The sequence below is a fragment of the Polaribacter sp. PL03 genome (genome assembly GCF_033875165.1).
GTDB lineage: Bacteria > Bacteroidota > Bacteroidia > Flavobacteriales > Flavobacteriaceae > Polaribacter.
In genome coordinates this window covers 115343-201973 of the sequence record NZ_JAWZSV010000007.1, presented here as the reverse complement: position 1 = coordinate 201973, position 86631 = coordinate 115343, and the positions used below count along the sequence as shown (strand labels likewise).

The window sequence follows — 86631 nt, the reverse complement described above, 5'->3', positions numbered from 1 at the left end:
TAACAATTTAAAAACAAAACTAGTTCAAAATATTTTTTGCCTTCTAAACGACTAAAAAAAAAGTTTGAACGGTATAAATTAACCTAAAAAAAGGTCAACCTATATCAGTATAATACAAAAAAAATGAGAATAACATTTTTACTATTTTTAATATTAACTTCATTTACTGTAAAAAGTCAATCGAGTTATTCTGGTAATTTAGGAAAATATCCAATAAAATTAATTATGTATCATTATAGCGATGGAGTTTCACTTGCCTACTATGTTTATGACAAATTTGATACACCTATCACAATAAATGGAAATTTAAAAAATGGTGAATTAAAGCTTTTTGAAAAAGATAATACCGGAAAAAAATCTGCTACTTTGACTTTTAAAAACTTTACCGAAAATAATGAAATAATTAATGGTAAATGGGTTAGTGATGACAAATCAAAAACCTATCAAATTTCATTAAAAAAAGATTTTGATATTAATTATGGTGATAAAATTGAGTGGATATCTAAAGAATTTATTCAATCAAAATCTACAAAAGAACATTATTTTAAAACCATAATTACAAAAGAAAAAGGACAACTCTACGGAAGAATATCAGGTGTTAAAATATTTCATAAAAAGACAGACAGGTTAATACAAACCATAGAACTAGATTGTCAATTATTCGGAATAGATAATGTTAGCATTGGAGATTATAATTTTGACGGAATAGAAGATTTTTCTATTTTTGAATCTAGTTATGCTGGTCCAAATACTTCTAGCATCTATATTTTGAGAAATACAAATTCTGAAAAATATCAAATAAGCAACTTTAGTGGAACTTCATTAAACTTTGACAATGAATCAAAACTAATTTATGAACATAATCAATGTTGTGCAGGTAGAAATCATATGAATGCTACTTATAAAGTAGTAAATAATGAAATGGTTTTAATAGAACAAAAATGTCTTGAATATAATGAACAAAAAGAGGATTATATAGAAACAAAATGTGAATAAAAACTGGTGCTAACAAAGAACTGAGCTAAAAACCAACTCTTTTCTTCATTAAATTTCTGCATTATTATTCTAGGCTCATAATTCTATTAATTAGTATTTTGAGTTTTTATTTTTTTATGTAAACACTAGTTATTTAGATAAAACCGACAGGTGAGTGTCATTATATGGCAAACCAGATTTTACGATTGTTAAACTTTGTTTTGGTAATTTATTACAGATAATAATTAAAGCCAACTTCTTACTCTTTATCCATTCTGAAAAAAAGTCATTTAAGAATTATTTGTTCAGCTTCGCTAGATTTATATGGCCGTTTAAAATAATCAATTTTATAAATAGACTAAAATATTAAGCTCTGTGTCATAGAAAGGTTTTTTACCTAGTTCATTATTAGATAAGTTTCTAATATCTTGATATCTATTTAATTTTAAACTTAATTTCTGTAAATCTCCCTTTGTAGCAGGTTTATTTTCTTCTTTTGTAAAAATGCTTGTTATTGTATTTACAGCAAGAGTTCCAAGAGCAGCGTTACCAACCCCCGCTATACTCATATCCTCCACTGTTTGCTTTTTAGGTTTTTTTCTTAGACTAGATAACTCAGAATTATTCATAGAACTTTTCTTTTGTAATTTAAAAAAACCTACACGACAACTGCTACTACAAAATTTTTGAACACTTCTTCTTTTAGGTATATACTCCTTTTTACAATAATTACATCTGTAGTTTCTATTTTCCATTCTTGCGTTAATTTTACGTACGGTTAACGTACAATTCATTACTTTTTATTGAAAACCGCTTTTAATAGATAGTTTATAGCATCTTGTTTATCTAGAATTGGTGGTTTTTTCTTTACAATATGAATATCAAGATCTTTTTTTAGTTTGGTCAATAGTTTTCTTTGCTCTTCAATTGTAAGAGCTTTGGCTATCTGAAAAACTACATTCGCATCCATATTATGACGCTAACGTAATTAATACTTAATTAAAATTTTCGGATAGCAAAGGATACGAAAGGATATGCACGGTTACGAATGGATATTGTTGAATAAATATGGGTTCTAAAAATTCTATTTTAAAAAACTAGAGTAATCTTGTGGCAATTCTGCATCAATATCCCTAAGATATTTTTCTAAGGCAACCATTGTTGAGTGGCCAGAAATGGTCATTAATTTACCTTTAGCTTCGTGAGACGACATTGTTTCTCTAAATTTACGATATAACTTTGTCATATATGTATGTTTAAGACCATACATTCCATATTCCTGCCCCAAATTTAAATGATCTTTTACTTTTTTAAATCTTGCAGAGAATTCATTTCTTTTATTCGTTTCTTCTGCTTCCCACGAGGCACCAATTTCATACCTACCAAATAAGAAGGCTTTTGGATCTAGTTTTGATAAATCAGGAAGCAGATTCAACAAAATTTCTGGTATTATTTTAATTTGAACAGGTTTATTTTTAGCCTTTATGTACAGTTTTTTATCCTCTACATCAACATCTTCGACTTTTAATCTACAAATTTCGATAGGTCTTAAAATACTGTATGATATAAATTTTGTAAAAAGGAATAAATGAGGATCATTCTTTTGTAAATACTCATTTATCGCCTTCTCTTGTTTTGGTGTATATGTTTTATTTCTTATTGGAGTAGATTTTAATACAGAAATCTTTCTCACAAAATTGTGCTCAATAATTTCATTATCCTCTAATAATTGGTACATAGAAGCAATATCTGTTCTTGAATTATTTCGATTTCTTGCACTTGTTCTTATTAAAACGTCATTTAAATAATCAACAACAATTCTTTTACTTATAAAATCAATAAAATTTTCATAATACCCCTTTTTCTGCAACCATTTTTCAAAAAGCTTTATCCTACTATTAAATTGAACAAATGAATTTTTATTCATCATGTTTACTTTTAAATCAAGCGTTAGTTTAATAGCATCCTTAATTGTGGTTTTAATAGGCTCTTCTTTATTGGAATTCTCTTTTTTTAATTCAACTTTTACTATCTCCTCACTAACTTCTATAGTAGATATTCTTACATCTGGTTTCTTTAGAGGCTTTGTCTCAGGGCTAAAAATAGATGCTTCTAAAGCACTATTATCTTCGTAAGGATTAAAACCATATTCTAATAATTGCAAAAGAGCTTTTTGCATTGTCCTTAAAAAAGAATAACGTTCTCTTTTTGTTTTTAATTTATTTACGCCAGCTTTAATATTTGGCTGTCTTTTTAATGTATTTGTTTTTGGATCTCTGTAAGAAAAATAGACATACCAAGGTTTTTGTAGAGCTGCTTTTTTCTCTTTTAAAGAGAGCTTAGACCAAGAAGAAATATCGACACCTCCAGTGTAAATTTTTGGTTCAGAATAATTCAACTTCATAGGCAAAACGTGTACGTTTTTGTGTACGGCAAGTAAAAGTAAGGAATTTAAGGACATAAAAAAACGGTTCGTAAGACACGAACCGTTGATTTAATTGGAGTTAACCTAGTAGCGGGAACTGGACTCGAACCAGTGACCTTCGGGTTATGAGCCCGACGAGCTACCTACTGCTCTATCCCGCGTTGTAATTTCAAAAATAACGACTTAGCTTTTAACTTTCGACTCATAAACTCGATACGTTATTTCCGACTGCAAAGATACAACTAAACTAAACAACTGACCAAACTTTTTTTCGTTTATTTTTTAATTATTTTTTAATACTCTAAATTCTAATCAAATATAAAAAGGAATTACCTTTGCAGCATGACACATAAAGCAGGTTTTGTAAATATTATAGGAAATCCTAACGTAGGTAAATCAACATTAATGAATGCATTAGTAGGTGAAAAACTATCTATTATTACAGCTAAAGCACAGACTACGAGGCATAGAATCTTAGGAATTGTAAATGAAGATGATTATCAAATTGTATTTTCTGATACTCCAGGAATTATAAAACCTGCTTATGAATTACAATCTTCTATGATGGATTTTGTAAAATCTGCCTTCGAAGATGCAGATATTCTAATCTATATGGTAGAGGTTGGCGAAAAAGAATTAAAAAATGAAGCTTTTTTTCATAGAATAATTAATAGTGAGATACCTGTTATTTTACTATTAAACAAAATTGATAAATCTTCTCAAGATGAAGTTGAAGAAAAAATTGAATACTGGAAAAATAAAGTTCCAAATGCTGAGGTATTTGTAATTTCTGCCTTAGAAAAATTTAATGTTGATGCTGTTTCAGATAAAATTAAAGAATTATTACCTGAAGGACCTGCGTTTTATCCGAAAGATCAATTAACAGATAAACCAGAACGTTTTTTTGTAAATGAAAAGATTAGAGAAAAAATTCTAATTCATTATAAGAAAGAAATTCCTTACTCTGTAGAAGTAGAAACAGAAGAGTTTGTAGAGGAAGAAACTATTGTTAGAATTCGTTCTATAATTATGGTAGAAAGAGAAACACAAAAAGGAATTATTATTGGACACAAAGGCTCTGCTCTTAAAAGAGTTGGTGCAGAAGCAAGAAAAGACTTAGAAAAATTCTTTGAAAAGAAAGTTTTTATAGAACTATATGTAAAAGTAAATAAGAACTGGCGTAGTGATAAGATTCAGCTAAAACGATTTGGGTATAATCAGAAATAAGTAAAAAAGCATAACTAATTAGTTATGCTTTTTTTTTAGCGTAAAATATACTTCTATATATTTTCTATCATAAAATCGTGTAAGTCTTGCATTTGAGATTTTCCTACATCTTTACCTATTTTACCTAGAAAATATAATAAACACCAGATTAAAGGCAAAAAAATCATCATTATTAATGGAAAAAAAAGAGATTCTTTTAAGGAAATTCTTGTGTACAATAACACACAAAACCCTAAAAAAGAAATTCCTATTACAAAATGTATAAACATAAAGAGCGTCCATACCTGTGGTTTAGGTCCAAAAAGACCTTTCAACTCAGACTTTTGTTCTGAAGTTTCTATAATTTCTAAGTGTAATTGAGGAGACCAAAAATGTTCTACTTTCTTAGAAACGGAAATAAAAACATGCGCATCTACTACATTACCTCTAAAACTAGTTTTCTCTTTGTTTAATACTTTAGAAAAACGATTTAAAACAACAGAAGAACTCTCTTTTAAATCAATAGAAAATCTTGGTCTTAAAAAGACATCGCTATTTCTTTTTTCTTTTACAGCCATTAAATAGAAATTATTATTTATTTAAATGTAATAAAAAAATTCCTTTCTCAAATAAATAATAATTAAAACACTCAATAATAAGTAATTAAATATTACACAACCTCTAAAAACAGCAAAAAAACATCTTTATTAAAGACTTCTTTTTTAGTATCTTTCTTACAAGCTTAAATTGTATCTTTGCAAAAAATTTGAATACAAATGAATAGTATTGTTGCCATCGTAGGAAGACCAAATGTAGGAAAGTCGACACTTTTTAACAGATTGGTACAGAGAAGAGACGCTATTGTAGATTCTGTTAGTGGAGTTACAAGAGACAGACATTATGGAAAATCTGACTGGAATGGAAAAGAATTTTCTGTAATAGATACAGGTGGTTACAGTATTGGTTCTGATGATATTTTTGAAGAAGAGATTAGAAAACAAGTAGCTTTAGCAATAGAAGAAGCAGATATTATTGTATTTGTTGTAGATGTTGAAGAAGGTATTACACCAATGGATGCAGAAGTTGCTAAAATTTTACGAAAAGTAAAAAAACCAATTTTTGTTACTGTAAATAAAGTTGATAATGCAATGCGAGATGCAAATGCTGTTGAATTTTATAATTTAGGTTTAGGTGAATACCACACAATTTCTTCTATTAACGGAAGTGGAACTGGAGATTTATTAGATGCAATTGCTCTTAAAATGCCAGAACCAGAAGAAGTAGATTTAGAAAAAGTAGATTTACCAAGATTTGCTGTAGTTGGAAGACCTAATGCAGGGAAATCTTCTTTTATAAATGCTTTAATTGGTAATGACAGAAATATTGTTACTGATATTGCAGGAACAACAAGAGATTCTATTGACACAAAATACAATCGTTTTGGATTTGATTTTAATTTAGTAGATACTGCTGGAATTAGAAAAAAATCTAAAGTTAAAGAAGATTTAGAATTCTATTCTGTAATGCGTGCAGTTCGTTCTATTGAATATGCAGATGTTATTATATTAGTAGTAGATGCAACTCGTGGTTTTGAAGGGCAAGATCAAAATATATTTTGGTTAGCAGAGAAAAACAGAAAAGGAGTTATTATCTTAATTAATAAATGGGATTTAGTTGAGAAAGAAACGAACACGATGCGAGATTTTGAAGCAATGGTTAGAAAACAAATCGAACCATTTACAGATGTGCCAATTGTTTTTACTTCTGTATTAACTAAACAACGTATTTACAAAGCCATTGAATCTGCTGTAGAGGTTTTTGAAAGAAGAAAATTCAAAATATCTACAAGTAAATTAAATGATGTAATGTTAGACGTTATTAAAAGCTACCCGCCACCAGCTATTAAAGGAAAATTTGTAAAGATTAAATATTGTATGCAATTACCTACATTAACGCCTCAATTTGCGTTTTTCTGTAATTTACCGCAATATGTTAGAGATCCTTACAGACGTTTCTTAGAGAATAAATTAAGAGACATGTACGATTTTTCTGGTGTACCAATTACAATCTATTTTAGACAGAAATAAGAATTAATTTTCTATTACCATATTATTATAAGCCTTTCATTTTGTACTTTTAAAGTATAAAATGAAAGGTTTATACTTTAAAAAGGACTATCAAATTACAATTTTGTAAATTTGTACATTAAATTTTAAACAATGAAAATTCTAGAATCGAGTTTAATAAACGAAGTTGAATTACCACTACAGCTATATATTTCTTTTCGAAAGGTTTTTAATGTTTTTGAAAAATACACGAATATAGAATACAAGCAGCACCCATTTCATAGTTCTGCTTTAGAAATGGTAAAACTTTTTGAACAACACCCAGAGTTAATTGATGGCTTTTCTGACTATTCTTTACTTCACAAGTATGAATACGAAATAAACTTATTATTAGAACCATTATTTCCAGAACCGCTGCAATTAAACGAAATAAAAGCTGCCAGTATTCCTTTTTCTTTTACTTCATTTAAATTTACAGATCGTTTTAAAAATATTTTAAGTAACGCAGGCGACGATTATGAGTTTACCGTAAGAAATTTCGAAGGTGAAAGCATGTATGTATTAGCGTGTACTTTTATTTTAAGTTTTGTCTATGGTTATAATATAGATATAAAAAGACCTTTTTACTTCGACATACCAGACAAAAATACTGGAACAATGAAGTATTATAGAGCTGCTTTTAATGGAGATTTCTCTGATATTATTCCAACAGAAAACGCACCCAAAATTACTAAAGAAGATTTTAGAGAACTATTAAATAACTTTGACAATATAGATTTGTGGAAAGAAAAATTTCCTGTAAATAGTTATATTTTTAAAGGGTTTGGTATTATTAATTTATTTGATGTTACTTCAGAAGAAATGTTATCTTCTATAAAAGCAAATCTATTAGCTAGTGATGATAATTTAATATTTAAGCTTCAGAACAACTTAAGAGATTTCTATGCTATTAAAAATCTAAAACTAGGATATTCTATTTTCGATAACTTAAATGACAAGATTTGTGAAACAATTGTAAATAAATCTAACAGTATTATTTTAAATAATAAAGAAGAAATTAACTGTTCGTCAAACTATTTTTGTGAAGGCATAATGCAAAAAGTGTTTGTAGATCACGAGACTTTTGTAATCTCAGACATCGAAGAATATGGTAAAAGCACAGATAAAAATCTTTTTTATCAAAATTTATATAATAGCGGAATACAAAGCATTATATTAATACCAATTAAAGCTACAAAAAGCGGAGATTTAGCATTACTAGAAATTGCTTCACCAAAAGCATATGATTTAAATTCTGTTAATATTAACAAATTAAAAGACATAATACCTGTTTTCGAGGCTGCTGTAAAAAGAACTTCGGAAGAAAGACAGAATGTTTTAGAAGCAACTATTCAAGAAAATTATACAGCAATTCACAATTCTGTAAAGTGGCGTTTTTATGAAGCCGCAGAGAAATATCACATAGAATCTCAAACAAACGACAACGCAAAATTAGATGAAATTGTTTTTAAAGATGTGTACCCTTTATTTGGGCAAAGTGATATAAAAGGTTCTTCAGATGCAAGAAACACTGCAATAAAAGAAGATTTAGTAACGCAATTAACTTTAGCAATATCTGTTTTAAAAGACGCTTGTAAGACAGAAAAATTACCCATTTACAATGAGTTAATGTACCGTGTTTCAAGCTACTTAAAAGAAGTTAAAGCAGATTTAAATGCTGGTGACGAAATTAATATTGTAGACTTTTTACAACGAGAAATTTACCCTGTTTTTAATCATATAAAAGACATAAACGCAGACCTTTCTAAAAAGGTAAGTATATACATGAATCGTTTAGATACAGATTTAAATGTTGTTTATGAAAAAAGAAAAGATTACGAAAAAAGTGTAAACCTTATTAATGAAAAACTTTCTAAATATATAGACAACAAACAAAAAGATGCTCAAAAGATGTATCCTCATTATTTTGAACGCTACAAAACTGATGGTGTTGAGTTTAATATGTACATCGGTGAATCTATTACTAAAAAGAATTCTTTCGACAGTATTTACCTTTATAACTTACGTTTATGGCAATTACAAACCATGTGCGAAATGGAAAACATTGCTTATGCTTTAGCAGGTACAATGCCTCATAACTTAAGAGTAGCTTCTCTAGTCTTAGTTCATAGCAATCCTATGGCAATTAAATTTAGAATGGACGAGAAACAATTTGATGTTGATGGTGCTTATAATATTCGTTATGAAATAATTAAAAAAAGAATAGACAAAGCTAACATTAAAGGAACCCAAGAAAGAATAACGCAACCTGGTAAAATTGCTATTATTTATTCTCAAGACAAAGATGCTTTAGAGTACATAAAGTATATAAACTTCTTGCAATCTAGAAAACAATTAGGTAAAATTGAATTTTTAGAATTAGAAGATTTACAAGGAGTTTCTGGTTTAAAATCATTGCGAGTAGAAGTTATTTATCAAAAAGATTTTGACGAAAAAAAAACAATTACTTTAAACGATTTACTAAAAGAAATTGAAGCTTAAAGCGGCATTACTTTATAATTAAAAGAAATTGCAAAAGCTAAAACACTAACAATAATACCAATCATAAAAACGGTATATGTAAGTCTTAGTATTTTGTATTTTCTATTTAAAACCAAACCTAAAAAGTATAAATCTTTAGTTAAAGAACCGTATAAGTAATCTCTATCTACCATCATTTCAGAAATTCCCCATTCGAAATCATCTAATTTCATTTGGTGAAAGTTTCCGAAGAACAATAAATTTACTTTTTTATTAGCTACATCTTCCTTATTAAATTTACCTTCTGTAACATTTGGTCTTGTTGCCAAAATAGATAACACAATAGAAGCAACTGTAAAAGCTACAAAAATTATGGTTGGTACTAATAAATGTGCATTAGAAGGATTATCTAATTTTGGTAATAAATTAGACAAAGCTAAAGAAACAATAATGGCATTTACAGAAAGTAAAATATTGGCTTTTGTATCTGCTATATTACTTAAAGTCATATGGTTTTTTAAAGCAATTCTAAACATTGTTTCTACACCACGTTCTGGTACTTCACTTTTATTTTTCTTTAAATCTAAAGCAATTTCTTTCTGATTAAATTTCTTATTCTCGCTTTTTAATTTTTTCTGATTTTTTAAAAGTTTCGCCAAATTCTTCTCTTTCCCCTTACTCCAATTCTTTAAAGCAAAATCTGTATAATACCTATGTTTCTGTGTTAAGAAAGATAAATTTAGCTCAATCCACTCCGACTGTGTATAAATTTTATCTAGAGACAATTCCCATTCTTTTCTTAATAAAGAAGCAAAATCTAAAAAGTTCTTAGATGCCAAATGCGCACAATCTGCATCTCTAATAATTTGTTCCAAAATATTTTTTGGTACGTGGTTTACTTCTGTTGCCTTAATTATTGTACCAATATTATCAATTCTTTCTTCTGATAAATTTTTAGCTTTTAAAAATTCAGTAGCAATTTGCACACTTTTTTCTTCGTGATTTTTAGAACCTTCAATGTAACCAGTATCATGAAACCAAGCTGCTATTTCTAAATCTTCTAATGCATTAGTATCAAGCTCTAAAGTTTCTGCAATTTCCTTAGACCTCTCAACAACTCTTTGAGTATGTGCAAGGTTATGGTATACGTAGTTTGAATGTATATTTTTGCTCAAAAAACTAAAAACAAATTTTTCTACTTCAATAATTAGTGCGCTCATGGAATAATTTTAAACAAAAATAAACAATTAATAATGGTTTCCTTTTCTATAAATTTTGTCGTAAATTTAAGTATTGCTTTCAGCAATTGCAAAATTTATTTATTTGTAAGCTGAAGGTACGTTTTTCGTCTAATAAAAGACCATTAACAATTAAAAAAGAAAGAAAAATAAACATGCTTACTTGGAAAGAAATTATCAGTTTTACGGCAAAGGGAAATCCAACTCCAGAAAAAAGAGTTGAAAAATCTGAAGAAGAATGGGAAACTATTTTAACGCCAGAACAGTTTAGAATTACAAGAAAAAAAGGCACAGAAAGACCTCATACAGGAGAGTTATGTTCTATTTATGATGAAGGTTTGTATAATTGTGTTTGTTGCAACACGCCTTTATTTGATTCTACCATAAAATTCGAGTCTAGTTCTGGTTGGCCAAGTTTTACACAACCAATTAGAGAAAACGCCATTAAATATCACAAAGATGTTTCTTTTGGTATGGTTAGAGTTGAAGTTATGTGTAATACATGTGATGCACATTTGGGTCATATTTTTCCTGATGGACCAGAACCAAGCGGTTTGCGTTATTGTATAAATTCTGAATCTATGAAATTAGATAAAGAGAATTCTTAAAAATGAATAAAGACATACAAATTGCCACTTTAGGAGGTGGATGTTTTTGGTGCACAGAAGCTGTGTTTCAAGAAGTAAAAGGTGTAGAAAAAGTGATTTCTGGTTATGCTGGCGGCAATGTCCCTGGAGAACCAACCTATAGAGAGATTTGTTCTGGTTTAACAGGTCATGCAGAAGTAATTCAAATAACTTATGATGCTAATGTAATTTCTTACGAAGATATTTTAGTTATTTTTATGACAACGCACGATCCTACAACCTTAAACCAGCAAGGAGCAGATAAAGGAACTCAATACAGATCTGTAATTTTTTATCATGATGAAAATCAGCAAAAAATTGCCGCAGAAATTTTAAAGCAAATGCAAGCTTATTTTAACGACGCAATTGTAACAGAGTTAAGTATTTTACCTATTTTTTATAAGGCAACTCAAGAGCATCAAGATTTTTACAAAAATAACAATGGCCAAGGCTATTGTACATTTGTCATAGAACCCAAATTAGCTAAATTGAGAAAATTACATGCAGATAAATTAAACTAACCCTACTTATTTCTAAACAAGTAGAAACGAATTTCTAGTAATTAAAATGATAAAATTATTTGGCACAGAAAGCTGCCATAAAACTAAATATTATAAAACATTTTTAGAAACGCGTAATTTAGATTACGCGTTTTTAGATATAGAAAAGTCTGAGTTGAATGCAGCGGAATTGCGTAACTTGTATGAGAATAGAAAACTAAATTTTCCTACACTTACAATTAATAATAAAAAATTAAGAAATCCTTCTAACAAAGACCTTTTAAAATGGATTGACACATTATGATGAACTTAAATATAAAAGACACTTTTACCAAAGAATTGCCGTTAGATTCTAATTTAGAAAACTCAAGAAGACAAGTAGAAAATGCTGCTTATTCTTTTGCAGAACCTAAGAAAACTGCCAAACCAGAAGTTTTACACGTTTCACCAGAAATGGCTGCTGAGTTGGGTATTTCTGAAGTAGAAACAAAATCTGAATTCTTTAAAAAAATTGTTACCGGAAACGAGATTTATCCGAATACAAAGCCTTTTGCAATGTGTTATGGCGGACATCAATTTGGCAATTGGGCAGGACAATTAGGAGACGGAAGAGCTATTAATTTATTTGAAGTAGAACATCAAAATAAAAATTGGAAAGTACAATTAAAAGGCTCTGGTGAAACGCCGTACTCTAGAACTGCAGATGGTTTAGCTGTTTTACGTTCTTCTGTTAGAGAATATTTATGTGCAGAAGCTATGTTTCATTTAAACGTACCAACCACAAGATCTTTGTCTTTAAGTTTATCTGGTGATACTGTTTTACGAGATATTTTATACGATGGAAATCCGGCATATGAAAAAGGGGCAATTGTTTCTAGAATTTCGCCAAGTTTTTTACGTTTTGGTAGCTTCGAAATTTTCTCAGCAAGAAAAGATGTAGAGAATTTAAAAGGTATAGTAGATTATACAATCAAACACCATTTTCCACATTTAGGAGAACCATCAAAAGAAAGTTATATCAACTTTTTTAATGAAGTTTCTGAGCGTACTTTAAAAATGATTATCGACTGGCAACGTGTCGGTTTTGTACACGGAGTAATGAATACCGATAATATGTCTATCTTAGGTTTAACAATTGATTTTGGACCTTACGGATGGTTAGAAGGTTTCGATTTTGGTTGGACACCAAATACAACCGACAGACAACACAAACGTTATAGATACGGAAATCAGCCAAACATTGGGTTGTGGAATTTGTATCAATTGGCAAATGCTTTGTATCCAATTATTGAAGAAGTAGAGCCTTTAAACGCCATTTTAGAGCAGTATAAAATCGATTTTGAAACCCAATCTTTAAAGATGATGAAATCTAAATTAGGTTTAGTTTCTTCGGATGAAGATGATTTAAAATTGATACAAGAATTAGAAGATAATTTACAATTGGTAGAAACAGACATGACAATTTTCTTTAGAAATTTAAGTCGTTTTATTGATGAAACAACCGCTTTTAAATTGATAGAAGATGCTTTTTACGATTTAGAAAACATTTCTGAAGAAGTAGAAAGTAGATGGAACTTGTGGTTTACAAAATATACAGATAGACTTGCTATAGAACGAATTTCATCCGAAGAAAGAAAAGAACAAATGGATTTAGTAAATCCTAAATATGTGCTTAGAAACTATATGTCTCAAATGGCAATTGATGAAGCAGATAAAGGAAATTATACTTTAATTGATCAATTATTTCAGCTCTTAAAAAAACCATATGCAGAACAACCAGAAAGCGAGAAATGGTTTGCAAAAAGACCAGAATGGGCAAGGAATAAAGTAGGTTGCTCTATGTTATCTTGTAGTTCATAAAATTTTTTAGAATATTAAGACCTCACAAGTTTTAAAAACCTGTGAGGTCTCTTAAAATAACACAAAAATGAAATTAGGATTAGGAACCGCAGCTTTAGGTAGACCACAATATATTAATGTTCGTACAGAAAATTGTGACAATTCAAACTTATCAGAATTTAAAAAACAAAGTTTTAACGTTTTAGAAGAAGCGTATAATTTAGGAATCCGCTATTTTGATACGGCTCCTGGTTATGGTTTGGCAGAAGAATTATTGTTAGAATGGTTGCAAACTAAAAAAGATAATTCTATTGAAGTTGCCACAAAATGGGGTTATACATACACTGCAAATTTTGATACAAATGCAACGGTGCACGAAATAAAAGAACATAGTTTAGCTAAATTAAAGGAGCAATGGACTTTTTCTAAACAGCTTCTACCCTACTTAAAAGTGTATCAAATTCATTCTGCAACTTTAGAAACTGGTGTTTTAGAAAACACCCAAGTCTTAGAACATTTAGCATTTTTAAAAAAGGAACATAATTTAAAAATTGGACTAACAACAACAGGAACAAACCAAGTTGAAGTAATAAGGAAAGCTTTAAATATTTTAGTTGATAACGAATCTATTTTTGATGTATTTCAAATAACTTATAATTTTCTAGATCAAAGTTTACAAGAAATTTCTGAGGAATTAATCAATAAAAATAAATCGATTGTTATTAAAGAAGCCTTGGCAAACGGACGATTTTTTAAGAATGAGAACTACCCGAATTACAATAAAATGTATACAACTTTAGAAAACTTAGCTAAAAAACACAACGTTGGTGTAGATGCTATTTCTTTAAAATATTGCGAGCAAACAATTCCGGGAAGTATTGTTTTAAGTGGTGCAAGCAACAGTAATCAATTAAAAGAAAACTTAAAAATTAATACGTTTTCTCTTTCTAATAATGAAATTGAAATTCTAAATGCTTTAAAAATTTCTCCTGAAGCTTATTGGAAAGAACGAAAGCAGTTAACATGGAATTAACCAAAATTGCTTTTGGTGGTGGTTGTCATTGGTGTACAGAAGCCGTTTTTCAAACTTTAATTGGTGTAGAAAAAGTAGAACAAGGTTGGGTTTCATCTACACAAAAAAACAACACGTTTTCTGAAGCGGTAATTATTCATTTTAATACAGAAAAAATTGCTTTAAAAACGTTGATAGAAATCCATTTATTAACGCATAAAAGTACAAGCAATCATTCTATGAGAACTAAATATCGTTCTGCTATTTATTATTTTACACAACAACAAAAAGAAGCAACTTTGCAATTAATAGAAAAATTTCAAGAAAGCTTCAATGATAAAATAATTACAAAAACATTAGAATTTAAAGGTTTTAAACCTTCTTCAGAAGAGTTTCAGAATTATTATCAATCGAACCCTAATAAACCTTTTTGTAAAACGTATATTAATCCAAAACTGAGACTATTATTACAAAAATTCTCTAAAAACATAGACAAACGTAAAGTTCTTCACCTTATTCCGACTACTTAAAAAATAAAAAAGTAATGAATACTGTTAGATTAGAGATTGAAAATAGAAAAGGCTTAAAACTACAAGCGTATTTAGAATTACCTGCAAACCAAAAACCGAATCACTTTGCCATTTTTGCACACTGTTTTTCTTGCAACAGTAATTTTAATGCGGTAAAAAACATCAGTCGTTCTTTATCTAATCATGGCTTTGGTGTTTTACGTTTCGATTTTACAGGTTTAGGAAGAAGTGAAGGCGAATTTGCTGAAAGTCATTTTTCTGCAAACGTAGAAGATTTGTTAGACGTAAGTGAATTCTTAGAAAAAAACTACAAAGCACCTTCTTTATTGGTAGGTCATTCTTTGGGAGGAGCAGCAGTTATTGTAGCGGCTTCTAAATTAGAAAATGTAAAAGCTGTAGCAACTGTTGGTGCGCCTGCAACTGTTGGGCACGTAACACATTTGTTTTCTCACGGAATAGATGATATTCCAGAAAAAGGCGAAGTAGAAGTAAAAATTGGTGGTCGTCCTTTTAAAATAAATCAAGAATTTGTAAATGATTTTAGTAAAACAGATTTACCAGAAATTATAAAAGATTTAAGAAAACCTCTTTTAGTAATGCATGCTCCTTTTGATAAAGTGGTTGGTATAGAAAATGCGCACGAAATTTATCATAATGCAATTCATCCAAAGAGTTTTGTTAGTTTAGATGATGCAGATCATTTATTATCGAGACCAAAAGACAGCATTTACGTGGGTAAGATGATTGGTACTTGGGTGGAGCGTTATTTTGAGCAAGAAGAAAACAAAATGATTTCTACTGAAGGTGAACAATTAGTTGGGCATTTAAACTTGTTAGAAGATAATTTTACAACATCAATTCAGACTAAAAAGCATTCTTTTATTGCAGATGAACCTGAAAGTGTTGGTGGTGACGATTTTGGCCCTTCTCCGTATGATTTTTTAAGCGCAGGTTTAGCTGCTTGTACTGTAATGACTTTAAAAATGTATGCCGAACGTAAAAAATGGGATTTACAAGAAGTCTTTGTCTATATTACTTATTCTAAAAAACATAGTGACGATTTAGATATTGCTGTAGATACACCAACTCGTTTCGATCATTTAAAAAAGAAATTAAAGTTTATAGGTAATTTAGATGAAAAACAAAGACAGCGTTTAAAAGAAATTGCAGCAAAATGTCCTGTTCATAAAACACTACAAAGTAAAATTATTATCGAAACAGAATTAGCTTAATCTTAAAACATGTATTATATGAATATTATAGAAAGCATTAAAACTTACTTTACAGCTAAAGTCGAAGGAAATACAAGTAAGAAAGCACCAGTTGGAATTTGCCCAAATTGTTGGGGAAAACAAGAATGGGAAGGAGATTTTTACAAACAAAATAAAGGAAATAAACTGGTTAGTAATGACCAAACCTATAATAATTTTATTAATAAAATTGTAGAAAGTAATATTAGTGGTATTGTAATAAATGCAGATACTTATCAATGTGAAACTTGCAAAACAAGTTATAAATCTTAACTTTAAACTTTTTATATTTATAAGTTAAATTTTACCATTTTTAAATGTTGCACGAACTTAAAGAAATTATTCAAAAAGCAATTATAAACCAAAACAAAGGCATTAAAAACGTCTTGGTAACTGTGGTTGATTTAGATGGTTCTTCTTACAGAAAACCAGGTGTTAGAATGTTAATTTCTAATAACAATTCTTACATAGGTGCTGTAAGTGGTGGTTGTGTTGAAAAGGAGATTATTAGACGCGCACAATCTGTTTTTACAGATAATAAGGCTAAAGTAATTACCTATGATGGTAGATATAGACTAGGCTGCGAAGGAATTTTATATATTTTAATTGAACCTTTTATTATTACAGACTCTTTTTTACACTCTTTTTTATTCGCTTTAGAAAATAGAGAAACTGTAAATATTAATTCTTATTTTAAAAAACAAGATGAAGCCATTGGAAACTATGGTTCTATTATTACATTTAAAAACACAGAACAGTTTACACTATCTAATTCCTTAAGTATAGAAACATTAAACAATGAGACCGTTTTTACTCAGAATTTAAAACCTTTATTTAAATTATTAATTATTGGAGGTGAACATGATGCTGTAAAATTATGTAAAATAGCTTCTAATTTAGGTTGGGAGATAGACGTTATTACTGCTGCAAAAGATTCTAAATTAAAATCTGATTTCCCTGGAGCAAGTGCCGTTTATGGTGAAACGCCCGAAACAATTCAATTTAATAATATCGAAGAAGATACAGCCATTGTATTAATGAACCACAGCTATGTACAAGATTTAAAATACTTAGTACAATTATCTAAACATACACCAAAATATATTGGTATTTTAGGAGCACCAAATAGGCGAGAAAAACTTTTTAATGCTTTATTTGACTTTGCTCCGGAAACAACAGAAGAATTTTTAGATATTGTTTATACTCCTGCTGGTTTACATATTGGTGCAAAAACACCCGAAGAAATTGCAATTTCAATTATTGCAGAAATTCTTTCTGTTATTAGAAAAAAAGAATCCTTTTCTTTGCGAGAATTACAAGGGAAAATAGATAATTAAAATGAATAATATTGCCGTTTTAGTCTTAGCAGCTGGTAAATCTTCTAGAATGAAGACACCTAAACAATTGGTTAAAATTGGAACTAATTTTTTATTAGAAACTGTCTTGTCAAAAGCAAAGGAGATAAACAGAAATCATGTTTACTGTGTTTTAGGCGCAAATTACCCGCTAATTAGAAGAGAAATATCTTCACCTAACATTCACTTTATTTATAATTCTAATTTTAAAGAAGGTTTAAGTTCTAGCATTGTTTCAGGAGTTTCTAAAATAGAAATGAAACTTGAAAATTATGATGCCATTCTAGTTCTTTTAGGAGACCAACCTGCCATAGAAAAAGAGTATTTAAATGCTATGTTAGTATTATCTTCTAAAGATAAATCAAAGATAATAGCATCTAATTATGGTAAAAAAATGGGGGTTCCTGCAATTTTTCCAAAACGTTATTTTTCAAAATTAAAAAAAATGTCTGGAGACTTTGGTGCAAAAGATATTTTAAATAAGAACAAAGATGTTATCTCTTTAGATAGACAAACAAATTTTATAGATATAGATACTGAAGAAGACTTAGAACTCTTTAAAAAATCTATTTTAAAATAGTTATTTTTACAGCATGAATTTCATAAAACAAATCCTTTTCATTCTTACCACTATTATTTTATTATCTGCCTGCGCAACAATTAAGATGCAGGTTAAAGAGAATCATAAATATATTTCTAGAAAAGATACTTCAAAAGTTCTACACTCTTTTTATTTAATTGGTGATGCTGGTAACTCTGATTTAAATAAAAAAGATTCTGCAATTTCTTATTTAGAACAAGAAATTAAATCTGCAAAGAAAAACGCTACATTAATCTTTTTAGGAGACAATGTATATCAAAAAGGAATTCCAGAAGAAAATTCTAAAACTTACGAATTAGCAAAACACAGATTAAAAGTTCAAACAGATATTGGCAAGAAATTTCCAGGAAACACTTTTTTTATTCCAGGAAACCATGATTGGTATAGTGGTTTAGAAGGCTTAAAAAGACAAGAAAAATTAGTTGAAAAAGCATTAGGTAAAAATACTTTTTTACCAGAAAAAGGTTGCCCTTTAGAGAAAATTGAAGTGAACGACGATATAAATATTATTGTTGTAGATACACATTGGTATGTTACAAACTGGGACAATCACCCGGGTATTAACGATAATTGTGAAATTAAAACACGTGATAAATTCTTTGAAGAATTTGAGGGCCTTTTAAAAAAATCTCAAGGTAAAACTACGTTAATTGCGTTACACCATCCAATGTTTACAAACGGACCTCATGGTGGTTATTACTCTTTTAAAAGTCATATGAAACCTTTACCTTTCTTTGGTACCGCTTTAAATATTTTAAGAAAAACTTCTGGTGTTACTAATACAGATCAACAAAATGAAAAATATAATCATTTAAGAAAACGCATTATCAGTTTAGCGCAACAGAATGAGAAAATAATTTTTGTCTCTGGTCATGAACATAGTTTACAATACATTGTACAAGATAATATTCCGCAAATTGTAAGTGGTTCTGGCTCTAAAATTTCTGCTACAAAAAATGTAAATGGTGGTATTTTCTCATACGGAACTCCTGGTTTTGCTAGATTAGATATTTATAAGGACGGTGCTTCAACTGTTCATTTTTATTCCGCAGAAGAACGTAAAATAGTCTTTGATGCCAATGTTTTTAAAAAGGATAGTATTATAGAATTTAATAATTTTCCGAATGCTAAACTTACAGAAAAAGCAGCAGGAATTTATACAGCTAAAGAAGTAGACAAGGGAAAGTTCTATAGTTTTCTTTGGGGAAAAAGATATCGTAAATATTTTGGTCAAAAAATTTTAGCTCCAACTGTAAACTTAGATACTTTGTACGGTGGTTTAAAACCGGTTAGAAAAGGTGGCGGACATCAATCTAAATCATTGCGTTTAAAAGATAAAAACGGTAAAGAATATGTAATGCGAGCTTTACGTAAAAATGCGGTACAGTATTTACAAGCTGTTGCCTTTAAAGATCAATACGTAGAAGGGCAATTCAACAAAACTTATACAGAAGATTTACTTTTAGATGTTTTTACAGGCTCTTACCCTTATGCACCTTTTGCTATTGATAAATTAGCAGATGCAATAGATGTTTATCATACTAAACCAATACTTTTTTATGTTCCTAAACAAGCTGGCTTAAAGGAATTTAATACAGATTTTGGAGACGAATTATATATGATTGAAGCAAGAACTGCAGATGGGCATGGAGATAAAAAATATTTTGGTTTTTCTGATGAAATTATTAGTACAGATGATTTAAGAAAAAACTTAGCAAAAGATGAAAAATATATTTTAGACGAGGCTTCTTATATTAGGGCTAGATTGTTTGATATGTTAATTGGAGATTGGGACAGACACCAAGACCAATGGAGATGGGCAACATTTAAAGAAGGAAATAAAATAGTATACAGGCCTGTTCCTAGAGATAGAGATCAAGCTTTTTCTGTATTTAGTGATGGTTTTTTAATGAATACAATTACAAGTATAATTCCCGCTTTAAAAGGTATGCGTTCTTATGAAGAAGATTTAAAAAGTCCGCAACATTTTAGTTTATCAGCATACCCTTTAGACATGAGATTAATAAAAAAATCTTCTAAAGAAAATTGGGACAAACAGGTAAATATTATTCAAAGTCAGATAACAGATGAAGTAATAGAAAGTGCCTTTTCTAAGTTCCCTAAAGAAGTTAGAGATCAAACAATTACAGATATTAAAAGAAAATTAAAAGGAAGAAGAAGCAATCTTCAAAAAATTTCTGATTCTTATTTTTCTTACTTAAACAAGTTTCAAGTAATTACAGGAACTAATAAGGATGATTGGTTTGAAATTAATCGTTTTATAAATGGAGACACAGAAATTACAGGATACAGAATTAAAGATGGTAAAAAAGGATATGTTTTTCATAAAAGGCGCTACAAAAGAAGTATTACTAAGAATATTTGGATTTATGGTTTAGATGATGATGATCGTTTTGTTGTAAATGGATCACCTGGAATAACACCCATTAAAATAAAATTGATTGGTGGTTTAAATAATGATATTTATGAAATAAATTCTCCAAAACATATTAAGGTATATGATTACAAATCTAAAAAAAACACTTTCATAACAAATAATTTCAAGAAAAAAATAACAGATGATTACCAAACAAATACTTACGATTATAAAAAATTAAGAAGTACTGGTAACTTAATTTCACCTGCTATTGGTTACAACCCAGATGATGGAATTAAAGTTGGTCTTAAAAACACAATCATTGTAAATGGTTTTGAGAGAAATCCGTTTACTAGAAAACACGTTATTCAGGCTTCTTACTTCTTCGCTACAAACGGTTATGAATTAAAATATGATGGCGAGTATGCAAATATTCTAGATCGTTTTAACTTAGGTTTTAATGCTGTATTTAATAGCCCTAACTACGCTAAAAACTTTTTTGGTTTTGGAAACAGCTCTATAAACCTAGAAGCAGATGAAACGGTAAGTAAAGATTATAACCGAGTTAAAATAAGAAAAATACAAGCAGGTACATTTTTAAAGTGGAGAGGTGAACTTGGTGCTAAATTTACTGTTTCAGCAAACTTTCAAAGTTTTGATGTAGAAAGAACAACAGGTAGATTTCTAGAAACACAATATGCTGCAGGAAACGATATTTTTAAAGCTGAAAACTTTTTTAATACAGAGGCAAGTTATTATTACCAACATTCAGACAATCCTGCATTTCCTACTTTAGGAGTAGAATTTAATGCTTTAATAGGGCATACCGCTAACTTAGATAAAGCGAGTAACTTTTCTTATGCAACAACTTCTTTAGGAATTACGCATAAATTAATACCAAATGGCAAATTAGTTTTGGCCTCTAAAGTTGATGGGCATTTTATTTTTGGCAACGATTTTGAATTTTATCAAGGAGCAACTATTGGTGGTAATGAAGGTTTACGTGGCTATAGAAATGAACGTTTTACAGGGAAAAACTCTTTTTATCACACTACAGATATTCGTTATAATATTAGCAACTTAAGAACCGCCATTTTACCAATTAATATTGGTATTTATAGTGGTTTCGATTACGGAAAAGTTTGGGGTACACCAACATCTTTAACCATATTACCACAGCAATCTAGTAAACCTAACACTGCAATTGGTGGTGGAATATTTTTAAATGCAGCTAATATGCTAACAACAAGTTTGGGCGTTTTTGGTGGTAATGAAGGTGCAAGAATTACATTTAACCTAGGTTTTGATTTTTAAATTATGAATTATTCTGCAATTATACTTGGTGCTATTTTTGGTTTTTTAGCAATTATTTTAGGTGCTTTTGGCGCACATTTATTAAAGAAAAAACTAACACCAGAACTACTACAAAGTTTTGAAACAGGAGTTAAATATCAAATGTACCATGCAATTGTTCTTCTTGTTTTAGGGTTTCAATTAAACAACCAACTCAGTATTGATAATTATATAATTTACTCCTTTATAATTGGAGTTATCCTATTTTCGTTTTCAATTTATGGTTTGGTAATTTCATCTGCAAATAACAAGAAACTAAAATTTCTAGGACCTATTACACCTTTAGGAGGATTATTTCTAGCTTTAGGTTGGCTATTAATAATTTACAAATACAGTCTACTATCTTTTATTTAAATCTTTAACTCATATAAGTTACCACCAGTTCCATGCGCTTTTTCATCAGAAATTAGCAATGTATTGTTATCTTTAAATGTGATACTCTCTTTTTGAGAACGGTGTGTTAAATCTATTGTTTCTACTTTTCCTGAAAGGAATTTATCCCCTATAAAATCTGTAAAAATTAATACTTTATTTTGAGAAAGTAACACCACTTTTTTTCCATTAGGAGAAATATCTGCAGATGTTATCCAACATTCTATGTCTGTACAGTTTTCAAATTCATCTACAATTTCTGCAATATACTTTCCTTTTTTAGCAGGAATCTTATACAAAGTAGTTTTACCGTAATTTTCTTTCACTCTACTTTTAGTAAAAATATAAAGGGCATTATTAAAGTAAAAAAAAGACTCTGCATCGAAATACAAATTCTTCTTTTTAGGTGGGAATTTTGTCTGATTTGGATATTCAAATTCAATTTCATCTACCTCTGCATTTTTCTCATCCAACTCATTTTGCTCGACAATTATAATCGATAAATTCTTTCTTTTACTAACATTATTACCAAAATCGCCAATATAAATAGTTCCTTTTTCATCAGAAGTCAAATCTTCCCAATCGTGGTTTTTAGCTTTAATATAAATCTCTTTTATAATTTTTCCTTTTTCATTTAAACCAAATAGAGTTGGTTTATTTCCGCTATCATTTACCATCCAAATTAAATTAGATTTAGGTACTATCTCTGTCCCAGAAACCTCTTCTAAGTCTTTAGGTAAATCTGCTACTAATTTTAATTGTCCAAAATTCTGACAACTAATACATAATAAAAAACTGAAAATTATTACTATTTTCTTGATCATTACTAATTATTTTAATGTTTTAGACTCTTCAGTTTTATAAAACTGAAGAGTCTATTTTATGTTTTTAATCTTTTGCTTTTTAAATTTTTGAAAAAGTTAGAATTGGTTTTACCAACCTCCAGAAGCTCCTCCACCTCCAAAACCACCTCCGCCACCAAAGCCGCCAAAACCACCTCCAGATGAACCTCCACCAGAAGAACCAAATCCGCCACCAAAACTTCCTCCACCTCTACCAGCATTACTTAAAATAATGGTGTCGAAAATAGTATCTGCTAAAGAACCTCTTCTATGACGATTACCTCCACCTCTATTATTTTTATTTCCTTTAGAAATAACAATAAAAAAGATGATAATAATGATGATAAATAAAATAATTCCAGGATCGAAACCTTGTGTTTTTGATTTTTCATCTCCTTTATACTCTCCTTTTAAAACTTGAAAAATAGCATCTATTCCTTTATCTAAACCTTCGTAAAAATTTCCGTTTTTAAATGCTGGTGTTATTTCTCTTTCAATAATTCTACGTGACATAAAATCTGTCAAAAGGTGCTCTACACCATAACCAGATTGAATTGTAATTTTCTTATCTTTTTTAGCCAGTACAATTATTACTCCATTGTCTTTACCTTTTTGACCAATTTCCCACTTATGCCCCCAATTTGTTGCTAAATAAGCAATATCTTCTCCTTTAGTACTGTTAATAATTGCAACAAAAATCTCAGTTGAAGTAGAATCACTATAAACTTCTAATTTTCTAGATAATTTATCAAATTGATATTTATCTAACAAATTAATACTATCTACTAGTGCAGGAATAAATTTCGGCTTTTCAGGAATTTCAAAACCTTGAGAAAAAAGATTTAATGAACATATTAAAGCAAAAGAAAAAAGCAACTTTTTACACAAACTTGCTAACTTAAAACTGCCAACTAAATACTGCTTACAAAATAATATCATCCTTTAGAGATTTCATTAGAAAGTTCGTCTTCATCATCTGTTTGCCAAGGAAAGTGACTTTGTAATTCTTCACCAGCTTTTAAAATTCCATCTACGATACCTTGTTTGAAATTTCCGTTTTTAAAATGATTTTGAATTACTTCTTTTGTAGTGTCCCAGAAGTTTTTTTCAACAACATTATTAATCCCTTTATCACCATAAATAACAAATTTCTTATCTTTTACAGCGACATAAATTAAAACAGCATTTGCGTCTTTTGTATTGTCCATTTTTAAGAGTTGAAATACTTCTAACGCACGTTCATAATGAGCTGTTTTTGAAGAAGTTTCAATATGAATTCGTATTTCGCCAGAAGTATTTTTCTCTGCAATTCTAATCGCAGAAATAATTTCTTTTTCTTCTACTGGAGTAAGAAATTCTTCTACTTTAGTCATTATATTATTTTTTGAAATTGAAATTTACATCTGGTGCATTTTCAGAACCAGCATCTGCTTTATAACGCCCCATTTCTTCAAAATTAAACCAACCTGCTAAAACAGAATTTGGAAAAACTTTTATATGCTTGTTATAATTATTGACACCACTGTTAAAACGATCTCTTGCAACATTAATTCTATTTTCTGTACCTTCTAACTGACTTTGTAATTCTAAAAAGTTAGCGTTTGCTTTTAATACTGGATAACGTTCTACAGACACTAATAATTTAGACAATGCTCCAGTCATACCTGCTTGCGCTTGTTGAAACTGAGCCATTTTATCAGGTGTTAAATCTCCCGCATTAATATTTACAGAAGTTGCCTTTGCTCTTGCTTCAATAACTGCTGTTAATGTTTCTTTTTCAAAATCTGCTGCTCCTTGTACTGTTTTTACTAAATTACCAATTAAATCGTTTCTACGTTGATAAGAACTTTCGACATTAGACCAAGTTGTTTTTGCATCTTCTTGTAAAATAACTGCTTCATTATTAAAACCTACTCCCCATTTATAAACTCCGAATACAATTACCAATATTACAATTACAGGAATTAACCATTTTTTCATAATTTCTATTTTTAAAGTTTTTTGTTGATTTATTTTTTGATTTTAACAAATTTACCTAATATTCTTTAGAATCTAAAGTAGTTGTTTGCATTATCTAAAAGTTAGACACACAAAAGTAAAATGTGTTACAATTGATTTTTAATTTTAACCAATTCTGCTTTTACAGCTTCTAGCCTACTAATTATTTGATGATTATAAATTGTAGAATCTGGGTTTTTCTTAAGTTTTTGTTTTGCACCTTCTAAAGTAAAGCCTCTTTCTTTTACTAAAGAGAAAATTAATTTAAAATTTACAATATCATCTGCAGTAAAAAGACGATTTCCTTTGGCATTTTTTTTAGGCTTGATAATATCAAATTCCTTTTCCCAAAAACGAATTAAAGAGGTATTTACATTAAAAGCCTTGGCAACTTCACCAATTTTATAATAACGTTTTTCTGGTAAATCTACATGCATTTTTCTTCAATATTCATTTCAACATTCAACTAAATAAAAATTAACCACAACTTCTAATTAATGGTTAATCATAAGATTGCCCTTCTTCTTCAGAGGCCTTTTGCATAGCTGCAAATTCTTCTGGTGTTAAATCGCCATAATAAAAATTAATAGGATTTAGAGCTCTATCATTTTTATGAACTTCGTAATGTAAGTGTGCAGAAACAGATCTTCCTGTATTACCAACATAACCAATTAAATCGCCACGTTTTACTTTTTGCCCACGTTTTGCCTTAATCTTGCTCATGTGTGCATAAATAGTTTTGTAACCATAACCGTGGTCTATGTAAACAACGTTACCAAATGTTGCACTTCTTTCAGATCGAATTACTTCTCCATTACCAGAAGCGTAAATAGGTGTTCCAACAGGTGCAGTAAAATCCATTCCTTTATGAAACTTTCTAATTTTTAAAATAGGATGCATTCTCCATTTATACCCAGAAGCCATTCTTGTTAAATCTGCAATTTTTACTGGTAATACAGCAGGAATTGCAGCTAACATTTTTTCTTTCTCTTTAGCTAAAATTACAATTTCATCTAAAGATTTAGATTGCACTACCAATTGCTTAGACAAAATATCTACATTTTTGGTAAGTTCTGTAATCATCTTAGAATTGTCATAACCTTCTAAACTTTTGTATCTATTTACACCACCAAAACCTGCTTTTCTTTGTTCATTTGGTATTGGGTTTGCTTCAAAATACATTCTATAGATGTTGTTATCTCTTTCTTGTAATTGCGATAAAACAGTAGAACTTTCTTCTATTCTTTTAGATAATAATTCTAAATTTAATTGCAAGTTTTCATTCTCTCTATTTACCGCTCTTTCATTTGGCGACATAATAAACTGACTAAAAACGATAAAACCTATGAACGCGATCAATAGAATAGCTAAAGAACCAAAAACGGTTTTCTTATAATAATCACTTTTCTTTACAGCAATTTTTCTGTAAGAAAGTGTATCTGCATCGTAATAATATTTTACTTTTGCCATAATTGTAAATGTACTATTTTTGTTTTCTTAAAATCGATTTTTATATAAATCTCGTTTTTAATAACTCGCTAATTTACAAAATGTTTTACAACTGCTTTTTTAAAGTGGTTTTTTTAAAGATATATTAACATAATCCAACTTGTTGGAAACCTTTTTCTCTATGAAATCTCAAGATATTCGTGCTACGTTTTTAAACTTTTTTAAGGAAAAATCGCATTTAATTGTGCCTTCTGCTCCTATGGTTACCAAAGATGACCCAACTTTAATGTTTGTAAATTCTGGAATGGCCCCTTTTAAAGAGTATTTTTTAGGAAACGGAACTCCAAAAAATAGTAGAATCTCAGATTCGCAAAAATGTTTGCGTGTTTCTGGTAAACACAACGATTTAGAAGAGGTTGGTTACGATACATATCATCATACTTTATTTGAGATGTTGGGAAACTGGTCTTTTGGAGATTACTTTAAAAAAGAAGCAATTGCTTGGGCTTGGGAATTATTAACCGAAGTTTACAAAATAGATAAAGACATTTTATATGTAACCGTTTTTGAAGGTTCTGATGATGAAGACAACCTAAAAATGGATACTGAAGCATATGATTTGTGGAAACAATTTATTGCTGAAGATAGAATTTTAAAAGGTAATAAAAAGGATAACTTTTGGGAAATGGGAGAGCAAGGACCTTGCGGACCTTGTTCTGAAATTCATGTAGATATTCGTTCTGCAGAAGAAAAAGCAAAAGTAGATGGTAGAACTTTAATTAATGAAGACCACCCACATGTTGTAGAAATTTGGAATTTAGTTTTTATGCAATTCAATAGAAAAGCAAACGGAACTTTAGAAGACTTACCAAACAAACATATAGATACAGGAATGGGTTTTGAACGTCTATGTATGGTTTTACAAAATGTACAATCTAATTACGATACAGATGTTTTTAAGCCTATTATTAGTGAAATTGGCACAATAACAAATACAAAATATGGTTCTAATGAGAAACAAGATATTGCAACCCGTGTAATATCCGATCATTTAAGAACAGTTGCTTTTTCTATTGCAGAAGGCCAATTACCAAGCAACACAGGTACTGGTTATGTAATTCGTAGAATATTAAGAAGAGCAATAAGATATGGGTTTACATTTTTAGATAAAAAAGAACCTTTCATTTACAGATTAGTAGACGTTTTAAGTAAAAAAATGAGCGATGCTTTTCCTGAATTAAAAGCACAAAAACAGTTAATAGAAAATGTAATTAGAGAAGAAGAAGCTTCTTTCTTAAGAACACTAGACAAAGGTTTAGTTTTATTAGATGCTATTATTTCGTCTTCTAACTCTAAAGAAATTTCTGGTGAAAAAGTTTTCGAATTATATGATACTTTTGGTTTTCCGGTGGATTTAACAGCGTTAATTTTATCTGAGAAAGGATATACTTTAGACGAAAAAGGATTTCAAGAAGAACTTCAAAAACAAAAAAATAGATCTAGAGCTGCAAGTGAAAGCTCTACCGAAGATTGGACTGTTTTAGTTGATGATGCAGTTGAAGAGTTTATTGGTTACGATACTTTAGATACAAATGTAAAACTAACTAGATACAGAAAAGTAACGTCTAAAAAAGACGGAGAAATGTATCAATTAGTTTTTAACTTAACACCTTTTTACCCTGAAGGTGGTGGACAAGTTGGAGACAAAGGTTACCTAGAAGATACTCATGGAGATGTAGTTTATATTCTAGATACTAAGAAAGAAAACAATGTAATAATTCATTTTACAAAAAACCTACCAAAGCATATAAACGAAAGCTTTAAAGCAGTTGTAGATGAAAAGCAACGTTACAGAACAGAATGTAACCACACTGCAACGCATTTATTACACCAAGCTTTAAGAGAGGTTTTAGGAACGCATGTAGAACAAAAAGGTTCTGCTGTTCATTCTAAATATCTACGTTTCGATTTTTCTCATTTTTCTAAATTAACTGTAGAAGAATTACGTGATGTAGAAGATTTTGTAAACGCTCGTATTTCTGGTAAACTACCTTTAATTGAAAAGAGAAACATACCAATGCAAGAAGCTATTGACGATGGTGCAATGGCTCTATTTGGTGAAAAATATGGCGATACAGTTAGAGCAATTAAATTTGGTAAGTCTGTAGAATTATGTGGTGGAACACACGTAAAAAATACAGGTGATATTTGGCACTTCAAAATAAAATCTGAAGGTGCAGTTGCATCTGGTATTAGAAGAATTGAAGCGATTACAAATGATGCTGTTAAAGATTTTTATTTTGATAATAATAAAACATTATTCGAAATTAAAGATTTATTAAATAACGCAAAAGAGCCTGTAAAAGCAGTTCAGAAATTACAAGATGAAAATGCTTCTTTACAGAAACAAATTGAGCAACTTTTAAAAGAGAAAGCTCAGAATTTATCTGGTGAAATTAAAAATCAATTACAAGAGGTTAATGGAGTTCACTTCTTAGCGACCAAAGTAGATTTAGATGCAAACGGAATTAAAAACTTAGCCTTTAGCTTAGGGAAAGATTACAAAAATTTATTTTTATTATTTGCTACTGCGCCTTCTAACGACAAAGCAATGCTAACTTGTTACATTTCTAAAGAATTAGCTAATGAACGTGGTTATGACGCTGGTAAAGTAGTAAGAGAACTAGGTAAACTAATTCACGGTGGTGGTGGTGGACAAAACTTCTTTGCAACTGCTGGTGGAAAAAATCCTGGAGGAATTCCTAAAGCTTTAGAAAAAGCTTCAGAATATTTAGTTTAGAATGAAATTACAAACAATTATACCTTTAAAAAAACAGACAAATAACCTAATAAATTATCAATCTAAGATACTTTTATTAGGTTCTTGTTTTTCAGATAATATAGGTAACAAACTATCTTATTTTAAATTTCAATCGAATCAGAATCCGTTTGGTATTTTATTTCAACCGAAAGCAATAGAAAAGTTAATAATAAAAGCAATTAACCAAGAAAGTTATACCAACAAAGATTTAACTTTTAACAATGAACGCTGGCATTGTTTTGATGCACATTCTAATTTAAGCTCTAATAACAAAAATGAACTTTTAGACAGCTTAAATACTGCTTTAGACCAAACAAAAAGGCATTTAGAAAAAGCAACACATATAATTATTACTCTTGGTACTTCTTGGGTGTATCGTTTTATAGAAACAGATGCAATTGTTGCAAACTGCCATAAAATTCCTCAAAAAAAATTCTTAAAAGAGCTTTTAACTGTTGATGAAGTTTCTGAAACTTTAGACGTAATTTCTACGCTTATAAAATCTGTTAATAAAGACATTTCTATTCTATTTACAGTTTCTCCTGTTAGACATATAAAAGACGGTTTTGTAGAAAACACCAGAAGTAAATCTCATTTAATTGCAGGAATTCATAATATTGTAAATCCTAAAAAAAACACTTATTATTTCCCTTCTTATGAAATCTTAATGGATGAATTAAGAGATTATCGTTTTTATAATGAAGATATGATTCATCCAAATAAAACTGCCATTAATTATATTTGGAACAAATTTATTTCAACTTGGTTTTCTGAAGAATCTAAAGTTACAATGCAAGAAATAGAAACCATTCAAAAAGGGCTAACACATAGACCTTTTAATGAAAATTCAGAACAACATCAAAAATTTTTAAGAAAACTAACACTTAAGAAAGAAGAACTTTTAGTAAAACATCCTTTTATTTCGTTTTAAAATACAACCGAAAAAGAATTTTAATCTAACAAAGGATTTTATTTTGTATCTTTAAATGATAGTACTAATTACTGCATAAAAATGATTAAAAAAATTCTTACAGGTATCGTTTCAGGTTCTTTTGTTGGTGTATTTGTTACTGCAATTATTCTACCAGACACAAGTAATTTATTAGAGTTGTTTTTAACAAAAATCACTGCAACATCAATAATTACAGGGATTTTATGTGGTATATATAGTCACTTTTCGAAATCTAAATTACAAGTATTTTTTGTATCGATATTAATAGGAATTATTATTTTCTTCTTAAAGCACATAATTATTGGTCATGATTTAGACGCAATAACTATGGGTGCATTTGTAGGTGCCATGTTAGGTGGTGTTTTAGCTGTAACTAAAAAACTAACACACTCTTTTAATGTATACAAAAAGCTACGTAGGCGAAGAAGAAAAGGTTTTGGTACCTATAGTTAGTTACTATAATTCTTTGGCAACATTTCCCCAAGGACCTCCATTAATTACATCTATACCGTTTTGAGCTAAAAACTGAGCTGCTTGCCCACTTCTACCTCCACTTCTACAAACTGCAATTACAGGTTTGTTCCAAGATTTAATTTGTTCTACTTCTAACGGTATTAAATTTAAAACTATATGCTTAGATCCTTCGATATGGCCTTCATTCCATTCATCTAAAGTTCTAACATCTAAAATTACCGCCTCTTTTGCTAAATATTCTTTTATTTCTGTACTCATATTTTTTTTCTTAAAAATGTCAAATAATCCCATATTCTTATATTTCTGATTGTTCGACTTTTAATAAATTTAATCCGTTTTCTATTAACTTTTTATAAGTCTCTTTTTTTTGCAGAACTAACAAATAAGAATTAACTTCTTCTTGTATAACAAAATGATGTTGCAAAGCTAGTTCATAAATTTCTAAACTCAATAACCAATCATTCGAAAAATCTTTTTTCAACTGATTAAAAATAATTGTTAGATTTTCTTCAGAAACTATATTCTCTTCTCGCATACTTCTTACAGATTCGTATAAAGAATACAATTCTTTCTGCTTATTAGAATATTTTATTTTATGGGTTTTTGTTTTAGAAACTTCACTTTTATCTTCGAAAGAATTAATGTCTGCAGCACCAGAAAATGCAGATACTACATCTTTACCAACTGCCATGTCATAAATACCCCATTCTGGTTTAAATAAAACCGTTTCTTTATAAGTTACAGTACAGTTTTCGAAAGAAATTAATAATATTTTTCCTCGCAAATCTCTGGTTCCTGTAATAACGTCTCCTTCAACTTTAACGCCTCCTTCAAATTCTAAAACAATTCTTTTCCCTTCGTTAATTTGGTAAGCATCTAAATCTCTAGGACTCATGTTTTCTATAGGAATATTAATACCCTTCAACTTACCAATAGGACTACCAAAGCCTGTTTTATGACTTTCTATACCATGACCAATTAATTCTTTATCTCTATTTGACAAAGCTGTAAAACCATCTGTTTGAAAATAAATAGGTTTATTATTTTCATCTGCAATTACATTTGTAAAAACTCCAGAAATCTGTATACCTGTGCTTAACTCAATAGTTCCTAAATTCTTAGAATTAATTAATTTTTCTATTCCTTTTAAACCACCTTTTCTAATTGCCATTTTATTTGCAAACTGCTCTAAGACTAAACTTAGATGTGCAAAATTAGGCGTTACAAATAATTGAGGTTGTGGTTTTGTAATATCGAAATTAATGTCTGCTGTCTCAATCGAATATGCTGCTTTTTTAACTTCCTCTTTCATGCACCAAGCACTTTCTCCTATAGAAGAAAGTAAACCTGCACCGTATATTTTAGGGTTTTCTAAAGTACCAATTAAACCATATTCTACAGTCCACCAATGTAAATTTCTTATTTGTGCCATTTCAGACAATTCCCCCATATTCTCTTGCAAATAAGTTACAGCATCTTCTGCTTTACTTACTTCTTCTTCAATTGAATTAGGATCTTCTTTTAAAATTGATAAAAGACGAATTGCTTCATACATTTCAAAATCTTTTGCAGAAGAAATTGCTTTACATCCAATTTCACCAAAACGCCTTAAATACTCTGCGTATTCTGGGTTTGCAATAATTGGCGCATGACCTGCAGCTTCATGAATAATATCTGGTGCTGGTGTGTATTCTATATGATTTATTGTTCTCATATCGGATGCAATTACCAATACATTATAGGCTTGAAACTCCATAAATGCATTTGGCGGAATAAAGCCATCTACAGAAACTGCTGCCCAACCAATATCTTTTAAAATACGATTCATACCAACCATATGAGGAATACCCTCTGTTGAAATACCCGTTTTAACAAGTCCTTTTATGTAAGAATTATGTGCCACTTTACTTAAGTAATCAACATTAATTCTCATTACATAACGCCATACAGCTTGGTTTTGTGCTGTATACTCTTCATAAGGCTGTTTTACTACAAACTTATGTAAATGTTTTGGTAGTTTTTTTGTGACATCATTCAATTGAAACTGCATATTCTTCTAAATATTGAATTATTCTTACAAAATTACGCATTAAATTAATAATTCTTAATTTAATCTTTGTTAAATAACTATTGTAACATTTATGCATTTAGAACTACTTATAAATAACTCTTAATATCTATATTATGCCCGGAGAAGGTTTTATTGCACACATGATTGCTAGCCTAAAAGCTAATAAAAGAGCACGTGTTTCTATCTTTGATAAAATAAAAAACATAAAAAAGAATAAAAAAACAGAACTATTCTTCCCTAATAAAGCAACAAAAAAGGACTTAAAAAAACTTCGAGAAAAAATTGAAAGAGAAAATACGGTTAGTTTCTTTAAGAAAGTTGGGCTAATTTTAATTGCATTGGCTATTCTTTTTTACATTATAAACCTAGACAACTATTAAAACTGTAGATATTAACATTACGCTATCGGTTTCGTAAAATTGTAAGGTTAAGACAAAAAACTTTCTTATTTTTACTGTTCAATTTTAGAAAATGAAGAAGAAAGTAATCTTAATGATTTTAGATGGTTGGGGAATTACACAAGACCCAAAAGTATCTGCAATTTACAACGCAAAAACACCTTTTATTAACGGTTTGTATGACAAATACCCGCATGCAGAATTAAGAACAGATGGTTTACATGTTGGTTTACCAGAAGGGCAAATGGGTAATTCTGAAGTTGGTCATATGAATTTAGGTGCTGGTAGAATTGTATACCAAAACTTAGCTAGAATTAATAAGGCAGTTAAAGAGAAAACTTTAGGCAAAGAAAAAGTATTATTAGATACTTTAAAATATGCCAAAGAAAATAATAAAGATGTTCATTTATTAGGTTTGGTTTCTAATGGTGGTATTCATGCTCACATAGATCATTTAAAAGGGATTTTAGATGTAGCTAAAGAAAATGAAGTTAACAATGTGTATTTACATGCATTTACAGATGGTAGAGATTGTGATCCTAAATCTGGTACATTTTTTATAAATGAGGTGCAAGAATACATGAAAGAAAGTACAGGAGAAATTGCTTCTGTTACTGGGCGTTATTATGCAATGGACAGAGATAATAGATGGGAACGCGTAAAAGAAGCATATGATGGTATTGTAAATGGTGTTGGTACTAAAACTACAGATCTTATTGCTAAAATGAACGCAAATTATGAGGATGGAATTACAGATGAATTTCATAAATCTATTATTGCAACCAATGCAGACGGAACTCCTAAAGCACAAATAAAAGAAGGAGATGTTGTGTTGTTTTTTAACTACAGAACAGATAGAGGAAGAGAATTAACTAATGCATTGTCTCAAAATGATTTTCCAGAATTTGGAATGAAAAAATTAGATTTATATTTTACAACAATCACTTTATATGACGAAAGTTTTAAAGGAATTAATGTAATTTATAATACTGATAATATTAAAAACACTTTAGGAGAAGTGCTTTCTAAAGCCGGTAAAAAACAAATTAGAATTGCAGAAACAGAGAAATATCCTCATGTTACTTTTTTCTTTTCTGGAGGTCAAGAAGCACCATTTGAAGGAGAATCTAGAATTTTAAGAAATTCACCAAAAGTAGCAACTTATGATTTGCAACCAGAAATGAGTGCTTATGAATTAACGGATGCTTTGTGTGAAGATTTAGAAAAAGGTGAAGCAGATTTTGTTTGTTTAAATTTTGCAAACGGAGATATGGTTGGTCATACAGGTATTATGGAAGCTGCTATTAAAGCTTGTGAAACAGTAGATATTTGTGCAAAAAAAGTAATTGAAACTAGTTTAAAAAACGGATATTCTACTTTATTAATTGCAGATCATGGTAATTGTGAAACTATGATGAATCCTGATGGTTCTCCTCACACAGCACACACAACAAACCCAGTTCCTTTTATCTTAATTGATAATGAAATAAAATCGATACAAAGTGGTGTTTTAGGCGATATTGCACCAACTATTTTAGATTTAATGGGAGTTGAACAACCAAAAGAAATGACACAACATTCGTTATTATAAACATAAAAAATCAGAAAATGAAATACTATTTTTTATTACTATTTACAGTTATGCTAACATCTTGCAGTGCACAACAAGAAATAACTGCTACTAAAAACAAGCAAGGAGATTTAGTTGGTTTTGCTAATAAAGAATCATTTAATCAAGCACCGTACAACTCTTGGTTTACTCAAAATTTTGATACATACAAACCAGACGAAGCAACAATTACCTCTCTTAAAAAGGAACTAAAAGGTGTTACAATTAAAGGTTTTATGGGAACTTGGTGTGGAGATAGTAAAAGAGAAACACCTCATTTTTATAAAATTTTAGAATTAACTAATTTTAATCTTAAAGACTTAACGTTAGTTACAGTAAACCGTTCTAAAAAAACACCAGACAATTTACAAGAAGGTCTAGACATAAAAAGAGTACCAACCTTTATTTTTTATAAAAAAGGTAAAGAAATTGGTCGTTTTGTAGAATATGCTAGAGAAACTTTAGAAAAAGATATGCTAAAAATTGTTTCTGGTAAAGCTTATAAACACTCTTACGATAAAAGTAAATAAAATGATTAGCAACAATTTACTTATTGCTGTAGATTTTGATGGTACAATAGTAGAAGATGCATATCCTAAAATTGGGAAAACGCAGCTTTTTGCTTTCGAGACCTTAAGAAAACTTCAAGGCGAAGGTTATAGATTAATACTTTGGACTTACAGATGTGGATCAAGATTAGAAGAAGCAGTGGCTTTTTGTAAAGAGAATGGCATCGAGTTTTATGCTGTAAACAAAAGTTTTCCTGAAGAAGATTTCGACCCAAAATACAGTAGAAAAATAAACGCAGATTTATTTATAGACGATAGAAATGTTGGTGGTTTTATTGGCTGGACAGAAGTTTATAAACAAATTTTTAACTACGAACCAGAACCTAAAAGAAAAAAAGGATTTTTCTCTTTTTTCAAATAGCTAATTCAGCGTACTTTTTCCTTAAATTATACTAACTTTGCTGTTCAATTTTTTTTAACATGATAATTATTAAAAACAAAGAAGAAATAGAACTAATGCGCGAAAGTGCTTTAATCGTTTCTAAAACATTAGGTATGCTTGCAAAAGAAGTAAAACCTGGAGTTTCAACTTTATATTTAGATAAATTAGCAGAAGAATTTATTAGATCTGAAGGCGCAATACCTGGTTTTTTAGGTTTGTATGACTTTCCTAATACGTTATGTATGAGTCCTAATTCTCAAGTAGTACATGGTATTCCTAATACAGAACCTTTAAAAGAAGGAGATATTATTTCGATAGATTGTGGTGCTAAGAAAAATGGTTTTTACGGTGATCATGCTTACACATTTGCTGTTGGTGAAATTAATATTGAAACTAGAAAACTTTTAGACGTTACTAGAGAAAGTTTATATGTTGGTATTCGTGAATTTAAAGCTGGTAATAGAGTTGGAGACGTTGGTTTTGCAATTCAGAAATTTACAGAAGATCACGGTTACGGCGTTGTTAGAGAACTTGTAGGCCATGGTTTAGGTAGAGAAATGCACGAAGATCCTGAAATGCCAAATTACGGTAAAAGAGGAAGAGGCAAAAAGTTTGTTGAAGGAATGGTTGTAGCTATAGAACCAATGACAAATTTAGGTACTCATAAAATAAAACAACATTCAGATGGTTGGACTATTACAACTTTAGACGGTAAGCCATCTGCACATTTTGAGCATGATATTGCTATCTTAAATGGTAAACCAGAATTACTATCTACATTTAAATACGTTCATGAAGCTTTAGGAATAGAGACTAATGAAGAAGATGAATTTAGACAATAATAAAACAATTACGTGTCTATATTTAAAACCATATTAAACACCATACCAAGACCTTTATTAATTAAAGCAAGTTATTGGGTAAAACCAGCAATAGCTTGGTATTTAAAAGGTGATAACTTTACAGATCCCATAGATGGTAGAAGTTTTAAAAAATTTCTACCTTATGGTTATGGTAATCAAAGAGAAAATGCACTTTCTCCATCTACTTTATCATTAGAAAGACACCGGTTAATGTGGTTGTTTCTAAAGGATGAAACTATTTTTTTTACTTCAACAAAAAAGCTAAAAGTTTTACACATTGCACCAGAGCAATGTTTTCTAGATATTTTTAGAAAACAAAAAAACCTAGATTATATTACTTCAGATTTAGAGTCTCCTATTGCAGATGTAAAAGCTGATATTTGTGATTTGCCATTTAAAGAAAATGAATTTGATGTTGTCTTTTGTAATCATGTATTAGAACATATTACAGATGATACAAAAGCAATGCAAGAATTATACAGAGTATTAAAACCTGGTGGATTTGGAGTTTTTCAAATTCCGCAAGACCTATCTAGAGAAAAAACTTTTGAAGATAATTCTATTGTAGACAGAAAAGAACGCGCTAAGATATTTGGGCAATACGACCATGTTAGAGTTTATGGACGCGATTATTTTAACAAACTAAGAACTATTGGTTTTAAGGTTGATGAAGTTGATTATACAAAAAAAATCGCCCCAGAAAAACTAGAACGATTTTGTTTAATGCAAAATGAAATTCTTCCTGTTTGCTATAAATTATAATATTTTATTATTGAAATTTTCTTAAAAACTCTGGTAACTTAACCAAAGTCTCTTTCCCTTTTATAATTACACCATCTTTTAATATTTGATAAACGCCATCCTCTAACTTTATAACCTTAGAATTTCCTGTGTACTTTGCTTTTTTATCTTTCGCATCAGAAATTTTCGCTCCGCTTTGGTTTATCCATGAAATTGTATCATCTTTAATTGCTTGTGCCTTACCTTCATCAAAAGCACCTATATAATCGTAATTAGAAGCTGTAAAAAGCATTGTACCATCTACAGAACATAAGAATGCATCTACTTTATAATCATTTTCTAAATATAAAGGATAAATTCCACCACCTAAATGTCCGCCATAAGCATACCATTCTTTATCTATTTTAAGCTCATCATCTTTATTAAACTTCTTAATAATATCATTCTTTTTTAAATCTTTAAAAACTTGTTCCTTATTAGAAACTTTTACCGTTTTATTTTCATTTAAATCGTAAACCATTGGCTCAAATGAATTATTTGGATAAGCAACCAACCTTCCGTTAGCACGTGGTAAGGTTACATAACCATAATTTGTAGAAAGAGAATTAAAATCTGATGGATTTGGCAACAAAGCACCTACGCCATTATTAGTATTAAAGTAATAAATTTTTGTAGGTTCTTTTTCTTTATTTTTCATCAAAATATAACCTGCGTAGTTTACTGCATTAGCAAATTCGTTAGCTTCTATAATAATTTCTGCTTTATCATTAATAATTCCGAATTTACCTTTCTTATTAAACAAGGCATAGTTGTTCCCATTAAATGAGTAAATACTATCTACCTGTATAGAGAGTTTTTTAGAAGAATTCTTCCAAACAGTTTTTAAAGAATCTATTTTTCTTAATTCTTTTTCCTTTTTTAGTTTTTCTTTTTTAAGTCTTAGTTCTTCTGCTAATTGAAGATCTAGCTTCTCTTTAATACTTACATATAAATCTAATTGTTGTACGTATTCATCTGATGTTTTGTTTTTAGCAATTACAAAATACTGTTTAGAATACTTTATAGCTTCATTATATTTTTGTAATTCATAGTAAATTTTTGCCCCTAAATCTGCAACACTTGGTTTCGTTATGGTATCCATAAACTTCATACCTTTTTCAAAAAGAACAGCTGCTTGTTTAAAATCAATACTTTCTGCTATAACAGTATTCGCCCTATTGATATAAACATTTGCTATTTCAGAATTATTCTGTGAATAGGAGTTTAAAAAAAATGAAACACAAAAAAGTGTTAGGAGTAGGTTTTTCATAGTAGAGTATTGTTTAATCTTCTTTCAAGATGCAATATAATAAAAAAACAAACACCTTAAATACTTAAAACATACCTACTTGTAGGTATAATTAGTGTATTCTTCTAGATTTCCTTTAGCATTTGTATACAGTAAAACAACTTCTATTTTTTTATTTTTCTCGAGAAAAGACTTTGTTTTTTCTAAACCCATAGCCATAAATGCAGTTGCATAAGCGTCTACATCTGCACAATCTAAATTTGCAATAACAGAAACACTTAAAAGATTACTTTCTAGAGCATAACCAGTTTTAGGGTTTACTGTATGTACATACTTCTTACCTGTATTTGTTATTCTAAATTTTCTATAATTACCAGAAGTTGCCATAGATTTATTAGATAAATTTAATGTTTTAAAACCAGAATTTGAATTAGATTCTATAGGATCTACTAATTTAACAAGCCAAGGTGTATTATTTTTTTTGAAACCACTTGTTCTTATTTCTCCTCCAATTTCGACCAAGTAATTCTCTATATTTTTACTCTCTAAAAAACGAGCAACAACATCTATTCCGAAACCTTTTGCAATAGAATTAAAGTCTAAATAAATTTCTGCATTTTCTTTAATTATTTTATTGTCTTGAAGCTTTACTTTGTCTAGACCAACAAGTAACATTTGCTTATTAACTTGTTCATCTGTTAAATTTATCCTTTCTTTTTTAGGCCCAAATCCCCAAGCATTTACTAGGTTACCAACCGTAGGATCGAAGAAACCATCTGTTTCTATAAAAATTCTTTTCGATTTTTTAAATACCTCGACAAAAAAGTCATCTACAACTACATTCTCTTCACCTTTATTTACTTTAGAAATATCTGAAGTTGGTATGTAAGTAGATAATGATGAATTCATCTTTAAAAACAAACTATCTATACTTTTCTGATAATTAAAACCTGCATCTAAATAAGTAATTTTATAAGTAGTACCAAAAACGGCACCTTTTAGAGTATAATCTGCAAGAACTGGTTCGTTTTTACATGTTGAAAAAATAAAAAGAACAGACAAGAAGAGGAGAAAGTAAACGTATTTCATATATAAATGTTAATGAACACAAAAATAGCATATAATTTTCTCACAAATAATTGTTAATCGTTCTTTTTGTTCATTCATTTTGTTAAATTTGTAGATATAATAAAATCATTAAACAGAAAATAATGAAGAAAATATCTTTAATCTTACTATCTGCAGTTTTACTAAGTTCTTGTGTTTCTAAAAAAGAATTTGTAGCGTTGCAAACAGAAAAAATAAAAACAGAAGAACAATTACTTGCTGTAAAAACTAGTTTACAGAAATGTTTAATTGAAAGAGAAAAGGAAGATGGTAAAGTTTTCGCTTTAACTGAACAAGTAAAATATTTAAAAGAAGATAAAAAGACTGCTTTAAAACAAGTTGAAAACTTAACAGTTTTAACACAATCTTCTTCAGATAATATTAAAACTGTGATTGCTCAATTAAGCGAAAAAGACAAATATATCAACGGAGTTAGAAAAGCAATGACTCAAAAAGACTCTTTAAATCTTGCTATAAAATATCATTTAACAAGAAACTTAACAGACGGTATTCAAGATAAAGATATTGAAGTTAATGTTGAAAAAACAGTAGTATTTATCTCTATTTCAGATAAATTATTATTTAAAAGTGGTAGTTACAACGTAACAGATGGTGCTTATACTGTTTTAGATAAAATTGCTAAAGTTATAAACGACCAGCCACAAATGGAAGTTATGATTGAAGGGCACACAGATGCTACGCCAATTAAGAGAGATTTAATTCAAGACAACTGGGATTTATCTGCTTTAAGAGCAACTTCTATTACAAGAATTTTACAATATAAATTTGGTGTAAAACCAAGTCGTTTAATTGCAGCTGGTAGAAGCCAATATGTTCCTTTAGCTTCAAATGATACTGCAGAAAATAGAGCAAAAAACAGAAGAACTAAAATTATCATCATGCCTAAATTAAATCAATTTTTTGATTTATTAGAACAAGATGCTAAATAATTTTAGTGCTTTTTAGTCTAAAAAAAACCACTCTTATAGAGTGGTTTTTTTTATTTATAACAAGTATTTTACTAAAGTATATTTTAAAAATTAATATAAAATGAAAGATTTAAAGAACAAGAAAGCAATAATTACTGGAGGAGGAAGAGGTTTAGGTAAAGCAACTGCAATAGCCTTCGCTAAAGAAGGAATGGATGTAGCAATTACAGGTAGAAATGAAGCTGTTTTAAAAGAAACTGTTGCAGAGCTAAAAGAATTAGGAGTTAATGCCATATACGCAGTATTTGACGTTGGAAACCATAATGAAGTAAAAGCTAGCATAAAAAAACTAATAAGTGAGTTAGGTACTATTGATATTCTTGTAAACAACGCAGGAATTGCTGCTTTTGGTTCTTTTAATGATATGGATGCTGATAAATGGGCACAAATCATTCAAACCAACGTAATGGGAATGTACTATGTTACCAAAGAAGTTTTACCATATTTAATAGAGAAAAATGTAGGTGATATTATTAACGTAGCATCTACTGCTGGTTTAAACGGTAATGCAAACACCTCTGCTTACTCTGCTTCTAAATTTGCCGTAATTGGTATGTCGGAATCTTTAATGAAAGAAGTTCGTAAGAATAACATTAGAGTTTGTACACTTACACCAAGTACAATTGCATCAGACATGTCTATTGAACTAGGTATTGCAGATAAAGATTCTGTTGAGAGTGTTTTACAACCAGAAGATTTTGCAGAATTAATTGTTGCTGGTTTAAAATTACCAAGAAGAGCAATGCTTAAGAGCGCTGCTTTATGGTCTACGAATCCATAATTAATAATACTAAAAAGAAAAAAGGAGTGTAGTTTAAAAACTACACTCCTTTTTTTTTATATTAAAACAACTTTAAAACTATTCTAAAATCTTAATAAAATCGTCAAACGCAACATAATAAGGTTGGTCTTTAAAAACCGGATTCTCTACACTTTCTGCATTTGCAATTCCTACACCTGCAAACCAAACTTTAGCATTTTGTTTTTTTGCATGGTCTTTAAAAGTTTCCATCCATAAAACATCATAGCCATTGGGGTTCTGCATATTACTAGATACCTTTACCAAAACAAAAATGGTTTGTTCTCCTTTTTTAAAAAGCACAAACTGAGGATGCCTTTTTAACGTGCTGTTAATTGCCTGAAATTCGTACCCCATTTTCTCGAGCTTCTCCCCTACAATATTCATAGCCAAATTGTGCAATTCTTGCTCCGTTAAAATTTGCATTACTTCTTCTTTTTCTTATTATGTTTATTGTAGTTTTTATCTCCTTTAGTTTTTGGTTTCTTATATTTTATTGCTATTTCTCTTCTATAAGAACCACCCCTGTTTACTTGACTATTTTTTTCACTTTTTTCATGAAACGCTGGCCCAGGAACATATTCTAAAGAGGTTCTATTTTTAGAAATCCCTTGATCTTCTCTTGGACGTTCATCTTCGGTTAACATAGTAGCAATTTCTACTTCTTCAGGAATTTCTAAAACAGGAATTTGGTAATTCATCAGTTGTTCGATTCCTGCTTTTGCTTCTTGTTCTTTTGGTGTTGAAAATAGAATTGTTTTTCCAGCTTTTTCTGCACGACCAGTTCTACCTATTCTATGCATATAGTTTTCAGGAAAATCTGGTGTATCAAAATTAATTACATGAGAAACTTTATCAAAATCTAAACCACGTGCCATAACATCTGTAGCCAATAAAATTCGATTTTTTCCTTCATCGAATTGTTTAATAGATCTTATTCTATAATTCTGTGTTTTATTAGAGTGAATTACACACATCTCATCATTAAAAGCTTCTTCTAAATGCTTAAACAACAAATCTGCAGTTCTTTTAAAACCAACAAATATTAATACTTTATTAAACTCATTTCTATCTCTTAAAAGATCATGTAACAAATTTACTTTTGTAAAAAAGTTAGGTATATTATAAGAAACTTGTTCTATGTTATCTAACGGAGTTCCACTAACTGCAACAGATATTTTCTCTGGCTTTTTAAAGAAATCATAAATTAAGGCATCTACATCTTCTGTCATTGTTGCAGAAAACAAAATGTTTTGTCTTTTTTCTGGTATAACATCAAAGATATTCATCAATTGAAATCGAAACCCTAAATCTAACATTACATCTACTTCATCAATTACTAATTTCTGAATAGACTTTAATTTTAAAGAATTACTAATAGCCAAATCATATAAACGACCAGGTGTTGCTACAATAATATCTTGCCCTTGCATAATAGCTTGTCTCTGAGTGTTAATGTTTGCACCACCATAAACTGCTAAAACACGCGTATTAATATATTTAGACAATTGCTCTATTTGTTCTACAACTTGTAAAACCAACTCTCTTGTTGGTACCAATATTAAAACTCTTGGGTGTTGTTGTTTAGAATATGGCAAGTCTCTAAGAATTGGCAACATATATGCAAAAGTCTTACCTGTACCGGTCTGCGCTATTCCTACAACATCTTTACCAGATCTTACAACAGAAAATGCTTGTTCTTGAATTGGCGTTGGTGTATCGAAACCCAAATCGTCAATTGCATATTGTAATTGATTTGATAAATCTAAATCTTCAAAAGTCATCTTATAAAATTTTGTGCAAAGGTACGTTTTATAAAATGTTATACAACAAGTCTTCAACGTAGGATTAATTTGTAATTTTGCTAAAATTTATCTCAAATAATAATGATTACAGATACACACACACATTTATATTCTAGTCAGTTTAACGAAGACCAAAAAGAAATGATACAACGCGCTAAAGACGCCGGTGTTTCTCGTTTTTTTATTCCTGCTATAGACTCTACTTATACAGAGAGCATGTTGCTATTGGAAGAAAATTTCCCCTTAGATGTGTATTTAATGATGGGCTTACACCCTACTTCTGTTAAAGAAAATTATTTAGAAGAATTAGCACATGTAAAAGAATGGATCGATAAGAAGGATTTTTATGCAATTGGAGAAATTGGTATCGATTTATTTTGGGACAAAACTTTTTTAACACAACAACAAGAAGCTTTTAGAACTCAAATTAAATGGGCAAAAGAAAAAAAGTTACCTATTGTAATTCATTGTAGAGACGCTTTTGATGAAATTTTCGAAATTTTAGAAGAAGAAAAAGGTGATGATTTAAGAGGAATATTTCATTGTTTTACAGGAACAAAAGAGCAGGCAGAAAAAGCTATATCTTACAACATGAAATTAGGAATTGGTGGTGTAGCAACTTTTAAAAATGGTAAAATAGATACATTTTTAAAAGAAATAGATATACAACACATTGTTTTAGAAACAGATGCACCTTACTTAGCACCAACGCCTTATAGAGGTAAAAGAAATGAAAGTGCATTTATAACTAATGTAGTAGATAAATTGGTAGACATTTATGGTATATCATTTAAAGAAATTGCAGAAATAACAACTTTAAACTCAAAAGCTGTATTTGGTGTATAAGTGATAATAGAAACAATAAAGACAGAAAAAAAGTTATTTAATTTTAACCATCCTAAGAGCTATACTTACCTAAGTTTAGCTCTTTTTATGGCAACAATTATTGTTATTTTAATAAATAAGGAATATTTTAAAATACGTTTTATAACAAACTTTCTTTATCCTATCTCATTTCTTTCTTCAATTATTTTTGGAATCGCTCAGCTTTTCACACTATTTTCTAAAGAAGATATTTTGATTAGAAAAACAGGTAAAATAAAAATAACTGCAGATAGTTTTATCATCAATAAAGAAATTATAAGTTTTAAAGATATTGTTTCTATTAATATAGATGCTACAGACTATGAAGGAAGATTAATTGGTACGCAAACAAGTATAAAACCAATGTATAGTATTGGTGTAAATAATTTTATAAAATTTACTACAAGACATAACAAATTTGAACAACAAATTCTAATAAGCTCTTTTAGAGAATCTAAATTAATTTATAATTTTTTATCACAACAAATTATAAAAAACAAGTTTTTAAATGTGAGTTCGAGACAATTAATTTCTATTTTTAGAGATGAATTCAAAAAAACAGAAGAAGCTAGAAATTACATAGCTGTAAAAATTAAAGAAAGAAAATTAAACAAAACAGAAGGTTTATTAATGATGAATTACTCGTCTGATAAAGAAGTAAAAGAACTTAGAAAAAAATATACAATCTAATTTGAATACAGAAACTACTTATTACAAAACACCTATAGGAATCGCAGAAATTATTGGTAATAAAAACGGAATTCAATTTATTTCTGTTATAGATGACGGTGCCGTTTCAGAAGAATTATTAAAGGCAAAAACTCCAGAATGTTTGCAAGATTGTGTTATTCAATTAGAAGAATATTTTAAAGGTAAAAGAGATCGTTTTAATTTACTTGTAAACCCTAAAGGAACTGCTTTTCAAATAAAAGTATGGAAATCTTTATTAAAAATACCTTACGGAAAAACTAAAACGTACTTAGAACAAAGTAAAAAATTAGGAGATGTAAAAGCGATAAGAGCTGTTGCCTCTGCAAATGGTAAAAATCCATTATGGATTGTTGTTCCTTGCCATAGAGTTATCGGCTCAGACGGTTCTTTAACTGGTTATGCAGGCGGAATCTGGCGTAAAAAATGGTTATTAGCACATGAAAACCCCGTAAAACAGCAATCGCTTTTTTAAATTATACTTTCAAATATTAAAAATACTATTTTTACGTTTAGAACGTATCGTTTATAAATGTTTAAAAAAAATCTCTTTTTTTTATTTTTAATTATTGGGTTTTCAATCCAATCGCAAACGATATCTACAAATTTTAGATCTCAAAAAATTCTTGTTAAAAAAGACACTATAAAGTTTGATTCTGTTGCAATAAATCCGCAGCGTTTTAAAGTCTTAAATAAATTATTAAAACCAATAGAAAAAGCTAACTATTTTATAGATTATAACAATGCAACACTTATTATAAACGCCCAATTATACAAAGAAGTTACTATAGAGTATTTTAGGTTCCCAGAGTTTCTTACCAAGACATATACACCTTATGATGAAAGTTTAATTGTACCAAATGGTACAAATACGGGCAAATTATATAGTTTAACTACCAACAAAAAAGCGTCTGAAGTTAAATTATTTGAAGGTCTAAAAACAAAGGGTTTTATTTCTAGAGGAATAACCTCTGGTAATAACCAAAATGCGGTAACAAATGCTGCCTTAGATTTAGAAATTTCGGGTAAACTATCTGATAGAGTAACATTAAGAGCTAATATTTGGGACACTAATATTCCTATTCAAGAAAACGGATATTCGCAAAACATTACAGATTTCGATAGAATTTTTATTGAAATGTTTACAGACAATTGGCGTGTGAAAGCAGGAGATTTATCATTAAAAAATACCGAAAGTTACTTTGCCTCTTTTACAAAACAAGTTTCTGGTTTAGAAGTAGCAGCAAACATAACAGACAAATTAAAGGTAAGTGCTTCTGGTGCAATTGTGCGTGGTAAGTTTAACACTTTTACAATTGTTGGTAGTGAAGGTAACCAAGGACCTTATAAAATAGTTGGGGCAAATAATGAACCTAATATTATAATAATTGGTGGAAGCGAACAGGTTTACATTAACGGAATTCAAATTAAAAAAGGTGAAAATAATGATTATACAATAGATTATAATCTAGGTGAAATTACTTTTAATACAACATACCCAATTACAAATGATATGAGAATCACTATCGATTTTCAATATTCCGACAGAAACTACACGCGTTTTGTTACCTATGAATCTGCGAGTTACAAAACAGAAAAGTTAAATATTAGTGGTTTTTTCTACAGTGAAAATGATGCTAAAAACCAACCTTTACAGCAAGCATTAACAGATGAACAAAAACTAATTTTAGCAAACGCAGGTAATAACACAGATTTAATGTTTGCAGAAAGTGCTTTTTTAGATGCTTTTAATGAAAACAAAATCTTGTACAAAAAAGTTGCAAATGGTGCTGTAGAAAACTTTGAATATTCTATTAATGAAAATGACGAGTTATACTTTGTTACTTTTACAAATGTTGGTGCAAATAATGGTGATTACAGCATAGATAGAAGTACTGCAATTGGTACAATTTATAATTATGTTGGTGTAAACCAAGGAAGTTATGCACCAATAACTCGTTTAATTCCGCCAACAAAATCTCAAATATTTGTTATAAAATCTGATTATAATTCTACTAAAAAAACAAAAATAACATCAGAAGTTGCTGTTAGTAATAATGATGCCAATTTATTTTCTAATATAGACAATAGCCAAAATACAGGTCTTGCCGCAAAAATTGGTTGGCAGCAAATTTTAATAGATAAAGAATGGCAATTAACAAGTAGTGTTAACCATGAATATGCGCATAAAAATTTTAAAACGTTACAAAGATGGGAATCTATAGAATTTAATAGAGATTGGAATTTACTAACAAATAACGCTACTAAAAATTATATTCAATTAGAATTTAATCTTCAAAATAAGAAAAACGATTTTTTACTATACAGATACAATCACTTAAGTTATTTAGACACCTATAATGGTAATAAGCATGAGCTTCAATCTAAAATAAAACGAAACAATACTTCTTTTTTTATTGATGGAAGCTTCTTAACAAATACCTCTACTTTAGAAGAGAACACCTTTTTAAGGGCAAAAGCAACTGTAGAGCATTCTTTTAATAAAAGTTGGTTAGGAGCTTTTACTAATTTAGAAACTAATAGTAGAAAAAACAGTATTTCTAATAATTTTATAAATACAAGTCATCGTTTTAAAGAGTTTGAAACTTATTTTGGTGTTGGAGATACTGCAAAAGTATTTGCAAAGTTCGGGTTTAATTATAGAAATAATGATAGTATAAAATCGAATGAATTTACAGAGATTAATAATCGAAAATCGTTTTATATTAATAGTAAATTAATTAAAAATAAGAATACCAATTTAAGTGTGTTTGCAAATTATAGATTAACAGAAAACAATTTTTCTGTTAACGAGAAATCTCTAAATTCAAGATTAATTTTTAATCAAAAACTATTTAACAACTTTGTTAATCTAAGTACACTTTATGAAACTTCTTCTGGTAACGTAGCTAGACAAGAATATTTATACATAAAGACAGAACCTGGTTTAGGGTTTTATACTTGGATAGATTATAACAGTGATGGTGTTCAGGATTTTGATGAATTTGAAATTGCAGAATTTCAAGATCAGGCGAATTATTTACGAGTTCCAAAACCAAACCTACGTTTTCTTGCTACTCAAAGAGCAAAATTTAGGCAAGGTATTAATCTAAATTTTAATCAATGGAAAGAAAAAAGCGGATTTAAAAAAACGCTTTCTTATTTTAATAACGAGAGTTTTTTAAGCATCGAAAATGAACAATCTAGAGTTGGAAATTCATTTAATTTTAATCCTTTTAATTTTGATGAAGACAAATTAATTGGCTTAAATTTTAGTTTAAGAAATAGTTTATACTTCAATAGAAATCTTCAGAATTATAGCACAACTTACACTTTTGGAAAATTAAAAAATAAGCAACAGTATTTTATAGGGAATCAAGAAAATAACACAAAAACACATCAGGTAGATTTTGCTCATAAATTTGCTTCTTTTTGGTTGTTTGATTTAATGGGGAAAATTTCTGAAAATAATTTGCAAACAGAAAATTTCGAAAATAGAAATTACATTATACAAGGCAAAGAGGTACAGCCAAAAATAAGTTTCTCATACAATCAAAACAACAGGTTAACCGCTTTTTATCACTACAAGAACAAAGAAAATAATTTAGAAGATTTTGAAGTGTTAAATCAACAAAAAATAGGATTAGAATACTTTTATTTAAGCGGTAAAAAAAATCAAATTACGGCTAATGTAAATGTATTTTTAAATGATTTTAAAGGAGATACAAATACACCTGTTGCTTACCAAATGTTAGAAGGTTTACAAGCAGGAAAAAATTATACTTGGAATCTTTTATTTAATAGAGAATTAAATTCTTTTTTAAACTTAAACTTAAATTATTTAGGGCGAAAAAGCGAGAATTCTAAAACTATTCATACAGGAAGCGTACAATTACGTGCTATCTTTTAATATTTAATGGTATCATTTTTGATACATTTGTTATTCGAAAACAAGAAAATTATGAAAAAAATTACATTACTATTATTAATTACGTTTTTAAGTTTACAATTAGCAGCTCAAGAAAATGAGGAAAAAAAATACCCTCAAGATATTGCTAAGAAATACGAATTAAAATTAAATGCTTTTAGCTTAATTGGTTTGTCTTCATTAGATGTTTCTTATGAAAAGTTAATAAACTCTGAGTCTTCTTATGGTGTTGCTTTATTTTATAATTTTTCTAATAGAGATAACGACAATTTAGATTACCCTAAAAAATTCTCAATAACACCTTATTACAGATGGTTTTTTAGTGAAACTAGATATGCAAGAGGTTTTTTTGTTGAAGGTTTTGGTATGTTAAATACATATGAAGATAGTTTTTACAATTTTAACAGCGGTTCAAACAGCGTTGAAAACCAAACAGCTTTTGCATTAGGTATTTCTGTTGGTGGAAAATTTGTTACCAAAAGTGGTTTTACAACAGAAGTGTACCTAGGTTTAGGTAGAAACCTTCTTGGAAATGATAATAGCAATAATAGTTCTGATTATAGTGTTGTAGGTCGAGGTGGAATTTCTTTAGGATACAGATTCTAACCACTTATAATTTTAGTAAATTTGTAAAAAATTTAAAATAATAAAAAATGAAAAAAATAGTTTTAATATTTGGTCTTTTAGTGAGTTCTTTAGGCTTTGCTCAACAAGAAATAAAACTAGATATTGCAGATGCATTGGTTATAAAAAGTTTAGAGTTTTCATATGAAAACTACATTAGTGCTGAGAATTCTTTTGGTATTTCTGCTTTATTCAATTTAGCAAAACAAGATTCTAATTTTAGATACAATGAAAATATGATGATTACACCTTATTTTCGTCATTACTTTACAGCAGATGCACAATGGAATTTCTTTGGAGAAGGTTTTGTTGGTATAAATTCTGGTAAAAAAGAATCTATAGATGATTCTGGTATTTATGATTTAAAATATACAGATGCTGCGTTAGGAGTTGCTATAGGAACAAAATATTCGTCTAAAAGCGGTTTAGTAATTGATGTTTATGGTGGTTTAGGTAGAAACCTTTTCACTTCAGACTCGCCAATATTAGTACCTAGAGTTGGTGTAAATGTTGGTTGGAGATTTTAATCTTAACTTACTTTAAAATAAAAAAAGCCAGCTTACGCTGGCTTTTTTTATTTTAAAGTATATACTTTTTTATGATACTACTGCTTCTTTTCTAATAGGAAGATTTTGTATTAAATCGATATATAAGTTAATTTCTTTCTTTAAATCTTTACGCTCATAAATTGCGTCTAAGAAACCGTGTTCTAAAACAAATTCAGATTTCTGAAAACCATCTGGTAAATCTTTACCAGTTGTATCTCTTACTACTCTAGGTCCTGCAAAAGCTATTAATGCATTTGGTTCTGCGATATTAATATCACCTAACATTGCATAAGAAGCTGTTGTACCTCCTGTTGTAGGATCTGTACATAAAGATATATAAGGAATTTTAGCTCCTGCCAATTGCGCTAATTTAGAAGAAGTTTTTACTAGTTGCATTAAAGAAAGTGATGCTTCCATCATTCTTGCTCCACCAGATTTAGAAACCATTAAAAAAGGAATCTTATTTTTAATTGAATAATCGATTGCTCTTGCAATTTTCTCTCCAACTACAGACCCCATAGAACCTCCAATAAAAGCAAAATCCATTGCAGCAATTACAATGTCTTTTCCTAAAGATTTACCAACAGCAGTTCTAACAGCGTCATTTAATTTTGTTTTTTCTTGAGCTGCTTTTAATCTTTCTGGGTATTTTTTTGTGTCTTCGAACTTTAAAGGATCTTTAGAAGTAAGACTTTCGTTTAATTCTTTAAACTTATTATCATCAAAAAATAACTCGAAATACTCTTTACTTCCTATTCTTACATGGTATCCATCTTCTGGACTTACATATAAGTTTCTCTTTAATTCTTCTGTATCTATAACTTTTCCACTTGGAGTTTTGTACCACAAACCTCTTGGTGTGTCTTTTTTGTCTTCCGTAGAAGTTTGAATTCCTTTATCTGTTCTTTTAAACCAAGCCATGTAGTTTGTTTTAATTTATTACTTCTAAAATATGAACTACAAATGTAAAAGATTTTTTCTAATTCTACTTTCTTCTTCAAATGATTATTCACAAGATGTATTTTTATTTTTTTCAAAAAAAAAGCATTTTGAAAATTTCAAAATGCTTTTTAAACTGTTAAAAATAAAATACTATAAAGTATCTACATTATTAAGGTCTTTAAATGCTTGTTTTAAACGGTTTGTAAAAGTAGCTTCACCTTCACGCAACCATTTTCTTGGATCGTAATATTTTTTATTTGGTTGCTCTGCTCCATCAGGATTACCAATTTGAGTAGCTAAATAAGCTGCTTTTCCTTGCATATAATCTCTAATTCCTTCTGTAAAAGCAAACTGTAAATCAGTATCAATGTTCATTTTTATAACTCCGTAACCAATAGCTTCTCTAATTTCTTCTAATGTAGAACCAGAACCACCATGAAATACGAAATCGATATGATTTTCTTCAACACCATACTTTTTTGTAATAAACTCTTGAGAGTTCTTTAAAATTTTTGGAGTTAATTTAACGTTTCCTGGTTTATAAACACCATGTACGTTACCAAATGCAGCTGCAATTGTAAACTGAGGAGATACTTTTAATAACTCTTCATACGCATACGCAACTTCTTCTGGTTGTGTGTATAATTTAGAAACATCAACATCAGAGTTATCTACACCATCTTCTTCACCACCAGTAATTCCTAATTCGATCTCTAAAGTCATACCCATTTTACTCATACGAGCTAAATACGTTTTACAGATTTCTATATTTTCTTCTAAAGGCTCTTCAGATAAATCTATCATATGAGAGCTATATAACGGTTTTCCTGTTTCTGCAAAATGTTTTTCAGAAGCGTCTAATAAACCATCTATCCAAGGTAATAATTTTTTTGCTGCATGATCTGTATGTAAAATTACAGGTACACCATAAGCAACAGCCAATTCATGAATATGTTTTGCTCCAGCAATACCACCAGCAATGGCAGCTTTCTCATTTTCATTAGACAATCCTTTACCTGCATTAAATTGAGCACCACCGTTTGAAAACTGAATGATTACAGGAGCGTTTAATTCTTTTGCTGTTTCTAGAACTGCGTTAATGGTATTAGAACCAATAACGTTTACTGCTGGTAAAGCAAATCCTTTTTCTTTTGCAAAATTAAAAATTTCTTGTACTTCTTTTCCTGTTGCAACTCCAGGTTTTATGTTGTGACTCATATTATTATATTTTAATTTTTGATTCTTAGTTTTACCAAAAGTACTAAAAATAGGCGTTTTTTAGTTTCAAGAAAGAATAAAATAACGAAAACGTTATAGACTTTTAACTAATTTATTAAAAAGGATAATTGATTCCTATATTGTAAACAGCGCTTGAGAAGTTATAGTTCTTAAACCACTTACTTTCTTCTAAATAAGGCTCATACGTCTTAAAACCAACATCTAATCTTAATACAAAAAAGTTTAAATCGTATCTTACACCAACTCCAGATCCTATTGCAATATCTTTTAAGGAAGATAAACTGTTAAACTTTGCATCTGAGTCTACAAACTCAGAACCAGAAATATCCCAAATATTACCAGCATCTACAAATAAAGCTCCTTTTAAGCTACCTATTAAGTCGAAACGATATTCTGCACTTGTTAAGAATTTAAAGCTACCAACGTTAAATTCTAAACCACTATTTCTACTTCCAGGACCTAACTCATAGGTTTGCCACGCTCTAATATCATTAGAACCACCAGCAAAATAACTTCTAGTAAAAGGAATATCTGAATTATCATACGTAAATATTGCTCCAACAAAAGTTCTAATTCCAAAAACAGAATTTACACCAACATCCCAAAAACGTTTGTACTCTAAATCTGTTTTAAAATATTGTGCTAAAGGAATTTTAAAAAGCGTTTTCTTTCCATTTTCATTATAATTCTTAGAAAATAGACCTAAAACATTTCCAGAATTAGAAACTCTTGCTTTAAAAAAAGAGAAATTATTATCTTTAAAATCTATTTGATTATTATAAGTATAAGAGTACGCTAACGTAGGTATTAAAAAATCTGAAGTAACAATATTGTATCTATTTTGTATGTTTAAAACTGTATTATAATTATCTGAGTTAGAAACCTGAAAACTAGAATTTGACGCAACAGCATCTATAAATTTTAAAGATTCTGAAGCTTGAGTTGATAAATCTGTAGATAATGGATAAAAAGAAGTACCATTTGCAGTGTCATAAATCTCTGCAACTGCATTTAAATTTGTAAACTCTGAACTATAAATATCAAAAAAACGATTTACATTTAAATTCTGAATGTATTGTGTATTAAAAACTTCTAATTGAATGGTTTTCTTTCTATTATATTGCCATTTATAATCCGACAAAAAGGTAAATGTTTGCCTATCTAAACCAATGTTTTTCTGAAAACTAGACCCTAGAGAAAAAAGTGTTCTTGGAGACATTCTTTTTGGCACTAACTTGCTTAAGCCAAACGGAGCAACAAGTCTTGGTATTTCTAAAGAAGCATCTGCTCCAATTTCCCAACCAGGACCATTGTTCGAATTAAAATATGAACCTAAAAAAGAAAATTTTAACAACTCTGCTCCTCTAAATGCATTTCTATTTGTAAGAGAAAATTTAGCAGAAGACCCAATGTTTCTAATATTAGAATGTGTAAGTTCTGTTTCAAATCCTAAAGTAAATTTTTCTTTAGGAGATAAAAACAAGTCCATTCTTAATTCGTTATCTGTTCCATTAATTGGTGTGAAGGTAATATTAGTAGATTTAAAATTATTAAGAGATTTTAAATGATTTCTTGTTAAATTTCTAAGAGTGTCTTTATAGACATCTCCAGAACTAAAAAATATAGATTGTGCTAAATATTTAGGATTGTATTTTAGTTTTCTATGTGCTAAAAAATTGATTCCTCTGTAAGAAACAGAATCACTTGGTACTTCATCTTTTTTTGTATATGAATAATCTGTAACTACATTAATTTCTTTAATTCTATGTACTTTATAGTCTTTCTTTACATAATTACCTTTTTCTTCTTTAAAACGATCTTTAGCAACTAGAAACTCAACATTAGTTTTATAATCTGTTCTTGTAGAATCTACATAAAAACCTAATGCTGATTCAGAAAAATAAAAAACCCCACTATTTCTAAAAAGCTTAACTACATTACTAGCTTCTTTTCTAAAAGTTTTATCATTATATTGGTTACCACTTTTTAATAAAGAGCGCATACCAGATTTTTTGTAGATAGAATCTAAAACTGGCGATTCTATTTTCAACTTAATCGTGTCTAACAAAGTTGGTCTACCTCTTCTAATACGATATTCTGCTGTAGCTTTTTTACGAACAGAGTCTCTATTTACCTTCGAAGTAACTTTAGACTCGAAAAAACCTTGTGTTTTATAATATGCCCATAAATTTTCTGAAGTTCTCTTTACCTTATTTTCGCTAATAATTACAGGTGCATCGTAACTTAAAAACCAATTATTTAATTGAATAAAGGAGTTTGCGTAGGCAATACTTTGTTTTTCTGAAAAAATATTTTTTATAAACTTATATTTCTTTGGATGTTTTTTACCCCATTTTAAAGCCGTTTTTGGTTTATTATGATCTCCTAAATTATGAAAATACAAACCAATTGGCGCTCCTAACAGTTTAGGGTTAGGTTTTTGAAGAATATATTTCTCTAGTTCTGTGCTCTTATCTCTAACGCTATCTACAAAAATATAATTTTGAGTAAGCATCTGTTCATCTTCAGCAACATGTTTTGTAGAATTACATGCTGTTAAAAATAAAATAAGTAGAAAGTAAAAAGAAAGTTTTTTCATTACTTTAGCAGTACATTTAATATCAAAAATAGTATTTTTCAACGGTTTATTTCAAATTAGACACAATTAATGAGTATCTCAAAAAATCAACTAAAGTTAATAACAAGTTTATCGCAAAAAAAGTATAGACAAAAGCATAATTTATTTATTGCTGAAGGTATAAAAGTAGTAAACGAATTAATTAATTCTTCTTTTGAGGTAGCAACACTTTTTTGCACAGAAGATTTTAATACCATTGTTTCTAAAGATTTAATTACCTTAATTTCTGAAACAGAATTAAAGAAAATTAGCACTTTAAAATCACCAAACAAAGTTTTAGGTTTATTTAAAATTCCTGAAGAAAAACCTCTTAAAAATTCTGAATTAATTATTGCGTTAGATGCTATTAACGATCCTGGTAATTTAGGTACAATTATTCGTTTGTGTGATTGGTTTGGCGTTTCTCAATTAATTTGTTCTAAAGACACTGTAGATTGTTACAACCAAAAGGTGGTACAAGCTTCTATGGGTTCTTTAACCCGTATTTCTATACATTATACAGACCTAAAAAACTACCTATCTAAAACAACCTTATCAACTTTTATTGCAGATATGGATGGTGAAAACGTTTACAAAACTACGTTACCTAAAGAAGGAGTTCTTGTTATGGGAAATGAAGCCAATGGCGTTTCTGATGAAATTAAAGCCTTAATTCAGAATAAAATATCGATACCTAGATTTGGTGAAACACAAGAAACAGAAAGTTTAAATGTTGCCACAGCAACTGCTATTCTATTAAGTGAATTTAAACGCAGTTAACTTCTAAAAACTATTATTACTGCGTAAAAATTATTCGAAAGCAAAATTTAAGAAAACACCACGAGTACCCATAAAATTTACTGGAGCTGTCCATCTACTATTTGGGTCATCATCATATTTAATCTCATTATTCATAGCAAAAACGCCACGAATTGATGGTGAAAACTTAAAATAATATAAATAAAAATCTATACCCACACCTACTTCATACATAAAGTTATGGGTCTTCATTCTAAATTGACCTGCAGAATTATCATCTTGGTTGGCCTCATTACTAGAAAAGTTATAATCGTAAGATACTCCTGCTAATAAATACGGACGAATATTTTTATATCTATCTGTACTAAATTTAAAAACCAAAGGAATATGTAAATAAGTAGAACCTATTTCTCTAATACTGTCTTGTGGAGTTGAAGAACTATTTAAATGATTAAATAAAATTCTTTTAGAATTACTTACTAATCCTGGTTCTAAACGTAGATTTAAGTTTTTATGCAAACGTAAATCTGCTATTAAACCAACGTTAAAACCTGCAGTTGATTCTACAGTTATGTTTGCATTTACAACACTACTTTCTCTTAAATTTAATTTAAAGTCATTCTGATTCAACCCTAAATAAAAACCATAATGTATTTTGTTTTTATCGAAGGTTGGTAAATATTCTACCGTTTCTCTTTGTGCAAAAAAAGCGACAGAAGACAATAAGAAAAATCCAAAAATTAAAATTCTTTTACTCATAATTATTTACTTGCAGTATAAATTGTTGCAACTCCAAAAGTTACAGGTTTATGTTCTGTATTGGTAAACCCATTTTTTTGTAAAATATTGTTAAAGGCTTCTCCAAAAGGAAAAGAATTTGCAGATTCAGACAAATATGAATACGCAACCTTATCTTTAGAAAACAGTTTACCTACAATTGGTAAAAATAAATTTGTATATAATTTATAACCTTGTTTAAACGGAAAATTAGTTGGGTTAGACGTTTCTAAAATAACTAAAACTCCTGTTGGTTTTAAAACTCTTGCTATTTCTTTAATTCCTTTATCTAAGTTCGCAAAATTTCTAACACCAAAAGAAACTGTAATCGCATCGAAAGTATTGTCCTCAAATGGCATATCCTCAGAATCTCCAACAATCATTTCTATTTTATCAGAAAGTTTTGCTTTGGCTATCTTTTGTTTTCCTACTTCTAGCATTCCTGCAGAAATATCTAAACCTACTATTCTATCTGGTTTTAATGCAGACATCATTAAAGCTAAATCTCCTGTTCCTGTGGCAATGTCTAATATTTGTTTTGGATTGTTTTTACCAACAATTTCTACAACTTTTTTTCGCCATTTCACATCAATACCCAAAGAAATTACACGGTTTAAACCGTCATAATTACCAGAAATATTATCGAACATTTGTGCTACTTGTTCTTTCTTTCCTAAATTAGAATCTTTGTATGGATTTATTTTTTCTGCTGACATTTTTTATCCATTTATTGCTACCACTTCATTAATTTGATTTGGAAGCATTTCTTTTAATAAATTCTCTATTCCGTTTTTTAAAGTTGCTGTAGAAGAAGGGCAACCACTACATGCGCCTTGTAAAATTACACTAACAACTTTATTCTCTTCGTCATAAGAACGAAAAGCAATATTACCACCATCTCCGGCAACTGCAGGTTTAATGTATTCGTCTAAAATATCTACAATCTGAGCAGCTATTCCTTCTAGAGCAACTACTGGTGTTTCTATTTCACTTTCTGTGGCAGCAGTTTCTTCTTTTGGTAATTCTTTAATAATTGTTTTTCCGTCGGCTAAATATTCTCTAATAAAAGTTCTAACTTCTCCGTAAACTTCATTCCATTCTACCATATCATATTTGGTAATAGAAATATAATTATCAGAAATAAAAACTTCTTTTACAAACGGAAAATTAAAAATTGCTTGCGCTAATGGCGATGATGCATTAGCTTCATCTATGTTTTTAAACTCAACATCTGTTTGTGTTAATGCTTTGTTTGTACCAAACTTCATTACTGCTGGGTTTGGTGTTACCTCTGCATACACTTCAATTGCTTCTTTTTTTGATGTTTTTTGTTCGTTTACAACAACATTACCATCATTTAAATACGCTTCTATCTGTTCTTTTACCTCTTCCTGGACATCAATCCACTCTAAAATATCGAAACGCTGAATTGCAATAAAATTGGCTGTAATAAATACCTTCTTTACAAATGGTAAATAAAATAATTCTTGCGCTAAAGGAGAGTTTTTAGCTTCATCTATATTGTTAAACTCATAACTACCACCATTAATTAAAATAGTGCTACTGTTATATTTAATTATAGTATTATTGGTAGTTTCTTGTATGGTGATTTTAGTATCTGACATGTTCTAAAAATTGAATTGCAAAATTAAGGGAAAAAAGATAGATAAGATTATTTTAATGGAATAAAACTTCAAAACTCCGTTAAAAAGAACAATTTGAATGTCATCTTTAACGGAGTTTTGACTTTATATGCTAACGTAACCTATAAGTTTATAGTAACCGTAGCGGTAAAAACGCTATTGTCTATTTTTAGATTTGCAGAATTTACATTAAAATTAGGGTAAAAATTATAAGGTGCTGTTCTATTATTATTACTGTAAGCAAAATCTAGTTTAAAGTTTCCAAAATCATAACCTCCTCCTAACGAATAGCCTTCTAAGTTATCTGAATCTAAAGCTAATTTATCTGGACTCTGTTCATACTTATAACCTCCTCTAATACTAAACCTATCGATACGCCATTCTGAACCTATGTTAACAGCATGTGTGTTTCTTAATTCATCTTGAAAAAATTGATTTTCAATCGAAAAATCTGCGTTAGACAATTTTATACCTTTATAATTCTTATTAATATAATCTATACTTAACAAACCATTTTTTCCAAATATAAAAGCAGCACTTGCTGTTAACTTACTTGGCGTCTTAAACCTGTACACAAACCTTTGTGAAGGAAAATTCCCACCAGTAGTATTATCGTAAATTGTATTATTGTTACTAACAACTATTTCGGTGTCTCCTTTAAAACCATCATTATTTACAATATTAGACTCTTCTAATAATTCTGTAAACCAAGTTGGTGTTTGGTAAGACAAACCAAATCTAAAATTTTGGTTAGCTTTATAAATAAAACCAGCATTTAATGAAAAACCTGCACCAGACGTGAAGTTTTCTTGATATAAACTTGCATCTAAAGTGTTTCCATTACCATCACTATTAAGCTCCACCAAAGTAGAACGTTGAGAAAAACTTAAATCAGAAAAATTTAAACCAAGACCTAAGTACAATTTATTTTTATGAACTGAAGAAAAAGCAATATTCATTTCACTTATTTCACCCGTATAATTATTAAAATAACGTTGCTCATCTGCAATATTATAATCTATAGTTGGTGTATTATTATCTAAAGGAAAATCTCTAAAAGTTGCAATTCCGCTATTTCCTCTAGCATCAAAACTACTAGCAAAGTCTTTATTTATTTTATAATTAAAACCTATTGCAAATTTATTCCAATCAGATTTATAAGCACTGTCAAAAACCAAGACTGCTCCTGCTTGAGATAGGTTAAAAAAACTATCTTCATTATTTCTAGATGTACCATAATAATTAGATTTTATAGCTGTGTTTCTAGAATTAAGAGAACCTGCAAAAGAACTATTATTATAAACAGCTAAACCTGCTGGGTTTATGTTCATCACAGAGATATCTCCTCCTAATGCTCCAAAAGCACCACTCATAGAGGTAAATCTTGCTGTTCCGTTTCCATCATCTTGAGAAAACAGTAGCGCTAAATCCTGGTATCCTAAAGATTGAGAATAGGATGTTAATGTTACTGCGAATAATACCGCTAATGTTAGAATTTTTTTCATTTTAATATTTTTCTAATGTTATAAAATCTTAGTTTCTTCTTCTAGATGAAGATGAACTTCTACTAGAACTACTTCTTGTTGATGAACCGCTATTAGAGCTACTTCTTGTAGAAGAAGAATTTCTAGCAACCGAAGTTCTTGTAGGTGTACTTGTTCTTCTCGATGTAGTAGAAGAATTTCTTCCTGGAGCAACATAAGTTGCTGTATTTCTACTTCTTACAGCACTAGCTGCTCTGTTTACATTACTTATATTGTTTCTTCTTGTAGAAGATGAACTCCTTCTAGTACTAGAAGAACCAGTACTTCTTCTAGTAGATGAACCGCTTCTTGTAGAAGAACTTCCTCTAGATGATGAGCTTCTTCTTGTATTACTAGAGTTTCTAGACGTATTTGTAGAACTTCTTCTAGTTGTTGTTGAAGATCTTCTTGTTGGTGTTGTAGTTGTTGAACTTCTTCTTCTCGTTGTAGAAGAACTAGGTGTTCCGCTAGTACTTCTTCTTCTAGATGTAACTGATGAATTTCTTGAATTTTCGTTACCTCTTCTGTATATATTGTTAGTTGCTGTTCTTCTACCGTAAGTAGTATTTCTAGAATATCTGTTGTTATAGTTGTTGTAATTATTATATCTATAAGGTCTTACTCCTCCGTAATATGAATTGTAGAAACCATTATTCCAACCCCAAGCATAGTTATTGTGGTATGGATGCCAATAAGGATTGTAACCCCAATTATTATAACCCCAACCATTTCTAAAACCCCAGTTATTGTAACCATAAGAATTATAGCCCCAATTATTGTAGCCCCAATTATTATAAGAAGGTCCGTAACTGTTCCAATAAGGATCGTTAATTAAATTCACATTAACAACAACATCATTATCAGATTCATTTCCCCAAGAAGGATTCGTATTATAATTTAAATCATCTTCTGTATATAAATTGTCTGCAGAATTATAAGAATCTACATCCGTAAAGACATCATTGTCATTTAAATTATCTAAACGTTCTAATTCATTTGTAAAGTAATTATTGTTATAATCCTTATAACCAGCTTCATCTACAACAACAACTTTATTTTCTGTTTGATTGTTTGTATCGCTACCATAAATACCGTCATTATTATAAGCACTCTGGTAAGTACCGCAAGACACCAAAATTAAATTTGCTGTAATAAATAAGAGAAATTGGTTTATGTTGCGTTTTTTATGTGATAGTTTCATATGACTTGTTTTTAAGTAAACATTAATTTTGACGAAAAATTGTTGAACAAAAAAATCTAAACTTTACTTGGTCTCTAACCTTTTTGTAGTAATTTTGTATTGTTTGATAAAAATACAAAACATTCTTTTAACATAAATTTCACTTTAAAGGTAACAATATTTGTGCCAAACTTTTAACTATGAGTAAACATTTAACAAAAAGAGCAGACGATTATTCTAAGTGGTATAACGAGTTAGTTGTAAAAGCAGATTTAGCTGAAAACTCTGCTGTAAGAGGCTGTATGGTTATAAAACCTTACGGATATGCTATCTGGGAAAAAATGCAAGCAGAACTAGACAGAATGTTTAAAGAGACAGGGCACGAAAACGCCTATTTTCCTCTTCTTGTTCCAAAAAGTTTGTTTGAAGCTGAAGAAAAAAATGCAGAAGGTTTTGCCAAAGAATGTGCAGTAGTTACACATTATAGACTACAAAACGACCCTGACAACCCAGGTAAGCTAAGAGTAGATCCAGATGCTAAGCTAGAAGAAGAATTAGTTGTTAGACCAACTTCTGAAGCTATAATATGGAATACATATAAAGGTTGGATTCAATCTTATAGAGATTTACCTTTATTAATAAATCAATGGGCAAATGTTGTTCGTTGGGAAATGCGTACACGCTTATTTTTACGTACAGCAGAATTTTTATGGCAAGAAGGGCATACAGCACATGCAACAAAAACAGAAGCTGTAACTGAAGCAAAACAAATGCAAGATGTTTATGCAGAGTTTGCAGAAAACTTTATGGCAATGCCAGTTGTTAAGGGAATAAAATCTGATAGCGAACGTTTTGCAGGAGCAGAAGATACCTATACTATTGAAGCCTTAATGCAAGATGGAAAAGCATTACAAGCAGGAACAAGTCATTTTTTAGGTCAAAATTTCGCAAAAGCTTTTGATGTAAAATTCACATCTAAAGAAGGAAAAAAAGAATATGTTTGGGCAACCTCTTGGGGAGTTTCTACTCGTTTAGTTGGTGGTTTAATTATGACACATTCTGATGATTTAGGTTTAGTATTACCCCCTAAATTAGCACCCATTCAAGTTGTAATTGTACCTATTTATAAAGGTGATGAGCAATTAGAGGCAATTTCAGAAAAAATGAATGTTTTTGTTAAGGAATTGAGAGCAAAAGGTATTTCTGTTAAGTTTGATACTAGAGATACATACAGACCAGGAGCTAAATTTGCAGAATACGAATTAAAAGGTGTTCCTGTTAGAGTTGCAATAGGAAATAGAGATTTAGAAAACGGAACTTTAGAAATAGTAAGAAGAGATACTTTAGAAAAGCAAACTGTTAATCAAGATGATGCCGTTTTATTCATAGAAAATCTTTTAGAAGAGATACAAGAGAATTTATTTAAAAAGGCAATAGACTTTAGAAAAGAACATACAACAGTTGTAGATGATTTTAAAGAGTTTAAAAAAGCTATAAAGAGTAAAGGTGGTTTTGTTTCTGCGCATTGGGATGGTACAGAAGAAACTGAAGACAAAATAAAGGAATATACAAAGGCAACTATTAGATGCATTCCAAATGATGCTAAAGAAGAAGTTGGAGTCTGTGTTTTAACAGGTAAACCATCCTCTAAAAGAGTGCTTTTTGCCAAGGCATATTAATTTAGAAAAAAAAATAACATTTTTTTATAAAATTGTTGCGGGAGTTAAAAAACGTTGTATATTTGCACCCGCAATTGAAACGTATTTAATTGTTATGGTCCGTTCGTCTAGGGGTTAGGACGCATGGTTTTCATCCATGTAACACGGGTTCGATTCCCGTACGGACTACAAGTTTTAATAAAAAAAACGAATTAAGAAATTATGGCAAATCACAAGTCAGCATTAAAGAGAATTAGAAGTAACGAAGCTAAAAGATTACGTAATAAATATCAGCATAAAACTACTCGTAATGCTGTTAGAGATTTACGTGCATCTGAAGACAAAAAAGAAGCAGAAGGTAAATTAAATACCGTTATTGCTATGTTAGACAAGTTAGCTAAGAACAACATTATTCACAAGAATAAAGCTTCTAACTTAAAATCTAAATTAACAAAGCACGTAGCTGCATTGTAAGGTTTTAGTTCTTTAAAAAAATAAAAAACTCTGAATATTAATATTCAGAGTTTTTTTTTGCTCATTATTTAATTTTATACTCAAATTTATTACAAATCAATAAAGTAAAGTAAACACTTAATTACAAGCCTATTAAAGAGAAATTTAAAGTATTTTTCTTCAAAAAAAAATATTCTAAATTAACTATTTTATAAAAAACAACATATTTTAAAATGATTGCTTGCAGATATTAAAAAACATTGTATATTTGCAGCCGCAATTAAGACGTATTTAATTGTTATGGTCCGTTCGTCTAGGGGTTAGGACGCATGGTTTTCATCCATGTAACACGGGTTCGATTCCCGTACGGACTACAAGTTTTAATAAAAAAACGAATTAAGAAATTATGGCAAATCACAAGTCAGCATTAAAGAGAATTAGAAGCAACGAAGCTAAAAGATTACGCAATAAATATCAGCATAAAACTACTCGTAATGCTGTTAGAGATTTACGTGCATCTGAAGACAAAAAAGAAGCAGAAGGTAAATTAAATACTGTTATTGCTATGTTAGACAAGTTAGCTAAGAACAACATTATTCACAAGAATAAAGCTTCTAACTTAAAATCTAAATTAACAAAGCACGTAGCTGCATTGTAAGATTTTAATTCTTTAAAAAATTTAAAAACTCTGAATATCAATATTCAGAGTTTTTTTTTGTTTTATACCTAACAGAAGAATTAAGTATAAATAGATTCGTTATGTAAATTAAATACGATTAAACAACTACTTAGCTCTACAAATTTATATACTCTAAGTAAGATACTTTAAGCTTTAAAAAGGGTGTTTATAGCAGAATATTGATCAAGTTGAATTTCTTACAAGTAATTAAAGTAAAATTATTAGAATACACCGTTTAAGCAACAATAGTTGCCTAGTTTCTTATTCGCTAATCTACCAATCATAATTTTTATGAGCATCTAATCTTATAAAAATAAATAGTAAAATTGTAAATCCCCAAAGAGCAGAACCACCATAGCTAAAAAAAGGCAATGGTATACCTACAGTTGGCAGTAAACCTATAACCATACCTATGTTTACAATTACGTGAAAAAACAAAATTGACGCTAAACTATAACCGTAAATTCTACCAAACTTATTTGTATGTGTCTCTGCCAGATAGATAACACGGTACATCATTAACATAAATAGTATAATAACAAAAGAACTTCCTAAAAAACCCCATTCTTCACCAATAACACTAAAAATATAATCGGTATGTTGTTCTGGCACAAAATCTCCTTGTGTTAAATCTCCTTTTAAGAATCCTTTACCTCCAAAACCACCAGAACTAATTGTTAATTCAGATTGATGCGAGTTATAACCAATACCTTGGTTATCCTTTTTTAAACCTAAAAGAATCTCGAAACGATCTCTATGATGTTGCTTAAAAACATTATTATAAGCGAACCCTGTTCCTAAAATAAATAGACCTACAATAAGATAAACACCTAAAACTTTGTACCAATTAAAACGAAGAAAACGCTTACCTCCTCTATAGGCTGCATAAATTGTAAAAATAGTTATCAATAAAAACAAAATAGATAGTACCCAAACAGAACCAAATAAAATGGTAGAAATAAATAATACAATTGCTAAAGCACCTAAAATTATGTAATTTAAAGTTAACCCTTCTCTATGAAGTACAAAAAAGAAAGCTAAATATATAAGAGCAGAACCAACATCTGGTTGTAATGTAATTAATAAAGCAGGAGTAAATATAACTACAAAAGCTTTAATTTGATTTTTAACCAACTTAAAATTATACTGCCTATCACTTATTAGTTTCGCGACCGCTAAAGCCGTAAATGCTTTTACAAACTCGGATGGCTGTAATCCTAAAACACCAAAATTATACCATGATGTAGCACCGTTTATTGTTTTACCAAAGAGAAACAACCCAACAAGTGATAATAGAGATACAATATATAGTATACTAGAAAACTTCTCGTAAAATTTTGCATTAAAAAAAAGAATAATAATTATTAACGGAATTGTTAAACAGATAAAAATCAGTTGTTTTCCGTATTTGGTTGTAAAACTTAATAATTCTACATCTTCACTTGATTTTGAAGCTGAATAAATATTTAACCAACCAAAACCAACTAAAATTACAAACAGAATTACCAAAAGCCAATCGATACCTGCAAAAATATTATTTCGTTCCTGACGCAATTTCTTCTATTTTAGGAATTAATTTATCATATTGAGTTTGCAAACTAATATTTAACATACGTGTTTCTCTATACTTTGTAGCTTTAGAAATTTCACCATTTAAATATTTTTCTATCATTAAACTAGTAATAGGAGCTGCAATAGTAGAGCCATAACCACCATTTTCAACAAAAATGGCAATTGCTATTTTAGGATTATCTTTTGGCGCAAATGCAACTAAAATAGAATGATCTTCTAATTTTTTTCTAATTCCACCAACAATAGCATAATTTTCTGACGTACCTGTTTTACCACAAATTTCTATACCTTCTACCTGAACTCTGCTTCCTGTACCTGTTTTAAAAACCTCGTGCATAGCTTCAATTACAGGGTTAAAATGTTCTTTATCTATAGTAGTTTCTTTTTTTTCTGTAAAATTAGGAAAATCAATTGCATTCTTGTCTACCTCCTTTAAGATATGAGGCGTGTAAAAGAAGCCTTTATTTGCAATTGCTGCTGTAAAATTAGCCAATTGAATTGGTGTTGTTTGCACTTCACCTTGCCCTATTGCATTAGAAATATTAGTAGAAGCATTCCATCTGTACTTATATGCATCATCATAGTATTTTCCTACAGGAATAAAACCAGGACTACCTTGAGGTAAATCGTAGCCTAAATAATTACCCAAACCAAAACTTTTTACATGATGTGCCCAATTGTCTAGACCCTCTGAAGGTTTATGATTTTTTTCGACTATTAGTTTGTATGTATTAGAAAAATAACTATTGCAAGATTTAGCAATTGCTGTTTTTAGTTTTATTGGTTTACCATAAATACCACAATGGCACTTCATAAATTCTCCTTTCCTATTCCCATACTTATAACCGCCATAACAATAAAAATGACTGCTATTTGTAATAACACCTTCTTGTAAACCAATTAATGCATTCATCATTTTAAAAGGTGAACCAGGAGGATATGAAGCTTTTAAACCTCTATCATAAGTAGGTTTATCTAAATTGTCTGGATCCATTAGAACTGCTGAGTTCTTAGAACGTTTTCTACCAACCAACATGTTAGGATCATATGAAGGCGCAGTAACCAAAGCTAATATTTCACCAGAAGAAGGCTCTATTGCAACAATACCACCTCTTTTACCTATCATTAATTTTTGAGCGTATTCTTGAAGCTTAATATCTAACGTAAGCGTTAAATCCTTTCCATTAATAGCAAGTGTATCTTCTTCTCCGTTTTTAAAAGACCCTGTAATTTTATTTAAATTATTTCTCTTAAAATACTTCTTACCTTTTCTACCTCTTAAAAAATCTTCATATTGTTTCTCTATACCATCTTTACCAATTAATTCTCCTGCTTGGTAATATGTATTAGTTTTTGCTAGCTGATCATTTACTTCTCCAATATATCCTAAAACATTTGCTGCTGCATTTATAGGGTACTTTCTAATTATTCTTTTCTGAATAAAAAAACCATGATACTTATGCAATTTCTCTTGAAGAAAAGCAAAGTCTTCTTTTGCTAATTGTTTCAAGAAAACGGAAGGAAGATAAGATGCATAATGATCTGCTTTATTAAATCTCTTTAAAAAATCTTCTTTATCTATCTTTAAAAGTTTACAAAACTCTAAAGTATCTAAAGGTTGTACTTGATTTGGTTGAATCATTACATCATATGATAACTGATTAGCCACAAGTAAAACTCCATTTCTATCATAAATATATCCACGTTCCGGATAATCATATTCCGTTTTAACGGCAGAACTATGAATAGGATCTGAGCTATCATTTCTAACTATTTGTAGTTGAAACAAACGACCAATAAAAATTACACCTACTATTGTAATTAGAAAGTAAAGTAAAAAACTTTTTTGCATTATTGTTTTTTAGAAAAAATAAAAATTGCTAGGAAATATAGTATTAACGTAAAAACACTAGAATAAAGTGTGTTTAATAATACATGAGAAATATTCTGAAAACTAAAGTTAGCAAAAGAAAACAATATAAAATGATGCAATACTGTTAAAGTTACAACATAATTAAATTTCTTACCAAAAGGCTCTAATCTTAATTTAAAAAAAGTATAGTCTGTTTCATATTTTCTAAAAAATACTTTTATAAAAAACAGCCTAAAATATGCTATTGTTAAAGTTGAAAAAGCGTGAATTCCGCCAGAATCTGAGAAAAAATCGATACTTAAACCTAACATGAAAGCTATAAACAAAAAAGAAAATCTATTTTTCTTTAAAGGATATAAGAAAATAAAAATAATATATAAATAAGGGTTTACATACCCTAAAAACAGAATATTGTTCAGTACAAAAACCTGAAGCAAGACCAAGAATATAAAAAGAAGTACGAAAAAGATTGTCTTATTCATTTAATGGTGTTTCTAAAGATTCTATTTCTTCTTTGTGCAGATTTTTAATAACATAAACTGGTCCAATATTACTCATATCATTAAAAAGTTTTACATCAATTGCATTATCTACAGTATTCTCTTTATTAATTTTATAAACGGTACCAATTAAAATTCCTTCCGGAAAAATAGTAGACTTACCACCTGTTTCTATAGTGTCACCAATTTTTACAGGTGCTTGTCTTGGTATATCTGTTAATTGAACAATATTATAATCTAAACCATTCCATTTTAGTGTTCCAAAATAACCATTTTTTAACCTGGCATTTAGCTTGCTATTTTTATTAAGAATAGATTGTACTCTGGTATACTTAGAAGAAGTATTGTCTGTAATTCCTATAACTCCTCTTCCATTAACAACTGCCATTTCTTTTTTTAAACCATCCACTTCTCCTTTATCAATAGTTATAAAATTAAATGCATTTGCATAATTATTATTGATAATCTTCGCGTTTGAAAAAGAATATTTTTGATGGAATTTTATAGTATCAATAACAATTGAATCCGAAGAAAAAGGGCTATTTGTTTTTTGTTCTAAAAAATTTCTTAAACGTGTGTTTTCGTCTAAAAGTTCTTGATTTACAGATTTTAGACTAAAATAATCTGAAATACCCGAAGCTTTATCATACATACCTCCTGTTAACGAATTAGCAGAATTTACATATTTGCTTTTATGAAAATTAAGATTATTAAAAGTAAGTGTTAAAGCAATTAATTGCAACAACAAAAAGAATAAAAAAAATTTAAACTTTTGAAAAAAGTAAATAAGTTGTTGCATTTTAAGACTGCTAAAAAGATTATTTCATTAATACATTTTTGTATTTCCCTAATTCTTTTAAAGCAATTCCTGTACCACGAACTACGGCTCTTAAAGGATCTTCTGCAACATAAACAGGTAAATCTGTTTTTCTAGAAAGTCTTTTATCTAAACCTCTTAACATAGAACCTCCACCTGCTAAATAAATACCTGTATTGTAAATATCTGCAGCTAATTCTGGTGGTGTTTTAGACAATGTTTCCATAACAGCATCTTCTATTCTTAAAATAGATTTATCTAGTGCTTTTGCAATCTCTCTATAAGAAACTTGTACTTGTTTTGGCTTACCACTTAACAAATCTCTACCTTGAACTAACATGTCTTCTGGCGGAGTTTCTAAATCTTCTGTAGCGGCACCAATTGTAATTTTTATTTTTTCGGCAGTAGTTTCACCCACATGTAAATTATGTTGAGTACGCATGTAATACATAATATCATTTGTAAATAAATCTCCTGCAACTTTTACAGATTGATCGCAAACAATACCAGCTAAAGCAATAACTGCAATTTCTGTTGTACCACCTCCAATATCAATAATCATGTTTCCTTTTGGCTCCATAATGTCTATTCCAACACCAATTGCAGCAGCCATAGGCTCATAAATTAAATAGATTTCTTTAGCATTCATATGCTTTGCAGAATCTCTAACAGCACGTTTTTCTACTTCTGTAATTCCAGAAGGAATACAGATAACCATTCTTAAGGCTGGTGGAAATAGCTTCTTTTTAATTGATGGAATTTGCTTAACAAATTCTTTAATCATTTCTTCTGAAGCTTGAAAATCTGCTATAACACCGTCTTTTAGTGGACGAATCGTTTTGATATTTTCATGGGTTTTTCCTTGCATTAAATTGGCTTCTTTACCAATAGCAATAATTTTACCCGTAGTTCTATCTCTTGCGACAATAGAAGGACTATCGATAACAACTTTTCCGTTGTGAATTATCAATGTATTTGCGGTTCCTAAATCGATCGCAATATCTTCCGTCATAAAATCAAAAAAACCCATAAAATATCTTTGTTGTATTATTTTAACTATAGTATTACAAATCTACTAAAATTCTGATTGTAAATTACCTATAAATTATTAATGTTTAAAATGTCTAGTTCCTGTCATTACCATAGAAATATTGTTTTCATTACAATAATCTATACTTAATTGATCTTTTATAGAACCTCCTGGTTGTATAACACTTTTTATACCTGCATTATCTGCAATTTCTACACAATCTGGAAAAGGAAAAAAAGCATCACTTGCCATTACACATCCATTTAAATCGAATTTAAAAGAATTTGCCTTTTCAATTGCTTGGTTTAAAGCATCTACTCTACTTGTTTGTCCTGTTCCACCAGCTAACAACTGTTTATTCTTTACTAAAATAATTGTGTTAGACTTGGTGTTCTTACATAATTTAGAAGCAAACAATAAATCATCTAACTCAGATTGAGTTGGTTTATTGTTGGTAACATACTTTAAATCTTCTAATTTATCTGTAATACTATCTTTGTCCTGAACTAAATTACCATTTAAACAAGTTCTAATTGTTGTTGTAGGCAATTCAACTTCTTTTTTTATTAAGATAATTCTATTTTTCTTACCTTTTAAAGTAGCTAAAGCTTCTTCAGAATAACTTGGCGCAATAACAACTTCACAAAATAATTTATGAATTTCTTCTGCTGTAGCAGCATCTATTTCTGTGTTTGCTATTAAAACACCTCCAAAAGCAGAAACAGGATCTCCTGCTAAAGCATCTACATACGCTTCTTTAATAGTTTCTCTTTGTGCAAAACCACAAGCATTATTATGCTTTAAAATTGCAAAAGTTGGTGCTTCTCCTTTAAATTCTTCAATTAAATTTACAGCAGCATCAACATCTAATAAATTATTATAGCTTAATTCTTTACCATGAAGTTTATCGAAAATAGTTTCTAAATCTCCAAAGAAATAACCTTTTTGATGAGGATTTTCTCCATATCTTAAAACCTGTGCATTTGTTTCACTTACTTTTAAAGCAGGCTCTTCACCAGCATTAAAGTAATTAAAAATTGCAGTATCGTAATGTGAAGAAATATTAAAAGATTTTGCAGCAAATTTCTTTCTTTGCTCTATAGTAGTTTCTCCTTTATTCTCAGACAATACAGATAAGAAATCATCATATTGATCCATTGAAGAAACCGTAAAAGTATCTTTAAAGTTTTTTGCAGAAGCTCTAATTAAAGAAATACCACCAATATCAATCTTTTCTACAATATCTTGCTCAGGAGCACCTGAAGCAACTGTTTTTTCAAACGGATATAAGTCTACTATTACTAAGTCTATTTGAGGAATATTATATTCTTCTAACTCTGCAACATCACCTGCATGATCTTGTCTGTTTAAAATTCCTCCAAAAACTTTTGGGTGTAATGTTTTTACTCTTCCTCCTAAAATAGAAGGATAAGATGTAACATCTTCTACAGGAACTACATCTATACCAAGTTCTTTAATAAACTTTTCTGTTCCTCCTGTTGAATAAATAGTAACATTTAATTCATTTAATTTTCTTACAATTGGCTCTAAACCATCTTTGTGAAATACCGAAATTAATGCGGATTTAATTGTTTTTGAAGTGCTCATTTAGTGTTGTGTTGTTAAGCACGCGAATTTAGTAAAATGAACCTTGCAAGACAATAAAAGATAGTAACAAAAACCAGAAGTAATTAACAACTAGTTTACTTGTACTTTTGTTTTAAAACTTTCTACCAAAGCATTGTAATTTCTTGGCTCTCTTTTTTCTTCGTTTTTTCTAGTTATATTTAAAATTCTAGATAAAATATTGGAGGTAGATTTTCTCATTTTAGGGGGTAAAAATAAAGTTAGGGGTAAAAACTATTCTGCTGCTTCTAAAAAATTATGAAACCATTGCACAAAATTATTTGTCCAAGATTGTCTTTTTTTAACAAAATTTGGGTGATTGTTACGAACAGCAACAGAGGTATTGTATTGTTCTTTTCTCATTATTTAGGGATTTAATGATTATAGAATTACTATAAAATTAATAATTGGATTAAACAAATATATAAAAAAAACTTAAATAAGCACTATTTCTATAAAATAGTTGCTACTTGTTTACAAATATATTCTAAAAGTTCTTCGTCTTTATCTGTAAAAACATTTGCTGTATGAGAATCTATATCAATTTGACCAATATTTTCTTTATTAACAAAAATAGGAATTACAATTTCCGACTTTACCTTCCAACCACAAGAAATATAATTATCTTGCTCAGAAACATCTTGTACAACAAAATTTTCATTACTTACAGCTACTTGCCCACAAATACCTTTACCAAAAGGAATAATAGTATGCTCTGTTTCTTCACCAGTATATTGTGCTAATTTTAATTCGTCCTTGTCTCCGTTTTTAAAATAAAAACCAACCCAATCATAATAAGAAATTTCACTTTCTAACAAATCGCAAATTGCTTGTAACCTAACTTCTAAACTATCATTTAGAGAAATTATGCTTTCAACTTTATTTTTTAAGATATCTATTTCCATTTTTCGTATATTCGTTGTAAGATTATTAAAGATGCAAAATTAAAGTAAATTATATTGTGAAAAAACATAAAAACGTTGTCATTTTTCTAATTAAGTTTTTTGCAACTTATTTTATACTATTCGCCATATATTCTACGTACCTAAAAAATTCTCAAGAAAAAGAAGGTGCATTTAAAACTGCTTCAATAACAACTTTAGTAGCAGACCAAACTGTAGATTTAATTGAATTTTTTAATTTTGATGCAGGAGCATATCAACATAAAAAAGAACTTTCTGTAAAGCTTTTAATTGAAGGAAATTACACCGCCAGAGTAATTGAAGGTTGTAATTCTATAAGTATTATTATTTTATTTATTGCTTTTATAATTGCATTTGCAGGCTCTATAAAAGCAACAATTATATATTCTTTCTTAGGTAGTTTATTTATCTACACTATAAATATTGTAAGAATTGCATTCTTAGCAATAATGATTTACAAATACCCTAGACATCAAGAGATATTACATAATCTAGTATTTCCTGCAATAATATATGGTGTTGTATTTTTACTTTGGGTAATTTGGGTTAATAAATTCTCTAACTATAAAAAATGAACAAATACATAAAGATAGTATTGCTTTTAATATTTATTTCACTGTTATTTTTAGTGAGGGCTTTTTCTGCTGAATTGTTTTACGATCCTTTAATCGAATATTTTAAAAACGATTATTTATATACAAAAATGCCACAAATAGATATTTGGCGTTTAGTTGTAGACATGCTTTTTAGGTATGTATTAAACGCTACATTAACTATTGGAATTATTTGGGCACTTTTTGAAAGGAAAGATTATGTGAAATTTACTGGTTTTTTCTTAATGGTCGCTTTTATGATTTTAATTATTGTGTTTGTTTTTATACTAAGAAATCAATTTGAAAACGGCTACCTACTGCCTTTCTACATTAGAAGGTTTATAATACATCCTTTATTTTTACTTATTATTTTACCTGCTTTTTACTTCCAAAAATTAAGTAATAGGTAGATTTGTAGAAAAATAGCATTTCATTTTGTAAATTTGCAATCTAGATGAAAATTATCATTACTAAAATAACATCCTTTTTATTAGCCTTTTTAGTGCTATTCTCTACTTTCTCTTTTACAGTTGAAAGTCATTATTGTGGTGATTTTTTAATTGATAGTTCTTATTTAGGTGAAGCTGAAGTTTGCAAGAGTGATTTGAAAGATGATTTTTCTGTAGCAATGAAAGATTGTTGTTCAGATGAAGTTCAGAAAATCGAAGGACAAGACGAATTACAAATACTTGGTTCTCAGAAATTTGACTTTAAAAAACAGCAATTATTTACCAATTTATTTTTTATTGATAGCAATCTTTTTGTTGAAATAAATGCTAATTATAAGGTTCTCGAATACAATTCCACTCCTTATATTCCTATTAATCAACAAGTTTTATATCAATCTTTCTTAATCTGATTTTATTCTAATTCCAACTAAAAAAAGCTTCTTTCTCAAGAGGGCTAGTTTTAATTATTATAAATAAATATCAATGAAAAAATATATATTTAGTAGTTTAATACTACTATTTCCCTTATTTATTTCTGCTCAAACTAATTTGAAAGGAATGATAATGGACAAACAAAATCCTGAAAATAATTTAGGTGTTGCAGGAGCAACTGTTAATTGGCTAAACACAAGTATTGGTGCAATTACCAACGAAAAAGGCTGGTTTACGATACCGTACAAAAAAGAGTACAAAAAATTAGTTGTTAGTTATATTGGCTATAAAACAGACACTATAACTATTACTAGTTTAAACCCAATTCATCATTTTATAACTTCAGAAAGTGATTTAGAAGAAATAACTATTAGAGCTAAAAGAGATGCTGTTCAGAAATCTTTATTCGCAACAGCAAATACTTTTACTGTAAATAATGACGAGTTATTAAAAGCTGCTTGCTGTAATTTAGCAGAAAGTTTTGAAACAAACCCTTCTATAGATGTTAGTTTTTCAGACGCCTTAACAGGCACACGACAAATACAAATGTTGGGTTTAAAAAGTCCGTATTTGCAAATTATGCAAGAAAACATCCCTTCAATTAGAGGTGCTGCACAAGCTTTTGGTTTAACCTTTACACCAGGTACTTGGGTAGAAAGTATTCAAATTACTAAAGGTGCAGGTTCTGTAGTAAATGGTTTCGAGAGTATTTCTGGGCAAATAAACGCAGAATTAGTAAAACCTTTTTCAGACAATAAATTTTTCTTAAACGCTTACAGTTCTTTAAATGGAAGATTAGAACTTAACACACATTTTAACGAAAAAATTTCAGAAAAATGGCAAACCGGTTTATACATTCACGGTAATTATAGAGGAGAAAAATTTGATAAAAACAACGATAATTTTTTAGATGCGCCATTGGCAAATCAAATAAATGTAATGAATCGTTGGCAATATACAGATGCGCAAAATGGTTGGGTTAGTTTTTTAAATGTCCGTTTTTTAAATGATGAAAAACAAACAGGAGAATTAAACTTTAACCCAGAAACAGATAAAGGAACCACCAATGCTTGGGGAAGTGAAATAGACACAAAACGTTTCGAAACTTCAGCAAAATTAGGTTATGTTTTTCCAGAATTGCCTTTTCAAAGTTTTGGCTTGCAATTGGCGTACAGCAACCATCAACAAGATTCTTATTTTGGTTTAAATGTGTATGATATTAAACATGAAAGCTTCTATTCTAATTTGCTCTTTAACTCTATTATTGGTGATACTAGAAACAAATTTAAAACAGGTATTAATTTTACATATGATAAATTTAATGAACTTGTAAACACCACAGATTATAGTAGAAAAGAAAAATCTTTAGGTGCTTTTTTTGAATATGCTTTCGATAACTTAGATAATTTTAGTTTAACAGCAGGTATTCGTGTAGACACACATAACTTACTTGGTACTTTTATTACACCAAGAATTCATGTAAGATATGTACCATGGGAAAAAGGTGTCTTTAGAGCTTCTGCAGGTAGAGGAAAAAGAAGCGCTAATATTTTTGCAGAAAACCAGCAAATATTTGCAAGTTCTAGACAAATAAATATTGATAATGTTGGTGGTAATATCTACGGATTAAACCCAGAAATTGCATGGAATTATGGTGTTTCTTATTTACAAAAATTTAATTTATTTGATAAAAAAGGAGACATAACTTTCGATTTTTATAGAACAGACTTTAGCAACCAAGTTGTTGTCGATTGGGAAAATCCGCAAGAAATTTCTTTTTATGATTTAAACGGAAAAAGTATTGCAGACAGTTTTCAAGTAGAAGTAAATTATGAATTGGCAAAAAACCTTAATTTAAGAACTGCTTTTAAATATTTTGATATTTCTACAGATTATAAAAGTGGAAGTTTACAAAAACCAATTCAGCCCAATAATAGGTTCTTTGCCAACGTTTCTTACGAAACAGAAGCTAAAGAAAATAGTGCACAATGGAAATTTGATGTAACCTTTAATAACATAGGAAAACAACGTTTGCCAAACACAGCAAGTAATCCTTCTCAATATAGATTACCCGAATATTCTGAACGTTATAGTTTGTTAAATTCTCAAATAACTAAAGTCTTTTCTAATAAATTTGAAGTTTATGTAGGTGCAGAAAACCTAACAAATGTTCAGCAAAAAAATCCTATTTTAGCTAGTGATGATCCTTTTGGCTCAAACTTTGATACCACAATTGTGTATTCACCAATTTTTGGACGTGCAGTTTACGCAGGTTTACGATTTAAAATTAAGTAACAAATTCTAAAAATAAAAAAATGAAAAAAATAATATTCATATTCAGTTTATTCTTAATTGGCTTCTCTACGCAAGCACAAGATATAAAAGAGGTTAAAAAGAAGAAAAACGCAAAAATTACTTTCGAAGTAAACGGCATTTGCGGTATGTGTAAAAAGCGTATAGAAACTGCTGCTTTAAAAACTAAAGGCGTAAAGTTTGCTATTTGGGATGTTAAGTCGCATCAGATAAATGTAATTTTAGATGAAAGGAAAACTCCTTTAGATTCTTTAAAACAGAATATTGCAAATGTTGGGCATGACATTAAAGGTTTTAAGGCAAGTGATGAAGCTTATAACTCTGTACACCCTTGTTGTAAATACAGAGACAGTAAAATTATTTTAGATCACGAAGGTGAACTTAAAAAAGAGAAAAACTAAAGTTCGCTATAATAATTAAACGGTTTTTTTTTAACCCTTTTTTTACTAAAAAAAGCGGGTAGAGAAAGCTTGTTGAAACGCCCAAAAATAAAAACCCTTTCATTAATTTGAAAGGGTTTTTATTTTTATTATATAATTCTATTATGCAGTTATTAAAAACTCCAGTTTTTATAATTACTAGAGCTTTCTAATTCCTCTTCTATTGTATCGTCTAGTTCTTTAAAGAAATCGATACCTGTTATTGCTTCTATCTTATCTACTGAAACCACAAATTTATACAATGGTAAATTAGATTCTTTGTGTGGCATTAGAAAAGCCAACATTTTAATGCTACCATTTGTCTTGTCTAAAATTACTTTATAAAACTGATTTGGCACAGAAACGGCTTCACTTCCAATCGTTTTTAAATTATTTTCTAGAACTCCGCCAGTAATTACAAAAACACCATCGTTTTTTTTAGCCCAATAACGTACTTTTTGTTCTAAACGATTCCAAACACCTGCATTAAATTTGTGTTCTTGCGGACTAATATTACTTGTTAAAAAGGTTTCGTCATGTGCTGCTTTGGTAAAGCGTCTGTCTGCTGCAGGACATAAATGCCCTTTGTCGTAACCAGATTTTTTATAATTACGCCAATGTGCTGCTTTGGTTTTTACTGCATTATCTATTTCGAAATAAGGTCTTTTGTAATTTGTACTACTTAAGTCTGATGCTTTTAATTCGTAAGCAACCCATTCTGCTTGTTCGTGTTTTTCGCTGTATGATAATGAATAATTTTGATGATGTACTACTTGATTTGTTGTGCTTGTTGGTAAAAAATACTTATTTGTAGTTGCTTTTGGTGTTTTACCATTTTCTATTACAAGACCCTCTTCTTTAGAATTTAAAAATTGTTCGTAACCATAAACAGCTACTAAAATGATGATTGCTATTATAGATAGTAGTTGTTTTTTCTTCAAGGTAAATTTTTTATTAATTTTAATTATTGCAAAGATATGAAAGAATGAGAAAATTAGATTAATAAAAAAGGTTTAGGACTTTGCATGAGGTTCCTAAATTACCTAAAAAAGCTCTTTTTAGAATGATAAAAAAGAACAATATTAGTATTAAAGCCGTTCTTAAAAAATAATATTCTTTTTATAAGCTAAAACGCTGCGTTAGGGATTGAACGGTCTGTTTGAGCTCTTTTTGTTTTTTCAACAAAAAAGCGAGTAGTGAAAGCCTGTTAAAACGCCCAAAACAAAAAACCTTCCCAAATTAATGGAAAGGTTTTTTTAAGTATTATGACATTTCTAAATTGCCTAAAGAGGCTCATTTCGAAATGGCAGATAGTTTGTGAAGTTTAATTGTTACTAACAACTAAAACTTAACTACTATTTTTAGTATCTGTAGTGCTCTGGTTTAAAAGGCCCTTCTACAGTTACACCAATATAAGAAGCTTGGTCAGAACGTAATTCTGTAAGCTCTACTCCTATTTTAGCTAAGTGTAAAAATGCTACTTTTTCATCTAAATGCTTTGGTAACATATATACTTCGTTTTCGTAAGCATCTCTGTTTGTCCAAAGTTCTATTTGAGCCAAAGTTTGGTTTGTAAATGAATTAGACATTACAAAACTTGGGTGACCAGTTGCACAACCTAAATTTACTAAACGACCTTCTGCTAACAAAATAATATCGTTTCCGTTAATGTTATATTTATCTACCTGAGGCTTGATAGTGTCTTTTGTATTACCGTGGTTTTTGTTTAACCAAGCCATATCAATTTCATTATCGAAATGCCCAATATTACATACAATAACCTTGTCTTTCATTGCTTCGAAATGACGACCTTGTATAATATCTTTGTTTCCTGTAGTTGTAATAATAATGTCTGAATTTGCAATAACAGTTTCTAAACGCTTAACTTCAAAACCATCCATTGCAGCTTGTAAAGCACAAATAGGATCGATTTCTGTAACCGTTACAATAGAACCTGCTCCTTTAAAAGAAGCTGCTGTTCCTTTACCAACATCACCATAACCACAAACAGTTACACGTTTACCAGCTAACATAATATCTGTTGCTCTACGAATTGCATCTACTGCAGATTCTTTACAACCATATTTGTTATCGAATTTAGATTTTGTAACAGAATCGTTTACATTAATTGCTGGCATTGGTAAAGTTCCTGCCTTTACTCTGTCATACAATCTATGTACACCTGTTGTAGTTTCTTCTGATAAACCATTAATTCCTGCAGCTAATTCTGGGTAACGATCTAAAACCATGTTTGTTAAATCTCCACCATCATCTAAAATTAAATTTAATGGTTTTTTATCTTCTCCAAAGAATAATGTTTGTTCGATACACCAGTCAAATTCTTCTTCTGTCATATCTTTCCAAGCATACACAGGTGTTCCTGCAGCAGCAATTGCAGCAGCAGCCTGGTCTTGTGTAGAGAAAATATTACAAGAACTCCAAGTTACTTCTGCACCTAAAGCTTGTAATGTTTCAATTAAAACAGCTGTTTGAATTGTCATATGTAAACATCCTGCAATTCTTGCTCCTTTTAATGGTTGCGAGTCTCCATATTCTTCTCTTAAACTCATTAAACCTGGCATTTCTGCTTCTGCCAATAAAATTTCTTTTCTTCCCCAATCTGCTAAAGAAATATCTTTAACTTTGAATGGTACGTAAGCTGTATTTTTGCTCATATTTATGTATATTTATATTCTAATTTTTCGAAGTGCAAAGATACTACTTAGATTTTAAAATATATGGCTCTTTACAAAACATTAACGGTAAATAAAACAACTAAAGTCCTGATTTGGAAGATTGAAGAATCTATTTCTGAATTACAAGCAGGAATTAAGCTATCAGAAAATAGTTCAACTCGCTTGAACTCAATGAAATCTGATTTGCATCAAAAAGGATTTTTAAGCATTCGCCATCTACTAAAAAAAGCTGGTTATTCAGATTTTGATTTAATTTATGATGAATTTGGAAAACCTCATTTAAAAGACGGTAAATTTATCTCTATTACACATTCTTTTACTTTTACAGGTATTATAATTTCTAATGATTTACATGTTGGTATTGATATTGAAATGCAACGTGATAAAATTCTAAAAATTGCTCATAAATTTACACCTGTTGAAGAATATAAAACCATTGCTAACCACGATGCTTTAATAAGTAAATTAACTATTGTTTGGGGAGGAAAAGAATCTTTATATAAAATCTACGGAAAGAAAAAATTACGTTTTTTAGAAAACATATATATTGAAGATTTTAAGTTCGAAAATGAAAAAACAACTGGAGAAATTAGATATAATGGAGAAACAACTTCTTATAACGTTCAGTTTTTAGAATTTGAAGGCTTTACTTGTGTGTTTGCTTTTTAATAAAAAAAACTAATCATTGCTATAGAACATATAAATCCAAATAGATCTAGAAATTCTAAAATTAATAGTACTTAATAAAATTGCTGTTGTAATAGCTACAAAGACTACACTTATGTAAGAAAAGTCTAATATAAATTTAAACAAAACAACGCTTGCAATCATTTCTACAGCTACAAGTGCATAACTAACAAACATAGCTCCAAAAAAGAAACCTGGTTCTTTTTCAAATTTAAAACTACACTCATTGCAAATTGCATTCATTTTAGGTGCTCTAAATAACAGAAGATTCCCTAATTCACTATACATTTTTCCTTTTTTACAATTAGGACATTTACATTTTAAAACATCAATTACATTTGCCATATTATCTAATTTAACAATAGAACAAAATTAAGTAGATAAAACTGTATTTATCATATAGTATAATCGCCATTTTTTGTACTTTTAGGACATTCTTATGAAGATACCTGTTTTAAAAATTGATCAATTTCAAGAATCCGAATCGTTAAATGATTTGTACGTCAATTCTTTTTCAAATCATATCGAATTGAATAAAGAGTTAATTAGCAAACCACATAGTCATAATTTTTATTTGTGTGTTCTTTTTACTGAAGGAACGGGTAAGCATGAAATTGATTTTAATTCTTACCAAGTAAACCCAGGTAAGGTGTTTTTTTTAAAACCCGGACAAACACATTCTTGGAAATTTGACACGCAACCAGAAGGATTTATCTTTTTCCATTCTCAAGAATTTTATGAGATAAAATTCTTAGACCATACACTTAAATCTTTTCCTTTTTATTATTCTAATCAAAACCCGCCTTTATTAGAATTGTCTAAAATAAAAATGAAGCTATTAACAACAAAGTTTAAAGAAATGTACCTAGAGTATCTGCAACAAAACCTATTAAAAGAGTTAAAAATTATAAACCTTATTAATAGTATTTATATAGATTTAACCAGGGCTTATACTGCAGATGTTAATTTAGAAAAACTAATTTCTCCTAGTTATTCTATTATACTAGAAAATCTAGAAAACTTAATACATAAAAACTTTTATAAAGAAAAATTACCTAAATTTTATTCCGATCAATTAAACATAACAACAAAACACCTTAATAGAGTTGTAAAAAAAACACTAAACAAAACTACAAATCAATTAATTTCTGAAAGAATTATCTTGGAGTCAAAAAGGTTAATTATCCATTCTGGAAATAATTTAGCTGCTATTTCAGAAACTTTAACATTTTCAGACTATGCTTATTTTTCTAGATTTTTTAAATCGAAAACTGGGTTTACACCAATGAATTTTAGAAAAAAATATTCTTAATAGAAATCTCCTTGTAATTTATTATTTTCGCTATCGTGAATAGCTACCAAAACATTTTATCTGCAAAAAAAGAGGGCAAAAAACTACTTGCAGTTCTAATAGATCCTGAAAAAATAAATTTAGAAAATATTTCCGTATTTTTTGAAAAAGTACACCAATCTATAACTACTCATATTTTTGTTGGTGGAAGCACAGATAAAGACAATCTAACAGATAAAGTTGTTGCCGCAATTAAAAAAACAACGCATTTACCTGTTATTCTTTTTCCTGGTGATGTTTCGCAAATCTCACAAAAAGCAGACGGAATTCTATTCTTAAGTTTACTTTCTGGTAGAAACCCAGAGTATTTAATTGAACAGCAAATAAAAAGTGTTCCGTTTTTAAAGAATTCTTCTTTAGAAGTTATTTCTACAGGATATATATTAATTGATGGGAAAAAAGATACAGCTACCCAAAAAGTAAGCAACACAAAACCAATTGCTCAAGAAAACACAGAACTCATTTTAAACACTGCTTTAGCTGGCGAATTTTCTGGTAAAAAATTAATTTACTTAGAAGCCGGTTCCGGAGCAACTGAGGTTGTCAGCCATAATATTATCACTCTTGTGAAAAATAATTTATCTATTCCTTTAATTGTTGGTGGCGGTATTCGTTCTAAAACTCAATTAGAAAATGCTTTTAATGCTGGCGCAGATTTAGTGGTTATTGGTACTGCTTTCGAAGATGATGAAACGTTTTTTAATCAACTTAAAAAATAATACGCTATAATATTTATTCTTGTTTGTCTTTTCAACACTAGGTTAAATCTCATAACAGGGATAACGCAACACTAACCAAACCTTATGGGATTTCTCCCAAAAGGTAGAAATGACAAAACTGAGTGCAGCAAAACTCAACAAAAAGAAACCCCAACAATTGTCTTTTCGACGATAGGAGAAATCACATAACGAGATAACTAAACACAAAACCACAAACTTGTCATTTCGACGATAGGAGGAATCACATAACAGGGATAACACAGCACCAACCATCTTATGGGATTTCTCCAAAAAGGTCGAAATGACAGTAGTTGTGTTTTTTAAGTAGTTTTTAAATGAATTATAAATTTTGCCTTCACTAATAAAAACAGAAAAGATTACATTTACATATTCAAATAAAACAAAATGTTAGAAATTATTGATTCCCTTTTTGGACAATACAAAACATATGAAACAATAGATATTGTTTTAGAAATTATTGCCGTAATATTTGGATTTTTGTCTGTTTGGTATTCTAAGCAAAATAAAATTTGGGTTTTTCCTACTGGTATGGTAAGCACTCTTATTTTTGTGTATCTTCTTGTAAAATGGGAACTTTTAGGTGATATGATGATTAACGCATATTATTTTATAATGAGTGTTTATGGTTGGTATATTTGGACATATAAAAGTGATGGAGAAAATGAAACACCTATTACTAGAACAACTTTAAAAGAAAAAAAGCAAAGTATTCTCATCTTTCTAACAACACTTATTTTTGTTTTTGCTGTATATACTTATTTTGAAAAATGGACAAGTTGGACAGCTTATGTAGATACAATTACAACCGCAATTTTCTTTGTTGGTATGTGGTTAATGGCAAAACGTAAAATAGAAAACTGGATTTATTGGATTATTGGAGATATTATTTCTGCTCCTTTATACTTTTACAAGGGATTTACTTTTACTAGTTTTCAATATTTAATATTTACTTTTATTGCCATTTTTGGCTATTTAGCATGGAAAAAGAACTTAAACAAGACCCAATTAACATCGTAAAAGTTGTTTTATTTGGGCCAGAATCTTCAGGTAAAACTACACTTTCTCGTCATTTAGCACGTTATTACAGTACTGTTTGGGCTCCTGAATTTGCCCGTGAATACTTACAAGATAAATGGAATAACGAGCGTAAAACTTGTGAGAAAGAAGATTTGCTTCCTATTGCAATAGGGCAAATGAAATTAGAAAATTCTTTAGCAAAAAAAGCAGATAAAATTCTAATTTGCGATACAGATTTATTAGAAACCAAAGTATATTCTGAAGAGTTTTATGGTGGTTTTGTTGATGAAAGACTAAACGAAGCGGCAAGCAAAAATAAATATGACTTATATCTGTTAACGTACATTGATACGCCTTGGGAAGAAGACGATTTAAGAGACAGACCTGGACAACGTTTAGAAATGTTTAATGCTTTCGAAAAATCTTTAATAGACAATAAAAGACCTTATATTCTATTAAAAGGTGATAAAGAAACTCGTTTAAAAAACGCTACGGAAGCCATAAATAAAATTATTGCTAATAAAAAAGATTTACATTCATTTTCAGATTCTTTACAAGACTTAGACATGCATTTCTTACATCAAAATACAGGTGATTTTGGTAATTCTTATGATTATTAAATAATTAAGATGCATACAGAAATACTTATAAGAGAACTTAATTTTAAAGCAACCAGAAGTTCTGGCGCTGGCGGGCAACATGTAAATAAAACGTCTTCTAAAATTGAATTAAGTTTCGATTTAGAGAATTCGCTTGCTGTTTCTGAAAATGAAAAAGAACTTTTAAAAACAAAACTTTTATCCAAACTTACAAAAGAAAATGTGCTCATTCTTTTTTGTGAAGAAACACGCTCTCAACACAGAAATAAAGAACTTGCTATTAAACGTTTTTTAGCATTGATAAAAACGAATTTAATTCGTCCTAAAATAAGAAGGAAAACAAAACCTAGCAAAGGTGCTATAAAAAGAAGGGTAGAAACTAAAAAAAGAACTTCTGTAAAAAAAGCACTTAGAAAAAAGCCAAAACTAGATTAAAATAAATTTTATTTTAGTGAAATAGATAATTACATAGACAAGTTTAGCCCTGATTGAACGGTTTGTTTGAGCTCTTTTTTAGTCCTTTTTAGGATAAAAAAAGCGAGTAGTGAAAGCAGGAAATAGCTTCTTAAAAAAAAGACGTTTGTTGTTTTCTATGTCAGAAATCTAACTTAATTTTGCTGCGTTCTCATAAAGGGGTGCTTTAAAAAGCTGAGATCATACCCAATGAACCTAGAACAGATAATGCTGTTTAGGGAAATCGAACATCTTTACAAGGATTTAGAGATTACTTTGTTGTAAACTCTTTGTAATGATGAAACCAATTATTCAAAATACAAGAATAATTACCTCTTTTTATTCGTTTTAAATTTTTAAAATGAAAAAAATTACTATTTTTTTATTCTTATTTGTAAGTATTCTTGCAAACGCCCAATCCTATACTCTTTCTGGAAAAGTTGTAGACAAAAACAAACAACCATTAGCTGGAGCTTCTGTCTTTGTTAAGGAAATTAAAAAAGGAACATCTACAAATTTTGATGGTAACTTTAGTATTAACTTACAAAAAGGATCTTATACGGTTGAAGTTTCTTTTATAGGTTACACTACTATATCTGAAAAAATTACACTTTCTAAAGATGAAGAATATGTTATTGAATTACAAACTGGCTCTACTGTTTTAGAAGAGGTTTTAGTTTCTGCTGTTCGTGTAAATGCAGATGTGCCTGTTACATTTTCTAATTTATCTAAAAAAGAAATTGCAAAACGTAATTTAGGACAAGATATACCTGTATTATTAAATTATTTACCAAACGTAGTTTCTTCGTCTGATGCTGGTACTGGTGTTGGTTATACTTATATGAGTGTTCGTGGTTCTAATGGCGAACGTATTAATGTTACCGTAAACGGAATTCCTTATAACGATGCTGAAAGTCATGGTTCTTTTTGGGTTAATTTAGGTGATTTTGCTTCTTCTACTCAGAATTTACAATTGCAGCGTGGTGTTGGTACATCTACAAACGGTTCTGGTGCTTTTGGTGCTAGTTTAAATATTTTAACAGACGCTGTTTCTGAAGATGCTTCTGCAGAAATTAATAATTCTTTTGGGTCTTTTGGCACAAGAAAACATACAGTAAAATTTAGTACTGGAAAAATTAACGATCACATAGAAGTAGCAGGACGTTTGTCTAATATTTATTCTGATGGTTATGTAGATAGAGCTTTTGCAGATTTAAAATCTTATTATTTACAAGGAAGTTATACCGATGAAAATACGCTTATTAAAGCGATTACTTTTGGCGGAAAAGAGAAAACTTACCAAGCTTGGGAAGGTTTAACAATAGATCAATTAAAGGAAGATAGAAGACAAAACCCTTATACTTATGAAAACGAAGTAGATGATTATAACCAAAATCATTATCAATTACATTGGAACGAAAAGTTAAATGATAATTGGTCTACAAATATTGCTTTAAACTATACTAAAGGTTCTGGTTTTTTTGAACAATTTAAAGAGGAAGAAGATGCTGAAGACTTTAATAATTTAATTGTTGATGGTAGTGATGTAATTGTTAGACGTTGGCTAGAAAATGATTTTTATGTTTTTAATTTTAATACAAATTACAAAACAGATAAAATAAATCTTATTACCGGAGTTTCTTACTCTAATTATACTGGTAAACATTTTGGCGAAATTATTTGGGGTGAAGATTTAGCACCAAATGTAAATATTAGAGATCAATATTATTTTTCTGATGCAAAGAAAACAGATTTCTCTTTATTCGCAAAAGCAACGTTTGATATTTCAGATAAATTAGCTGGTTATGTAGATTTACAAGGACGATTTGTTGGTTATCAAACAGCTGGTTTAACATCTAAAAGAAAAGCAATAGATGTAGATGCCAACTTTAGCTTTTTTAACCCTAAGTTTGGGTTAACTTATAAAATTAATAAGAATAATAACTTATATACTTCTTTTGCAGTTGCTAATAGAGAACCAAATAGAAACGATTTTGAAAACGGAGTAACAACTCATGAAACATTAAATGATTTAGAATTTGGTTGGAGATTAAAATCTGAAAACATAAAATTAAATACCAATATTTATTATATGGATTATAAGAATCAGTTAGTTTTAACTGGTGCTTTAGATGATGTTGGTGCGCCAGTAAGAGCAACTTCTGGTAGTAGTTATAGATTAGGTTTAGAAATAGATGCAGATATTCGTTTAAATGACTATTTCTCTATTAGACCAAATGCTGCTTTTAGTTCTAACAAAAATAGAAGCTTCTTTATTACAAGAGATGGTGTTGCAGAACCACAGGCTTTAGGTAAAACCGATTTGTCTTTTTCACCAGATGTTGTTGTAGGAAATATTTTTACATATAAACCATTAGAAAATTTACAATTCTCATTTTTATCTAAATATGTAGGTAAACAATTTATGAGTAATTTTAGTAGCGCTATTTCAGATAATGACGTTCTAGATAGTTTCTTTACATCTGACTTTAACGTAGTTTATGAAATAAAACCAACCAAAATATTTAAATCTATTGTATTTTCTGCTTTAGTAAATAATATTTTTAATAAAGAATATGTAGACAGAGGCTATTACTATACTTTTGATGATACTTGGTCTAATGCAGGCGTTACTACAACTGTAGATGGTGCAGGTTATTACCCACAAGCAACAAGAAACTTCTTAGTTGGTGTTTCATTGAAATTTTAAAAAACCGTCAATTTTTAATCATTTTTGATTGATTTTAGTTAATAAACTAATAAAACGAGCGTTTTCTTTGGAAAATCGCTCGTTTTTTCGTATATTAAAAATCGATGAGAAACACTACTGTCTTCACAAATAAAAACACAAGAATTAATCATATTGATTTTTATCTATTGAGAGAATTCACTCTTTCTGTTTTCTAATTCTCATTACTTCATTTAGCCTTCCATTGTTCTACTAGAACTTATTTCTCTTAAGAACTATCTACGTTCATTTAATCTTTAAAACCCCAA

At 29.3% G+C, this 86631-nt stretch carries 85 protein-coding genes, 3 tRNA genes and 1 riboswitch; of the genes, 51 read left to right on the top strand and 37 right to left on the bottom strand.

Annotated features, from left to right (window positions below; translation table 11 throughout):
- The first annotated feature begins 123 nt into the window (after positions 1 to 123).
- Positions 124 to 996, top strand: coding sequence for an XAC2610-related protein (locus tag SHK09_RS14760; RefSeq protein WP_319811554.1), 873 nt, complete (start codon positions 124 to 126; stop codon positions 994 to 996).
- Between the two features lie 326 nt (positions 997 to 1322).
- On the opposite strand, the gene SHK09_RS14755 is transcribed toward SHK09_RS14760, so the two are convergent.
- The 3 genes from SHK09_RS14755 to SHK09_RS14745 all read right to left on the bottom strand — a co-directional run bounded on the left by SHK09_RS14755 (position 1323) and on the right by SHK09_RS14745 (position 3561).
- Positions 1323 to 1604, bottom strand: a complete 282-nt coding sequence (locus tag SHK09_RS14755) for a hypothetical protein (protein WP_319811553.1) — start codon at positions 1602 to 1604, stop codon at positions 1323 to 1325.
- A 455-nt stretch (positions 1605 to 2059) separates the two neighbouring features.
- Entirely contained in the window at positions 2060 to 3379 is a 1320-nt protein-coding gene (locus tag SHK09_RS14750; protein WP_319811552.1) for a tyrosine-type recombinase/integrase, read from the bottom strand.
- 109 nt (positions 3380 to 3488) lie between these two features.
- A tRNA-Met gene (locus SHK09_RS14745) sits at positions 3489 to 3561 on the bottom strand.
- Between the two features lie 181 nt (positions 3562 to 3742).
- Here SHK09_RS14745 and era point away from each other — a divergent pair.
- A complete protein-coding gene (gene era, locus SHK09_RS14740; RefSeq protein WP_319811551.1) occupies positions 3743 to 4627 on the top strand; it encodes a GTPase Era in 885 nt (294 codons plus the stop codon).
- A 53-nt stretch (positions 4628 to 4680) separates the two neighbouring features.
- Here the strand turns inward: era and SHK09_RS14735 are convergent, their stop codons facing one another.
- A complete protein-coding gene (locus SHK09_RS14735) occupies positions 4681 to 5184 on the bottom strand; it encodes a GTP-binding protein (RefSeq protein WP_319811550.1) in 504 nt (167 codons plus the stop codon).
- A 198-nt stretch (positions 5185 to 5382) separates the two neighbouring features.
- Here SHK09_RS14735 and der point away from each other — a divergent pair, with 198 nt between their 5' ends.
- Both der and SHK09_RS14725 read left to right on the top strand, forming a co-directional pair.
- On the top strand, positions 5383 to 6693 hold the full coding sequence (der, locus tag SHK09_RS14730; RefSeq protein ID WP_319811549.1) for a ribosome biogenesis GTPase Der: 1311 nt from the start codon (positions 5383 to 5385) through the stop codon (positions 6691 to 6693).
- 132 nt (positions 6694 to 6825) lie between these two features.
- Positions 6826 to 9213 carry a GAF domain-containing protein gene (locus SHK09_RS14725; protein ID WP_319811548.1) on the top strand — a complete coding sequence of 796 codons (2388 nt, stop codon included), beginning with the start codon at positions 6826 to 6828 and terminating at the stop codon, positions 9211 to 9213.
- Here SHK09_RS14725 and SHK09_RS14720 read toward each other — a convergent pair.
- A complete protein-coding gene (locus tag SHK09_RS14720; RefSeq protein ID WP_319811547.1) occupies positions 9210 to 10412 on the bottom strand; it encodes a Pycsar system effector family protein in 1203 nt (400 codons plus the stop codon). The two genes, SHK09_RS14725 and SHK09_RS14720, sit on opposite strands and share 4 nt — an antisense overlap.
- A 173-nt stretch (positions 10413 to 10585) precedes the next feature.
- Here SHK09_RS14720 and msrB point away from each other — a divergent pair, with 173 nt between their 5' ends.
- The 12 genes from msrB (at position 10586) to SHK09_RS14660 (ending at position 22227) form a co-directional block, all read left to right on the top strand.
- On the top strand, positions 10586 to 11038 hold the full coding sequence (gene msrB, locus SHK09_RS14715; protein WP_319811556.1) for a peptide-methionine (R)-S-oxide reductase MsrB: 453 nt from the start codon (positions 10586 to 10588) through the stop codon (positions 11036 to 11038).
- 2 nt (positions 11039 to 11040) lie between these two features.
- Positions 11041 to 11577, top strand: a complete 537-nt coding sequence (gene msrA, locus SHK09_RS14710) for a peptide-methionine (S)-S-oxide reductase MsrA (protein WP_319811546.1) — start codon at positions 11041 to 11043, stop codon at positions 11575 to 11577.
- Positions 11578 to 11623: 46 nt separating this feature from the next.
- Positions 11624 to 11860, top strand: coding sequence for a glutaredoxin family protein (locus SHK09_RS14705; protein ID WP_319811545.1), 237 nt, complete (start codon positions 11624 to 11626; stop codon positions 11858 to 11860).
- Positions 11860 to 13416 (top strand): protein adenylyltransferase SelO, encoded by a 1557-nt coding sequence (locus tag SHK09_RS14700; RefSeq protein ID WP_319811555.1) that lies wholly within the window; start codon positions 11860 to 11862, stop codon positions 13414 to 13416. Before SHK09_RS14705 ends, SHK09_RS14700 begins: the two co-directional genes overlap by 1 nt.
- A 67-nt stretch (positions 13417 to 13483) precedes the next feature.
- Entirely contained in the window at positions 13484 to 14428 is a 945-nt protein-coding gene (locus SHK09_RS14695; protein ID WP_319811544.1) for an aldo/keto reductase, read from the top strand.
- Entirely contained in the window at positions 14419 to 14937 is a 519-nt protein-coding gene (locus SHK09_RS14690; RefSeq protein WP_319811543.1) for a peptide-methionine (S)-S-oxide reductase, read from the top strand. Before SHK09_RS14695 ends, SHK09_RS14690 begins: the two co-directional genes overlap by 10 nt.
- 14 nt (positions 14938 to 14951) lie before the next feature.
- Positions 14952 to 16169: a bifunctional alpha/beta hydrolase/OsmC family protein gene (locus SHK09_RS14685; RefSeq protein ID WP_319811542.1), complete on the top strand. Its 1218-nt coding sequence runs from the start codon at positions 14952 to 14954 to the stop codon at positions 16167 to 16169.
- 18 nt (positions 16170 to 16187) lie between these two features.
- A complete protein-coding gene (locus SHK09_RS14680) occupies positions 16188 to 16460 on the top strand; it encodes a hypothetical protein (protein ID WP_319811541.1) in 273 nt (90 codons plus the stop codon).
- 44 nt (positions 16461 to 16504) lie between these two features.
- Complete coding sequence (locus SHK09_RS14675) at positions 16505 to 17524, top strand: XdhC family protein (RefSeq protein ID WP_319811540.1); 1020 nt, start codon at positions 16505 to 16507, stop codon at positions 17522 to 17524.
- A 1-nt stretch (position 17525) separates the two neighbouring features.
- Entirely contained in the window at positions 17526 to 18122 is a 597-nt protein-coding gene (locus tag SHK09_RS14670) for a nucleotidyltransferase family protein (RefSeq protein WP_319811539.1), read from the top strand.
- Positions 18123 to 18135: 13 nt separating this feature from the next.
- Positions 18136 to 21834, top strand: coding sequence for a metallophosphoesterase (locus SHK09_RS14665; protein WP_319811538.1), 3699 nt, complete (start codon positions 18136 to 18138; stop codon positions 21832 to 21834).
- 3 nt (positions 21835 to 21837) lie between these two features.
- Positions 21838 to 22227 (top strand): DUF423 domain-containing protein, encoded by a 390-nt coding sequence (locus tag SHK09_RS14660; protein ID WP_319811537.1) that lies wholly within the window; start codon positions 21838 to 21840, stop codon positions 22225 to 22227.
- On the opposite strand, the gene SHK09_RS14655 is transcribed toward SHK09_RS14660, so the two are convergent.
- From SHK09_RS14655 to SHK09_RS14630, 6 genes are all read right to left on the bottom strand, one after another.
- Positions 22224 to 23069 carry a hypothetical protein gene (locus SHK09_RS14655; RefSeq protein WP_319811536.1) on the bottom strand — a complete coding sequence of 282 codons (846 nt, stop codon included), beginning with the start codon at positions 23067 to 23069 and terminating at the stop codon, positions 22224 to 22226. The genes SHK09_RS14660 and SHK09_RS14655 overlap by 4 nt on opposite strands.
- Positions 23070 to 23177: 108 nt before the next feature.
- A complete protein-coding gene (locus SHK09_RS14650) occupies positions 23178 to 24026 on the bottom strand; it encodes a TPM domain-containing protein (RefSeq protein WP_319811535.1) in 849 nt (282 codons plus the stop codon).
- A complete protein-coding gene (locus SHK09_RS14645; protein WP_319811534.1) occupies positions 24023 to 24460 on the bottom strand; it encodes a TPM domain-containing protein in 438 nt (145 codons plus the stop codon). Before SHK09_RS14645 ends, SHK09_RS14650 begins: the two co-directional genes overlap by 4 nt.
- A gap of 4 nt (positions 24461 to 24464) precedes the next feature.
- The gene (locus SHK09_RS14640; RefSeq protein ID WP_319811533.1) at positions 24465 to 25067 is read right to left on the bottom strand and encodes a LemA family protein; all 603 of its coding nucleotides are present in this window, start codon (positions 25065 to 25067) and stop codon (positions 24465 to 24467) included.
- 125 nt (positions 25068 to 25192) lie between these two features.
- Positions 25193 to 25522, bottom strand: coding sequence for a MerR family transcriptional regulator (locus SHK09_RS14635; protein WP_319811532.1), 330 nt, complete (start codon positions 25520 to 25522; stop codon positions 25193 to 25195).
- Between the two features lie 64 nt (positions 25523 to 25586).
- A complete protein-coding gene (locus SHK09_RS14630; protein ID WP_319811531.1) occupies positions 25587 to 26555 on the bottom strand; it encodes a M23 family metallopeptidase in 969 nt (322 codons plus the stop codon).
- Between the two features lie 160 nt (positions 26556 to 26715).
- Between SHK09_RS14630 and alaS the strand changes: the two genes are divergently transcribed.
- The 3 genes from alaS (at position 26716) to SHK09_RS14615 (ending at position 30760) form a co-directional block, all read left to right on the top strand.
- The gene (gene alaS, locus SHK09_RS14625) at positions 26716 to 29334 is read left to right on the top strand and encodes an alanine--tRNA ligase (protein WP_319811530.1); all 2619 of its coding nucleotides are present in this window, start codon (positions 26716 to 26718) and stop codon (positions 29332 to 29334) included.
- 1 nt (position 29335) lies between these two features.
- The gene (locus SHK09_RS14620; protein ID WP_319811529.1) at positions 29336 to 30286 is read left to right on the top strand and encodes a GSCFA domain-containing protein; all 951 of its coding nucleotides are present in this window, start codon (positions 29336 to 29338) and stop codon (positions 30284 to 30286) included.
- Between the two features lie 81 nt (positions 30287 to 30367).
- A complete protein-coding gene (locus tag SHK09_RS14615; RefSeq protein WP_319811528.1) occupies positions 30368 to 30760 on the top strand; it encodes a hypothetical protein in 393 nt (130 codons plus the stop codon).
- 3 nt (positions 30761 to 30763) lie between these two features.
- On the opposite strand, the gene SHK09_RS14610 is transcribed toward SHK09_RS14615, so the two are convergent.
- On the bottom strand, positions 30764 to 31039 hold the full coding sequence (locus SHK09_RS14610) for a rhodanese-like domain-containing protein (RefSeq protein ID WP_319811527.1): 276 nt from the start codon (positions 31037 to 31039) through the stop codon (positions 30764 to 30766).
- A gap of 37 nt (positions 31040 to 31076) precedes the next feature.
- The gene (locus SHK09_RS14605; protein WP_319811526.1) at positions 31077 to 32831 is read right to left on the bottom strand and encodes an aromatic amino acid hydroxylase; all 1755 of its coding nucleotides are present in this window, start codon (positions 32829 to 32831) and stop codon (positions 31077 to 31079) included.
- A 134-nt stretch (positions 32832 to 32965) separates the two neighbouring features.
- Between SHK09_RS14605 and SHK09_RS14600 the strand changes: the two genes are divergently transcribed.
- The 6 genes from SHK09_RS14600 to SHK09_RS14575 all read left to right on the top strand — a co-directional run bounded on the left by SHK09_RS14600 (position 32966) and on the right by SHK09_RS14575 (position 37435).
- Complete coding sequence (locus tag SHK09_RS14600) at positions 32966 to 33232, top strand: hypothetical protein (protein WP_319811525.1); 267 nt, start codon at positions 32966 to 32968, stop codon at positions 33230 to 33232.
- Between the two features lie 91 nt (positions 33233 to 33323).
- Positions 33324 to 34841 (top strand): 2,3-bisphosphoglycerate-independent phosphoglycerate mutase, encoded by a 1518-nt coding sequence (gene gpmI / locus SHK09_RS14595; RefSeq protein ID WP_319811524.1) that lies wholly within the window; start codon positions 33324 to 33326, stop codon positions 34839 to 34841.
- A 17-nt stretch (positions 34842 to 34858) separates the two neighbouring features.
- The gene (locus SHK09_RS14590; protein WP_319811523.1) at positions 34859 to 35389 is read left to right on the top strand and encodes a thioredoxin family protein; all 531 of its coding nucleotides are present in this window, start codon (positions 34859 to 34861) and stop codon (positions 35387 to 35389) included.
- A gap of 1 nt (position 35390) precedes the next feature.
- Positions 35391 to 35789, top strand: coding sequence for a BT0820 family HAD-type phosphatase (locus SHK09_RS14585; RefSeq protein ID WP_319811522.1), 399 nt, complete (start codon positions 35391 to 35393; stop codon positions 35787 to 35789).
- A 59-nt stretch (positions 35790 to 35848) separates the two neighbouring features.
- Positions 35849 to 36652: a type I methionyl aminopeptidase gene (gene map, locus SHK09_RS14580; RefSeq protein ID WP_319811521.1), complete on the top strand. Its 804-nt coding sequence runs from the start codon at positions 35849 to 35851 to the stop codon at positions 36650 to 36652.
- A gap of 12 nt (positions 36653 to 36664) precedes the next feature.
- Complete coding sequence (locus tag SHK09_RS14575; RefSeq protein ID WP_319811520.1) at positions 36665 to 37435, top strand: class I SAM-dependent methyltransferase; 771 nt, start codon at positions 36665 to 36667, stop codon at positions 37433 to 37435.
- A gap of 7 nt (positions 37436 to 37442) precedes the next feature.
- Here SHK09_RS14575 and SHK09_RS14570 read toward each other — a convergent pair whose 3' ends face one another.
- On the bottom strand, positions 37443 to 38723 hold the full coding sequence (locus SHK09_RS14570; RefSeq protein ID WP_319811519.1) for a hypothetical protein: 1281 nt from the start codon (positions 38721 to 38723) through the stop codon (positions 37443 to 37445).
- A gap of 75 nt (positions 38724 to 38798) precedes the next feature.
- On the bottom strand, positions 38799 to 39791 hold the full coding sequence (locus SHK09_RS14565) for an FAD:protein FMN transferase (protein WP_319811518.1): 993 nt from the start codon (positions 39789 to 39791) through the stop codon (positions 38799 to 38801).
- A gap of 122 nt (positions 39792 to 39913) precedes the next feature.
- On the opposite strand from SHK09_RS14565, the gene SHK09_RS14560 reads away from it, so the two are divergent.
- Positions 39914 to 40759, top strand: a complete 846-nt coding sequence (locus tag SHK09_RS14560; RefSeq protein ID WP_319811517.1) for a flagellar motor protein MotB — start codon at positions 39914 to 39916, stop codon at positions 40757 to 40759.
- Between the two features lie 100 nt (positions 40760 to 40859).
- On the top strand, positions 40860 to 41579 hold the full coding sequence (locus SHK09_RS14555) for a 3-ketoacyl-ACP reductase (protein ID WP_319811516.1): 720 nt from the start codon (positions 40860 to 40862) through the stop codon (positions 41577 to 41579).
- 78 nt (positions 41580 to 41657) lie between these two features.
- Here SHK09_RS14555 and SHK09_RS14550 read toward each other — a convergent pair whose 3' ends face one another.
- Complete coding sequence (locus SHK09_RS14550) at positions 41658 to 42023, bottom strand: Na(+)-translocating NADH-quinone reductase subunit F (protein WP_319811515.1); 366 nt, start codon at positions 42021 to 42023, stop codon at positions 41658 to 41660.
- Positions 42023 to 43381, bottom strand: coding sequence for a DEAD/DEAH box helicase (locus SHK09_RS14545; RefSeq protein WP_319811514.1), 1359 nt, complete (start codon positions 43379 to 43381; stop codon positions 42023 to 42025). The genes SHK09_RS14550 and SHK09_RS14545 overlap by 1 nt, the downstream gene beginning before the upstream one ends.
- 102 nt (positions 43382 to 43483) lie before the next feature.
- On the opposite strand from SHK09_RS14545, the gene SHK09_RS14540 reads away from it, so the two are divergent.
- The 6 genes from SHK09_RS14540 to SHK09_RS14515 all read left to right on the top strand — a co-directional run bounded on the left by SHK09_RS14540 (position 43484) and on the right by SHK09_RS14515 (position 50053).
- A complete protein-coding gene (locus SHK09_RS14540; protein ID WP_319811513.1) occupies positions 43484 to 44248 on the top strand; it encodes a TatD family hydrolase in 765 nt (254 codons plus the stop codon).
- An 87-nt stretch (positions 44249 to 44335) separates the two neighbouring features.
- A complete protein-coding gene (locus SHK09_RS14535) occupies positions 44336 to 44956 on the top strand; it encodes a hypothetical protein (protein ID WP_319811512.1) in 621 nt (206 codons plus the stop codon).
- A gap of 1 nt (position 44957) precedes the next feature.
- The gene (locus tag SHK09_RS14530) at positions 44958 to 45449 is read left to right on the top strand and encodes a methylated-DNA--[protein]-cysteine S-methyltransferase (RefSeq protein ID WP_319811511.1); all 492 of its coding nucleotides are present in this window, start codon (positions 44958 to 44960) and stop codon (positions 45447 to 45449) included.
- A 57-nt stretch (positions 45450 to 45506) separates the two neighbouring features.
- Complete coding sequence (locus SHK09_RS14525) at positions 45507 to 48884, top strand: hypothetical protein (protein ID WP_319811510.1); 3378 nt, start codon at positions 45507 to 45509, stop codon at positions 48882 to 48884.
- Positions 48885 to 48935: 51 nt separating this feature from the next.
- On the top strand, positions 48936 to 49508 hold the full coding sequence (locus SHK09_RS14520) for a DUF3575 domain-containing protein (protein ID WP_319811509.1): 573 nt from the start codon (positions 48936 to 48938) through the stop codon (positions 49506 to 49508).
- 47 nt (positions 49509 to 49555) lie between these two features.
- Entirely contained in the window at positions 49556 to 50053 is a 498-nt protein-coding gene (locus SHK09_RS14515) for a hypothetical protein (protein WP_319811508.1), read from the top strand.
- Between the two features lie 69 nt (positions 50054 to 50122).
- On the opposite strand, the gene accD is transcribed toward SHK09_RS14515, so the two are convergent.
- From accD to SHK09_RS14500, 3 genes are all read right to left on the bottom strand, one after another.
- Complete coding sequence (accD, locus tag SHK09_RS14510) at positions 50123 to 50995, bottom strand: acetyl-CoA carboxylase, carboxyltransferase subunit beta (RefSeq protein WP_319811507.1); 873 nt, start codon at positions 50993 to 50995, stop codon at positions 50123 to 50125.
- 171 nt (positions 50996 to 51166) lie between these two features.
- Entirely contained in the window at positions 51167 to 52234 is a 1068-nt protein-coding gene (gene fbaA / locus SHK09_RS14505; RefSeq protein WP_319811506.1) for a class II fructose-bisphosphate aldolase, read from the bottom strand.
- Positions 52235 to 52349: 115 nt separating this feature from the next.
- The gene (locus tag SHK09_RS14500) at positions 52350 to 54854 is read right to left on the bottom strand and encodes a BamA/TamA family outer membrane protein (protein WP_319811505.1); all 2505 of its coding nucleotides are present in this window, start codon (positions 54852 to 54854) and stop codon (positions 52350 to 52352) included.
- 69 nt (positions 54855 to 54923) lie between these two features.
- Here SHK09_RS14500 and SHK09_RS14495 point away from each other — a divergent pair, with 69 nt between their 5' ends.
- The gene (locus SHK09_RS14495) at positions 54924 to 55652 is read left to right on the top strand and encodes an RNA methyltransferase (RefSeq protein ID WP_319811504.1); all 729 of its coding nucleotides are present in this window, start codon (positions 54924 to 54926) and stop codon (positions 55650 to 55652) included.
- 30 nt (positions 55653 to 55682) lie between these two features.
- Here SHK09_RS14495 and SHK09_RS14490 read toward each other — a convergent pair whose 3' ends face one another.
- The 5 genes from SHK09_RS14490 to SHK09_RS14470 form a co-directional block, all read right to left on the bottom strand.
- A complete protein-coding gene (locus tag SHK09_RS14490; RefSeq protein WP_319811503.1) occupies positions 55683 to 56390 on the bottom strand; it encodes a porin family protein in 708 nt (235 codons plus the stop codon).
- Positions 56391 to 56392: 2 nt separating this feature from the next.
- Positions 56393 to 57124, bottom strand: coding sequence for a bifunctional demethylmenaquinone methyltransferase/2-methoxy-6-polyprenyl-1,4-benzoquinol methylase UbiE (gene ubiE, locus SHK09_RS14485; protein WP_319811502.1), 732 nt, complete (start codon positions 57122 to 57124; stop codon positions 56393 to 56395).
- A 3-nt stretch (positions 57125 to 57127) separates the two neighbouring features.
- Positions 57128 to 58033 (bottom strand): NifU family protein, encoded by a 906-nt coding sequence (locus SHK09_RS14480; RefSeq protein ID WP_319811501.1) that lies wholly within the window; start codon positions 58031 to 58033, stop codon positions 57128 to 57130.
- A 140-nt stretch (positions 58034 to 58173) separates the two neighbouring features.
- A complete protein-coding gene (locus SHK09_RS14475) occupies positions 58174 to 59556 on the bottom strand; it encodes a hemin receptor (RefSeq protein ID WP_319811500.1) in 1383 nt (460 codons plus the stop codon).
- A gap of 28 nt (positions 59557 to 59584) precedes the next feature.
- Positions 59585 to 60775, bottom strand: a complete 1191-nt coding sequence (locus tag SHK09_RS14470) for a hypothetical protein (protein ID WP_319811499.1) — start codon at positions 60773 to 60775, stop codon at positions 59585 to 59587.
- 179 nt (positions 60776 to 60954) lie between these two features.
- Here SHK09_RS14470 and proS point away from each other — a divergent pair, with 179 nt between their 5' ends.
- The 5 genes from proS to rpsT (SHK09_RS14445) all read left to right on the top strand — a co-directional run bounded on the left by proS (position 60955) and on the right by rpsT (SHK09_RS14445) (position 63523).
- Complete coding sequence (proS, locus tag SHK09_RS14465) at positions 60955 to 62433, top strand: proline--tRNA ligase (protein ID WP_319811498.1); 1479 nt, start codon at positions 60955 to 60957, stop codon at positions 62431 to 62433.
- 96 nt (positions 62434 to 62529) lie between these two features.
- Positions 62530 to 62601: transfer RNA gene (locus SHK09_RS14460), tRNA-Glu, on the top strand.
- 33 nt (positions 62602 to 62634) lie between these two features.
- A complete protein-coding gene (gene rpsT, locus SHK09_RS14455; RefSeq protein ID WP_319811497.1) occupies positions 62635 to 62886 on the top strand; it encodes a 30S ribosomal protein S20 in 252 nt (83 codons plus the stop codon).
- Between the two features lie 281 nt (positions 62887 to 63167).
- Positions 63168 to 63239: transfer RNA gene (locus SHK09_RS14450), tRNA-Glu, on the top strand.
- A 32-nt stretch (positions 63240 to 63271) separates the two neighbouring features.
- On the top strand, positions 63272 to 63523 hold the full coding sequence (gene rpsT / locus SHK09_RS14445) for a 30S ribosomal protein S20 (protein ID WP_319811497.1): 252 nt from the start codon (positions 63272 to 63274) through the stop codon (positions 63521 to 63523).
- 294 nt (positions 63524 to 63817) lie between these two features.
- On the opposite strand, the gene rodA is transcribed toward rpsT (SHK09_RS14445), so the two are convergent.
- From rodA to SHK09_RS14400, 9 genes are all read right to left on the bottom strand, one after another.
- A complete protein-coding gene (gene rodA, locus SHK09_RS14440) occupies positions 63818 to 65098 on the bottom strand; it encodes a rod shape-determining protein RodA (protein ID WP_319811496.1) in 1281 nt (426 codons plus the stop codon).
- On the bottom strand, positions 65079 to 66968 hold the full coding sequence (gene mrdA / locus SHK09_RS14435; protein WP_319811495.1) for a penicillin-binding protein 2: 1890 nt from the start codon (positions 66966 to 66968) through the stop codon (positions 65079 to 65081). The genes rodA and mrdA overlap by 20 nt, the downstream gene beginning before the upstream one ends.
- Positions 66968 to 67471, bottom strand: a complete 504-nt coding sequence (gene mreD, locus SHK09_RS14430) for a rod shape-determining protein MreD (RefSeq protein ID WP_319811494.1) — start codon at positions 67469 to 67471, stop codon at positions 66968 to 66970. Before mreD ends, mrdA begins: the two co-directional genes overlap by 1 nt.
- Positions 67464 to 68288: a rod shape-determining protein MreC gene (gene mreC / locus SHK09_RS14425; RefSeq protein WP_319811493.1), complete on the bottom strand. Its 825-nt coding sequence runs from the start codon at positions 68286 to 68288 to the stop codon at positions 67464 to 67466. Before mreC ends, mreD begins: the two co-directional genes overlap by 8 nt.
- A 19-nt stretch (positions 68289 to 68307) precedes the next feature.
- Complete coding sequence (locus tag SHK09_RS14420; RefSeq protein WP_319811492.1) at positions 68308 to 69336, bottom strand: rod shape-determining protein; 1029 nt, start codon at positions 69334 to 69336, stop codon at positions 68308 to 68310.
- 78 nt (positions 69337 to 69414) lie between these two features.
- Positions 69415 to 70944, bottom strand: coding sequence for a bifunctional phosphoribosylaminoimidazolecarboxamide formyltransferase/IMP cyclohydrolase (purH, locus tag SHK09_RS14415; protein ID WP_319811491.1), 1530 nt, complete (start codon positions 70942 to 70944; stop codon positions 69415 to 69417).
- A 90-nt stretch (positions 70945 to 71034) separates the two neighbouring features.
- Positions 71035 to 71163, bottom strand: coding sequence for a hypothetical protein (locus SHK09_RS14410; protein ID WP_319811490.1), 129 nt, complete (start codon positions 71161 to 71163; stop codon positions 71035 to 71037).
- Positions 71164 to 71196: 33 nt separating this feature from the next.
- Positions 71197 to 71325, bottom strand: coding sequence for a hypothetical protein (locus SHK09_RS14405; protein WP_319811489.1), 129 nt, complete (start codon positions 71323 to 71325; stop codon positions 71197 to 71199).
- Between the two features lie 89 nt (positions 71326 to 71414).
- Positions 71415 to 71867: a GAF domain-containing protein gene (locus SHK09_RS14400; RefSeq protein WP_319811488.1), complete on the bottom strand. Its 453-nt coding sequence runs from the start codon at positions 71865 to 71867 to the stop codon at positions 71415 to 71417.
- A gap of 56 nt (positions 71868 to 71923) precedes the next feature.
- Between SHK09_RS14400 and xrtF the strand changes: the two genes are divergently transcribed.
- From xrtF to SHK09_RS14375, 5 genes are all read left to right on the top strand, one after another.
- On the top strand, positions 71924 to 72460 hold the full coding sequence (xrtF, locus tag SHK09_RS14395) for an exosortase family protein XrtF (protein WP_319811487.1): 537 nt from the start codon (positions 71924 to 71926) through the stop codon (positions 72458 to 72460).
- Positions 72457 to 72888, top strand: coding sequence for an exosortase F system-associated membrane protein (locus SHK09_RS14390; RefSeq protein ID WP_319811486.1), 432 nt, complete (start codon positions 72457 to 72459; stop codon positions 72886 to 72888). The genes xrtF and SHK09_RS14390 overlap by 4 nt, the downstream gene beginning before the upstream one ends.
- Before the next feature lie 44 nt (positions 72889 to 72932).
- Positions 72933 to 73337 (top strand): HYC_CC_PP family protein, encoded by a 405-nt coding sequence (locus SHK09_RS14385; RefSeq protein WP_319811485.1) that lies wholly within the window; start codon positions 72933 to 72935, stop codon positions 73335 to 73337.
- Between the two features lie 73 nt (positions 73338 to 73410).
- Positions 73411 to 75654, top strand: a complete 2244-nt coding sequence (locus SHK09_RS14380) for a TonB-dependent receptor (protein ID WP_319811484.1) — start codon at positions 73411 to 73413, stop codon at positions 75652 to 75654.
- Between the two features lie 20 nt (positions 75655 to 75674).
- Positions 75675 to 76073, top strand: a complete 399-nt coding sequence (locus SHK09_RS14375) for a heavy-metal-associated domain-containing protein (RefSeq protein ID WP_319811483.1) — start codon at positions 75675 to 75677, stop codon at positions 76071 to 76073.
- A gap of 152 nt (positions 76074 to 76225) precedes the next feature.
- Here the strand turns inward: SHK09_RS14375 and SHK09_RS14370 are convergent, their stop codons facing one another.
- Entirely contained in the window at positions 76226 to 77032 is an 807-nt protein-coding gene (locus SHK09_RS14370) for a DNA/RNA non-specific endonuclease (protein ID WP_319811482.1), read from the bottom strand.
- Between the two features lie 420 nt (positions 77033 to 77452).
- Entirely contained in the window at positions 77453 to 78766 is a 1314-nt protein-coding gene (ahcY, locus tag SHK09_RS14365) for an adenosylhomocysteinase (protein ID WP_319811481.1), read from the bottom strand.
- Positions 78767 to 78829: 63 nt separating this feature from the next.
- Between ahcY and SHK09_RS14360 the strand changes: the two genes are divergently transcribed.
- On the top strand, positions 78830 to 79456 hold the full coding sequence (locus SHK09_RS14360) for a 4'-phosphopantetheinyl transferase family protein (RefSeq protein ID WP_319811480.1): 627 nt from the start codon (positions 78830 to 78832) through the stop codon (positions 79454 to 79456).
- A 9-nt stretch (positions 79457 to 79465) separates the two neighbouring features.
- On the opposite strand, the gene SHK09_RS14355 is transcribed toward SHK09_RS14360, so the two are convergent.
- Entirely contained in the window at positions 79466 to 79819 is a 354-nt protein-coding gene (locus SHK09_RS14355) for a DUF983 domain-containing protein (RefSeq protein WP_319811479.1), read from the bottom strand.
- Between the two features lie 94 nt (positions 79820 to 79913).
- Between SHK09_RS14355 and SHK09_RS14350 the strand changes: the two genes are divergently transcribed.
- The 6 genes from SHK09_RS14350 to SHK09_RS14325 all read left to right on the top strand — a co-directional run bounded on the left by SHK09_RS14350 (position 79914) and on the right by SHK09_RS14325 (position 86344).
- Entirely contained in the window at positions 79914 to 80786 is an 873-nt protein-coding gene (locus SHK09_RS14350) for a helix-turn-helix domain-containing protein (RefSeq protein WP_319811478.1), read from the top strand.
- 32 nt (positions 80787 to 80818) lie between these two features.
- Positions 80819 to 81544: a geranylgeranylglyceryl/heptaprenylglyceryl phosphate synthase gene (locus SHK09_RS14345; RefSeq protein WP_413774286.1), complete on the top strand. Its 726-nt coding sequence runs from the start codon at positions 80819 to 80821 to the stop codon at positions 81542 to 81544.
- Positions 81545 to 81949: 405 nt separating this feature from the next.
- Positions 81950 to 82582 (top strand): nicotinamide riboside transporter PnuC, encoded by a 633-nt coding sequence (gene pnuC / locus SHK09_RS14340; RefSeq protein WP_319811476.1) that lies wholly within the window; start codon positions 81950 to 81952, stop codon positions 82580 to 82582.
- On the top strand, positions 82543 to 83202 hold the full coding sequence (locus SHK09_RS14335) for an ATP-binding protein (RefSeq protein ID WP_319811475.1): 660 nt from the start codon (positions 82543 to 82545) through the stop codon (positions 83200 to 83202). The genes pnuC and SHK09_RS14335 overlap by 40 nt, the downstream gene beginning before the upstream one ends.
- 9 nt (positions 83203 to 83211) lie before the next feature.
- Positions 83212 to 83616 carry an alternative ribosome rescue aminoacyl-tRNA hydrolase ArfB gene (gene arfB, locus SHK09_RS14330; RefSeq protein WP_319811474.1) on the top strand — a complete coding sequence of 135 codons (405 nt, stop codon included), beginning with the start codon at positions 83212 to 83214 and terminating at the stop codon, positions 83614 to 83616.
- 186 nt (positions 83617 to 83802) lie between these two features.
- Positions 83803 to 83893: riboswitch (TPP riboswitch) on the top strand.
- 102 nt (positions 83894 to 83995) lie between these two features.
- Positions 83996 to 86344: a TonB-dependent receptor gene (locus SHK09_RS14325; protein WP_319811473.1), complete on the top strand. Its 2349-nt coding sequence runs from the start codon at positions 83996 to 83998 to the stop codon at positions 86342 to 86344.
- The last annotated feature ends 287 nt before the right edge of the window (positions 86345 to 86631 follow it).

Coding starts and splice junctions, on each gene's coding strand:
- SHK09_RS14760 (WP_319811554.1), top strand. CDS start 124: ATGAGAATAACATTTTTACTATTTTTAATATTAACTTCATTTACTGTA.
- SHK09_RS14755 (WP_319811553.1), bottom strand. CDS start 1,604: ATGAATAATTCTGAGTTATCTAGTCTAAGAAAAAAACCTAAAAAGCAA.
- SHK09_RS14750 (WP_319811552.1), bottom strand. CDS start 3,379: ATGAAGTTGAATTATTCTGAACCAAAAATTTACACTGGAGGTGTCGAT.
- era (WP_319811551.1), top strand. CDS start 3,743: ATGACACATAAAGCAGGTTTTGTAAATATTATAGGAAATCCTAACGTA.
- SHK09_RS14735 (WP_319811550.1), bottom strand. CDS start 5,184: ATGGCTGTAAAAGAAAAAAGAAATAGCGATGTCTTTTTAAGACCAAGA.
- der (WP_319811549.1), top strand. CDS start 5,383: ATGAATAGTATTGTTGCCATCGTAGGAAGACCAAATGTAGGAAAGTCG.
- SHK09_RS14725 (WP_319811548.1), top strand. CDS start 6,826: ATGAAAATTCTAGAATCGAGTTTAATAAACGAAGTTGAATTACCACTA.
- SHK09_RS14720 (WP_319811547.1), bottom strand. CDS start 10,412: ATGAGCGCACTAATTATTGAAGTAGAAAAATTTGTTTTTAGTTTTTTG.
- msrB (WP_319811556.1), top strand. CDS start 10,586: ATGCTTACTTGGAAAGAAATTATCAGTTTTACGGCAAAGGGAAATCCA.
- msrA (WP_319811546.1), top strand. CDS start 11,041: ATGAATAAAGACATACAAATTGCCACTTTAGGAGGTGGATGTTTTTGG.
- SHK09_RS14705 (WP_319811545.1), top strand. CDS start 11,624: ATGATAAAATTATTTGGCACAGAAAGCTGCCATAAAACTAAATATTAT.
- SHK09_RS14700 (WP_319811555.1), top strand. CDS start 11,860: ATGAACTTAAATATAAAAGACACTTTTACCAAAGAATTGCCGTTAGAT.
- SHK09_RS14695 (WP_319811544.1), top strand. CDS start 13,484: ATGAAATTAGGATTAGGAACCGCAGCTTTAGGTAGACCACAATATATT.
- SHK09_RS14690 (WP_319811543.1), top strand. CDS start 14,419: ATGGAATTAACCAAAATTGCTTTTGGTGGTGGTTGTCATTGGTGTACA.
- SHK09_RS14685 (WP_319811542.1), top strand. CDS start 14,952: ATGAATACTGTTAGATTAGAGATTGAAAATAGAAAAGGCTTAAAACTA.
- SHK09_RS14680 (WP_319811541.1), top strand. CDS start 16,188: ATGAATATTATAGAAAGCATTAAAACTTACTTTACAGCTAAAGTCGAA.
- SHK09_RS14675 (WP_319811540.1), top strand. CDS start 16,505: ATGTTGCACGAACTTAAAGAAATTATTCAAAAAGCAATTATAAACCAA.
- SHK09_RS14670 (WP_319811539.1), top strand. CDS start 17,526: ATGAATAATATTGCCGTTTTAGTCTTAGCAGCTGGTAAATCTTCTAGA.
- SHK09_RS14665 (WP_319811538.1), top strand. CDS start 18,136: ATGAATTTCATAAAACAAATCCTTTTCATTCTTACCACTATTATTTTA.
- SHK09_RS14660 (WP_319811537.1), top strand. CDS start 21,838: ATGAATTATTCTGCAATTATACTTGGTGCTATTTTTGGTTTTTTAGCA.
- SHK09_RS14655 (WP_319811536.1), bottom strand. CDS start 23,069: ATGATCAAGAAAATAGTAATAATTTTCAGTTTTTTATTATGTATTAGT.
- SHK09_RS14650 (WP_319811535.1), bottom strand. CDS start 24,026: ATGATATTATTTTGTAAGCAGTATTTAGTTGGCAGTTTTAAGTTAGCA.
- SHK09_RS14645 (WP_319811534.1), bottom strand. CDS start 24,460: ATGACTAAAGTAGAAGAATTTCTTACTCCAGTAGAAGAAAAAGAAATT.
- SHK09_RS14640 (WP_319811533.1), bottom strand. CDS start 25,067: ATGAAAAAATGGTTAATTCCTGTAATTGTAATATTGGTAATTGTATTC.
- SHK09_RS14635 (WP_319811532.1), bottom strand. CDS start 25,522: ATGCATGTAGATTTACCAGAAAAACGTTATTATAAAATTGGTGAAGTT.
- SHK09_RS14630 (WP_319811531.1), bottom strand. CDS start 26,555: ATGGCAAAAGTAAAATATTATTACGATGCAGATACACTTTCTTACAGA.
- alaS (WP_319811530.1), top strand. CDS start 26,716: ATGAAATCTCAAGATATTCGTGCTACGTTTTTAAACTTTTTTAAGGAA.
- SHK09_RS14620 (WP_319811529.1), top strand. CDS start 29,336: ATGAAATTACAAACAATTATACCTTTAAAAAAACAGACAAATAACCTA.
- SHK09_RS14615 (WP_319811528.1), top strand. CDS start 30,368: ATGATTAAAAAAATTCTTACAGGTATCGTTTCAGGTTCTTTTGTTGGT.
- SHK09_RS14610 (WP_319811527.1), bottom strand. CDS start 31,039: ATGAGTACAGAAATAAAAGAATATTTAGCAAAAGAGGCGGTAATTTTA.
- SHK09_RS14605 (WP_319811526.1), bottom strand. CDS start 32,831: ATGCAGTTTCAATTGAATGATGTCACAAAAAAACTACCAAAACATTTA.
- SHK09_RS14600 (WP_319811525.1), top strand. CDS start 32,966: ATGCCCGGAGAAGGTTTTATTGCACACATGATTGCTAGCCTAAAAGCT.
- gpmI (WP_319811524.1), top strand. CDS start 33,324: ATGAAGAAGAAAGTAATCTTAATGATTTTAGATGGTTGGGGAATTACA.
- SHK09_RS14590 (WP_319811523.1), top strand. CDS start 34,859: ATGAAATACTATTTTTTATTACTATTTACAGTTATGCTAACATCTTGC.
- SHK09_RS14585 (WP_319811522.1), top strand. CDS start 35,391: ATGATTAGCAACAATTTACTTATTGCTGTAGATTTTGATGGTACAATA.
- map (WP_319811521.1), top strand. CDS start 35,849: ATGATAATTATTAAAAACAAAGAAGAAATAGAACTAATGCGCGAAAGT.
- SHK09_RS14570 (WP_319811519.1), bottom strand. CDS start 38,723: ATGAAAAACCTACTCCTAACACTTTTTTGTGTTTCATTTTTTTTAAAC.
- SHK09_RS14565 (WP_319811518.1), bottom strand. CDS start 39,791: ATGAAATACGTTTACTTTCTCCTCTTCTTGTCTGTTCTTTTTATTTTT.
- SHK09_RS14560 (WP_319811517.1), top strand. CDS start 39,914: ATGAAGAAAATATCTTTAATCTTACTATCTGCAGTTTTACTAAGTTCT.
- SHK09_RS14555 (WP_319811516.1), top strand. CDS start 40,860: ATGAAAGATTTAAAGAACAAGAAAGCAATAATTACTGGAGGAGGAAGA.
- SHK09_RS14550 (WP_319811515.1), bottom strand. CDS start 42,023: ATGCAAATTTTAACGGAGCAAGAATTGCACAATTTGGCTATGAATATT.
- SHK09_RS14545 (WP_319811514.1), bottom strand. CDS start 43,381: ATGACTTTTGAAGATTTAGATTTATCAAATCAATTACAATATGCAATT.
- SHK09_RS14540 (WP_319811513.1), top strand. CDS start 43,484: ATGATTACAGATACACACACACATTTATATTCTAGTCAGTTTAACGAA.
- SHK09_RS14535 (WP_319811512.1), top strand. CDS start 44,336: ATGGCAACAATTATTGTTATTTTAATAAATAAGGAATATTTTAAAATA.
- SHK09_RS14525 (WP_319811510.1), top strand. CDS start 45,507: ATGTTTAAAAAAAATCTCTTTTTTTTATTTTTAATTATTGGGTTTTCA.
- SHK09_RS14520 (WP_319811509.1), top strand. CDS start 48,936: ATGAAAAAAATTACATTACTATTATTAATTACGTTTTTAAGTTTACAA.
- SHK09_RS14515 (WP_319811508.1), top strand. CDS start 49,556: ATGAAAAAAATAGTTTTAATATTTGGTCTTTTAGTGAGTTCTTTAGGC.
- accD (WP_319811507.1), bottom strand. CDS start 50,995: ATGGCTTGGTTTAAAAGAACAGATAAAGGAATTCAAACTTCTACGGAA.
- fbaA (WP_319811506.1), bottom strand. CDS start 52,234: ATGAGTCACAACATAAAACCTGGAGTTGCAACAGGAAAAGAAGTACAA.
- SHK09_RS14500 (WP_319811505.1), bottom strand. CDS start 54,854: ATGAAAAAACTTTCTTTTTACTTTCTACTTATTTTATTTTTAACAGCA.
- SHK09_RS14495 (WP_319811504.1), top strand. CDS start 54,924: ATGAGTATCTCAAAAAATCAACTAAAGTTAATAACAAGTTTATCGCAA.
- SHK09_RS14490 (WP_319811503.1), bottom strand. CDS start 56,390: ATGAGTAAAAGAATTTTAATTTTTGGATTTTTCTTATTGTCTTCTGTC.
- ubiE (WP_319811502.1), bottom strand. CDS start 57,124: ATGTCAGCAGAAAAAATAAATCCATACAAAGATTCTAATTTAGGAAAG.
- SHK09_RS14480 (WP_319811501.1), bottom strand. CDS start 58,033: ATGTCAGATACTAAAATCACCATACAAGAAACTACCAATAATACTATA.
- SHK09_RS14475 (WP_319811500.1), bottom strand. CDS start 59,556: ATGAAAAAAATTCTAACATTAGCGGTATTATTCGCAGTAACATTAACA.
- SHK09_RS14470 (WP_319811499.1), bottom strand. CDS start 60,775: ATGAAACTATCACATAAAAAACGCAACATAAACCAATTTCTCTTATTT.
- proS (WP_319811498.1), top strand. CDS start 60,955: ATGAGTAAACATTTAACAAAAAGAGCAGACGATTATTCTAAGTGGTAT.
- rpsT (WP_319811497.1), top strand. CDS start 62,635: ATGGCAAATCACAAGTCAGCATTAAAGAGAATTAGAAGTAACGAAGCT.
- rpsT (WP_319811497.1), top strand. CDS start 63,272: ATGGCAAATCACAAGTCAGCATTAAAGAGAATTAGAAGCAACGAAGCT.
- mrdA (WP_319811495.1), bottom strand. CDS start 66,968: ATGCAAAAAAGTTTTTTACTTTACTTTCTAATTACAATAGTAGGTGTA.
- mreD (WP_319811494.1), bottom strand. CDS start 67,471: ATGAATAAGACAATCTTTTTCGTACTTCTTTTTATATTCTTGGTCTTG.
- mreC (WP_319811493.1), bottom strand. CDS start 68,288: ATGCAACAACTTATTTACTTTTTTCAAAAGTTTAAATTTTTTTTATTC.
- SHK09_RS14420 (WP_319811492.1), bottom strand. CDS start 69,336: ATGGGTTTTTTTGATTTTATGACGGAAGATATTGCGATCGATTTAGGA.
- purH (WP_319811491.1), bottom strand. CDS start 70,944: ATGAGCACTTCAAAAACAATTAAATCCGCATTAATTTCGGTATTTCAC.
- SHK09_RS14410 (WP_319811490.1), bottom strand. CDS start 71,163: ATGAGAAAATCTACCTCCAATATTTTATCTAGAATTTTAAATATAACT.
- SHK09_RS14405 (WP_319811489.1), bottom strand. CDS start 71,325: ATGAGAAAAGAACAATACAATACCTCTGTTGCTGTTCGTAACAATCAC.
- SHK09_RS14400 (WP_319811488.1), bottom strand. CDS start 71,867: ATGGAAATAGATATCTTAAAAAATAAAGTTGAAAGCATAATTTCTCTA.
- SHK09_RS14390 (WP_319811486.1), top strand. CDS start 72,457: ATGAACAAATACATAAAGATAGTATTGCTTTTAATATTTATTTCACTG.
- SHK09_RS14385 (WP_319811485.1), top strand. CDS start 72,933: ATGAAAATTATCATTACTAAAATAACATCCTTTTTATTAGCCTTTTTA.
- SHK09_RS14380 (WP_319811484.1), top strand. CDS start 73,411: ATGAAAAAATATATATTTAGTAGTTTAATACTACTATTTCCCTTATTT.
- SHK09_RS14375 (WP_319811483.1), top strand. CDS start 75,675: ATGAAAAAAATAATATTCATATTCAGTTTATTCTTAATTGGCTTCTCT.
- ahcY (WP_319811481.1), bottom strand. CDS start 78,766: ATGAGCAAAAATACAGCTTACGTACCATTCAAAGTTAAAGATATTTCT.
- SHK09_RS14360 (WP_319811480.1), top strand. CDS start 78,830: ATGGCTCTTTACAAAACATTAACGGTAAATAAAACAACTAAAGTCCTG.
- SHK09_RS14355 (WP_319811479.1), bottom strand. CDS start 79,819: ATGGCAAATGTAATTGATGTTTTAAAATGTAAATGTCCTAATTGTAAA.
- SHK09_RS14350 (WP_319811478.1), top strand. CDS start 79,914: ATGAAGATACCTGTTTTAAAAATTGATCAATTTCAAGAATCCGAATCG.
- pnuC (WP_319811476.1), top strand. CDS start 81,950: ATGTTAGAAATTATTGATTCCCTTTTTGGACAATACAAAACATATGAA.
- SHK09_RS14335 (WP_319811475.1), top strand. CDS start 82,543: ATGGAAAAAGAACTTAAACAAGACCCAATTAACATCGTAAAAGTTGTT.
- arfB (WP_319811474.1), top strand. CDS start 83,212: ATGCATACAGAAATACTTATAAGAGAACTTAATTTTAAAGCAACCAGA.
- SHK09_RS14325 (WP_319811473.1), top strand. CDS start 83,996: ATGAAAAAAATTACTATTTTTTTATTCTTATTTGTAAGTATTCTTGCA.